This is a genomic window from Paenarthrobacter nitroguajacolicus (assembly GCF_007786235.1).
In the GTDB taxonomy this organism is placed as follows: Bacteria; Actinomycetota; Actinomycetes; order Actinomycetales; family Micrococcaceae; genus Arthrobacter; species Arthrobacter nitroguajacolicus_A.
In genome coordinates this window covers 1-115343 of record NZ_VNFK01000008.1, presented here as the reverse complement: position 1 = coordinate 115343, position 115343 = coordinate 1, and the positions used below count along the sequence as shown (strand labels likewise).

The following is a 115343-nucleotide window of genomic DNA, read 5'->3' as shown; positions in this document are numbered from 1 at the left end:
CCGGAACGTGCGCGCCTGCAGCAGCTCGCCATGGACTTGGGCCTGGACCACGCCGTGACTTTCCATGGCTATCAATCCAACGAGGTTCGTGACGAGTTGCTGAGCAGGGCTTGGCTGACCGCCTCCACGTCGGCTTCGGAAGGCTGGGGCTGCTCTGTGATCGAAGCCGCGGCCTGGGGTGTGCCGTGCCTGGCACTCCGCGTTCCCGGTATCCGGGACTCCGTAGTGGACGGCAGAACCGGCTGGCTGGTTGACACGCCCAAGGAGTTCGGGGCGGCCATGATTGAAGCGATCACAGCAATGTCGGAACCGGATGCAGCATTGGAGACTTCCGCCGAGTGCCGGGAGTGGGCCGGCAGCTTTACCTGGGACCGCAGCACAAGACTGCTCACGGGCGTGCTCCTGGAAGAAGGAAAGGTTCGACGCGAAGGCGGGGACGGGCGTGCACGGCACTCGGATCTATCCACGATGGTGCGCTTCGAAGTGCCGCCCGGGGCCAACCTCGCCACCATCCTTCGGCCAACGGACGAAGTTGCGCTGACCGATGATGGGCACATTTCAGTCCTGATGAAAGGCCGGGACGAATTCGAGGCCTTCGCCGTCGTGAAGAAAATTGGCGTGCCCGCGGCGGAACTCCGCCCAGCCGGCCCTGGCACCTTGCTTGCTGGACCGGGGAGTCCGTTCACGCCAGCCGACGCCTTCGATGCACAGTAGCGGTAGCAGGATCGTGGCTGAATCCCAGCAATCCATGACCATAGCCGTGCGTGAAAGACCCCGAGCCGAACGCAGGGACAGAACTCAAGGTCAAGACGTCAACATAGCTGAAAACAGCGGCTTCCTTGCCATATCCGCGGGAGTAGTGGGCGTGGTGAGCTATGCCTGCACGCTGCTCATGGCCAACATGCTGGGAACAGCGGACTACACGCAATTCGCCGCCGCCGCGATGATTCTTGGCGTTGTGGGAGTCGTAGCCAACGCGCTGGTGCCACTTCCCCTGTCGCATGTTGTGGCAGTACATCCACAAGGATCCGATGAGCGGCAGAGTGGCATGGCCTTCTCGGTCTTCGTATCGTGCCTGGCGGGTATTGCCGCTGCCATCATCACGGGCAGCGTGATGCTTGCGCTCGCCACTCCGGCTATGGCTGCTGCCGTGGGGTTGGCTGCACTGGCCATCTTCATAGTCAATGCGCCCGCCGGATGGCTGCAGGGCGAGCTCCGCTTCATGTGGTATGCCGTGTCCACTGTTGGCGAGGTTGTCCTCAGGTTGATCTTCAGCCTGTTGGTCATTGTGATGGCGTGGGGTGCAGGTGGGGCGGTCCTGGGCTTCGTTGTGGCGTGCCTGGCCCCGTTGGTTGTCCCATGGTCGTTCTACCGGGATCTTCGCTGGCGTCCGCGGGTCTTGCTGGAGAAATGGCGTTGGGCGGAAACCAGCGATATCGCGTCCGTTCTGTGCGTCGTTTCCGTGCTGGTGGGCGTCGACGTCGTGGTGGTCGGCTTCCTTGATAACGGCTCGGCCGCCGCGGCAGGATTCCAGGCGCTGGCCACTATCGCCAAGGGGCCGGTGTACGTCGCGGCCGGAACGGCGTTGGTGGCATTCCCCCTGCTCCGCACTCCTGGCGTCAAGGTTGGGGAGGTGCTTGGCGCTTCCTTTGCTTCGTTCGGGCAACTCGTGGTGGTGGCTTTCGCCATTATCGCTACCGCGCCGCCCCTGATGGCCGGCCTGATAGTCCCGCAGAAGTACCACGCTTCCCTGGGCCTCCTGCCATGGCTGGCCGCGTCCGGTCTGGGCTACGCCGTCCTGATGGTGCTTGCCACCATCCTGCTCGCCATACGGGCCTACCGCCGCTGCCAAATCGGCCTCGCTTTGGCGTGCCTTCTGGTGGTGGGTGGGCTGTGGATCGGGTGGCAGCTCAATGCCGTCACTGGCATGGCGGTGGGTTCGGCCGTCGGGGCCGTGATGTCCGGGGTGGTCCTGGCAATTCTTGCGCGTCCCGTGTTGGTGACCGCTGATACAGGACCGGGCGCCGGCAAGTTCGTGGTTCTGGCGTTCGCCCTGATCGCGGCCCTTGCAGTCGCCGCGCTGCTGCAACCAATGGTGTGGCTCATGCTGGCCGCATTCAGTGGGCTTGCGGTTCTTGCCCACCAGCGCGGCCTGCTGCCGCACAGGAACGATTTCAGGATCTCCCGGAGACGCCGTGCCCACAGACGGAATACGGATGGAGGCCGCCAGCTGTACCGGGCGCGCCACATGGGTGAAACAGGGACCCGATCCCGCTGTGCTTAGTGCAGTGGCTGGGCCCTCCACAGATATTGAGACGGAAAGACAGCGATGAGAGTTTTACATCTGGGTTTCGAAGATCCACGCATGCCTGGAGCAGGCGGAGGATCTGTGAGAACACACGAAATCAACCGCCGCTTGGCGGGAATGGGCTTCCGCGTCACCGTGCTGACCACCCGATATCCGGGCTGGCAGGAGCGCGAGGAGGACGGTGTGCACTATGTTCCGATTGGCTTCGGAGGTGGCGGCAGCCGACTGACCAGGCTGCTGGCGTATGTTGCCCGCCTGCCCTTCGAAGTACATAGGCGCCGGTCAACTGCGGAACTGGTGGTTGAAGACTTCTTTGCTCCGTTTTCCACCATGGCCGCACCACTATGGACCAGGCGTCCCACCGTCGGAGTGGTCCAATGGCTTCATGCCGAGGGCAAAGCACGGCAGTACAAATTGCCACTGCACTGGATCGAGAGATTGGGTGTCCGAAAGCATCGCCGGCTGATCTCGGTTTCGCAGGGAATTGCCGAACGCCTGGTCAGCCTGAATCCGGGCGCCCACGTGGAGGTGATTGGAAACGGGGTGGATCCGGCGGCATGGAAACCGGAGCCCCATGTTGGCAAGGACATTCTGTTCATGGGGCGCCTGGAGTTCGGTCACAAGGGCTTGGATCTCCTCCTGGAGGCTTGGGCACGGTGCTGCAACCGGATAGATGGCAACCTGCTCATTGCCGGATCAGGCCCTGACGAAGCCTCGTTGCGCGCAGCCATTGACGACGCCGGTCTCTCGGAACGAGTGCGCCTGCTCGGGTGGTTGTCTGGAGAGAAAAAGTTTCAGGCCCTCAGCGATGCCCGATTAGTGGTTGTGCCTTCCCGGCACGAGACCTTCGGCTTAGTGGCCATCGATGCATTGGCGACCGGAACGCCAGTGATCACCTTTGACATTCCTTGCCTCCGGGAGATCGTCCCGCCCGGCGCGGGGTGGCTGGTTGAAGCATTTGACGTTGACGCCTTCGGTGACGAGATCTCCCGCAGATATGTGCAGTCCGGGCTGGAGGAGGCTGGCGCGCTCGGACGGGAGTTCGCCGCTGCCTATGACTGGGATGCGCTCGCCCGGATGCAGGCCACTTCCTACCGAGAATCTCTCCGCGCTTTGAACCAGAAACAAGGCAGGCTGCAAAATGCCGGCTATCAGGAAAGGGCTTGAATGCCGCACGCATCAAGAATCGAACGATCCATGGCGGGAGACGCGCCTTGGTTGTTCCTGTCACCCCACCTTGATGACGCAGTGCTGTCCTGCGGTGCTCTTATCGAGGCGCAGGCCCAAAAGCGTCAGATTATCGTGGCCACGCTTTTCACCGAGGCATCGCCGGCACCACACACGCGAGCGGCACGGTCCTTCATGCGCCAATGCACCATCGGGGACGCCGGGGAGCTGTTTAACGCCCGGCGATCCGAGGACCGAACAGTACTGGAATCGATGGGTGTCCACTCCATTCACCTTGGCGAAGTGGATGCACTGTTTCGGCGCCGACGTAGACCTCCGCAATGGGGGAGCAGCGCGTGGGAAAGGCTCCTGCCGGAGCTCACCCACCGTTACCCCACCTACCGGTTCGACATTGCATTGGGCAGGATCTCCAAGGGCGACACGGGGCTTGTTCGCCACCTCCGAAGGGATGTGGCCGGGCTCATGGCCCAGACAAAGGCGGAGTTGCTCTTTTGCCCCGCGGGGGTGGGAAGGCATGTGGATCATCTCATTACCCGTGACGTCGGCACAGGCCACGGCGAAAACTTGGTGATGTACTCGGACTTTCCCTACGACCTCGTGTCGCAGCCGGATGAATCCCATATGAAAGGTGTGGGATACGTGCCTTGGATGTGGGACGAGGGCCTTGCAACCAAGACGGAACGGATCAAGCAATACGCCACACAAGCGGACGCCCTGTTTCCCGGTGGGGCGATCCCCTTGAAGCCGGAAACCTACTTCGTGCCCGGTCATATCAGCGTTCCAGCGCGTCAATGAGGGGCACCATGAATTCGGTGCAGGAGGTTGAACCATATCGACCGGCGGCCCGGGCCCGGAGGGCCGCAAGGAAGCCTCCTTGGGCCATTCGACATCCGTGGTGGGTTGCGGCGTGTGTGGGATGGCTTGCGGTGGTGTTCAGGGTGTTCGGTGTACAGCGTGCCAACGACGTGTTTATCGATGAAGTAACGTATGCGGACATAGCCCAACAGATAGCGGAAGGCCGCATGCCGTCGCTTTCCGGCACCCCCTTTTTTCTGCATCCTCCGGGTTCATATGCGTTCAACGCCCTGATTATTCGTGTCCTGGGCTTGGAAGGCCACCCTATGGATCTGGCCTTGCAACTGCGCTGGGTCAATTCTTTCCTTGGTGCTCTGACAGTGGTGGTTTGCTTTCTGTTGGTTCGCCGTCTGGCAGGACTGGTCCCCGCTGCGATAGCGGGCACCATATTGGCAAGTGATCCGTTCGTCCTCCGTATGGACGGTCGGTTGATGATGGAGACTCCAGCAGGTCTGGCTGTTTTGGCGGGATGGCTCTTGGCTTTGTGGGCGCTCGGCCACAAGTGGGGGCGCGGTCGCATGTGGCTTGAAATCAGCGCAGGGTTGGTTTTCGGGATAGCCATCGTCATGAAGGACATGACGGCCGTGTTTACCGTAGTGCCGCTGCTGGCCGCCGTGTTTTGGCGCAGAACCGTTCCTCTGCAGGCAGCGTTGCGTATTCTTGGCTGTTCAATCGTTCCTTACCTGATCTATTTGAGCGTGATTGCGGCCAACGGGCTGTTTTCGCAGTTCTTGGATCAAAAGTCGGTGGGCGTCCTCAGAATGGTTGGGGCCGTTCAGATGACTGGCTTTAATTCAGTCCCAGGGGTCAGCCTGACGGATCGTTTGCTGGATATGGCCGGCCGTTTCGGCACAAGCTATCTACTGCTGGGGCTTTCCGTTGTGGCGGGATTCGTAGTCGCTTTGTCTCCGCAGGTGGAGCGGCGGGTCATGGGGTTGTTCTCGGTTTTTACCGGTTCCGTTGGCGTCTACTCTGTGTTCTTCGGGGCGGCAGAGGAGCAGTTTGGCTACTGCGTGGTGCTTGCCGCGCTGGTTTCGATACCCATTGCCGCGGCCATGGTGGTGACGTGCCGCCCCCGCCTGCGTGGGGCCGTTGCCACTGCAGCGGTACTCATGACCGTTGTGAGTCTCTTTCTGGGTGTGCAGGCACGGTCCGTGGTTGATGACGGGCTTGTCCGTGCGCGGGATTGGATGATCGCTGTCCTGCCGGAGTCCTCGAAGGTGGGGCTGACGTCCGTAACTGGTGAGTTTGCACTGCTGCCTCACCAGGGTTGGGAGGTTTTGCCCTCGTTGAAATCCCTTCGTGACGGCAACGCCGACTTTGTGCTGACTCAGGGGAGGCCGCTCAGTGAGGGCTACGGATTCGCTGCTCCTGAACTGCTGGGCTGGCTGCAGGACAACGCTCAGCCGGTCTTCACCTTTACTGGACCGACGTCGGGGGACACTGTTGTGTGGCGGCTGGACCGAGCCAGGCTGGATGCTGCTGTCGATGGTGGGCTGGTAATCCCTCCTGTCACCGGCGGTTACCCGTGAGGCGCCTTGTCCTTTTGATTCTGCTGCCGGCCCTGGTAGTAACTGTGAGCGTCGGATGCAGCGCACGGGCCAAACCCGCAGAACCTGAACCTATGTCGTTCGGGGTTTTGGGCGGCACTTGCGCTCCCGATCGTCTGGCAGCACTACGGACGGCCGGGGCTTCAGTGGTGGAATTGCCGATGGCCTGGGACCGATACCAGCCGCAGGCGGGACAGGTTGACCGGGGATACGTTGCCGAGGTGCGGGCACGTTTGAACGATTGCCGCGAAGCCGGAGTGGGGGTGGTTCTGTCTCCTGGCTTGCAGTACCCGCCCGATTGGGTGAGAGGTCTTCAAGGGGGCGTGCTGGAGGGAAGCGCCGGTGGTGCGCCAAAGGATGCCGGGGCAGAGTTGGTGTTCAGCTCAGAAGTGCGGAAAGCTGCCCAGGATTACTTTGCGAGGGTGCTGTCCGATCTTGGGCTCGCGGGCATTACCGCAATCCGCGTAGGGACGAACGCCAGTGGGGAGCTGGGGTACCCGGGACCCGACGACGGCGGAAAAGTAGGCGAGTTTTGGGCGTTTGGTGACGCTCCCCAGTTCGGCATCGGCCTGGCTGAGGGGCTGGCACCGTCACCGATGCCCGGATGGATCCCGGGCTCCAGAACATGGCACGGCAGGTCCGTTACTGACGAACAGGTCCAGAGGTGGTGGGGGTGGTACGCCGGATCTGTCGTTAATGCCGTGGCATGGCAGGTGGGAGAATTGCGGAAGCTCGGCTATCAAGGGCGGGTGCATGTTCCCGTTGCTGGCCGCGGGGTCCTGCCCGAGGACAGAGCGGTAGCTGTAAAAGGCCGCTTGGACGGGAGGGCAAACCCGGACGGCGCCCAGGAACGCGGCTTGGACTACGTGGAACAGTTCGCAGTTCTGGCACGCTTGCCGGGGGTGGACGTTGACTTCACTGGCTTGGACGACGTGTCGAACGTCAGAGCGCGTGCTGCCGCTCCGCCACAAGACCGATGTCAACCGGGCGACGACGCCAAGGTGATGGAAGACGTCTCGTCTTGGTCATCGCACCGTTACACGAGCGCGTTGGCCCGGCGCGCGGGGCTGGGACTTGTGGGGGAGAACCCGGGACCTCCCGACTCTCCGTTCACCGGCGGCTCTCCGGAATCACACAGCCTTGCAGAACAGCTGCGGGCCGCTCCACAGTATGCCGACGAATGCGGGATGACCATGTTCTTGTTTGGCTTCGAAGACAACCTTTTTGAAGAAGGGGGGCGCGCCGAAAGCGGCGTGAGTGTTGAAGACTACAAAGAAGTTATTCAGCGGATCCGGTCTCCTTGACGACCCACTCCGGGCTTGAGGCTCTCCTGGGGGACCAAAGGGAGACGAACGATCCTCGCCTGAGGGGGCATTCATCGGTCACGTCACGTTCACCAGACGGCGTGCACTCATTTAATGGACGTCCTCGACGTTGCTAGTCCGAAGATTCGATAGGAGACCACACCCGTGACCAAAGACAGACTCGTGACCAAAGACAGAGGCACAGGCGGCTACCGTCTTCCGGCTGGTACTGGGAACGTCAACGAGCGGAACACTCAGAGCACGGCGTGCTGACTCGAGCCTGGCTCGTATCGTGAGTTCACATTCCGGACACCGCAGAGCCGGCTCGTCGGGTCAGTCTGAGCCGTGCGGGAGCGCACTGGCCAAGGTCACCCGGTTACGGCCGGAGGCCTTCGCCGCGTACAGGGCGAGGTCGGCTTCGCGGAGAAGCTGCTCGGTGCCGGCACGGTGCCCGTCCGTGAACGCGGAGACGCCGGCACTGATGGTCAAGATGCCGTCAGGGTCCCCGGAGTGCTCGATCCTCAGGGCCGCCACGGCTGACCGCACGCGTTCCATGACCGCCCCGGCGCTCGCTGTTGACTGCTCACCCAGGACAAGGAGGAACTCTTCGCCGCCAAACCTGTAGACGGCGTCGGACTTTCGGACCGCGCCAGCCAACGATGTTGCAATCGCTACCAACGCAGCGTCCCCGGCCTGATGACCGTAGATGTCGTTATAGCTCTTGAAGTTGTCCACATCCACCATGGCCAGGCAGTAGTCGTGATCATTGCGGTGGAGATTTCCCAGGTCCTCGGACAACTTCAGGCGGTTGTGCAACTTGGTCAGGGGGTCCGTGCGTGCCTGTTCCGTCAGCGCAGAGCGGTAGCGTGCCAGGTCCGCGTGCAGCGAGGTGATGCGCTGGGCGGCCAGGAGCCGGATGTGCAGGCTGAACGGGTCCAACGGCTTGGTGACATAGTCGTCAGCACCGGCTTCCATGCCGGCCAGGACGTCCTTCCGTGAGCCGTGGGAGGTCACCAGAATGATGTAGGTGTAGCTGTCCTCCTCGGCGGCCCGGATGGCCCGGCAGAGGTCCAATCCGTTGAGGCCGGGCATCATCAAGTCGGTCACCACAGCTTCCGGGCTGTGCTCCTTGTATAGCTGCCACGCCGAGTCTCCGTCCACGGCAACGATGCACTCATGACCGGACTGCTCAACGGCGGCCTTGGTGATCATCCGGGAGATCTGGTCGTCGTCGGCGATCAGGACTTTCATGAAGCTCCTTGGAGAGTGCGTTCGAGGGCAAGGTCCACCCGCGTGAGTTCCGCTTGCAACTGCGCCAGCACCGGTCTGCATTGTGCGGCCAGGTCCGGGCCTGCTTCACGGCCGGATCGTTCCAAATCCTTGCACAGGACTGCCGCGCCCACTGCTCCGATATTGGCTGCCGCGCCGGCGAGTTTGTGAGCGGCCGTCTCCACGGTTGGGGCCTGCCCGGCGTCCAGTGCGGAACGAAGCACTTCCAAGGTCGCTTCGGCATCCTGGCGGAAAGCCCTGACGGCCTCGGGGAGCAGGCCTAAACCGTCCGCGGGACCAAGTTCGCGCAGGATCTGCAGCCTCCCCGCGTCCAGGACATCGGCATCCGGAACGCCCGCGTCCAGAACAACAGCGTTCGACGGCGGTGCTGCCGCCGGCTGAGGTGTCCCGCCCGACGCCGCGTTGCCCGCTGGCCCGACTGCCGCCGTCGACGTTTCAATAACCTCCGGGACCCAGCGGGTGAGGACTTCCCCAAGTTTGGCCAGGTCCACGGGCTTGCTGATGTAGTCGTCCATGCCGGCCGCGAAGCAGCGCTCGCGGTCCTCGTTTAATGCTCCGGCCGTCATGGCGATGATGGGAATCCGGGCTGAGTGTCCGTTGCGGGCCCGGATGGCCCTGGTTGCGTCGAAGCCGTCCATGACGGGCATGTGGCAGTCCATGAGCACTGCGGCATAAGTCCCGGACAGCGCTGCTGCAACGGCCTTGGCGCCGTCGTCCACGATGTCCACGTCGTAGCCCAGCCTGTTTGCCATGCCACGGGCTACCAACTGGTTGACCTCGTTGTCTTCCGCGACCAGAAGCTTTCCGATCCGCGGCACCGGTTCGTCGGACGCGACAATGGCAGGTTGGACCGGTAGCGCGGGAGCCCCCGGCGTTCTGGTGGCCATCAGGCGGAGGAGCCGGTTGTAGAACTCCGAGCTGCGCACAGGTTTGGTGAGGTATTCACGGATTCCGGCGGAGGCGAGGTCGCTTCTGTCCACTTGCATGGTGGAGGTCAGCAGGATGATTCCCGGTGATCCCGAGCCGTTGCCCTCGTTCTTGATTTGGCGGGCCAGTTCCAGGCCGTCGGTATCGGGCATGCACATGTCCACCACGGCGATGTCGTAGGGGCGGCTGTTCAGCACGGCTGTGCGGTATGCATCCATTGCTGAGGCAGCGTCGGCAACGGCCACTGGCTGCATGCCCCAACTGGCCAGTTGCGTTTCCAACACCAATCGGTTGGTGGCATTGTCGTCCACCACCAGCACCCTCCGGCCGGCGAGCGTGGCCGGCAAGGTGCCGGTATCGGACACCGCCGGGCCAACGGGAAGTTCCAGGACAAACCAGAATTTGCTGCCCGTTCCCGGCTCGCTCTCCAGCCCGATCCTGCCGCCCATGACCTCGGTGAGACGTCGTGAGATGGCCAAGCCAAGGCCCGTGCCCCCGTACCGCCGTGTGGTGGAAGCATCGGCCTGGGCGAAGGATTCGAACAACCGGTGATGGTCTTCGGCGCTGATGCCGATCCCGGTGTCCCGGACTTCAAAGCGCAATGCGGCGTTCTCCGGATCCCGGCTGACCACGGAAACCTGAATTTCGACTTCGCCGGCTGGGGTGAACTTCACTGCGTTGGAGGAAAGATTCAGCAGGATCTGGCGGATTCGTCCGGAATCGCCCATCAAGCGCTCCGGAACGTCGGGGTGGCAGTAGGAGATGAGTTCAAGGTTCTTGCCCTGCGCGGCTTCTGCAACCAACCCAGCTACCTCATCCACCAAAGCGCGGGGATCGAAGGAGTTCACATCCAGGTCAACTTTCCCGGCTTCCAATTTGGAAAAGTCAAGGATGTCGTTGATCAGGGTCAGCAGGACCTCGCCGGCGCCTTTGACGCCTTGGGCGTACTGCCGCTGGCCCTCGCTCAGGGGCGTGTCCATCATGAGCGATGTCAGGCCGATCACGGCGTTGAGGGGAGTGCGGATCTCGTGGCTCATGGTGGCCAGGAATTCGGATTTGAGCCGGCTCGCTTCCAGCGCGGCTTCACGTGCGGCGAGGAGTTCGGTTTCGGCTGCTTTGCGTTCGGTGATGTCGCGCGAAATGGTGGCTACCCCGCGGATGCCGGCGTCACCCCGGACGGGAGACAGCGTTACTGACACCGGAATAACTTCGCCGTCTCCGCGCCTTCGCCGAGTCTCGTAATTCTGCACATCTCCGCTGTGGGCCGTGGCCTCCAACGCCTCGCGTTCCTTCTCCATCAACTCGGCGGGAACGAAGAAATCGCCCTTCCTGCCGATGGCTTCAGACGCCGGATACCCGAAGATGCGCTCCGCCCCGGGGTTCCAACTGGTGATGACGCCGTCGGGTGTTTCGCCGATGATGGCATCGCCGGAGGAATTAACGATTGCTCCGAGGCCCTCCAGTTCGGCAGTGCGTTCGGCCACCTTCGACTCGAGGTCGCGGGTCAGCGTTACATTCTCGACGACGATCAGCACCTGCCGCACGATGACGAAAGTCACCGTCACCAGCCCGGTGACCACCAAGATGGGGTCTTCGCCAATGGGCCGGCTGCGCGAGAAGAAGACGGCGCTGAACACGGGGAGATAAGGGAGCAGTTCAAGGGCCGCGGCGTAGGCGCGCCCGTCTTTGCGCGTACTGTCCGCTTCAGGGAGCAGCGGGCTTAGCCCCACCAGCAGGAAGGCAAGAACCCAGCCCAAGGCCAAGGGGGATCCCGTGACACCCGTGATTCCTTCGAGGGTCAAGCGCATGTAGGCGAGGTCCGTAATGGCCAGGATCCAGAAACCAAGGCCCATGCTCAGCCACGGCAGCCTCCGGCCACGGGCTGCACGCATGGTCAGGACGATGACTACCGAGACCATGAAGACATCCGCGATGGGGTAGGCCATCTGCGTGATGTGGGCAAAGGCGTCCTGGTCCTTGGCGCCTGCCAACGTACCCAGCACGGAGCTCCACGCAATGAAGAAGGTGGCACTTGCCACCACGCCGGCATCCAGGATGGTGCGGCGCAGTGAAGTGCGGAGTCCCTGGCCCCTCAGCAGCAGCACGAGTCCAATGGACGTGGGCAGCGCGTACCAAACAAAGCCGATGTCCGCGAAGGAAGGGAACGGGTACTGGTGGTCCAGCGTGATGCCGTTGATGGTCCACACGGTTTGCCCCGCGCTCCACACGGCCAGGCCTGCCACGATGAACCATCGGCCCGCCGCGTTGTCCTGTCGTTTCCGGGCAGCGAGGGTGTGGGTGGTCAGCGCGGTGAGTGCAGCGAGAAGGATCGCCAGGTCACCGGCCAGTTGCGCCGTCGTCGTTCCTGATCCGCTTGCCAGGCCAACGACCAGCAATACCAAGCAGACGCCTACAGGCACCAGGAAGAGCGGCCATCCATGCCCCGTCACCAATCGCACCGGAAGAACCCCGTGCTTCACTCCTGCCACTGAACCCCTGCCTTCGAACGTGGCCCCACCCAAAAGCGAACAACGCGTCTTGCCTGCGCTGAGGAGAGCATACGCCGAATCACCCCAAGTAGGGGACAGCACATGCTCTTATGAACGCTCATTAGGACATGTGCTGTCCCCTTACATGAGTCAGCGCTCCGGGGTGAGCGTCTTTGAGTAGATCACCACACCATTCGCGTTGCGGAGGCTCACGGTAAAGAGACCATCGGCAGCGAGGTCCACGTGCCCGAAGTACTGGTTCTCGCCGTCGCGCGGTGACTCACCAGGGAAGCGTCCGGCCTTGGCGAACAGCACCTCCGGCCCGAACGTCTTGTCCATCTCACTTGGCCCGAAAGAGCCAGCGTTGATGGGCCCGGCGACGAACTCCCAGAACGGGTCGAAGTCCGTAAAGGAAGCCCGCTCGGGGGAGTAGTGGTGCGCGGCGCAGTAGTGGACATCGGCGGTCAGCCAAACGGTGTTCTTCACGCCAAATTTCTTGAACGCCGAAAGCACTCCCGCGATCTCCAGTTCGCGGCCCAAAGGAGCTCCGTGGTCACGGTTGGCCAGGCTTTCCTGGTTTACAGCGCCATCGGGCACGATGATGCCGAGCGGCAGGTCGGCCGCGATGACCTTCCATGTTGCCTTGGACTTCCGTACTTCCTTGATCAGCCAGTCCACCTGCTCCTGGCCCAGGATGTTGGTGGCGTACGGTTCCTTGCCGTCGGTGTTGGGGGACTTGAAGGTCCGCATGTCCAAGCAGAATATGTCCAGCTGTGGGCCTCGCGAAATCTTCCGGTAGATGCGCGCGGGCTGGTACCGGCCGGCGTCGACCGTTCCGGGGCGCCACAGCGCTGCGGCGTCGGCGATCGGCATATTTTCCTGCCACGCCTGGCGACCACGCGCCGCGAGGACGTTGACGTTCCGTTCGGTGTAGCGGGGGTCGTCCAGCATTTCGCCGGGGTACCAGTTGTTGGTGGTCTCGTGATCGTCCCATTGTGCGATCACGGGCACGTCCGCGAACATGGCGCGCATGTTGGCGTCCAAGGAGTTGTAGCGGTGCCGGCCGCGGTATTCCTTAAGGGTTTCAGCCACTTTGGAGACTTCCTCGGTGACGATGTTGCGCCACACCTGCCCGTCCTTCTCCGTCACGGAGGCAGCGATGGGGCCGTCGGCGTAGATGGTGTCGCCGGAGTGGATGAAGAAGTCGGGCTTGGTGGCATGCATGGCTTTGTAACCGCGCATGCCGCCCAGGTCTTCGTTGATGCCCCAGCCCTGGCCTGCGGTGTCGCCGGTCCAGACGAAGCTCTGCGAGGAAGACGACGGCCTGCCGCCTCCGCTCGCGTCTTTCGTGCCGCCGTCGTACTTTCCCTTCACGGAACCGGGCGCCGTGCTGAACGTGCCGCGGACTGCCTCACCGAGGCCGTTCTCATCCTCGAAATTCAGTTCCAGGGCGAAGCGGGTACCTGCGGGCAGGCCGGTGGCGTGGATCTTGGCGGTGTAGTCGCTGGCATCGGTGGTCAGGGGACCACGGATGGTGCGGCTGAAACCGTACCGGCCACGCAGGATTTCCCCTGAGTCGTCCACTGCCTGCAAGAAAGCCGTGAGCCGGCCGGGACCTGAAGCGCGGGACCAGAGGACGGCAGAGTCCGTGGTGACGTCCCCGGTGGCGATCCCGGTGGGCAGCGTGAGGCGCTTGCGGATTAGGGGAATGGCGCCCGGAGAGGCAGAAGCTGACGGAGAACCAGCGGCGGTTGCGCCGGCGACGGCGAGTGTGGCGAGGGAAGTTTTGACGAGGGCGCGGCGAGAAAGGTCAGTCATGGTTCCACTCTGATGAGCCCCGGTGAACGGAAGGTGTGGCTGAGGTGACGGATTCTGCTGGATCATTCGGGTGGGCCGGCCCGTCCGTCGCGTATTGCCGGAGGTTGCCGGCGGGCAGCGTGGAATGATCCAGCAGAATCTGCGTGACGGCCCAAAAGCTTGACTGAAAACATCCGCTCCGCATATTCTGAACGAACGGTCGGTAATTTATTAGGAGCAACCATGGCATCGCAGAATCTGCAGTCAGTGCCCGCTGAGCTGTCCCCGGAGGAGCAGGAGCGGGAGGCAGCCGGTCAGGCGTATTTTGATCGCATCATTTCGGAGGACTCGCGCATCGAACCGCGCGACTGGATGCCAGCGGCTTACCGCAAGACTTTGCTGCGCCAGATCTCGCAGCACGCACACTCGGAAATCATTGGCATGCAGCCGGAAGCCAACTGGATCACCAGGGCACCGAGCTTGAAGCGCAAGTCCATCCTCATGGCCAAGGTCCAGGACGAGGCCGGCCACGGACTGTACCTGTACTCGGCCGCCGAGACCCTGGGACAATCCCGGGACCAGATGATGGAAGACCTGATTGCCGGCAAGGCGCGGTACTCGTCCATCTTCAACTACCCCACGATTTCCTGGGCAGACATGGGAGCCATCGGCTGGCTTGTTGATGGCGCCGCCATCTGCAACCAGGTGCCCCTGTGCCGCGCCTCGTACGGTCCTTACGGTCGCGCAATGGTGCGCATCTGCAAGGAAGAGTCGTTCCACCAGCGGCAGGGTTTCGAGATTCTGCTGGAGCTCTCCAACGGCACAGCTGCGCAGAAGCAGATGGCCCAGGATGCAGTGAACCGCTGGTACGCGCCGTCGCTGATGATGTTCGGCCCGCCGGATGACGATTCACCCAACTCCAAGCAGTCCATGGCCTGGAACATCAAGCGCTTCAGCAATGACGAGCTGCGCAGCCGGTTCGTCGGGATGATGGTGGAGCAGGTTCGGGTCCTCGGACTGACCCTCCCTGATAAGGACATCCGTTTCAACGAAGAAACCAAGAAGTGGGAGCACGGACCCCTGGACTGGAATGAGTTCAAGGAAGTCCTTGCCGGCCGCGGTCCCTGCAACTCGCAGCGCGTAGAGCGCCGCCGCGAGGCACACGAAAACGGTGCCTGGGTTCGGGAAGCAGCAGTGGCCTACGCCCGCAAGCAAGCACAGAAAGAGAACGCAGCATAATGGCTCCTCACGGAAACCCGGAAGCACCTGGCAGCGCCGCCAGCGAAATCAACCGCGAGGCCCCCAAGGTTGCGGCCACCACTGAAGAGCACCAGGAATCCCCATGGTCCCTGTGGGAGGTTTTCGTGCGGTCCAGCCGCGGCCTCTCCCACGTGCACGCCGGTTCCTTGCACGCACCGGATGCCGCCATGGCCCTCCGGAACGCCCGCGACCTGTACACCCGCCGCAACGAGGGTGTGTCCATCTGGGTTGTCCCGGCCGAGGCGATTTCCTCCAGCGATCCCGACTCCAAGGGTTCCTTCTTCGAGTCGCCGCAGGGCAAGGATTACCGCCACGCCACCTACTACACCAAGAGTGAAGGCGTGAAGCACCTGTGAGCACTAAAGACGTGACCAACCACGACACTGACTTCGCCATCGAAGGCCACGGCGACATTTCCGTCGGCGTTCACGGAGCCGGCGCATCCGGTGATGGGTCCGCCAGCGCCACTCGCATCACGCCGGGCAATGCCCTGCGTCCCGAGGACATCGCGCTGGAAATCAGCCGCGGCCAGGTCAAGCCCAGCGACGACGTCGCGGAGTTCGCCCTGCGCATCGGCGACGACGGCTTGATCCTCGCCCAGCGCCTGGGCCACTGGATTTCCCGTGCTCCTGAGCTTGAGGAAGACATAGCCCTCGGCAACATCGCACTGGACCAGTTGGGCCACGCACGTTCCTTCCTGACCTACGCCGGTGCCGCCTGGGGCAAGTCCGAGGACGACCTCGCGTACTTCCGCCGCGAGCACGAGTTCCGGTCTGCCCACCTGTTCGAGCAGCCCAATGGCGATTTTGCGGTGACCATAGCCCGGCAGTTCATCGTGAGCTTCTACCAGTACCAGCTCTACACACGCCTCATGGAGTCCACGGACGCCACCATCGCGGCCATCTCCGCGAAGGCCGTGAAGGAAGTGGATTACCACCGCGACCACAGTGCCCAGTGGGTCCTGCGCTTGGCCGGCGGTACTGACGAGTCGCGTGCCCGAATCATCCAGGGCTTCAAGCTCGTGTGGCCGTATGTGGACGAACTCTTCGAGGACGACGAGCTGACCACCCGCCTGGCCGAGGCCGGCGTCACTGTTCAGCCCTCCAGCCTCCGTGCCGAGTTCGACCGCCTCACCGGCGAGATCATGACCGAAGCGGACTTGCAGATCCCCGGCGTTCCGCAGGCATTGGGCGGCGGCCGCCGCGGCAAGCACTCGGAATTCCTGGGCTACATCCTTGCGGAGATGCAGGTCCTGGCCCGCGAACACCCCGGCGCGAGCTGGTGACCAGCGTGGCAACGCAGGTACGCACCGGGCTGGAAAAGTCCGCTGAGCAGCGGGCCTGGGACATTGCGTCCACGGTCTGCGACCCGGAGATCCCGGTCCTCACCATCGAGGACCTGGGGATTTTGCGCGGCGTGCGGGTCATCCCGACAGAAGCAACTGACAGGCACGACGGCGGCGCCTCAGGTACCGCCGTCGAGGTCACCATCACCCCCACGTACTCGGGTTGTCCGGCGATGGACGCCATTGGCGACGACCTGCGGAAGGCCTTCGAGGCCGAGGGCTACGCGAGTGCGCATATCAACCTGGTGTTGTCGCCCGCATGGACCACGGACTGGATGACCGATTCCGGCAAGGCGAAGTTGGAGGAGTACGGGATCGCACCGCCCAGTGGCAGGGCTGCCGCCGGGGGTCATTCGGGTCCCGTCCGCCTGAGCCTGGCCGTGAAATGCCCGCAGTGTTCCTCGCTCAACACCAAGGAACTCACCCGCTTTGGTTCCACCTCCTGCAAGGCGTTGTTTGTCTGCCAGGACTGCAAGGAACCGTTCGACTACTTCAAAGTCCTCTAAGGAAGCAGCCATGACCACCGAAACACAGACGGCCAGCCGCCGTCGTGCGTCTTTCCACAACCTGACCGTCGCGGAAGTCCGGCGCCTCACGGACGATGCCATCGAGGTCACGTTCGGTGTTCCCGCCGAGCTCGCCGGGCAGTATGACTACCTTCCCGGCCAGTACGTCGCCTTGCGCACCACGCTTCCCGATGAGAACGGCGAGCCGCACGAGGTACGCCGCAGTTACTCGATTTGCGCAGAGCCGCGCAGCTTCGAAGACGGCAGCAGCGAGATCCGCGTAGCTATCAAGAAGGATCTTGGCGGTTTGTTCTCCACGTGGGCGAACGCCGAACTCAAGGCCGGCGATGTCCTGGACGTCATGAGCCCGCAGGGTGCGTTCATATCGCGGCACGGCAAGGACGGCTCCTCAGTCCAGCACAACGTCATGAATTCCATGAACCACCCGGAGGAACTGGCGGGGGAGCCGGGCAGCTTCGTGGCCATCGCCGCAGGTTCGGGCATTACACCGGTGATCGCGATTGCACGGACGCTGCTGGCTGCCAACCCGGAGACACGCTTCGACCTGGTGTACGCCAACAAGGCCGCCATGGACGTCATGTTCCTGGAGGAGCTGGCGGACCTGAAGGACAAGTACCCGTCGCGCCTGGCCCTGCACCACGTGTTGTCCCGCGAGCAGCGAATTGCCCCGTTGATGACCGGGCGCATCGACTCGGAGAAGCTGCAGACCCTGCTCAGCAGCGCCATCCGTGCCGAGGATGTGGACGAGTGGTTCCTGTGCGGGCCGTTCGAGTTGGTCCAGCTGTGCCGCGATACCCTCGCCGCCCGGGGTGTTGAGCCGGAACACGTCCGGTTTGAGCTTTTCACCACCGGCCGACCGGATCGCCCCGAGGGCAACGCCGGCCGACCTGTTGTGGCGGACGAGTCGCAGGACACGTACAAGATCACGTTCACGCTGGATGGCCTCACCGGCGATGTTGCCAGCCCCACGCACGCACGCGAGTCCATCCTCAACGCCGCGCTGCGTGTCCGCCCGGACGTTCCGTTCGCGTGTGCCGGCGGTGTCTGTGGCACCTGCCGCGCCAAGTTGATCACCGGTACGGTGACCATGGATGAGAACTACGCCCTTGAACAGGACGAGCTGGACAAGGGCTACGTCCTCACTTGCCAGTCCCACCCCACCAGCGAAGAAGTTACCGTCGACTTCGACGTCTAAGGAGTCCCATGATCGAGCTCTCCATTGCCAACGGCATTGCCGAGATTGTCCTCAATGCCCCCGAAAAGCTGAACTCGCTTAACGAGGACGCGCTTGCCGAACTGGATAAGGCGTTCGACGACGCTGCTGCCGCCGCCTGGCGCGGTGAGGTGCGGGCGCTGCTGCTTCGCGGAGAGGGACGCGCCTTCTGCGCTGGCCGCGACATCGCCGCTGTGACTCCCGAAACCGACGATGCCCAGGCTTACCTGGGGGGACTCGTAGAGCCGCTGCTCAAGAAGATGGCTGCGTTCCCGGCGCCGACGTTTGCTGCCGCGCATGGTGCTTGCCTGGGAGTTGGGCTTGGACTGCTGCTGGCCACGGACGTGGTGTATGTGGCGGAGAACGCCAAGTTTGGGTCACCGTTTGCGAAGCTCGGTGCGACGCTTGATTCCGGCGGGCATTGGTACTTCACCGAACGCCTCGGAATGCACCGCACCTTGGACCTCATCTACACGGCCGACCTCATGTCCGGGGCCGAAGCCGTGGCACAGGGTATGTTCAGCCGGGCGATGCCTGCGGATGTTTTGCTGGATGAAACGCGGGCGATTGTTTCGCGGGTTGCCGCGGGCGCCACCCAGGCCTTTGTTGCGTCCAAGGAACTTGTTGCCCATATCCGCGACCAGCGTCTGGGCCTGTGGGATTCCATGGTGGAGGAGAACGCCGAGCAGGCACGCCTCTGCAAGACCGACGACTACGCCGAAGGCTTCCGGGCTTTCCAGGAGAAGCGCGCGCCGAGTTTCAAGGGCTAGTTGCCCGCGGCACGTGGTCCCGGAGCGCTTCCTAGACGAAGCCGTTCAGGAGCTTGTAGCCAGCCACTTTCCCCTCCAAGGAGATGATGGCCATGCCATTGTCCGTGGTGTTCACGTCGGTGAGAGCGCCATAGGTGAGCGCTGGCACGGCCGTGCCGCCTTTGACACACGGGAAGGCTGAGTAGGACCCTGCCCCGGGAGCATCTTGGTAGGGGCCATGAGGAGGCATGGTGTAGGTGGTCTCTTTCAGGCACACGAAGACGTCCTCGAACGATGTGCCTCGGTATTTCCCGGCGGTGGTGTCCCAAAGGTTTGCGCTCCAAAAAGTACCTGCAATAACCCGGTCTCCACGGCTGAGCGATGGCAAAAGGCCGTAGTCGCCCCAGTGTCGGACCTCTACCGCTTTGGTTTCCCAAGCTGCGTCGCCGGTGAGTGGATCGTAGCCGACGAGCTTCGAAAGACCACCACGATATTTCCCGGCAGGGAACTCAATGTGGCCTTCCGTATATTCGCACCTGACCGGGAATGCCTCACCGCCTTCCAATTTGGTGGCGGCGGTTCCAATTGTCTTGGCACACTCCACCTGCGAGCCTTCGGCTGTCCAGAGAACCCGTGCGCTGGAAGCCCGGAAGCCTACAGTTTTGGTGGACTCGCGCAGGTTGAGTGAGAAGGTCTGCCCTGTGAATTTGTCGGGGGAGAACTCCGTGGGGTTGATTCCAACGGAGCCGACGTAAAGGTCCAGCTTTTTGGAGTAGGTGAAGTGCCAGCCCATTCCGGTGTTGGCCCCTTTGCCAAAGATTTTTTCGATCTCGACTTCCCAGAGCACCTCGCCGTAGGAGACGTGGGCCAACTTTTCGACACCGTCCGTCACCACCGAGTACAGTTCCTTGCCCACCGGTCGGAAATTGCCGCTGAGGGGGTTGATGTCGGGACCGCCCGCTTCCTCGCCGGATTCCAAGTCAACCCAACGTTCCACAGTGTGGCCATCTTCATCGAAGGCGATGAAGCACAGGTCCTGGACGTCGTCGCAGGCAAACGGGCGGGTGCTGACCAGCTCTTCCCTGCCGCGATAGATTTCCTTGCCTGTTCCAAGGTCAAAGGCTACGGGCGCTGTCCACCAGGTCTCGCCGCCGTCGTTGGCTGGTGGTGTTGCGGCCTGCAGGAAGATCGCCGCACTCTTGCCACTGGGGGTCCTGGTCACCACAGGTTCAAGCGGCACACCCGGCGCTTCATATCCGGGATGAACGGGCTGCGTCCACAGCTCCTTGCCGTCGGCCACAGAGATGGCATGGGCAGCAACGCCTGCGGTGCTCTTGGCGTAAACCAAAGCGACACCGTCGGCCACCACAGGCTGTCCGATGGGATCCAGCGGAACTTCCCACGCCGCCGTCGTGATTTCTGTGTTTCGCTCGAGTGGAGCGTCGCTCGGCGTCGGCGTGCTTGCAGCAGGTGTAGCGGGCTGGGGGAGCAGACTGCACGACGCAAGCAGCATCGCTGCGCCCACGGCGACGATGCCGAGTCCCACAGGCTTCAGGCGGGCGGAAAGCTGCGCCGATGGAAAGAAATTCATGGTTCCCCCAGGAACATCAATGGTTCAGCACCTGCAGGGCGGAGTTCCAAACCAGAAAAGGCCAGCTAAGCGTGGCTCAGATTGAGGATACAGTGCGGATCACCGGCCGCCCAGAAAGCTCGCAGGGTTCTCCAAGGTACTTCCGCCTAGCATGGTTCACATGAAGGCTGCTCGAGAGGCGCGCTCTGCTGCCGTGGTGATAAATGCTGGATCACGTCGCGGGGCGGCTTCAACCGAATTGGCCGTGGACGCGATGCGAAGGGCCGGTGTGCCTGTCCGTTCCGTGCATCCCGTGAAGTCCGGGACGGAACTGTTTCAGACCCTGCGGCGCGTGGTCGCGGACGGGCACGACCTTGTAGTTGTCGGTGGCGGTGACGGCACCATGACCTCCGCGGCAGGACTACTTGCCGGGACTGACATCATGCTGGGCGTTCTCCCGCTGGGCACCGCCAATGACTTTGCCAGAACCCTCGAGATACCGGGTGGCCTCACAGAGGCCTGCGCTGTCATTGCTGACGGGAAGGTGGTGGACGTTGACCTTGGTTGGGCGAATGGCGAGCCGTTCCTCAACGTCGCGTCAGTTGGGCTTTCTGTGGGCGTTACCGAGGCACTTAGTCCTCGCTTGAAGCGACGCATCGGGTCCTTGGCCTATGGCATCGCCACCATGCAGGCCTACGCGCGGCACAAGCCGTTCCGGGCTCGTCTTGAGTTCCCCGAGGGTGACCATGAGCCGATGGAGCTTGAAGACGTTCTTCAGGTCGCCGTGGGCAATGGCAGGCATTACGGCGGCGGCAACATCGTGTCACCCATGGCAGGCATTGATGACCACACCCTGGATATCTACGCCATCCTGGCGGCACCGCTGAGGGAACACGTCAAGATCGCGCGGTTGCTCAAGGATGGAAGCTTCATAGAGCATGACCGTGTTTACCACTTGGCTACGCGGAGGGTCCGTCTGGTCACTGAGCCGCCGCTGTCAGTGAACCTCGACGGGGAAATCGCTGCAGTCACGCCCGCCGATTTCAGTGTGCAGCGCAACGCCGTTCACGTCATAGTGCCGCAGAGCAGCAACAGTGCCTCGTTCGAGGGTCCGTCGAGGCATTGATCCCGGAGCGTCCTGTCCTCATCTAGGCTGGACGAATGACCACAGCCAAAAGCCGGATGCTGCAGATCAGCCGGCGGTGGCCAGGGGCAGCATTCGCCGCCTACCTGGTGGCACTGGCCTTCGTGGTCTTCCTTCCATCAAAGGAAGCAAGCACGGTCACCGGCTTTGTGAGCATCATTGCCGGTTGGTTCGCGGCCCTGGGCATGCCCTACAAGGAAGCCGCTGTCACAGTTGAATTTGTATCCAACGTGATCATGTTCGTCCCGTTCGGCGGATTGGTCCGCTGGCTGTGGCCCGACAGCTGGAACTGGTGGCGCATCCTGTTGCTGGGCGCGGCGTCGTCCACGTTCATAGAACTCACGCAGCTCTTGATCCCCGGCCGGGTGACAGCAGTCTCGGATGTCATCGCCAACAGCGCGGGCGCGATGGTCGGCGCGGTGGTAGTTGTGTGGCTGCTCCGGCGACTCAGCCGCTAGAGGTGTTTGCCGAGGATGGATACGACGTCATCACTGTAGGTGGCGATCCGGTGTGCAACCTCGCGGTGGACAGCTTCCGTGGCGTTGATGGGGTCCGGAATGTCGTCGGCGTCGGCTAGCTCGGCGGTGGACCTGACGGCGGCGATGCGCCGCACCAAACCCGCGACGCCGGAATCCGTGCCCTTGCCTGTCACCGCGGCCCAACTCGGCGCAGGGGGAAGGCTCTGGCCAAGCGGAAGGGACTCGGCTGCCCGAACGAACTCCGCCATGGTGAACGTTTGTTGAGCTGCGCCTGGATACTTCTTGACCAGCTCATCGCGTTGCTTGCGGGTCATGGTCAAGACGAGCTCGGCCTCACCCACCAGAACTTCGGTGATTTGCTTGCCAAATGATCCCGCGGAGTTGCCGCCGTACTCTGTTGAGAGGGCCGCTGGCAGCGGCTCCATAGGAGCGTTCACGGCGGCGTTCAGCCCTGCGCTGCCCACTGAGAAGTTCCCGATCCCGGCCTTCGACAACCGGGCACGAATCAGCTGCTCAGCGAGCGGGGAGCGGCAGATGTTGCCGGTGCAGACGGTCAAAATCAACGACGGCGGCTGCGCGCCAAGGCTGACCGGCGTCACAGTGCGGGGGTGCTTTCGCGACGCCGCCCGCGGCGCTGTCCGTCCAGGGGAACGTGGTTGGCGGCATCCACTGGCTGTGACTCCGACGCCGACACGTGCGTAGCCTTGGCGGCCTCGCCGCCGACGTCCTTGCGGTTGTAGTACGTGTAGTACTGGTAGCCGTAATCTTCACCCTTGGAGGACTTGCGGGAAACGCCGTTGATGATGAGGCCCAACGGACGGCCCCTGACGCGCTCCAGGTTTTGGAGGGCCCTCTTGAGTTGGTCGTAGGTGGTCTTCCCGGCCCGGCTGACCACGATCGCCCCGTCCGTTCGGGCGGTGAGGATTGCCGCGTCGGTCACTGGCAGCAGTGGAGGTGCGTCGACAAGGACGATGGCATGCTTGGCGATGTCTTCGAGCAGGGCGTGCATGACATTCGAGCCCAGAAGTTCGCTTGGGTTTGGTGGTACGGAGCCCGCACCGAGAACAAAGAGGTCGCCGGTCTCTCCCCACGGTTGGAGAACGTCATTGAGAGTTGCCCGGCCGATCAGCACATCCGTTAGTCCAACGTTGTTGAGGAGCCCGAAAGCCTTGGCGAGGGTTGGACGCCGGAGGTCGCCGTCAATCACAACAACACGTTGTCCGGACGCGGCGATGGTCTGGGCAAGGTTGGCCACAACGGTCGTCTTGCCCTCGCCTGGCAGTGCTGAGGTGACGACGATGATACGAGGGGGATTGTCGACGTCCATGAACTGCAGGTTGGTCCGCAGTTCGCGGATGGCCTCGGCCACAGCGTAGTCCTGGTGGTTCCTGTTCTCGAGGTCGTTGCCGCCGTGGGAGAGGACGATTCGGTTCTTGCCGTCGAAGTTCTTGTGGAAGGGGATCGTGCCGATCGCGGCGACACCAGTTTCCGCCTCGACCTGTGCAACGGAGCGGACGCGGCGGTCAAAGATGTTGCGGAGCAGGGCGTAGGCAATAGCAGCCACCAGGCCGGCCACCAGGCCGATGACCAAGGCAAGGCGGGTGTTCGGGGACGTAGGCGATGTGGGTAGCTGAGCGGCATCCAGTGACCGGAAGCTGACAATCGACGTTTCCGTACTGCTGGCGCCACCCCTTTCAAGCTGGTCGACCTGCTTGCCCACGGCGCGCACCCAGGCTTCGGCAAGATCGCGGGCCGACTCGGGGGAGCTGGCTTGCGCGGAGAACTTCAAGGTGGCGGTGTCCTGGGGATTCTGGACCGACACGCGAGCGATCAGTTGCTCCGGTGAGGTGTTTTGAAGCTTGAGATCCTTGATGACGGTCTCGGCTACGGAACGGGACTTGGCGACATCCATGTAGGACTTGGCACGCGATTTGGAGTAGGTCTCGCCTGCCATGGCGGTTCCGAGGTCCTTGTTCACACCAACCGAAATGATGCCGCTGGCGTCGGCGCTGAACACCTTTGTCTGGGTTAGGGTCCAGCCGAATGCCACTATCCCACCCAAGATGGTGATGGCAATAACTGATATCCAGTGCGCCCGGAGGACCTTCCAATAGTCCGTAAGCTCCATAGAATTGTCCCCCTGGTGATGTGTACGACGACACAATAAAGCACGCAGTTCTTGCGCTGAGTCATGAATATCGTAACGTGCTGTTCTAAAGGGCAACTCACCAGCAGGTGGGATGGGGGATTTATGACAATGCAGGATACCGATGATTTCCCGGCGAATGTCGAGGAAATCATCCATGGACAAGGCGTTGCCGTCCAGCGTGCCGAATGGATATTCGGAGTTGTTTCGCTGGGCTCGTTGTCGGGAGACCTGGGTGCGTTGAACTCAGTGGACTCGCAGGACAGTGTAGATATCTACTTCGTCAGTTCCGGTGTGGTCCGTGACCCACGTTCAGGGGTTTTGATTCAAGGAGAGGGAACTGTGGTTATCGTTCCCGGCGGGCAGCAGTTGGCATCGCCCTTCGTGGGAGAGGGAGAGGCCAAACGGATCCGGATCCAACGGGCTGCGGCGGAGACATTCGTGCCCCATGCCTTGGACAGTGTGACAGTTACGCCCACCCGGTCCAGGCTCGACCTCGCCGCTGCCGCGTTTGTCGTGGCCATCATGGAACAGCCTCCAACGCCCGGTTCCGCTATCGAGTCATATGCAACGGAACAGATCCTGTTGGAACTGACCGGCAGTTTGCTGTTGGACCACTGCGGTGTCTCCTGGAATTCCACGTCAGTGACCTCTGTATTAAGGGACCAGGCGATGGCGGTCATTGCCCAGCGTTGTGCGGACAGGGAGTTGAATCCGGAAGCGGTTGCCAAAGCGGTGCAGTCGTCCCTGCGGAGGGTTCAGGCAGCCTTCGCCGAAGTTGGAAACTCCATTGCGGCAGAGATCCGGAGGCAGCGTGGGCGCTTGGCAAGGACACTGCTTACCGATGCGCGCTACGACGTCCTGAGTGTCCAGCAGATTGCGGAGCAGACCGGTTTCGGGACGACGGCGGCACTGCGGCGCGCTCTTGACGAACTGTACGGTTGCGGGCCCACGGACCTTCGGGAACGGCGGGGGAGGGACTAGCGCGGAGCCTGGAAAGTCGCTGAATGGCGGGGATTTCGGTCATTTCGTGCAGACCTTGGACCATACAGCGACAATCTTGCCGCAGGTGCCTGATCTGTGCTTTCCGGCCCAAAAGCGTGAGTAATGTCTATGCGTGATGGGGGAACTCGGCATGTGCTGGATTCCAACCGATGGTTTTCATCCCTAGCTGAAAGAAGAACTATGAGCGACGAACTTACCGTTTCCAAAGCGCACTCACGCCGCGCTGTGGTCAAGGGTGCAGCTTGGTCCGTTCCGGTCATTGCAGCAGCTGTTGCAGCACCGGCCGCGGTTGCGTCCGTAAACAACGCGGGCCTTGCCATTACCGGCACACAGACGGGCTTGCTGTCTCTCAACCTGCTGGACGGCGGCGGCACTCTGACAGCAACTGCGCTGACCACCGTGCCCACCGAGATCACCGTGACCAATGGCGCCGGTGCGATCAACCAGAGCGCCACCATCACGGTTACCGTTGGCCGCCCCGCGGGCATCAACATCCCGGTTGGTCGCGCGCGAGGATTCGGCGTGTACTCCTACAACGGCGTCAACAGCACGGCTGGCCAGCGTACGGCTGTGTACCAGTCCGCGCCCATCGTCGGCCAGTTTGGCTTCCCGATCACCACCTTCACCACCACGCAGACCATCAACGTGGCCAGCAACGGAAGCTTGCTTGTCCCGATCGTCTTCGGCCTTGCCGGCACCAGTACTGGTGTCGCGATCAGCGCGCTGTCCAGCTTCCCGGTGACGATTACCGTTGATCTCGGTACTCGCGTTCTCTCGGCCTCGGGCAGCATTACTGTTCCGGTTGGTGCAGGCATTCTCTAAAACTTCTTTGTCGAATTTTAGGGGCGAAAACGCGTCAGTATTTGGCTGACGCGTTTTCGTGCGTCCTGGTGGCAGGATGATGTTTCCTTTCGGGTTGAAACATGCAGGGTCGCTGACTTTGTGTGGCAGACCGGTGATTCTTTGGATGGGTTCTAATGCAGGCCAGTGACTTTACGGTAGATGCCCTGGGCGGCGTGGTCCGGATTCGCCTGGATTTTTCCGATAACGAATTTGATGGGCACCGATTCAGCAAATTCAGGGATCCTTGGTGTGACGCCGCGCCCGACAGCCGAGCATCGGATACCGTCGTGGCGGAACTCCTCTGGCGATTCCCTGATGCCGAGGGCACCACGGGGTCCGTTGCCGAGTTGTCCACCTACGCTACGCTGGCGGCCATCGAGGCAAACCGGGGACGGTTGTTGATGTTGCATGCTGCGGGCGTCGCCGATGATGCCGGCAAAGTACTGGCCTTCATCGGCCCTTCCGGCAAGGGCAAGACCACGTTGGCACGCACTCTTGGTACTGACTATGGTTACGTCACTGACGAGACTGTTGGTATTGGGCCTGACGGTTCGGTCCATCCATACCGCAAACCGTTGTCCGTCATCCGGTCCGGTGAGGACTATAAGGAGCAATTGGCCCCTTCTGCCTTGGGACTTCGGGAACTCCCGGACGCTGCTTTGCAGTTGGGTGGCTTGATAGTGGTCGCCCGTGTTGAAGATTTTGTCGGTTCGCCGGAGGTTGCCACACTGGGGCTCTGCGAGGCGTTGGCTGCCATCGTCCCGGAAGCCAGCTACCTTGCGGACATGGACCAGCCGCTGCAAACAATTGCCCGGCACGTGGACCAGTGCGGGGCAATCCAGCAGGTGACGTACCGCGATGCGACGCAGATTCTGTCGCTCGTGCCGGAACTCATGTCGCGGACAGAACCGGAGGAGTGGCAAGCGGTTCTGCCTACTGAGGGAGCCGGTGTGCTGAGTACGGTGTCGCAAAGCTCGTTCATGCCCATGCCTGTTATTGATGCTGTTGAGGCCGGTGGCCAGACGGCAATCCTGGACACCAACCGCATGGTTCATGTGCTGGACGGCGTGGGGCCGGTGGTGTGGCGGACCCTCGGCCGCGGCCTGGATTATGAGTCGATTCTGCGTGAAGTTGAGCTTGAGTTTGGGGCGCCCCCGGAGCAGAGCCTCGACGCCGCCGTCGACGGAATTCTGGGTGCCTTCGCTGATGCGGGCCTGGTGCTCCGCATCCCGGTGCCACAGCCATGAGTCCTGAAACAACGCAGACAGCACGCCGCCGTCGACGATTTTTTCGCTCACCGTGGGCCCACGCTGTCCTTGCCCTCATCGTGGTGTCGTTGATCCAAGGATTCCTGCTGAAGGTTTATCAGGTGCCCTCGGGGTCCATGGAACAGACGCTCAATGTCGGTGACCGCGTTCTGGTGAACCGCACGGCCTACGCATTCACCGAACCCAAACGCGGAGACGTCACTGTTTTCCGTAAGCCAGCCACCTGGGGGCCGGGACCTGAGCATGGTTCGTTGCGTACCGCCGTCGGCTGGTTCGGGGAGGTGACGGGAATCGGCCCGAGCAACACGGAGTACGTAGTCAAGCGCCTGATCGGGGTACCGGGCGACACTGTGGAGTGTTGCGGCTCCGGCGGTCAACTCACTGTCAACGGCGAAGCAATCTCGGAACCTTACGTCTTCCAGGACCTTCCGTTTGATCCCGGGAACCGTGACTGCACGACGGCGGTCGCCTCGCCTCGATGCTTCGGGCCGATCCGGCTCGGCCAGGACCAGTACTTGCTCCTGGGCGACCACCGGTCCAATTCGGACGACTCGGTGGCAGCATGCCGGAGCGCTGCAGCGGAGACCGATTGCGTCAAGACCGCCGGACGCTCCGATCTGGTGGGAACCGTGGAGTGGTTCCTGTTTCCCTTCGAAAAGTGGGGCGGCAGCGAGAACCTGAGGGCTGCGATCGGGAGCACACAATGACCAGGGTCCGCAAGGATTCCCAGACCGTCGAACGGGGACAAACAGGTGGGTAATCTCAACCGCATGGTGGCGGGGTATGCGGCGCCCACCCTGGTCACCGGCCAACGGCGGATCCTGGGGTTTGAGAAGCCCGCGGACATCGAGGCCGGTGTCACTGCGGTTCTGTCGCCTGCGAGCTACGGCTCCTTCGGCGATGAGGGCATGATCCAGGGAAGCAGGGACAGCATTGTTGCCGCCTCCGGGAAAGCACAGCTGTTCACACCCGGCCCGGTTGAGCCTTGGACCGCGATGGGTGTCACGGGCGTGAGGTCCATCGATGGGATCATTGCCCTTGGCCGGATGCATATGGACGCACGCAAACTGAGGCGTCTCACGCGCGCGGAACGAATGGTTGTCCTGGGCGCGGACTCCATCGACGGAGCCTACGGCATTCGCTCGATTTCCCAGCGGGTCAGTCTCCTGAACGTCGCGGCAGCACAAGGCAGGCGCGCTGAGTTGGCCAACTTCAGCTTCCGCCGGAATCCCAGTTCCGACGCGCTCACTGCGTTGCGGCGCTTGGACAAGCGGGTGCGGCTGACTGCCCGGGACAAGAATTCGCAACGCCGCGCGACTGAAGCTCTGCAACGTGCGGTTGGCGTATTCCCGGATGTGGCCGCATACATGAAGCCTGGGCAAAGCGCGGTGATCGACTCCTTACGGGCCTGGGTGGCGGGACGCGACCGGCCCGTGGTTGTCCTGGTTCCGAATGCGCACTTGGCTGCTTTTGACGGCACCGGATACAAGGAAGTGGCACGCAGGTTCCAGGCCTACATGGTGGCATTGCTGGATGCCGGTTTTGCTGTGGTTGTTCTCCCGCACGATGTCCGTGAGAAACCCGGAGATATCGCGATGTCGGAACAACTCATGGTCGGTATGCCCCATGACGACGTGATGTTGGCCGTGCCACGGAACGCCCAGGAGGCAAAGGGCATGCTGTCCTTGGCCGACGTCGTGGTCACCGCGCGCATGCACGCTGGAGTGGCGGCACTCAGCCAGGGCGTTCCCTGCGTGGGGTTGGATTACGTGGACAAATTTGCCGGCCAGTTCCAGTGGTACGGCGCCGAGCAGTTTGTGGTGGCATGGGAAGACAACCCGAAACCCCATCTGGTTGCAAAACTGTCCCGGTTGGCCCTGTCCCAAGCGGGAAACGCCCACCCAAGCACCCCCGATTTCGTCAAGGCGCCACCACCATGGTTGCGCTAGACCAACCCGTCAGGCGCAGCCACCATGCATTGAATGCCGCAGGCTCACTGCTTGTGCCGTTGAGCTCGCTCCTGGTGGCGCCGCTGTTGACGCGTTCGCTGGGGCCGGCAGGACAAGGGGACTTTTCCACGAGCCAATCGATCATTGTGGTGGCCGCTTCCATCCTTGGGCTCGGCACGTCCGATTCCCTGGCTGTGTATGGGAACTACTGGTTGCGGAGGTTCCGTTTCGGCGCATGGATGGCCGTGGTGGTGGCAGCTTTCGTGCTCGCATCGGTGGCAGCGTTGGCGTTCGTCCAGGCAGGTTTCCTCCAGCCGGACCTCAGCTGGTCCCTTGGCTTCGGTGCCGTGGTCTTCGCCGCAGCGTTGGTCCAACGGGGGGAGGTCCTGAACCGCAACATGATCCTGGCGCTCTCCGTTGAAAAATGGATCACGGCGCTGTCGCGGCTTGTACTCACGGCAGGATTGTTCTTCACGGATCTGCTGAACCTGCAGACTGCAGTGCTGACCCTGGTGGTCCCGCAAGTGCTGGGATTCTTGTACCTGTGTGCTGCCTGCGTCAGGGTGCCAAGGGAAGTCAGCGTTGCCACGACCCGGGCCATGCGCCAAGTGACGTTGAGACCACTCAGAACGTTGAACTGGGCCGTGCTCGGTGGCCTGGGTGGCGTCCTTCTGGTCAATCTGGACCCCATAGTCCTCAGGCCACTGATTGGTGCTGAGCAACTTGGTTACTACGCAATCGGCATGCTGGTGGCCGAACTCTTCACCGTGGCTGCCAAGCCCTTCCGCGACGCTGCCATGGCTGGAGGCAGCGGCCTCCGGAAAGCGACCGAGTTCAGTGCTGTCATCCGATGGTGTGCCCTGGTGATGACCGCGGGAGTGATTGTCTGCGCAGGAAGCTTGTGGTTCCTCATTCCGTTGGTCTTTGGCGAGGAATTTCATGGTGCGGTCCTCCCCGCAGTGATTCTCGCCGTCGGGGGTTGGGCCAAAGGCATGGGCTTCCTGGTCAATGGAATTCTTGTGAAAACGGGCCACGCGCGCATACGTGCCTACGCGACGCTGACCGCGGTGCTCTTCAGCGTCGGCGGGATGATTGTTCTATCGCCGATGGGAGCAGTTGGAGCGGCAATTGCCGGCTCGGTTGCGTACGTGGTCATGCTGGCTCCCGGGGTAGTATTCCTGCGGGCACGCGGAAGAAAATCGGGCGGGGAATTCGGATGACTCAACAGGTGGATGTGGCCTCTGTTGCATTGCCGGTGGCAGTAGCGACCCCTCTCGCTTATGCCCTGGTGGATCGGATTGCGGCCGAGCACTCCGTGAGGGTTCTTGCCATAAAGGGTCCTTTGCTGGAGAAAATGGGCCTTCGAAGCCAGAAAATCTCCAGTGATGCGGACATTTTGGTGGAACCTTCCCGGATGTCCGAGTTCTGCACGATCCTTGCAAGCTATGGGTGGAAAGACCGGGACGTAAGGTTTGCGCCAAGCATCCTTGATCCACACTCACGGACATTGATCCACGAGGAGTGGCCGAGTGACATCGATGTGCACTCGTATTTCCCGGGCTTTTTTGGGAAAGCCGGGGAGGTATTTGATCTTCTGTGGGAAACGCGCACCCAGGGTGAATTGGCTAACGTTCCTGTCCTGACTGCCAGTCGTGTGGCCAACGGTGTGATTGCGTTATTGCACGTCCTGAGGAACTCGTCGACGGCCGAAGACGATGCCCAGTACGCCGAACTGATAGCGGGCCTCAAGCAGGACATGGATCCGGTGCAACTTCAATCGCTGGGCCGGCTGGCTGATGTTGGAAGAATTCGGCGGGTTTTGGAGAAAGAGCTTCGCGAGCTGGGCGTCGATGGGCCGTTCGACGACCTGACGGCGGGGGAGCTGGCCCGTTGGGAGATTAACCGGACCAGTGCCCAGGCCACTACTGGGGGGTGGCTTTACGCCATCAGGATGGCCGAATGGAGGTCCAAGATTCGGCTCTTCGTCAGGGCGGTATATCCCAGTAATGAGGAACTCCGTAAAGATCCTGGGATGGCTGAAGCGGATCGCTTCGGTTTGATTCGGTCGCGGGTGAAGAGGTTGGCACGGGGTATCCGGACGTTACCCTCCGCTTCTGCAAGTCTCTTCAAAATCCGAGGGGACTAAATGGACAAATGGTACAGGCCGTCGGGTATTGCTTTCGAACTCTGCGAGGAAGCCGTCTATGTCCTGGATCTCCGCGATTTGCAGGGAGATCTTCGCCCACGCGCGCTCCAAGGTCCTGCAGCCGCTATCTGGTTGACCCTGGGGACCGTCGATTCACCTTGCCCCGAACTGGATCTGGTGAAGAGCGTGGCGGAAGAATACGGAATGGAGCTGCATGAAATTGAAGGACCGGCTCTGGACTTCCTCCGTGATCTGGAGTCAGCCGGGCTTGCTGAACGGATGCACGCGTAGAAGGTTGGAATGCTTGCAATTCATAGCAGCTTCATAAGGTGACGCAGGGCCCGTTCCAGCACAGGACTTCATTCCTCATGAAGTAGAATTCATGAGGAATGAACAGTGGTTTCCGGTGGTATTGCTGCAGCGAAACCAGCTGTATTGTTTGACGTTTCATTGGGGGAAGAAATTATGGAACCGATGCCTCGGTACCGTCCTGCGTGCATACTCCATGAGTGTGATGTTCGCAGATGACCACATTGCTCGAAAATGGTGCAGTTGTTGGCCAGAAGAAGAATCCGGTTTTCGTCAGCTGGATTGATTTCCATGGACGTAGCGAGGGCATCGCCCGGCGGCTAGGCATTGAGGAATGGTCCGACGGCGGCGGGTCCGGCCCGTTGCCTCTGCGCTACCTTAGGCTCTGGGTTTCCACGTGGAAGTACCTGCGTCGATACAAGCCCACCGAAGTGATTGTCATGCAGCCTCCCGTCGTCGCGCTCTTGGCCGTGCGCTCCGCCGTCGGGAAGAACGTGCGCATTTGTGGCGACCTCCATACCGGCACTTTCTATGACCCCAAGTGGAAGTGGTCCACCAAACTGGTGGCCAAGCTCCTTGGCGCACCCAATCTGGCGATCGTCACCAACGATGCTCTGGCAGTCCAAGCCCAGGACCATGGAGCCGAAGCCTTGGTCCTGCACGATCTCATAGAGACCTACCCCGAAGTAGGTGAACTCGGTGAGTTCGAGGACCAAGGACTGGCCCAACTGCAGGATAAGAAGTACGTCCTGGTCCCCATCACGTACTCATACGATGAACCTCTTGAGGAACTGGCCGCAGCAACCCACTTGGCTGCCGGCGTCGTATGGGTCTTTACCGGCAGGGCGCCCGAATCGTTCTCTCAGGCATGCAACGCTGCCAATACCGTCTTTCCCGGTTTCGTCTCGAGGGAAGAATACCTTCGGCTTTTGGGGCATGCCAACGTCTTGCTTGCACCGACCACCGAAGAAGACACCATGCAGCGAGCCGGCTACGAAGCAATGTGCGCCGGCAAGGCCTTGGTCACTTCGGATACTGAAGTCCTCCGGGACTTCTTTGGCGAAGCGGCCTTGACTGTTCCACCGCGCGCTGAACTTTATGCTGACGCGGCCAATGACGCCGTCCGCAGGCAAAGCGAATTGGAGGGCTCGATCATTGAGCTCAGAACCCGGCGAGTACGTGAGCAGTCCGCGGCGCTGCAGAGATTGAGTGAATGGATCCACAACGACTTGGGGACGCGCGAATGAGCAACGGCAACGTGGTAACCCGGCGGGAACGCGTCTTCGACCTTCCCCTGGATCTGTTGACCATGGAGGAGTCCGTGGATCTGTGCCACCACCTTGTTGGCGAGCGTGGCCATTGGCGGGCTGATTTGAACGCGTCCATTGTGCTTGCCGCTTTGGAAGACACCAAACTGCGGCAGTATGTGGAAGCGAGTGCCATCAGCAACGCCGATGGACAATCCATTGTCTGGGCCAGCCGCATTCTTGGCGTTCCGGCACCTGAACGCGTTTCCGGAATCGACCTGTTCCTGGAGTTGATTCGGCATGCTCCGGAGCGTGGGGACCGGGTATACCTGTTGGGCGCGCGTGACGACGTGGTCCACGCTGTCGCCGAAGACTTCATCTCCAGAGGGGTCAACGTGGTTGGCTACCGTAACGGGTACTGGACTGCTGACGAAGAATCCGGAGTTGTGGAAGCCATTGCTTCCGCAAAGCCCGAGCTGCTCTTCCTGGCGCTTCCCAGCCCCCAAAAGGAGCATTTCGTCCTCCGCAACAAGGATCAGCTGGGGGTTGGCCTGGTGTTCGGGGTAGGTGGATCGTTCGATGTCATCTCAGGACGCTTGAAGAGAGCGCCGCTGTGGGTTCAAAAGCTGGGCTTGGAGTGGTGCTACAGATTCGCTCAGGAACCGCGTCGGCTATTGAAGCGATACCTCGTGGGCAACACCCGGTTTGTGTTGCTGACGTTGAAGACGCGCTTCGGTCGAAGCTAGGGAACCGCTGGATGTCAGCTTCCGGGTTCTCAATCCGGAGGCGAACGTCGCGCCGACCAGCAGCCACATGGGTACCGTTGCGTTCATGGAGCCGGCAGTCTCTGCGAGCATCGCAATGACCAGTGCTCCAATGGCCAAATAGGATTCCCACCGCCCGGGTTGCCGCAGCAGGAAAACGACAGCTGCACCCAGCGCTGCAACGTAAATGCCTACGGTCACCAAACCAGCGGCAGAAAACGCAATTCCCGAGAGGCTCTCGGAAGCCTCCTGAAGCCCGCCTGCCTTTCCTGCAAAGTTTCCAACGTAGCCGAATCCTCGACCGATCACTGATTCGAAGGCATGCTCAACGCCCACGGTAAGGCCATCTACATGGGAATCGGAATTGCCGAGGTCGGCGATGTTGTTGCCCGCCATGAGGGCGGGGATCCCCAGAATTGGCAGGGCTACCAGCGGGTGAAGCTTCCTTGCCAGAATCGGTCCGACAATGCCGATAAGCATAAGAAGAATCCCTGCTCGGCTGATGGTGGCGATGGTCGCGAGTCCAAATGCCAGGACCAGCAATAACCTCCAGCGGGACCGCACGGCATGAAACGCCAGGACAGCAGCTGCACCAGTCGCAATGCCTGTTGTAGGCGGATTCAGGAAGAGCCCGCCAGCTCGGACTGCAAGTTCGCCAGCCAAGTCAAAGGACATGTAGTAACCGGGCAAGCCGTTCGGGTACATGGCAGTTTTGCTGAGAAGGGCAAAAGGAGCGGGATCAACAAGCCGTATTCCCAGTACCTCAAGCCCGATGTAGGCGGCGTTGAGGAGACTGATACCCATCACTGCCACCAGGACCCATCGCCACTCGCGCCGGGTCATGACCAACCCACAGACGATTACCAACACAGGCATGCAGACTTGCCGGAACAGGAAGAAGGCGGAGTCGCTGGGAATAAGACTCTCATCCACAGTTCGCCAAAGAGCGATCAAGCAAGCCACGATCCAAACCACGGAGAGGAGGGCTGGAACGTTGAATCGATGAGCCAATCGAGTGAGGGCAACCATGAACATCAGCGAGATGCACAGATCGTCCATGAGGTTGAAGCCACCGAAGGATGAATAAGTAAGAAGGATGTTCTGAGCAAGTCCACTGATCAGCGCTCCCAGCGCCAACACCCCAATGAGCCAACCCGCTTGATCCGGGGTGAAGCTGAGTCCCCTGAACTCAGGGTTCCGCTTCTCATGCAACCGGTGTCCGGGCTTCAAGGTGTCCTTCTCATCATGTATTGCGAGCCTTACTTTGTGGTGGTCTGAACGCTAGTAAGCGCCGTCTCTGGCGAGCACTGCACGTAGCGTGCGGAACAGGATCATCAGGTCTTGGGCTGGCGACCAGTTTTCTACGTAGTAGAGGTCCAGCCGTATGGACTCTTCCCACGACAGGTCACTGCGGCCACTGACCTGCCACAAACCAGTGATACCCGGCTTTACCATCAGCCTGCGGTGCTCGTGCTGTTCGTAGACCGCCACTTCCGAGGGCAACGGAGGCCGGGGTCCTACCAAGCTCATGTCACCTTTCAGGACATTGAACAATTGTGGGAGTTCGTCAATAGAGTATCGGCGAATCCATTTTCCGATGCGGGTGACGCGAGGATCGTTCTTCATCTTGAACAGGACGTCGTTGCCTTCGCTGAGCTGCTTGAGCGCCTCCAGTCGTAGCTCCGCGTCGCTGCGCATGGACCGGAACTTGTACATGTGAAAAGCTTCGCCGGCTTTGCCGATGCGCTCCTGGAGGAAGAGCACTCGCCCGCGGCTATCGAGCTTGATCAGCAGTGCCACAACAGCCATCGGGAGCGATAGAAGCGCAAGAAGAACGGAGGAGGCAAGAATATCGAAGGTGCGCTTGGCTATGGCCTGCATCCCCTCCAGCTTTGGCGTGGTGACGTGCACAAGCGGCAACCCTGCGACGGGCTGAATATGAATCCTCGGACCTGACACATCGGTAAGTGCCGGTGCCATGATCATTCCAACGTCGCGGGCCGATAATGCCCATCCCAGATGACGCAGAAAGGTAGGGTCAGCACCACTGGAGATGGCCACCGTGTCAGCCTTTCGCTGCTCAATGGCATCGAGCACTTCCTCAACTGATGGGGATGTGCCCAGGACTGGCAGCCGCTTGTCAATGCTGCCGGAATCGGTGAGGAAGGCCGCCACGGGTTGGTAACCCGAAACAATATGCTGGTTCAGCCTCGTCCACAGGTGGTCCACGCTCTGGGCCGCACCTATCAGAAGGACGCGATGAAGATAAAGGCCATCGAGCCTGCCTTTGTGGAGAATCTGCCGCTGGAACCAGCGGCTTGCCAGCAGCAGGAGGATTCCCAGGGGGAGGGCAACCGAGACGTAACCACGTGCCGTCTGCAGCTGGAGAACGTAGGAGACGACGGCTAGTGCACCGAAGAGCCAGAGAGACGACGCCGCCACCCTTTTGTATTCTTCGGTTCCGGTACCGAGGACTTTCGCGTCTTTGGTTCCGCTGAACTCCAGTACTGTCAGCCAAACGACAACGAGCAGAACTGAAACAGCCGCGTAGGAGACTTCTGTTTCGGCAATGGACGCATCTTCGGCTCCGAAGCGGAGTATGTGCGCGCCGCCGACTGCAAGCACTACGCACAGCAAGTCCAGAATGCGCATCTGCATACCTTGAGCGCGCAGCCAGGTTGTGCTGCCCGTGGACCCGCTGGTAGTTGACGACGTTAGCGAAATGGCCATGCCGAGGACTACTTATGTCGCAGCAAAGCGCCGGCAGGCATGCGGCGGTTCTCCAGCACGGTTATCAGAGTCAGGACACAAATATTCACGATTCAGCCCCCATAGCTGCCCCCAACGCCCTATCAGGCGAACGTAAATTAATCGAACAAACCCAACTGAACGCAGTTGACTTGACGCTTCAAGCCCATCCTAAAGTGACTTTAGTTGCATCTCCAAAACTTGCCGAAGACTTGCGGAGTGCGATTATTCACAGTGCTTCAAGAACGTTCATTCCGCGCAAATATTGCTATTTTGCGCGCAATAGGAAGGCATCTGATGTAATCCATTCTGTGCAAATTTTAGTAAATTTTGCGCAAATCCTGATTGTTGACAGTGCAAAAAATGCGTTGATTCAGCGCTGTGTCGGGGTTCGGGCGGTGCCACCATGAACCCGCTTGGGTCAGGGCTCAAGAACCAGACGGTCTCCAGCCCGAAATGTTGCGCGCAATCAACGTAATTCGCGCTGTGGTCCGTCAAACTGGTCTCGGCACAATGCTTGGGGGATGCCGGTTCTGACTGTCGCCCGCCACCTTGGGCTGCATTGACTATCTCCGAAAGGCATCCATCATGGCACAACCACATCCAGACGACCACGCAGCTCAACCGGAAGGCGGCCAGCCTCCCGTCCCGCCGCAACCGCAGTTCCACGAACAGCCACAGCCGCCCCTGCCTCCGCAGGGCTATGCCCAGCAGCCCCAGCAGCCTTATGCACATCCCCAAGTTCCGCAGCAGCACTATGCCGCTCAACCGCCGGCACTCCAGCAACCGCAGTACTACGCGCAGCCTCGGCAACCGCAGTACTACGCGCAGCCCCAGCAACCGCAGTACGGTGCCCAGCCGCCGCTGCCCAACCCGGCGTATGGCTACCCGCAGCAGAAGTCGAAGATCGCTGCCGGCCTGCTGGGGATCTTCCTGGGCGGCCTCGGTATCCACCGCTTCTACTTGGGTTACACCACCATCGGTGTCATCCAGTTGGTTCTCACGATTGTGGTGGGCATCTTCACGTTCGGTCTGATCGGACTGTGGGGCCTCATCGAGGGCATCATGATCCTTGCCGGTGCTGAATATTTCCGAAGGGACGCCCAGGGCGTCCCCCTTCGCGACTGACCCCGGGAGAGATCTTGACCAACATCATTCACGACAAGCCAGAGCAATTGGAGCAGATCCGGGCGGGCTTACTTCAAGGCGAGATCGTCTATGCGGTGTACGACTGCATCGGCGTGGGTACTGGCTTCGTCGGTATCACCAACATGCGCGTCATCCTGCAAGATAAGAGCTTTGTTGGCAACAAACTGGCCATCGTCTCCGTGCCATACAAGAACATCCGCTCCGTCTCCATGCTGTCCAACAAATCGATGATGGGCCGGTTCGCCTCGACATCCAGCATCGGAATCGATACCGGCGGCAGCATCAAGGAAGCGGATTTCCGCGGTGACGACAAAGCCAGGCATGCCCACGACCTCATCCTGTGGAATGTGTTGACCACCAAGTAGTGGTGGCAGCGTCGGTGTCCCGCCCGATGGGGGATAAGGAGGGACACCGACGGCGAGCTGTTTACGCTTCCCGTCACCTTGCGCACGGCTTAAACTTTGAGGACACGCTTCGAACGCATTGTGCGGGTTGTGCGTGCTGGGAACGGAGATCGCCATGCTCCAGATGATCATGTGCAAATTGAACCTCCACCACGTCTGGCACGTGGAATCCGCGGAAGATGGCAGCGGCCGTTACAGGCGCTGCACACGGTGTGGCAAGTACGACCGAGACTGGGACGGCAGCGGTTTCATGCACTAGGACTGCCGCAGGTTCACCATCCAAAGGTGTTGGTAATGGCGCGGTCGGTCTTGTAATCGGTCTTGTCCGGATAGGCCCACCGGAGGATCTTGTACTCGCCGCCCCGGCGCACTGCTTCTATGGCAACGAATTCCTGGTTCCCGGCCCGGTTGAACTCCACCACTATGCCAAGCATTTTCTCTTCGCCGGGCACCATCTGGTAGATCTTGGGAACCCAGATAATAGGTTGCGGTTCGGCTTCCTGCTTTGCCGCCATTTCCGCTTCGCCTTGCTTGCATTCATCCACGGTTTGCGCGGCTGAACTGTCCAGGAGATCGCAAAATTTTCCGTCGTGACCCGCCAACGAGTAGGCAAACGTAATCCCAAGGTCACTTGCCTTGGCGTCATCATGTCCCCCGGCGCAACCGCTCAGGATGACGGTGGCCGCCGCAAGTGATGCCATGGCTATCAGGCATTTCCTCATGCTGGGGTTGCTCCCTATTTGTCGCTTCGCCTCATACCACCCTAGCCAGTTCTTTATTGAAGAGTTTCCACGTCGAAGGCTTGGCCCGCGTTGTAAGGGCCGTCCGTTCCGCGCCGGGGCACAGCATCTATATCCTTGATTGATGAGTGACATCGCGCCTTCTACCATTGCCCTCGAGGGACAATTCGCCGAAGGTTTCCCGGAGCTGGCTATCCCGTGGCGGGCGGAAGAAGCTCCTGAACCGCAGCTTTTGGCACTCAACCAGCCACTCGCCGTCGAACTTAATTTTGATCTTGACTTTCTTCGCAGCCCCGAGGGCATCCGGCTGCTGATCGGCAATGCCCTCCCGGCTGACGCAACCCCGGTGGCCCAGGCCTACGCGGGTCATCAGTTCGGCTGGTACTCACCGCGGCTTGGCGACGGGCGGGCGCTCCTGCTCGGCGAGATTGCCGTCGCTGATGGGAAGCTCCGCGACATCCACCTCAAGGGTTCGGGACGGACGCCCTTCGCGAGGAACGGCGACGGATTGGCAGCGGTTGGCCCCATGCTGAGGGAGTACATCGTCAGTGAGGCCATGCATGCGTTGAGAATTCCCACCACCAGAAGCCTTGCCGTGGTCGGGACGGGGAAACCGGTGCACCGTGAGAGGCTCCTGCCGGGCGCTGTCCTCACCCGGGTGGCCAGCAGCCACTTGCGGGTTGGCAGTTTTCAGTACGCCAGGGCCAGCAATGACCTGGACCTACTCCGCCGTCTTGCTGATCACGCGATAGAACGCCACCACCCGTCATCGGATCAGGAAGCCAACCGGTACCTTGGCCTCCTCAAAGGTGTCGTCTCCGTTCAAGCGACACTCGTAGCCCAGTGGATGCTGGTGGGATTCGTGCACGGAGTCATGAATACCGACAACATGACAGTGTCCGGCGAAACCATCGATTATGGTCCGTGCGCGTTCATGGAAGGCTTCGATCCCGGCGCGGTTTACAGCTCCATCGATGAACAAGGACGCTATGCGTACCGCAATCAGCCGCTCGTGGCCGAGTGGAACCTTGCCCGCTTCGCCGAATCTCTCGCACCCCTCATCCACGAGGACGAGGAGCAGGCGGTAGCGCTCGCGGTTGAGGCATTGAATGGTTTCCGGCAGCAGTACAGCGCCACCTGGTTTAGCGGCATGCAAGCCAAACTGGGGCTGCCGGAGGGAATTGACGACGGCGTGGCCTCACCTCTGGTGGACCACCTCCTTGAACTGGTCCAGGAAGCTGGAGCGGACTACACCTCGTTGTTCCGAAGCCTCGGCCAGGCAGCCCGCGGGGACGCGGAGCCCGTGCGTCGCCAGATCCTGGATCTGGCCGCATTCGATTCCTGGCTGGAACGTTGGCGGGCCCTGTCGCCGGACGCGGACGCCATGGACAGGGTCAACCCGATCTACATTCCACGCAACCACTTGGTGGAGGAGGCCCTGACTGCCGCGACGGAGGGGGACATGGGGCCCACGGATCAGCTGCTGACCGCCGTGTCTCAGCCCTACAACGAGCGGACTGGATTTGAAAAGTACGCCATGCCCGCGCCGGAGAGCTTCGGTCCCTACCGGACATTCTGCGGGACGTGAAAATGCTCAGCTCCAACGACTAACGCCCCGCGGAAACCAGCCCCGACTCATAAGCAAGGATCACCAGGTGAGCTCGATCCCGGGCATCCACTTTGGTCATGATCCGGTTGACGTGTGTCTTTGCTGTGTGCGGGGAGATTACCAGGTCCGCCGCGATCTCCTGATTAGTCAGCCCCCTGGCGACGAGGAGGAGCACCTCCCGCTCGCGCTCGGTGAGTCGAGCGAGCGTCTTGTCCTCCCACACGGTGGCGCGGGGAGCGGGCTGCTGTACGAAACGCTCAACGAGGGATCGCGTCGCAGCGGGTGACAACAGCGATTCACCCAGATGGATGGTTCGCACGGCACGGACGATGTCGTCGGGCTCCGCGCCTTTGCCGATGAAGCCGCTCGCGCCGGCACGGAGGGCGGCCACAATGTACTCGTCTTCCTCGAAGGTGGTGAGGACCAGAACTCGCGTCGTGCCGCCGGAACGACCCGCGCAGATTTGCTCTGTGGCTGCGATACCGTCGAGCTCGGGCATTCGGATATCCATGACGACGACGTCCGGGACCTCTCGCGCCGTGACGACCACAGCCTCGCGGCCGTTTGCTGCCTCGCCAACCACTCGGATGTCGCCGTTGTCGGACAGAATGTCCCGCACGGCTTGCCGCACCAACGGTTGATCGTCGACGACGAGAACCCGGATCATCTCCCCGCACCGTCTGCAGAGGGGATAGTGACGATGAGCCGAAACTCGCCGTCTCTGCGCAAAGTCCGGACGTTTCCACGCACGGCCGCCACCCTTTCGCGTAGTCCACGCAGTCCGTGCCCGCTGGCTGCGGCCAAGGAAGCTTCACGACCCACGGGATTGGTGACCGTCAGCAGTATGTCACCTGCGCTGGCGCGGATGTCGACGGCGGTTTGGTTGCCTGTGCCGTGTTTGTGCGCGTTGGTGAGGCCCTCCTGCAGGGCCAGATAGGCGGCGTGGTCGCTTGCTGAGGAGAGCGGGGCGATGCCCGGCTCCCTGTGCAATGTGACCTGCAGGCCGGCATCGGTGAAGCGGGAGAGTAGATGGTCAAGCCGACTCAGCCCGGCCTGTGGGTGGAGATCACGTTGTTCGTCCGCATTCTCGGTGCGCAGGAGCGCCATCAACATGCCGATGTCGGCCAGGACGGATCGGGACGCACTCCGGATGTTCGTCAGTGCCTCCTGCGCCCGTTCCGGCCGTGCCTGCAGCGAGGAGGAGGCCACCCCGGCGCTAAGGCTGATCACGGAGATTTGATGAGCAACCAGGTCGTGGAGATCCCGGGCGATCCGGACGCGTTCCTCAGCCACCCGCCGTCGTGCTTCCTCTTCCTTGCCGCGCTCGGCTCGTTCGGCGCGTTCGGTCACGGCGGCGATGTACTCGCGGCGCGATCTTGTGGCGTCCCCCATGGCACCGGCCACGACGATGAAGGAGACGAACTGAAGTGCCCGGGAGTCGAAGAGATCGCCGTGAAGTGGGACAGAACTGACAACGAACACCACCAGTGCTGCCAGACCCACATAGATGATTGCCACCAGCCGTCGTGTCCGGGCTGCCACTGAAAACGCCGCCACTGTGACAGCGATCAGCGTTCCGGGTGCGAGTACTCCGGCGAAGGCGATGCCAACGGTGCAGGCGAGACTTACCCCGAGCGTAGCGACGGGCCAGCGGCGGCGAATTGGGATCACCGCAACGGGCAGGAGTGCCACAACGAGCAACAGTCCACGGGCTTGGAAAACTTCGTCGGGATAGGGAAGGACGCCAAAGAGCACCACAAGGGCGACGGCGATGACATCACCCAGCGGTGCGGTGATTCCTGGGGGGCGGAGTGACGGCACCCGCCCAGTATTGCGTTGCCACCACCCGGACTGCTTCATCGTGAGGACGATATCCACGTACCGCGAAAGTAGTACGCAAGTGAACCCCTGGGGGTGACGCGGGCGCCGCTGTTGAAAGCGAGGCTGGATGGAGGGCACATGGTGTGCCCTGGAGAGGCATGGTTGAAGAGGTCAGTTAAGAAATTGCTCGTGGCGGCTACCGCGGTAGGGGCCGTGCTCGCTGTGGGCTTGGCTACCACCACGGTGATCAATGTGGTGGCGAGCGAATCCGAGAGTCAGCGGATCGAATCCTACGGCCAGAGGGTGGACGTCGAAGGCCGCAAGATGAATGTCTTCGTGAGCGGGGCCGGGGAGAACCTCGTACTCTTGCCGGGCTTTGGCACGTCTTCTCCTGTCCTCGATTTCGCGCCGCTGGTACGGGACCTTGCCACCGATCATCGCGTGATCGTGGTGGAACCGTTCGGTTACGGCCTCAGCGACGGCACTGATCAGGAGCGGACCACTGAGAACATCGTGCAGGAGGTCCATGGGGCGCTTGAGGCACTCGATATTGACCGGTACGTCCTGATGGGCCACTCCATCGCCGGCATTTACGGCATCGAATATGCCACCCGCTACCCGGAGGAGGTGACGCGATTTGTTGGCATCGACACCAGTGTCCCCGGGCAGCCGGGGATGGACACCCAGTTCCCCACGGGGCTGTTCTCCGCGGCGAAGAACCTCGGCATCATGCGCCTGTTCACCGCTGCCGCCTATGCCAAGGACAACTCCGAGTACTCCGACCATGCGCGGGAGCAGATGGAGTTGCTCACCAACCGGAACTCCCTCAACCCCACCTATCTCAACGAGATGGCGCACATTCCCCAGAACTTCGAGCGCTCCCTCGGCACGGGTTTCCCGGCGGACCTGCCGCTGCTCCTGTTCGTCGTGTCAGACAACGCGAAGAACCCGGAGTGGGTGGGCCTGCACCAGAAGCAGGCATCGAGCGTTACCGACGGAACCGTGGTGCCCCTGCCCGGCGAGCACTACCTTCATCACACGCACTCCGCGGAGATTGCTGACAAGTTCCGGGAGTGGGAGACGGGGCGGAGCTGATCCCGCTAATGGCGGCTTAACGTAGGTGTCCCGCCTGATGGGGGATCAGGCGGGACACAACAACCTTAACGCCGAAAGCTGGTAATTGACCGGGTGTCTTTGTTGGCCCTCGTGGGAGCGGAGGGCTGAGCGTACGCTGGCCCCATGAAGTCCGAGGTCAGGACCGTATCTCTCGCCACCGGAATCACTGTGCCGTGTTTTGTTCAAGGTCACCTTGAGGAAATGGTCGACGACGGCGGCACGCCTTTGCTCTTGCTGCACGCCTGGAGTGAGTCCTGGCGGAGTTTCGAGCGGCTGATTGCCTCACTTCCGGACGTGGTTGTTGTGGCGCCGGATCTGCGTGGGCACGGTGGGGCGGACAAGCCTTTAGATGGGTACTCGTTGGTTGAGGTGGCTCAGGATGTGGCTGCACTCATTGAAGCCCTGGGGATTTCCCGAGTTCACGTGCTGGGTTCGTCCAGCGGGGGATACGTGGCGCAGCAGTTGGCAGTGTTGCGTCCGGAGCTTGTGGAATCTCTGATCATGGTGGGCTCGCCGCTCAGCCTGCACGGGAAGCCTCCGTTTGCCGACGACGTGGAGTCGCTGACTGATCCGGTTTCCGAGGACTGGGTTCGCAACTCCTTGTCTTGGTACAGGCTGCTGCACACCGTGCCCGCTTGGTACATCGATGACCGGGTGCGGGATGGCCTGGCTATGCCGGCGTCCGTTTGGAAATCATCGCTGCGGGGATACTACGAGGCTGTCCCGCCGACGGAAGCAGGCACCATTTCAGCTCCTACGTTGATCCTCTGGGGCGTCCACGACCACCTGGTTCCGCGGCACCATCAGGAGACGCTTGCCGGACGAATTCCTGGGTCCAGGCTCAAGGTGCATGAGGAGACGGGACACCTGGTGCTGTGGGAGTGCCCGGAGCGCGTGGCGGGGGATGTGCGGGGGTTCCTCTACACCTAGATAGCGGGAGGCCGAAGGGCCAAAACGAGAACCCCTGCACACGGCGAGGCCGAATGCAGGGGTTACTGGTTAGCTCTTGAGGTACCGGGTTTGTTGCTAGTTGCCTTTCTCAAGAGCATGAGCAGTGACGTAGGCTCCCAGCTGGTCCTTCGAAAGGGCTGTTGCAATCTCGTTGATGGCTGTTGTGTCCGGCACAACGATCGACTGTCCGTCCGCGGACGTTCCGGTGCCGAGCGTGGGCAGCGTGAACATCACGGTGTCGTTCGCTCGAAGGTCCTTCATCCCCAGTGCGAGGCTACCGATGGCTGCAGCATCGAAGCCTTTGTCGACACTGATGAACGGTGACACTGCGCTCACCATGCTGTTGACCGTTACCGGGTTGGTCAGCGTCTCGCGGGCGATCGTCTTGCTGATGATTGCCTTCATGTAGGCCTGCTGGTTTCGCACGCGCTGGTAGTCGCCGTCGCTGAACGAATAACGCTCACGGACAAAGGCCAATGCTTCGTCACCGTTGAGGGTCTGCTTCCCGGCTTCGTAATAGTGACCCTTCATGGGACCCTTTGCTGGCGAGAATGGAATCTTGATATCGACTTCCACACCGCCCAAGGCATCTGTGAGGCCCTTGAAGCCTTCGAAGTCCACCATGGCTACGTGGTCAATGCGCTGCTGGAAGAGAGACTCCACTGTCTGGACCATGAGCGGAACACCACCCTGAGCCAGGGCCGAGTTAATCTTCGACTGTCCCTTTCCGGGGATGTCGACCCAAAGGTCCCGCATGAGGGAAACAGCGTAGACATTCTTACGGTCCGCCGGGATATGCACCAGCATCAGAGTGTCAGCCCGCTGGTCGGTGGACGATTGGGTGTCGACGTCGAGTTCAGCAGATCCGCGGGTGTCGCTGCCCATCACAAGGATGTTCATCGCCGCAGTACCGTTGACGGGCTCTGTCTTCTGCGGTCGCGTGGACTCTTCCGGGAAAGCGGTCTCAATCTTGGTGGTACCCGAGTTGAACGTCTGTGCAAGGTTGAAGATGTAAGCGCCGCCGATGAGGCCAGCTACGAGCACCGCGGCGGCGAAGCCAAGGAGCACGTTCCGTGCGGTTTTCTTGCCGCTCTTTTGACGTCGGGGTCGGGACTCCTCAGAGGGAGTTTCGGTTTCGGTCGGGAGCGTCATGTGTTCCTTGGTGTCGGCGTCAGCAGTGATGATTCTATCAAGCGGCAAAAGTAGCCCGCACAGCGACCTATCAGACTCAGCCTCAGGACGACGTGATTAGGGGAGCTGGGAACGAAATTCTGTCGCCTTCTTACCCCAACCATTGGTTAGTTCTACTGTGTAGTCCTTTGAGGCATTCCTGGTAGTGACGCCAACGTTGACGGAGACCTTTTCCAGCCTGGGATTCATGCCTTTCTGTATTCCGTAGGTCGAATCCGGAGTGTTGGCTTTTACAGATTTCTCGAGCTGTTGTCCTTTTTGGTTCGTCCACTTCACGGTGACCTTACTTCCCTCCAAGTTGAAGCCAACCACCTCGACTTGCCCAGTGGAGGGTTTAAAGGTCGTGTCGGTGACGATGGGGGTGGAGGCACCCGACTCGACCTGTTCCCGCAAGGTAGTGCCGGTCCCTTTGCAGGTGAAGTACGAGTCCCACATGAAGGAAACAATCTTCTTGGCTGTGGCTACCTGTTGAAGTTGACGGTCCAGGCGTGCCTTGGTTGTTTGTCCGCGACGGCTGTCACCGCACGTGTTTGCATTGGTTACGGGTGCCATCCCTTCAACATTGGCCCACAGCACGGCTCCGGTGCCGGAAATACCTGTGGCAGCGGCGGAGAAGTAATCCTTGTTTGGCGCAATGTACTTTGCTCCCCAAGGACCTTGTCCAACAATGGTTGCCGCGAAAGGATCTACTGCCGAGTTGGCTTCGCTTTCACTGAACGCTGCACCCTTGCCAGTACCCATGCCATCTTGGATGGCAATGTTCAGCCCCAGGCCGCCCGAAGTTTGCGCAATCCTGCGGATCCCGGTTTTGACCTTATCTAGACTGATGCCTGCGTTGGCGGTGCGGGAATCAATGTACGGACTGACTATCGCTTCGCGGGTAGGAAGGATACGACGAATGGCACGGTTTTGATTGGTGTAAAGATCGAGTATTGGATCGAACACAGAGCTGTCTGTTAAAGGCATCTCCGTGTGGTGGTAGAAGCCAGCCAGGCCCGGTATGTCATTTGCATCCGCCTGATAGGCGAGAAACCGCTCAGTGAAGACAGCCAGCGTTGCTTGATATGAGAGATCTGGAAGATAGGCGAGCTCATTGCCTCTCACCGGTGCGGGCAAGCCGGCGTAGAACTTCATGCCAAGATCGGTGGCTGCGTTTGCCAGGGAGTGAGAGGGGTCGACTGCAGATGAGCTGCCGCCTCCGGCCACCACGACGTCATATTTTCCGTCGGAGGAGGTGCATCCTTGACCAGAATTTGGCAGAACCAGAACTGAGTATGTTTGGCCGTTGTTATTGACTGTGCGGTCATTCGGGCATTTGAGAGCTGAATCGCCCCAATTGCTACCGTCCAAGAATGTGAAATAGCGGTCCACGCTGAGTGAGCCGGAGGCGACTCTCGCGCAGGGCTTCCCGTCAATGAGGCAGTCACCGGGCATTGACGCCAGTGTGGCTGGCTGAAGTGATGTCCCGAAGGTGATAACGGTATCGCCGCCAAGTGCTTTGATATCCGCAAGCTTTTTCTGGTTGGTGGTGTCGCGGGAACTGGCCATGATGAAGTAACCGCTGATCGGGTAGGTTGGCTCGGGTGATTTCTGGCCGGGGACTTTCCCGGCCACAAGCCCGGATGAGTCAGCCTCTTTGACATCTCTTTCGATTCCTGCGACGAAGCTGACTCCGCCCAACATCAAAAACACTGCAGACATCGCCGTAACTACGGTGACGAGGCGAAACGAGCTCCCAGGAAAACGGTGCAACAGGGACCCGTCGGGAGGCGTTTCACTCTTGGGCAACTTCCGGAGCGGCATGACTTCCTAGGGATCGGCTTGGCAGCTATGACTCTAGCAAGGACGTTGTGCCCACTTTGGGAGTGGCTGTGGGGCGGCTTTCGGACAGCGGTGTCAGAGCCCGCACGGAAAGGTACTTCTAATCCATACGATAAACTAAACCGGGTCGCCCTCCGACGGTGGACGTCCGCGCGCCGCCAAGTCTCAGGCGGTTGTGTTCGACAGAGCTCTGAGAGAGCTCTGAAATAGATACAACGGGGGGAAAGTTGGGCACCGGAATCAAACGTGTTCAAGCCGCACTTGTGGTCTTGATGCTGGCCATTCTCGGGTTCCTTGGAATCCAGCCTGCCATCGCCACCGAAACAGAACCAGGACCCGGGACGGAAACCGGGCAGCCGGTTGACCCTGGAACTCCTACCAAGCCGGTAGTGCCTCCGGTGGTGGTCCCTCCGATTGAGCCGGTTCCGACGTTTGCACCCTTGGACCCGGAGACGCCTGCTCCAGTTGTGCCGCCTGTAGAGCCTGCACCTGTCGTTCCGCCAGCCCCGGAACCCGCCGGTCCGGCGCCCGTTGAGCCAGTAGCACCGGTCATTCCCCCTCAAGAGACCCAAGTGCCTGAAGTACCAACGGACGCCGGCATGCAAGGTTACGTCGTGGAACCTGAGATCCCGGCGGACCCCGCTACGTCGGCTCCCGCCGAGACCACGCCTACGCCGACCCCCTCAGCTACTAAGACCGCAGCGCCTCCGGTGGTTAGTGCAGATGTCGCTGGCCCTTTGAAAGCTGCCTTGGCGCCGGTTGCCGAAAACAACCCCATCGTCCAAGGTCTCACCGTTCTGGTGCTGATACTTCTGGGTGTCGCATACTTCAGGGCTCTGCGTTCCAGGGGCGTCCCCGGATCCCGCGTCAACGGCAAGTAGGCCAATGCGTAACTCCCTGCACGGGGATAGGGCTGACGAAAAACCTGCATCACCGCTGCGCCTTATGCTCCTCACACATTCTTACTGGCCTGAGCACAGCCCTCCCCAACGTCGATGGTTATCCTTGACCCGCGAATTTCGTCGGGCGGGGTGGGACGTGGACGTTGTCGCTCCCGTAGCTCACTATCCCAACGGCCGCCGCAATTTGCCCCGTAGGCAAGCTGGGCTTGCCTTCACGCAGCAAACCGGGCCACACGGGGAAATCATCCGACGCGCTCCTTACCTGAGGCATCTGGGGACTTCGTCCCTTGCGCGCTTTATAGACCAGCTTTTCTCGGCAGTCATGTCCGTTCCCATAGGGCTGGGTGGCAAGAAACCCGATGCAATTCTTGCGACGGCGCCGAGTCTCCCTACTCTGGCAACCGGATATGTTCTCTCCAAGCTTCGTAGAGTGCCTTTTATCGTCGAGATGCGGGATGCTTGGCCGGATCTTGCGCGAGATGCCCGAATGGTGCAAGGCAGCGTCAAAAGCTTGGTAGAGCGAGTCGTAGAGTTCGTGCAGCAGCGGGCCGATCTCGTGGTGACGGTCACGGAAGGCTTTGCAGATACATTGCGGGAACGCGGCCTGGAAAATGTGGTCACAGTCAGCAACGGTCTCGATCTAAACTTAGTCCCATTCCTGGATCCGCCGCCGATGGAGCGTGATGTCTTCCGAGCCCTGTACTTGGGAAATCACGGCAAGAGCCAACGCTTGGACATACTGATTCGCGCCAGCGCCCTGTTGGGTGACGCGTTTCAGCTGACGCTCGTAGGGCACGGCACCACCCGTCCCCAACTGGTGAAATTGGCCCGCGAACTGGACGCGCCCGTCACCTTTTTTCCCTCGCTTCAAGGACCAGAAGTGGTAGAAAAATACCGGGAAGCGGATACCTGCGTAGTGTCCCTTCGGGACGACTGGAAGTCCTTCGAGACCACAGTGCCCTCAAAGACCTACGAGGTCCTGGCGATTGGGAGGCACGTCACCGCTATAGTGCGGGGCGAGGCTGAGCGCATTGTTCTCGAGGCCGGTGGCGGAGACGTCGTGCCCGCCAGCCCTGAGGCCGTGGCACAGTTGTGGCGCGAGCTGGCCGCCGATCGGAGTCGGCTGGCGTCCGGTGCAAGTGGACGTGAGTGGGTGCGTGATAATGCCGACTACGCGCAACTGGCGGTTAAATACATGGACAACATTTCGTCACTGGTGCGTCCGGAACGCTCGGCAGACCAGGAGCACACCAAGTGATCCAGTTATTTCGCAACATCAAACTTATGGCGGGAACGGTGTCGGAGCACCTAACCGAGGCTCCGTTTGTGTTGGTACTTCAGGTTCTGAGGAAACTGCCCGCGGGATTCGTCAGACCGGCTGCTCGTCTCCTCGCGTCACTGGCACCCTCGTCCGGGCGTCCGCTGTTTCTCCTAGCCAGCCATGCAGCGGGCCAAGAGTCTGAACTGATTCGACGCTTTGAAGGCATGCTGGTTGCCGGCTGCGAAGGTGCATCTGCCCGGAAGGCCGCTGACGTTGCCATTGCAGCAGGACTGCCCCAATGGGCGGACGTTCTCTTACAACGCGCAGGGGACTCCAGGTCCGTTCCGGCCACCATCGCCAGGCGAAAGTGGTACGACGGCGACATGAGTGGCGCTCTCGACGTTCTTCGGAGCAAACCTGGCAGCACGGCTAAACAACGGCGTCGTCTCGAATCGGAACTCAAGGTCTTCAAAGGTTGGAAGCCAGCCCTAACGACTACGTCCGTGGTACCTGAACCCCGCCGAGTACTTCACCTGCTGACAAACTCGGTGCCTCACACCGGCAGTGGGTACGCGCGACGCTCGCACTCCATCCTGACCGCCCAGCAGGATGCCGGCTGGGAAACCTTGGCCGTAACCCGCTTGGGCTATCCCGTTCAGATTGGCACACTCACCGCTCGGAAGCTGGACACTGTTGACGGCGTTCGATACGAGCGGATCCTGCCAAGCCGCATGGCGGCGACAATGGATGGTCGTCTGCAGCAACAGGCGTCGGAGTTGCTGACGTTGGCGCGGGACTTTAGGCCGTCAGTTCTGCACACCACCACCCACTTTGTTAATGGACTGGTGGCGCGTGAAGTAGCCAGCGCTTTGGACATACCGTGGGTCTACGAGGTCCGGGGGCAGTTGGCAGACACTTGGGCGTCGAGCCGCGATGAGGCAGCACGCAGCAGCGAACGATACGAGCTCTTCACCGAGCGTGAAGCCGACGTCATGCGCGCAGCCGACCTCGTAGTGACCCTCGGTGAGTCGATGAAACAGAACATCGCAGCCAGCGGCGTCCCGGACCATAAGATCCTCATAACTCCCAATGCGGTTGGGGGTGCGTATCTGGAAGCTCCGATGAAGCACGGGGAAGCTCGTCATGCCCTCGGTCTTGAACCAGACGACCTCTATATAGGGACTGTCAGTAGCCTTGTCGGCTACGAGGGCCTTGACGACCTCGTCACATCATTTGCGCTGCTTGCGCCAAGACTGCCAAAGTTGAAGCTGGTCTTGGTAGGCGATGGCACGGCCGCGCCTGCTCTCCGTGACCAAGTCGCGCGTCTGGGGCTTTCAGGGCGGACCATCTTCACCGGTCGGGTCCTGCCGGAGCAAGCGCGGCTTTACCACTTGGCCTTGGACGTTTTTGTTGTGCCTCGAAAGGATTCGACCGTAACGCAGGCAGTAACTCCGTTGAAGCCCGTAGAAGCTCTGGCCTCCAGTAGGCCGGTGGTGGCCAGCGATCTCAGCGCCCTGCGTGAGATAGTGCACGACGGCGTCAACGGCAGAGTGACCAAGGCTGAAGACCCTGGACGGTTGGCTGAGGTATTGCTCGATCTGTTGGAGGATGAGGGATTGCGCCGGCGGATGGGCTCTGCGGGCAGGGACTATGTACTAGCCACAAGGACGTGGCAGGCCAACGCTATTGCGTATGGCCGAGCTTATGAAGCTTTAGCGTCTAACTATAAGAGGAGGGTCAGCTGATGTCGGCGAAAAAGGCACTTTTGCCAGAGCCAGCAGTGGTACAACCGCTGGCTGTGGATATGCGGCGCTTGACGCGCGTCGGCGCACGGCCAGGATTCTTGGACTACTTGGTACAGCTCTGGGACTTTCGCGAGTTCATCTTCTACGATGCCCGCGCCAGGGTTCAGAGCGGGACACGCCGTGACCGCTTGGGCAGTGCATGGTTGTTGCTCAACCCCATCTTCAACGGTCTTACTTACTTTGTGATTTTTGGACTGCTGCTCCAAACCGGTCATGGCATCGAGAATTACGTTGGTTACTTGGTTATTGGCATCTTCATCTTCCAGGGGACGTCTGGCGCCATAACAAGCGGCGCGAGATCGATCCATAGCAACAAAGCCGTAGTCCAAGCCTTCAACTTCCCGCGGGCAACGCTTCCTATTGGGGTCAACATCCGTGAGATGATGTCGAACGTCCCGCTGATTCTCGCCATGCTCCTGATCATCACTCTGATTCCACCAGTGGAAAAGATCACCTGGTTGTGGTTCATGATTATTCCAGCCGTAATGCTGCAGGCCATCTTCAACTTGGGTGTGGGGCTAATCCTGGCGCGCGTCATCTCCCGCGTGCATGATGCGACGCACTTGCTGCCGTTTTTCATGCGGGCCTGGATGTATGGCTCCGCTATCTTCTACTCCTACGAGAGATTTGTCACGCACCCGGACATATTGGCGATCATGAAGCTAAATCCGCTCTTCAACGTGATTGACATTATCCGCAACTGTGTCCTCTACGCACAACCTCCGACGTGGCAGTCATGGGCGACACTCAGCGTTTGGGCCTTTGGTGCGCTTCTCGTTGGCATGGTTTTCTTCTGGCAGGGGGAAGAATCCTATGGTCGTGGCTGAACAGGTCTTGGACGTTGAGGGTCACCCCTGCGTAGTAGTGGATCGTGCCGCCATGGAGTATCGCGTGGTCACAACCGATGCTGACGCGGTTGCGAAGGAACGCCGGGAAACGAGCTTCTTGGGACGCCTGATACGGCGCCCCAACACGGTAACCGTGCGGGCCTTGCACGAGTTGTCCCTGGTCGTAGAGCGGGGCGAGTCGGTTGGCATTATCGGCCGAAATGGTTCTGGTAAGAGCACGCTGATGAAACTCATTTGCGGACAGGTCAGGCCCTCCTCGGGTGCGGTCTTCGCTTCCAGTACTCCGATAATGTTGGGAGTCAACGCTGCGCTTGTCGGCGACCTTTCGGGTCACCAGAACGTAGTCCTGGGATGTCTCGCTATGGGCATGAGCCGCCGGGAAGTAGCCGCTAAATTTACTAGCATCGTAGAGCTTTCCGGGCTAAGGGAGTCTATCTACCTGCCTATGAAGTCTTACTCCTCAGGCATGGCATCAAGGCTTCGATTCGCCATTGCTGCAAGTATCGATCCAGAGATTCTCCTTGTAGACGAAGCATTGAACACGGGTGATGCCCAATTCGGTGAGAGAAGTAAACGCCGTATGGATCAACTACGTGAACAGGCGGGCTGCGTTTTCATCGTAAGCCACTCACTGGACACCATCACCAGCATGTGTAGCCGCGTCGTGTGGCTGGACATGGGCCACATGATCATGGACGGAGACCCTGCTGAGACCGTCAAGGCCTACCAGGATTTCACTGGAAATCTTGCGAAAGGAAACGGCATATCTGCCGCCAGAATTCGTGATGAAGCTCGGGCAAACCTGCAAATGACAGAAATTTTGGGCAGAAGTAAGATGCGTAGGAGTCGGGCATGATTTATACCGTGGAAAATTTACGAAAGGCCGCTTGGCACTTTCGGGCCGGGGGAGTCCGGCAACTCCAGGCGTTCCATATACGCCAACGGGCGCTTGCGGTAAATAAGACATCCAACAAGAACGTGCAGGCGCGACCAGCAACTTCTAAGACTAGTAACGAGAAACGGCAACTCACTTTCCCGGCCTTCGACTACCCGCGGGTGCCGTCCCGCCGGGATGATCTAACCGTGGCCGTAATCCTGGATGATTTCTCAGCCAAGGCCTATGCCTTCGAATGGAATCTTGTCTTTCTGACGAAGGACCGCTGGATGCAGCAGCTTCAGGAGCAGCGCATTGACTTCCTGTTTGTTGAGTCCGCGTGGGAAGGCAATAGTGGGTCCTGGAGATACCAGCTGACGGGGACCAGTGGCCCGAAACAGGATTTCCTGAACCTTATGGAATGGTGCCGTGACAACGGTGTTCCGACGGTCTTTTGGAACAAAGAAGACCCCCCACACTTCCACGACTTCTTGCCGGCAGCCCGCGAGTTTGACGTCGTTTTCACTTCAGACGAAAACAAGCTGCCCGAATACAGGCAGGCACTGGGACACAACCGAGTCGATGTGTTGCCGTTCGCGGCTCAACCGGCCATCCACAATCCTGTCCGCCCCCGAGAAGGCCGTCACTCCCGTGACGTGGCATTCGCAGGCATGTACTTCGCCCACAAATATCCTGAACGCCGTGAACAGATGCAGCTTTTGCTCGATGGTGCCATAGCAGGATCGGACAGGGTCAAACACGGCTTGGAGATTTTCTCGCGGCAGCTCGGTGGGAATCCGGACTACCAATTTCCGGAACCATACGCTTCCCATGTTGTTGGCTCGCTGACATATGATCAAATGCTGACCGCGTACAAGGCCTACAAAGTCTTTTTGAACGTCAACTCAGTAGTCGATTCTCCGAGTATGTGTGCTCGCCGAATCTTCGAAATCACCGCTTCCGGAACACCCGTGGTCACCACGCCCAGCCCTGCGTTGCCGAGGTTCTTCCCCGACGGCGAGATTCACAGCGTGGAAAACAAGGAAGACGCAGCGTTCATCATGCGAGCGTTGATGAGGAGTCCCGAACTAAACGATCGTTCCGTTCACCTCGCCCAACGTCGAATTTGGGCCGAGCACACTTACGCGCACAGAGCAGAAAAAGTCGTAGGGCTGGCGCTGCCTCATAGGGCTCGCCCAGTGCAACCCGAATCAGTGAGTGCACTGGTATCCACTATTCGCCCTCATCAACTCGAACATGTTTTCAAGACCGTTGGCTCCCAGCGAGGGATCGACGTCGAGTTGGTTCTGCTGACGCATGGTTTCAAGCCCAGCTGGTGGAAAATTTGGCGTCTGCGTAGGAAGTATGGCGTACGCAAAGTGACGCTCCTTCATGAGCCCAGGACAGTCAGTCTTGGTACTTGCCTGAATCTGTGTGTTGCGGCATCGAGCGGTGCAATTCTCACGAAGATGGACGACGACGACTATTACGGTCCGAACTACCTTCGAGATCAGGTTAATGCCTTGATGTTCTCGGGAGCCGACGTCGTCGGCAAGCTAGCGCACTTCATGTATATCGAGAGCCGGAATGCCACACTGCTGAGGTTCAATCATATGGAGCATCGCTTCAGCCACATGGTTATTGGTGCAACGATCATGGCCAAGAAGTCAATCTTCGAACGCTACCCCTTCGAGGAGCTTGGGCGAGGAGAGGACACAGCCTTCATGCGCGCGGTCAGCGATGCCGGAGGCAAGATCTATGCCTCCGACCGATACAACTACTACGTTCAGCGGTCGGCTTCCGGACATACGTGGACTGCCACCGATGATCAATTACTAGCGTCCGGGGACATTCAGTTCTGGGGCAATCCTTCCGAGCACATCACTGTCTAGATAAACCAAAATAAACGGGGAATACATTGAATACTATTAATCGCGTAGCCGTAATCGGTCTTGGTTACATCGGCCTTCCAACTGCTGCCATCCTTGCCACGAATGGCATAGAGGTCATTGGCGTGGACGTCAGCCAACGTACTGTGGACGCGGTGAACGCTGGGCAGGTACCTTTTGTGGAGCCGGACCTTGGTGTTCACGTGTCTGGAGCGGTGAGCCAAGGCCACCTTAAGGCAACGACATCGACCCCGCAGGCTGAGGCGTATATCGTCGCGGTTCCGACGCCGTTCCAAGAAGACCGCTCAGCGGATCTTAGCTACATAGAGTCTGCCGCCAGGGGTATTGCGCCGCAGCTGCAGGGCGGCGAACTGCTGATTCTTGAATCAACTTCTCCTCCAGGGGCCACTGAACACATGGCCAACTACATTCTCAACCTGCGCCCCGACCTGAGCCTGGACGGCTCAGATTCGCGGCCGGCCATTCTGGTTGCACACTGCCCTGAGCGCGTTCTTCCGGGTCGTGTCATGATCGAACTGGTCACCAACGACAGGATCGTTGGCGGCATGACACCCGAGGCCGCTGAGTCTGCCAAGAACCTCTACTCAGTATTCTGCCAAGGCGAGATTCTCACTACTGATGCCGTTACTGCCGAAATGGCAAAGCTCGTTGAGAACTCATACCGTGATGTCAACATCGCGTTTGCTAATGAACTATCAGTGATTAGCGAGAAGCTCGGCATAGATGTATGGGAGCTCATTCGTTTGGCAAACCACCACCCCCGAGTGAATATCCTCCAACCAGGTCCTGGCGTGGGCGGGCACTGCATTGCTGTTGACCCGTGGTTCATTGTGGCTGCAGCGCCCGAGGAATCGCGCTTGATCCGCACGGCTCGAGAGGTCAATGACTCGAAGCCGGAGTGGGTAATTGAGCAGGCAATGTCTGCCTTTGCCGGGTTGCCGGAATCGGCAGAGCTGTCTGTCTTGGGTCTGGCATTCAAGGCGAACATAGACGACCTCCGTGAATCTCCTGCTATCGAAATTGCCTCACGTCTCGCGGACGCATTGCCCGAACGTCGACTCAACGTTGCGGAACCGCACATCGAAACATTGCCGCGTCAGCTCGCTAACCGCCGTAACGTCGAGTTCGTGTCAGTTGAAGAGTCGATTCAGCGCTCCCATGTGGTGCTGGTTCTTGTCGACCACGACGCGGTAAAAGAGGTTGGACCTGAGCTGTTGGACGGCAAGGTGCTGATCGATACGCGGGGATCGTTCGACGTACGTGCCCGAGAGGTCTTGGGTAGCCGCGAGGGATGAAATCAATCGAGATTATTGCAGATGGAACGAAGTACTGGCTGAGCCTTCCCGACGCTGAGCAGGACTATATTCAAAAGACGATAGCTTCAACGCAGCGTCCCTATGAAGAGGCCATGTTGATCGACATGACTGACTGCATAGAACCTGGTGACTTGGTTTTGGATATCGGGGCAAACTGTGGCAATCACACTTTGTATTTGGCTTGTGTGGCAGGTGCGCAAGTGCACGCCTTTGAACCAGATGCGGAGCTCTGCGCAGCAATCTCGACGAGTGTTGCGGCCAATTGTGCTGAAGGACGGATAACAGTTCATCAGGTTGGTGTGGGGGATTCAGACGGTTTTGGGAGGCTCGTTCAAACCGCAGAAAACAATCGAGGTGCACAGCGCCTTGAACTTGTTGATGAGGATGAGCAGGCGACCAAGATTATTAGATTAGATGATCTAGTTTTCGACGATCCTGTCCGAGCGATCAAGATTGATGTTGAGGGAATGGAATTTGATGTCCTCAGCGGCGCCAAAAAACTGATTGCCCGTGATTTGCCGGAATTGTTTGTTGAGTGTCAAACTCGGTCGGAGTTCGAAAAGATTCACGAATTCTTAGCGCAACTGAACTACCACTATCTTTCAACATTCAACGCTACTCCGACGCATAGATTTGGGCACAATGCTTCAGCGGATAACCAGGACCGCTTCGAGCAAATCGTCAAACAGCAGGTTTCTGCGACATATTACGACCGAAAGCTCATCGCTGACCTCAGAAATTCCCTAAACCAGGCAAATCTGAAGTACCGAGAAGTTACCACGCTGTTGGGTCAGCAAAAAGAACAACTCCGTGCCAGCATTGCTTCGGGTGTCCACGAACAGGAACAATCGGCCAAACTGCAGCAGCGGCTAGCCCAGAATGAGACCGAGTTAGCCAACGTTCGTCTTAATCTTGACCAGAAGAATGAGCAAATCCTGACGCTAGAAGAAAGCCTCAGGACACGTTCTGATGCTGCCCGCCAAGTGTCCATTTTGAAAGAAGACTTGGCCGGGCGGGCGGCACAGATCGTGGAGTTACGACTGCAACTTGAGCAAAAGCTCATCTTGGCTCGGGGGCAGGAGGACAGGCTCACTGCTGGGGTTCTTGCACAAGAAAAACTTCGAGTTTTAGAGCAACAGGTGGCGACGAAGGATGTACAGCTCCTTGAGCTCGAGGCCAGCATGGCACGCAGCCAAGATGAACTTCGTGAGCTGGAGACTTCCTTGGCGGCAAGTGTGCGAGCCAAAGAGAAACTGGTAGCAGCCGCCAACGCGCGTTCCGCTGTGTTAAGTGACGTACGAGCGCGCTTGTCGTTTGAACGAAGCCGTGTAAAGAGTGTCGATAAGCTCATGAGGCAGATCAGTGCACTCAACCTTGAGCTGGAATCGCGTTTATCGGAGCAGACGAAAAAGTGGTCGGATGAACGTCAAGCGCTTGAGATGGATCTCAAGCAGTCTGAGAACCGTGTGCGCCAGCTGCGAAGCCATGCCAAGATGCTTGTGACGAAATCCGCCTCAGCCCGGGCAGACGCCGACAGCGCGGAAACCCAGCTGTCTATGGCGTTGGAACGCTTAGCAATCCTCGACGAGCGTCTTTTGGCAGCAGGAAGCGAACTGACATCTGCCCACGAAACTATCGCTGAACTTGAGCGTAAGCTGACGGTTGAAAAAGGGCTCGTCGCCCGTCTTGAAACTAGCTTGAAAGACTCCAGGAAGCGCGGCCAATCGTTCGAGGATGCCGCCAAGCTTTCTGGTAGCCAGCTCACAGATGTTCGCGCTGCTCTCGAACGGTCTGCCACTGAGCTGTCTGCTGAACAGGAAAGGGCCTCCCTTCAGGAATCCAAGGCTCAGGTTGCGTTGATAGAGATGGCAAGCCTGAAAAATGAGCTGGCGGAAACTAAGGAAAAGTTGGCGTTAGCAGAGGCTAAGACAAAGCTCCTCAGAGCGAGTGTTACCTTCCGACTCGGTCAATTACTGCGCAACTCCCTGAAGTCACCTTCGGGTTTCGTTAATCTGCCCGTTGCACTGGGGCAATTGATGGTGGAGAACCAACGCCGAAAGACAACGAGCGAGAGCATGATGGCTTCCGCCTCCACGTCTTTGGAGCCGAATATCAGCTCGGTACCCGCAGCTCCCAAGGGGCCCACAAACAGAGCAGCGGAGATCCGCAGGTCGCGGCTACTTCCAGACAGCCGTGAAACAGAGTCTTTGCGGCTGGAGACCCCAACCAGCGCAGGTAAAACGCGTGTGGCTGCGATCATGGATGAATTCACTGTACATTCTTTTGCTCCAGAGTGTGACCTCCTGGAGCTTTCATTGGGTAACTACCTTCAGGAGCTTGAAAATTTTGCGCCATCATTGGTCTTCTTGGAATCCGCTTGGCGCGGCAAGGAGAACGAATGGGGAAACAAGGTAGCGCAAACCGCCGCGCCCGTGCGTGAGATCATCGAATGGGCCAATAGCCGCGGAGTTACAGTAGTCCTGTGGAATAAAGAGGATCCGGTACATTATTCGACATTCTTGAACACCGCAAAGTTGGTTGACCACGTTTTCACTACGGATATTGACTGTGTGCAAAAATACAAGAGTGACTTAGGGCATGATCGGGTTCATTTCTTGCCCTTTGCCTGCCAGCCGTACTTGCACAACCCGTTGGAGCTATATCAGAGGAACTCGGGACTGTGCTTCGCTGGCGCATATTACCGCCGCTACCCTGATCGAACCAAAGACCTTGAATCTTTTATGGCTAAGATTCCACAGTATAAAACTATCGAAATATTTGATAGAAACTTTGGGAAGACTGATGAACAGTACGCTTTTCCTGAGGACTATCAGGACTACATAGTAGGTACTCTGTCGAGCTCCGAGATCGATCTCGCCTACAAAGGTTACGACTTTTCGGTGAACTTGAACTCAGTGAAAGAGTCTCAGTCCATGTTCGCTCGTAGAGTTTATGAGCTTCTTGCGTCGAATACGACTGTAATCAGCAACTATTCCCGCGGCTTGGAACTGATGTTTGGTGGCATACCGGTTATCTCAGATAGTGGTAATGCCGTTGTTGACCAACTGATTATTGCAAGTGATGCCTACGAAGGCAGGAAAAGACGGCTTGCCGGTCTCCGGAAGGTTATGAGTGAGCACACATACGCTCATCGCTTGGCATACATTCTGAATGTAACGGGAACCCATGAGTCATCATCATTGCTTTCCTCTGTCGAAGTTTTTGGTCTTGTCTCTCGCGAGGCAGATGTTCACGCGCTCAAAGAATCGGTGGGACGCCAAGTAGGTATCGAAGCTCACTTACGATTATTCACCAGCAATTTGGAATTGGCCGAACGCTTCCCAGAGGTCAAGCCCCTATCCGAGCTGCAGGGCCTATCCATGAGCGATGCTGTGTCTATGGGGTCGTACATCGGCCTAATGCATGCTTCGGACTACTATGGTCCTAACTACCTGCTTGACCTGGCTCTGGCGGGCCGCTATTCATCGGCTTCGGTAGTAGGCAAGGCGACCCATTTCAAACTTGGTCGGAATGGCGTAACGACTGTGGGATCAAATCTCGCATACACTGCTGTCAAAATCTTGCCAATGCGTTCTAGCTTAGTACTGGATCCTAATGCCATCGAGGTTCCACTCTTAGATTGCCTCATAGATTACGGTAGTTCAGCATACGGCTGCCCATCCATGCTGCAGATTGAGATGTTTGACTACTGCCGCTCCGGTGCCAAGCTGAAGCCGGAGCACGTCGAAGCGGTTAACGGCAATTGGTCCGATATTGGTGTCAGCCTCTTTGATTTGAATGTAATAGCAAACAGTATATCGGCGTCTGATGTTGGTGCTGGCAGTGAGCATTCTTTAACAGGAAAAGATATGCAACAACTGTTCGTCACTACTTCCCGGCCTGGCTTCGAATCATGGGTTTCAGATGATGCTTGGAATTTTGAGTCAACTCTTGAGGACGGTAAACACGATTATATTTATGCTGCTGAGTTGTTGGAACTTGACTCGCTAGCCACCGGCGACAAACTTGATTTTCATTTTGAATGTGATCCAGGATTGAATCTTCAAGTCGCAATTATCTTCTATAATTCAGGTAATTCGAAGATATCGGGAATGGTGCGGGCGGCCAACCAGAATCACACTTTGGAAATTCCGAACGATGCTGCAAGTGTAAAATTGGGCCTTAGGGTCTTTGCGTCGGGAAGTAGCGCGATCCGCCGGATTCATTGGCAGCACAAGAACTTGAGGCCGGAGTTCGTTGCCTCTCGTGCGAAAAATGTGGTAATAACCAACCGCTATCCTTCGAGTGAGGATCTCTACAAGAATGGGTTTGTTCATACGAGGGTGCGTAGGTACGTTCAAGCGGGCGTGCCGACGGAGGTGTTCGTCCTGGACGAGGGCAGCTCTCTGAGGTTCAGGGAGTTCGAGGGAGTCTCTGTAATCACGGGAAATTCCGAGACGCTCGAGACGTTCTTAGCTCAGGGCAACCATCAGTCAATTTCGATTCATTTCGTGACCGAATCAATGTGGGCTGCAGTTCGTCAGCTAGAGCATCGGCCGAACGTAGCAATCTGGGCACATGGGGCGGACATTCAGAGTTGGTCCCGACGGGCCTTTCTTTATGAGAATACTGCTGCCGTTGAGGCGGCAAAGTCAGCCAGCGAGTCCCGAATGTCTCTCTGGAGAAGCATATTCATGGATGCTCCAGACAATGTTAAGGTTGTCTTCGTTTCGGATTGGCTGCACAGGACGGCCTTGGAGGATCTGAAAATAGACTCTTCCAAGCACGCCGTTATCATCCATAATCCGATCAACACCAGCCGGTTTAGTTATGCTAAGAAGCCCGTGGAACAGCGACTCAAGGTCCTGTCCATAAGGCCTTACGCATCGTCTGTCTATGCGAATGATCTTGCTGTCGACGCGATACTCCTCCTTGCAGATGATCCGCTGTTCCAGGAGATGGAGTTCAGACTTGTGGGAGACGGTCCACTATTCGATGAGTTGACCAGGCCGCTTGAGGGATTCGAAAACGTAGTCCTCGACAAGCGTTTTCTTACTCAGGACGAGATTGCTGAGATGCACCGCGAGTATGGCGTTTTCCTTTGCCCCTCACGTATGGACACCCAAGGCGTATCCAGAGACGAGGCGATGGCCTCCGGTCTGGTACCCGTCACGACGTCGATAGCTGCTATCCCAGAGTTTGCCGATGGAGGGTGTGCCGAGCTTGTCGGGCCGGAAAGTCCTGCGGAGCTGGCTGCTGCCTTGTTACTCTTGGCGCGCTCCCCCAGAACGTTCAAGCGTAAGTCACGGGCGGCTGCCAGCCGGGTTCGCCGTCAAAGTGATGCTTCTATCGTCATTCCGCAGGAGTTGGCTGTACTGGGCTACGGAGCCTTCTCAACGAACCGGTGACACCCGTAGCGAAAGGGTGCCGAGGGCATGGGTGGGGGCGTCACTGACGACCCCACCCATGCAAGGCACGTTGGATATAGTCCTGTCGGCCCAACCGGCGGAAGCAGTGCGCGATTTTCTGGTTGTGTGAAACACCTTCAGTTCTTTGCGCCGAAGCTCTTGGTATCAGAAGGTTTAAGGGGCCCAAATCATGTATGCACTCGGCGACGATCCATTTTACAAGGTCCCGATGTTCCAGTTGGAAAGTTTGGCTGAATTTCAGCCAGCTGCTAATGACGAAGAGAGGATCTATCACGTTTCGATTGGTGATGGAATGACTCTGTCTTTCCTCACTAGGCCTGTCCCTTCAGAAGGTGGCGCTGTAAGGGTGGGCCTGCATTCAGCCAAGATGGCATCGACTCCAGACGATCATTTCTTTCAGCCGGTTAACGTTCTTCGAAACTCGAAGGCCGCTTACGTGGCCTTCGCCGATCCGACCCTCACGCTCAACCCGAGCAACCGCCTGTCATGGTTTGTTGGCACACCGAGGGTTGACCCCGATGACTGGATGGAGGCCGTAATTCGCAAGGTCCTGGCCGCGTCAGCTGCGGACTATGTCTTGGCGGAAGGTTCGTCAGCGGGCGGATTTGTGTCTCTACGGCTCGCAACCCGATTTGCGAACGCAATTGCCGTTCCGCGGATCGCGCAGACGGATCTTTTTCGTTACTCGCTCACTCGGCCTCTCGTAGAAACCCTAAACACGGCGTGGTCTGGCTATTCATACAACGACATCATGGCTGAATTCCCGCAAAGGTTCCGAGTGGCTGATCTCTACACGGATACGGCCTGGAACCGGGGAAACTTGGTTTACTACGTGCACAACGCCGGCGACGCCGAGCACACCTTGAACCACCTGAGTCCGTTCCTGGATGAGCTGGGCGTAGGCTCTGAGTCGGTCAAAGCCCTTTTCAATAGGGTAGTCGTATCGCGGCCATACACGGGGGACGGCCATGTTGGTATTCCCTCGCATTACTGGCCAGGGGACGATGCGCTTGCCCTGTCTATTTTGAAGACCGCAAAGCCTCTTGGCGCGGCCCGACCGGAGGAACAGGCCTTTGTTAAACCTGAAACTACGCCCAATACCATGATTGACTCAGCGGCTCGTGCTAGGACGGTAAGCTGGCACACAATTCCATATTTCTAAACGGAGTGCCCGTTCCAGTTGCGAGAACGCGGCTATGCCGTGGAACTGTATCCCATGCCTCTGGTCAGCAAGAAGTGCTAGAAACGACAATCGATGGCAAAGACAGTTAGAGCCCCACGTTCTCTTGCAAATGAGCGAACGATTGGCCCTAAACCTCATATGCCGACGCCACGCCTGCCACTCGGACTGCATCGAGCGCGAAGACAGCAAAGCACTCACGTCTCTTAAGACGCGCCTCCGGTGACGGGCAAAGTCAATCCTCTGGCCTAATACGCCTAGATCGCATCCCGCGACGTGGCCAGTCGCAAATTGCGGATTTCAACCTGCCCGGCCTCGATCTGCCAGCCCATCACTTTTACGCTGCTGCATGTGACGCCGACTGGAAGCCGGAACCCTGCGAAGTATGATCGCTGTCCGCTTTCGATTTCAAGGTAGCGGAAGTGTCCAATGCTGGCCATGCCAGACTTCATGATTCGGGCATCTGAGAGTGACATATCGTCGGCGCCCTCTAGCGTGAGCGCGACAAGCATGTTTCGCCCGGCGGGTAGCGAACTGCGAGCTTCAAAGTGAATTCCAAACGATGCCGCTCGGAGCGCTAGGTGAAACTCACCAAGATTATCTGCAGCATCGCGCCAAGGTTCGTGCCCGGCCGGATCAGGCAGATCTGTCAGGCTGTACGAAACTGTCGCCGCTTGGCGAAGGGTGAGTTGATTGAACTGTTCGATGACTTGCTCATAGACCGCGTCTTGGTAGTGATACGGTGCTAAACCCCACTTATGATTGGAGGATGCGGTTGCCTTGTCCCATGACATTTCTATGTCATACACATCAAGATGATTTCTGATAACGGCGGCGTATTTGGCCAGCAAATTATTGGCTTCGTCGGGCAACAATTCCCAAGTCTTTTCGAGTGGTCTACCGTTTTCATCTAGTAAAGCCCAAGGTAGATTGATGAGAACTATCTTGGTGTTGGGGAGATTGGATTTGGCAAAATCGGCGAGAGCACGGACTGCTTCTTGCCACAGTTCAAGATGTTCTTCGGTTCCGAATTTTATCCACTCGTAGTCTTTAATCCTCCCCAGCAGGCCGCTTTGAACCAGTTCTACAGACTTCGTAATGAATGTATATTCATCTATCTTGATGAGGCCGAGGCGCTCATCGGTTAAATCCCAAAAGATGTAATCTGTTTCCGGAGCCAGCTCGGAAAGTATGTCGAGCAGGCTGCCGTCGAAATCTCCCTGGAGATTGCGTAGTTGGAACTGGCTCTCTAGTGATCCCGAGTCAGCTGAAGCCAGATAGGGCTTGCTTACCGCACTAATCAGCGACTGTCGGGCTGTGTAGCCTAGAAGACGGTGCTCAGTCTTGTCGATGAAGTCGAAGGAATCTCGAGAAACACAACTTCCATAAATGTAAATACTTGCCAATTTAGCTCACTTGATTGAGTAATTCTGCACGGAAGACGCTCATTCGGGTGACTAAGAGAAGTTCTCGATTCTTGTTCCTACGCCAAGCAGTTGGGCAACGGCTGCGACCGTACGTTCTGATGCCCTGCCGTCGCCATAAGGGTTGACAGCGTTTGCCATGGCGTCAAATGCATCCTGCTGATTTAGAAGACGGTCTACTTCCTTGACGATTGTTTCCTCGTCAGTACCGATCAAGGACACTGTCCCGGCGTCCACAGCTTCCGGACGTTCAGTGTTGTCGCGCATCACAAGTACCGGCTTCCCAAGGCTGGGAGCCTCTTCTTGGACTCCGCCCGAGTCAGTGAGAACGATGTGTGCCATGGAAAGCATGCGCGTGAACTCGCCGTATGCCAGAGGTTCAGTAACCACAACATTCGCCTTGCCTTCGAGCGCGGGCAGCACTGCCTCGCGGACCACAGGGTTCTTGTGTGCCGGCAAAACGATGACGAGTTCAGGTTCAGCCTCAGCAATGCGGGCCAAAGCGCGGCCGACTCCACGCATTGCGTCGCCCTGGTTTTCGCGGCGGTGCGTCGTCACCAGGAGAATTCGGCGGCCACTGGCGGCAAGATCCTCGAGCTGTGGGTCCGAGAATGGGATGTGCTTGTCAACAGTAGTGAGAAGGGCATCGATCACGGTGTTGCCAGTGACGACGATATTGTCCTCCGAAATCCCCTCGGCCAGAAGGTTGGCTCGGCTCACACTGGTCGGGGCCAGATGAAGACTTGCGATCTGGCTGGTGATCTTGCGATTGGCTTCTTCCGGGAACGGCGAGAACAGGTCCCCGCTTCGCAGTCCGGCCTCGACGTGGACTACGGGTATGCCGTGGTAGAAAGCGGCAATTGCGCCAGCCGTTGACGTGGTGGTGTCGCCTTGGACGATCACTGCGTCAGGTTTCTTGTCCGTAAACAACTTGTCCAGACCGTCGATAGTCCGAGTCATGATGGCTGAAAGAGACTGGCGCTGCTGCAGGATATTCAGATCGTGGTCCGGGACAATCCCAAACAACTCGTTGACCTGGTCCAGCATCTCGCGGTGCTGACCGGTCACAGTCACGATGCAGTCGAAATCCTCGGACTCTTGAAAAGCACTGACAATCGGAGCCATCTTGATGGCTTCCGGACGGGTGCCGAAGATTGGCATGACGCTGGGCATGGATTTCCCCCGGGAGTGGCGTTGAGTGACCTCCCGATGCTATCGCACGACGCATCGGGGAGTTCAATTTGCGAACCGCTGGTCGCCGTCCTACGGGGCAAAGATCAAGGTCAAGGCTAGAACAGGAACAGTGACAGAGACGAGGATCACAAGCACCAGCGCAATCAGACGCTTTTGTCTGTGCGAGACTTCGCGCGTTTCGGGGCCCTGCCCGTCTGGCCCCCTAGCTGGGGTGGTTGGCTTGAGTACTCTTGAGTTTGGTGAAGAAGATTGTGCAGATGCGCGCGGAGGATGTGTGGGGCCGCTCGTTTGGTACCCAGCCATGTGGCTCGTTGAAATCTCGGACCTGAAACGGCGTTTGCGTAGATGCCGAGGGGCAGGCGAAAGAGCCGCCGTCCGGCGGACTGGGTCCGTCACGTTTTACTCCTCAGTTGCGTCCAGATGAACCATGGCCACAACCAATTCTTGCATTGAAGCCGTCAGTCGCAATATTAAGAGAAGCGGCGACGCGTCAGAAAGGCGGCTCGAATCTCGAACCGCCCCTCCGAAGTTGCGCTAGCCGCGGTCGGAGTACAGGGCGTCGTTCTTGACACCTGCGCCGTTGACCACATCGATGAAGTAATGCTTGCCGGAAGCCAGGGATGTTGCCCCAAGCTTTGCCGTAACGGACTCCAGCAGCGGATTGATCCCCAGCTGTTTTCCGTAAGACGCGTTGTAGTCGGCCGCAGTCACGGTCTTGTCGAGAACCCGTCCATTGGCGTCTGACCATTGCACCCGGATGGTGCCCCCGCTCAGGTTGTGTCCTGTGACCAGGACATCGCCGTTTCCGTAGAAAATGGAGTCGGTGATGATGGGGGTCGTGTTGCCGGCTTTGAGGCGGTCGAGCATCGGCGCCCACGTCCCAGCGCAGGTGAAGTACGGATCCCACATGAACGAGATCACCTTCACTGGTGTGTTGCCCAGTTGCTGCAACTGCTTATCGATTCTGGTTTTAGTACTTTGCCCGCGCAAGCTGTTGTCGCAAGGGTTCTGTGAGGTCGCCGGCGCCATACCTTCGAGGTTGGCCCATAGCTGGGCGCCGGTACCCCGTACGCCTTCAGACAGTGCCCAGAAGTAGTCCCTTGTTGGGGCGAGATACTTGCTTCCCCAAGACCCACTCCCCACAATGGATGCGGCAAATTGGTCAACGCTGTTACCGCTCTCGCTGGAAAAGAATGAGGCCCCCTTGCCGGTACCCATACCGTCTTGGACTGCGATCGCCAGTTTTACACCGTTTGCGGTCTTTGCGATTTTGTTGGCAGCATTGCGTGCTTGATCGACCGTGACGCGCCCGCCGAATGCGGTGCGGGAGTCGATGTACGGGCTAACCACCGCTGAGCGGCTTGGCTGGTACTGGGCAATTCTCGCGTTTTGGATTCTGTATAGCGTGAGGACGGAATCCCACACCGCTCCGTCGCTGAGCGGCATCTCCGTGTGGTGGTAGAAGCCCGCCAAGCCTGGAACATTGTTCACATTCCCTTGATAGATCAGGAAGCGGGCTGTGAAGAGTGACAACGTTGCTTGGTACGAGAGGTCGGGAAGGTAGGTGACGTCAGTACGCATGATCGGAGCCGGGAGGCCTGCGTAGAACTTCATTCCCAAATTCGTGGCCGCCTTTCCAAGGGAAACCGACATCGAGGTGGACGTCACCCCGTTGATGACCACAACGTCGTATGTTCCGCTTGGTGAGTTGCAGCCACTTCCCTCAACAGGCAAGACCAAAATCGTATAGACAGTTGTTCCGCTGGTGACTGTCTTGTCGCGGGAACAGAGGATGGCCGGTGATGCCCATGAGCTGCCATCCGAGTAGGTGAAGTACCGCTTCACCTTGACTCCGGACGCTGCAGCTGTCGCGCAGTTTATGCCCGAAATGGTGCAGGCGGCAGGGATGGTAGAAAGCGTGGCTGGCTTCAGTCGGGAGCCAAAGGTGATTACCGTGTCACCACCTACCGACTTGATGTCCGTCAATTTCTTTACATTGACTGCGTCGTTGGTGCTGCCATAGATGAAGTACCCGCTGATGGGATAAACAGGGGCCGGAGCCGCTTGAGCAATGGGTCCGTGAACGAAGCCGATTACCAGAATGAAGGCGGCGAAGAGGCTCGCTACAAAATGCCGAGCGCGAGTGAGGTGGGTGGTGGACGGCTTGGGCCGGAATTTTTCCACGATGGATCCTTGGGCTCGTAGGGTGAGACCTTGGACCTATGGCAAAAGGATGGCGCGCTTCATCCTCGAAACTCAAGAGTTTGACAAAAACCTTCAAACGGTAAGAAATCAATACAAGGGCTACACGATTAGTTGACAGCTGCCCCTGTGTGATTTGTCTTGGCATTACTTGAAATGTCATATCCGGACAACCCTTCCCGAACCACGGAGAGCTCTATAAGGAAGAGCACTCCGGCCGCATCCACACGTCGATCAGGCCGCCTGTTTCCACCACGAACCGGTCCAACCAGGCGCCGACGGAAAGATCGGGCTGCGAACCCACCATCTGGACTTCCGCGTTCGTGCATTGCTCCATCAGTGTGCCGGCGCGGAAGAGGTGGTATTCGGAGGTGACTATCGTGACGGACTTCCAACCATGTTCCGCAATCAAAGCGCGCAATGCTTCGGCTTCGCCCCTCGTATTGAGGGGGGACGGGCGGAAGCACACCAGGTCAGGATCGCCAGCATCCTCGTGGCAAAGAGCATCGCCTTCCACATTGCCCGCAAGGCCGGTTGTTGAGACCACAAGAACCGGGATATCCAAGTCTTGCTGCAGCTCCTGGGCCACCGGTAGCCGCTCCTTGCTCATGCCGCCCAAGACAACGATTGCGTCAGTCCGGTGAGGGGCCGCTTGCGGGGGGTCATAGAAGAACTGGAAGGCTGCGATCAGCCAGAGCACTGCCGCCACAAAGCATGCCCCTATGACAATGCCAAAGGCGCGCGTGGCGGGGGCAGTTTTGAGGGGCACGGGGACAGTCTAAGGTCCGGAAATGAGTGGTCCCTCCGAGCCAGGAGCCACGCAGGACGCCTACCGCGTATCAACATCCTCAAACACAAGGAAAGTCTGCGTATCCAGCACCCCATCCATGGACTGCAATTGGTCGAAGATCACACGGCGCAGGTGAATGTTGTCGGTTGCTCGGACCAGGAGGATGACGTCAAAGTCGCCACCTACCAACGCAATGTGGTGTACCTCCGGTATGGCCCGCAGTTGTTCCTTCAGCTCACGCCATGAATGTTGCTGCACCTTCAGCGTTACGTACGCGGACGAGCGCAGGCCCGCCCTGATGGGATCCACCAGCGCAGTGAACTTGGTCAGCACGCCTTCGCCTGTGAGCCGGGCTATCCGCGAGTAGGCGTGTGCGCGGCTGATGTGCACATTCTCGGCCACCTGCGTAATGGACATGCGCCCGTCCGTGGTGAGTTCGCGGATGATGTCCCGGTCCACGCTGTCCAGCGGTACGGCGGTTTGCTCCGACTCGGCCTCGCTCACGGTCTCTCCAATTCGTCTACGGCACAGGCGCGTTACCCAGCTCACAATTACAATTCGTCTTCCAGAATACCCAGTTTTGGCAATGGCTTCCATGATTTTCCTGATAGCTGGATACGAAACAGCGCCAGGGAACATACTGGAAGCACATAGTGGCTAGAGAAGGACGGACCAATGACGATCCACGCAGACCACTCTGCGCCGGAAACGGTTGTAGAGGACCAAGCTGCTGACGTTCGGACTAAATTCGGCATCAGCGTCGAGGACTACATGCTCCCCGCCCGGCACCAGATCCAAATGGTGAACCCGGATGGCACCCTGCGCTCGCATGACGAGCAGGGCACCGAACCCGGCCACGAGTACCCCACGCCCGGCGACGCTGAACTTATGGCCGCGTATGAGCAGCTCGTCGTCGGACGTCGCGTCAACGACCAGAACTCTGCACTCGTCCGACAGGGCCGCATGGCCGTCTACCCATCCAGCCATGGCCAGGAAGCCTGCCAGGTTGCAGCTGCCATGTGCCTCAGTGAAGGTGACTGGCTGTTCCCCACCTACCGCGACGCCGTCGCCGTCATGACACGAGGGGTGGATCCCGTTGAGGTCATGACCATCTTCCGCGGCGACTGGCACGGTGGGTACGACCCCACAGAGCACAACGTTGGCATCCAGTGCACGCCCCTCACCACGCAGCTGCTGCACGCAGTCGGTGTTGCCCATGCTGCCAAGCTGCGCGGCGAAGACACGGTAGTGATGGCCATGTGCGGCGACGGCGCCACCAGCGAAGGTGACTTCCACGAGGCCCTGAACTTCGCCGCCGTCTTCCACCTGCCTGTCATCTTCTTTGTGCAGAACAACAAGTACGCCATCTCCGTGCCGCTCAGCCACCAGTCCGTGGCTCCGTCGCTGGCTCACAAGGCCGTCGGCTACGGAATGGCCGGTGAGCGCGTGGACGGCAACGACCTCGTCGCGCTGCTCGCCGTGATGGACCGAGCCGTGAAGCTGGCCCGCGAAGGATCCGGGCCGCTGCTGATTGAGGCCCATACCTACCGCATGCAAGCCCACACCAACGCCGACGACGCCACCCGCTACCGTCCGGACAGCGAAGTCGCCGAATGGCAGGCCAAGGATCCGCTGGCGCGCATGAAGTCGTACCTCACGGACAAGGGTCTCCTCGATGACGAGGCCGGCGCCAGGATCGCCGAGCATGCCGAAGCCGTCGCCACCCAGCTCCGTGAGGGCCTGGGCGAGGATGTACCGGTTCAGCCTCTGGACCTCTTCAAGTACGTCTTCGCGAAGCCCACCTCTCAGCTGAAAGAGCAGTCCGAATTGCTCGCCAGCGAACTCGCCCGCGCTGAAAGCGCCGGTAACACCGGCAACGCCCACAACTCAGGATCGGAGAGCGCAAAATGACCGTCACCACCGCTGCCAACGGCACCACCACAGCCAACGTCAGCGCAGCCACCGCCAGCGCCGCCGCTTCCGCTGCAGCAACAGCTGAAGCTACTGGTCCGCAGAGCCTCACTATGGCTAAGGCGCTCAACACCGCCATGGCCGACGCCATGCGCACCGATCCGGCTGTCCTGGTCTTCGGCGAAGACGTCGGCATGCTCGGCGGGGTCTTCCGCATCACCGACGGCTTGATGGCCGAATTCGGTGAACAGCGCTGCTTCGACACCCCGCTCGCAGAATCCGGCATTGTGGGCATGGCGGTCGGCATGGCCATCAACGGCATGCGCCCTGTCATTGAAATGCAGTTCGACGCCTTCGCGTACCCGGCCTTCGAGCAGATCGTCAGCCACGTAGCCAAGATGCACAACCGCACCAAGGGCAAGCTCAAAATGCCCATGGTTATCCGTGTTCCCTACGCCGGCGGCATTGGGGGAGTGGAGCATCACTGCGACTCTTCCGAGTCCTACTACGCCCACACCGCAGGCCTGAAGGTTTACACCCCGGCCACCGTCGCCGACGGCTACCGCATGCTGCGCGAAGCCATCGACTCCGACGACCCCGTCATGTTCATGGAACCCAAGAAGCTCTACTGGTCCAAGGACCAGGTGGACCTGGGCGCCTTGCGCGCAGAGCACGACGCCGGCACCTCCACCGAGGGCCGCGCAGCCGTTGCCCGTCCCGGCACGGACGCCACGCTCATCGCCTACGGACCTTCCGTTCCCACCGCGCTCGCCGCTGCGGCTGCCGCGGCCGAGGAGGGACGCTCGCTCGAGGTCATCGACGTCCGCACCCTCGTTCCCTTCGACGACGAGACCGTCTGCGCGTCCGTGCGCAAGACCGGACGCGCCGTCGTCATAGCCGAAGCGCACGGCTTCGCATCGGTTTCCTCCGAAATCGTGGCCCGCGTGCAGGAACGCGCGTTCCACTACCTGGCAGCGCCGATCCTCCGCGTGACCGGTTTCGATGTCCCGTTCCCGTCTCCCAAGCTGGAGCACTACTACCTGCCTAGCGTCGACCGCATCCTCGACGCCGTCGACGACCTTCAGTGGGAGGACTAACCATGAGTTCTGATATGCAGGTCTTCAAACTGCCCGATCTCGGAGAAGGACTCACCGAGGCCGAACTGGTGAACTGGCTCGTCGCCGTCGGCGACGAGATCGTGGTTGACCAGCCCATCGCCGAGGTCGAAACCGCCAAGTCCATGGTTGAGGTCCCCTCACCTTATGCCGGCACCGTCGCCGAGCTGCACGGTCAGGCTGGAGAAACGCTCGACGTCGGCAAGCCGCTGATCTCGATCTCTCGCGCTGGTTCTGGTTCGCCCGATGCCGCAGCGCCGGCCGCTCTGTCCTCCGGGATCGACGCTTCTCCTGCCGTAGAGGCGGCCGCCGAAACGTACCGTACTGAGGAGAAGGCCGGTTCCGGCAATGTGCTGATTGGATATGGCACGCCTGGGGGAGCGACTGGTGGCCGGACCCGGCCACGCAAGGCGAGTGTCGGCGTCGTCGATCGCCTTGCTGAACCTGTTGCTGAACCTGTCTTGGAACCGGCCGTTGCCGGGACACGCATCCCCGGCAAGCTCAGCGCGGTCATCTCACCGCTGGTGAGGAAGATGGCACGTGACCACGGTGTATCGCTGGACACGATCGAAGGCTCCGGTGCCAGCGGGCTGATCATGCGCCGGGACGTGGAAGCGGCTATCTCCACGCCGGAGTCTCCTGCAGTCCTGGCTCCCGCTCCTGCGCGTGTGGAAGCGCCTGCTGCCGCCGAGGGTTCCCTCGATGGGCGTACAGGCCTGGCAGTCTCGGCCCGGACGCCCGTCCGTGGAGTCCGCAAGGCCGTGGCCGCGAATATGACAAAGAGCCGCGCCGAGATTCCCGAAGCCACCGTCTGGGTGGACGTGGACGCGACCGCCCTGCTCGACATGCGGGCTGAGCTGAAAAAGCGTGCTCCGCATGAAACTCCGGGTCTGCTGGCCTTCATCGCGCGTTTTGTCACGGCTGGGTTAAAAAGGTACCCGGCGCTGAATACGCGGTTTGAAACTGCGGCTGATGGCTCGCAGGAGATCGTGGGCTTCGACGGAATCAACCTCGGTTTCGCGGCCCAGACCGACCGCGGCCTCGTGGTCCCGTCCGTGCGCAACGCTCACAAGCTGAGCGCCCGTGAACTGGACGCAGAGATCCGCCGACTCACCGCCGTCGCGCGTGAAGGTAAAGCGACTCCCACCGAACTGGGCTCCGGCACCTTCACGCTCAATAACTATGGTGTGTTCGGTGTTGACGGCTCGGCCGCGATCATCAACTACCCCGAGGTCGCGATGCTCGGAGTGGGCCGCATCATCGACAAGCCCTGGGTGGTCAACGGCGAGCTGGCCGTCCGTAAAGTCACCGAGCTGACCCTCGCCTTCGACCACCGCGTGTGCGACGGCGAAACGGCCGCGGGCTTCCTCCGGTACGTCGCGGATGCCATCGAGAACCCGGGTGGAGCGCTCGCGGATATGTAAGGCCCGCGGTGCTCACTTTGAACAGCAGAGACCACGATCTTCGGACCGTGGTCTCTGCTGGCTTAGCCTCCAAGTCCCGGTTCGTTCCGCTATTTCCCAGCTTTCCGAGGGTAGAGTAGAGGCCTGAACATCGCCGGATTGCACTGTAAACGGAGAATCAATTGTCAGCTTGGCTAGAACTCGGTCCGAACAACTACGTCCTGGAAACCGAGGGGTCGTTACTGAACACCGGACTCGTAGTGGGCACTGAACTCGCCATGGTCATCGACGCCGGTTGCGGCCCTCGCCAAGGCCGGGAGATCCTCGCGGCAGTCCGCGAAAAGACCCAGCTGCCGCTGGTTGTCGTGAACACGCACGCGCACTACGACCACTTCTTCGGCAACGCCGTTTTCGCTGACGACGGCGTCACGGAGTTCTGGGCGCACGCCAACTGTGCGGCGGCCATCGAAAAGGACGCCGACAACCAACGCCGCTTCGTGGCCACCAACGAACCCGAGATGGCAGCGGGCGAGGGCGACGCCGTCGACATCGTTGTCCCGAACGCGCTCGTCCACGACCAGCCCGTCCTGGTGGATCTCGGCGGAATCACCGCCACGCTCTTCTATCTGGGCCGTGCACACACCGATGGCGACCTTTTGGTAGGCACCAGCTCAACGCTCTATGTGGGCGACCTCGTTGAGCAAGGAGCGCACCCTTCGTTCGAGGATTCATATCCCGAGGAGTGGGCCGATGCCCTGCGGCACATTTCAGCCCTCCGCCACCGCTACGAATTCCTGGTGCCGGGCCACGGGAAGCCTGCAAGCGACCAGTTCGTCAAGACCATGGCTGACACCATGAGCACAGCGGTTCGGCAGGCAACGCAGTCCATCCGCGACATGCCATCGGACGCAACCAAGGCGATACCAGTGCTTCCGTATGGTCCCGAGCAATCCCGCTGGTTCATCAAGAGGCTCCAGGAAACCAATGCCCACGGACGGGCGACGTTGGCGACGCCGGACTTCGGGCCGGGAAAGACTGGAAGCTACCCTTCCTGAATCAAGCTGCTAAGTCCACCAGCAGGCAAACGAATGGTCCGTCACCACAAGCTGTGGTGGCGGACCATTCTAGGTTCTACCTATATTGTGATTGCAGTGGCACGGGGCTGGCAGTTATAGCCCGAGTCCTGAATTCGAGTATCCGATCTGGATTCTCGATCCTGTGGGAAGCGCACCCAGTGGCTGGTTTAGAACTATATCGATCATCGTGACGATGATCGCTGTGGATGATTTACTGACCTTGTGCAGGGTGACTTGGCCTAGGCCTGGCACTTGCACAACGGTGTTTGGGGCGACTGAGGCATTGATGGCCGGAAGACCCTTGATCCTAAGGTTGGAGAAAGTGGATGTGTCCGTCAGCGTCGCTGCTGTGGCACCGGCAGCCTTAGTCGCGCTTGTCTCGGCTTTGATGGCGTCAGCCTGGATCAGTCCGTTGAGCACGTTGAGTCCTGCAAGGGAGTTGGTCACGGCGCTCTTGGGCTGCGGGGTCAGGACGCCAGTAGTCGTCGTAGTGGATGCTCCGCTAATTGCAAGACCTGGGATGTTGATGCCGGCCACGTTCGCGGTGGTGGTTCCGCCGCCGCACCTAACGTAGGCCAATGCTGTCGGCCCTGAGTTCAGCAGACCATTGGCGAGTATTGCCTTGGTGCCGAACCCCCCGCCTGCAAGATAGCCCGGCTGGGCGGGCGTGAGGTGGGCGGTGCTGACACCCAAACGGATGTCGGTACCGATCTTGAGGCCAGGCAGCCCGGCTTTCAGAACTTCTACACGTAGCGCCGTGGTCGATACTTGGTAACTCCCGTTAACTAGGCGCTTCTCCTGGCCGTTCAAGGTGATCTTGCCAACCGAACCTACCAACGGAACGGCGAGGTCGAGCACCGTGTTAGCGCCCGGGTTGGCTCCAACAGCGATACCCAGAACTTTCAAATCAGCAATGGTCGTCTTGTTTGTGCCAGAAAAGGCTCCCGCAGTGTTCTTATCCGCGGAGCTTTCGGAGGTGATGGCTCCGGCAGTGATCAGCCCATCCAAGAGGGTGGTTCCGTTGATGGTGGATTTACTTTCGATCCGTTTACCCGTAGTGGTCAGCAGGGTTTTGACACTGGTCGTTGCTGCGCCGACATTGCCGACGGCGGGAACGGTCAGCGCCGCCGCGGTGTTAGAAGAAGTCTTTCCAGTTGCACCGGTGCAACTGATACTTGAACTCGCGGTGGGACCAGAAGTTAGTGTCTTATCGGTATTGAAAATGTAGGAACCATACGCGGAACCAGAGAATCCGGTGGTTACCTGCGCTGGTGTGGTTGCGGCAAGGGCCGGTGTAGCCGACCCGGCAAGCGCTAGAGTTAGTGCCCCCACTAAAGCAACATGCGAACGTTTCATGTATTTCTCCCCAGAATGTCGTACACGATCTCGTAAGAGTGCTTACGGTGCTGCTCACGGTACAGTCCGGAAATAGGCGAAAACAATAGATCCAACGAATCAGGTAAGGAGTTCTTTTCTTGTTCCCTCGTGCGACGCCCTGCGTCGGACCAGCCAAGAATTGTCCACGAGGTAGAGGCTGCAGGGTTTCGGTGAGAAAAGTGCCGTCCGGGAATCGCGTTGTGAAAGCTGGTTTACTCTCAGGCATGGACTAATGGGTAACTCCAGTCCTAGGATGAAGGCGACCGTATGGTTCGCGACTACCTGGGGGTGTCGAGATGAAGGGTTCACGCGTATTTCCGCGTGCTACCAGCATTCTCCGCTCTGTCATGATCGCTGGAGCCGGGACGGCAATCTGGATGGCACTCTCGGCTACAGCAGCGAGTGCAGACACCGGAGCCTCGGACAATCATTCATTGCTCGACTATTCATTGCGTGACGGAGTAACGTCCTCCGTTTCGTCCACGGTGTCAGCAGCAACGGGCACAGTGAAGGGTGTCGCCACCGCGGCAACAAGTACCGTCGGGTCGGTAGCGAAAGCGGCCGTGCCACCGGCGGCGGCTTCTACCGTCAGCATTCCTGTACCCAACGTGCCACTGCCCGCGCCTGTCAAAGGGGTGGTACCGGCAAAGCCGATATCGGTCCCTGTTCCGGCAGTGACGCCCATCGTTGGACAAGTCGGCGGATCTGCGGACGAGATCGTGGCAACAGTCCCCGTTGTCAGCCAAGTCCTTCCTGCTGATATTGCAGGGACCGTTGTGGGCACCGTGGTGGCACCAGCTACACGACACGTTGACGCCGCAGTTGAGGCCGCGGTTCCTCCTGTCAACGATGTCCTTGCGCCCGTCGGGCAGACCCCAGTAACCGACGTGGCCACTCCGATTCTTCAGCCAATTGTCGACGTCGTGGACTTAGTTCCTCCGCCTGTTGAAGCCGTTGTCCCGCCGCTCGCTCCCGTCGTCCCGCTGATCCCTGGCCCTGGGCCCTCAGTACTGCCCGTGCTGGGTGGTGATGGTCAACAAGCAGCGTCAGCCTTCGAAACCCCAGACCAGAGGCCAGTGACCGCACACACGGAGCAGGTCCGCGCTGCTACTGGCCAAGGCGGTGTCAACGAGGTATCACTGCTCTACTCGATATCCAGTGTGCTGGGTCCCACCGGCACGGTTCCAACTGCTGGGGCGGGCCCGGGGGCTGACCCGGACGCTCCCACCGAATGGCCTGCCGATCTTGAATCAGTGCCCGCCGGCGTGGCCGGAGCGGGCTCCAGTAATTCCAACAACGGTCCTCCAAGCTCCGCAGCAGCTTTCCTGCACGGGGCAGTGATTATTCCCGCAGAGTCTCTTCCTGGCCTCGCAACGGCAGCTGAAGAGCAACATCCAAAGCCGGTCTGTTTTGATCCCGGCTCCTCTCCTGACTAGTTCCCCCACCATGCCGCGCCACCTCTTGCGGCAGACGGTAATTCGGGCGATCCGTCATCGGACGTCTCTGGGAACAAGACCTTCAGGAGAAGATCACAATGAACAAGACCATACGCAAGTGCCTCATAGGCACATGCTTTGCCGGGGGCATGATTGTCCTCAGCGCGACCGCGGCAAACGCCGCGGACACCACCAGTGGCAAGGACGGGGTGCTATCGGGAACGCAGGTGGTGGCGCCGGTAACAGCGCCCATCAACCTCGACGCAACATCTCTGGGACTTTTGGGGGATTCAGCAGCTACGAAGTCAGCGACTGCGCCTGCTGCAGGTTCCGGCGCTGCACCTGTCGCCAGCACCAACGGTTCCAACAGCATCGGGTACGGGACGCAGGTAGTCGCCCCGGTCACGGTGCCCATAAACCTGGGCTCGTCGTCAGTGGGTCTGCTGGGGGGCTCCACTGCGGCGAGCTCAGCCACACCTGCCGCGCCAACGGCGGCAACCAGTCCGACGCCGGCAGCCGGTACCAGTGGTTCTGGCGGCATCGCCTCGGGAACCCAGGTGGTAGCACCGGTGACGGTTCCGATCACCGTGGGGTCGACGTCAGCGGGTGTCTTGGGGGACTCGTCAGCCACCTCGACACCAGCGGCAGCAACTTCTGCACCGGCGCAAGCGCCAGCGCAGACAACAACGTCGGGGGGAGAGAGTATCGCATCCGGCGCTCAGGTAGTGGCTCCGATAGCGGTCCCTGTTAATATCGGAGCCACTGCTGTGGGTGTCGGTGGCGACTCTGCAGCCACGTCCGGTTCTGCCGGTTCGGCAGCTCCTGCCGGGTATCCCTCGGGCTCTACAACCAGCGGTTCGGATGGCATTGGTTCGGGCACTCAGGTGGTTGCTCCGATCACGGTTCCGGTGAACACGGGTTCTACGTCGGCTGGTGTGCTGGGTGATTCCTCAGCTACGACCACTGGCACCACGGGTGGAACTGCCGGCACGGGCACAACGCCCGGCAGCACTACTTCGGGTAGCAACGGAGTGCTTTCGGGCACCCAGCTGATCATCCCGATCACGGCTCCCGTATCTACTGGCTCCACTTCGGTAGGCATCGGTGGCGGCTCGGCTGGCACGGTTACGCCTCCGGTGGTGAACCCGCCGGTCGTTACGCCTCCGGTGGTGAACCCGCCTGTCGTGAATCCGCCTGTCGTGAATTCTCCGGTGGTGAACCCGCCGACCGTCAACCCGCCCGCTGCTGGCGGCCCCGTCACCGGTGTTAATACAGGCAGCAACACAGCTGGCATGAACTCAGCCACTGGCACCCAAACTGGGACCGTCGTTTCCGCTGGTGCCACCCGAGGTGCGACAACGGCGGCAGCTGCCACCGCCGTCGGGAGTTCCACTGCGCTGGCTAACACGGGACTGAGCGACAGCTTCGGTCTTTGGGCAGGCGCCTTGCTCCTGATGGGCCTGTTCCTTGCCGCGGCTGGTCGCCGGAAGGCAGCAGTCAACCGCCGCTAGAGGACGGAAGCAATCCCGCGTCGCATGTAGTTGTTGCGGCTCCATCCTCGGAGCCGCAACAACTACGAGCCAGTATGGGCAGCATTGCAGTACGTAATGCCAGGCCGGTCCACACTTAGACAGTCCTAGGATGAAAGGGATGACCACCACCCAAGCAGATAGAAACTTCAGCCTTCGCAGCGTCGCCCTACCGGCCTTCGGGCCCGCGCTGCTGTTCTGTATCGGCGAAGGGGCGGTTCTGCCGGTCATCGCACTTTCGGCACGTGACCTGGGTGCTTCGGTGGCTGTATCGGCGTTGATCGTCACGCTGATCGGACTGGGATCATGGTTCTTCAATATCCCGGCCTCGATCATCACGGAGAAGTTCGGCGAACGGTGGTCGATTGTAGGAGCTGGCGCCTTGGGTGCGATTGCCCTCGGTGCAGCAGCGTTCGCACCGCAGGTTGAGCATGGCCTCTGGCTGCTGGCCGCCTCGATGACCCTCGTGGGAATGTCGGCCAGCGTCTTCAATCTCGCCAGACAGAAGTTCCTCACGGAGGCCGTTCCGGTCATGTTCAGGGCAAGAGCCCTGTCCACCTTGGGCGGCGTCACCAGGATCGGCATCTTCATCGGTCCGTTCGTCGGTGCCGGTGTGATGCAGTTCGCCGGCATCAGTGGGGCGTACTGGGTGGGGTTTGCGGGGATGATGGCAGCCGCGGCTTTGTCCCTCACCATCCCGGACCTGGTGGCCCCGGATACGTCCGACGGCGGTCCTCGCCCTCCGGCGTCGACGCTCAAAAGTGTTGCAGCCTCGCATGCAGGCGTGTTCCTGACGGTCGGTTTCGGGATCCTGCTCCTGAGTGCCCTGCGTGCTTCGCGACAGGTGGTCATCCCGCTCTGGGCGGATCATCTGGGGCTCGATGCCACGCATGCCTCGCTGCTCTTCGGGTTATCCGGGGCGATCGACATGCTGGTGTTCTACCCTGCCGGGAAGCTCATGGACAGGAAGGGCCGGCAATGGGTGGCCATCCCCTCCACGTTGATCATGGGCACGGCCTTGATACTGATTCCGTTCACCGGCGGATTCGTTCCGCTGCTGCTGGTTGCGTTGCTGATCGGATTCGGCAACGGCATCAGTTCCGGGCTGATCATGACGTTGGGCGCCGACTTCTCACCGGATAATGGGCGCAGTCACTTCCTGGGGATCTGGCGCTTCATAGCGGACTCTGGTGCAACCGGGGGACCTGTGTTGTTGTCCGGGCTGACGGCTGCGATCTCACTGTCTGCAGGTGTCTGGGCCACAGGCGTACTGGGCTTCGCAGCGGCCGTGGTGTTCGCCGTCGCAATTCCGCGGCTGAAACATCGGCGGAACTACTGAGGCGTACGGCTGGCAGCGGGATTCAGGACTCGCGCGCTGGCGCGGCTAGACTACCGTGGTGCCAGAAAACCAAGCCGCCGAAGCCCCCACGCCATCCAGATTCTCGGACCTTGACGCATTTCTGTCCGCGGACGAGGTTCCTGCTGGGCTGATCGAGATTCAGCACCAAGGCTTGCCCATTGAAATCCTGAATGTCCCTGCCGACTCCGATACCACCTTGGTGTGTCTCCACGGAGCGGCCGAGAATGACGTTCGTCTGCCATGGTTTCTGGGCCAAGGAGTGACCGCCGGCCTGCCCGTCAATCGCATCTTCATCTCTGACCCGAGCCTCAGGAAGTCCACCGATTTCAATATTGGGTGGTACGCGGGCTCCAAGGAGCAGCCGGACCTTCAAGAGACCCTGACCGATGTTATTCGGCGCATCGTGAGGGCGACCGGAGGGTACAACGTCATGTTCTTCGGCAGCTCGGCAGGCGGGTACGCCAGCCTGGCACTGTCCAGATTCTTCCCGACATCACTTGCTCTCGCGGTCAATCCTCAGACCTCAATTTCCCGGTTCTACCCTGGTGCCGTGGGACGTTACATGACCCACGCCTGGGACATGGAGGGAAAGGATATGACCGAGTTGCCCGCGCGGGTTGCTCATGACCTGGTACCTGCCTATTCTGCGGGCTTTGACCACACGGTAGCTCTTGTTCAGAACGCAAAGGACTGGTTCCACATCCAGAACCACCAACTGCCCTTCGTGGACGCGGTTGGTGGCTCTGACAACCTCTTCATGCTCATGGACAGATGGGGACCCGACACCGGCGATGGCCATACCCCGCCGCCGAAAGAGCTGGTTCGGGCATGGTTCGAAAAGCTTGTGACGTGCCGGGGCCACTGGCAGGCAGGGCTTGCGGACTGCGGTTTCCAAGCTGAAACCACACGATCAGACGTGAAGCGCCGGGTGGGGGAAACCGCCCCATCGGTTCCGGCCAGCTGATAGGCCCATTGTTCGTTTCGTCAGGAAGCCACAGACCCTGACGAAACAAGTCGCGGAGTCTTCCACGCCCGGTCCGGAACCTTGCCGGTCACCAAGGCTACAGCGATCACCAACAGCACCAAGCCCCATGTTGCATTGGCAACGTCAAGTGCGGACCTCATCACCACGAACGGCGGGATGATGGCCAAGACTGTCCCGACTGCGATGCGCCACATGGCAGGCCGTTCAGCACCCGGTGCCAAAGCAGTGCTTGCAAGCTCCAGGCGAACAAGCGGCATGGAGACCAACAGCACCAGCGCCCAAGCCGCAACATAGAAGGCGGGCCGGCTGAGCCACCACTCGGCGCTCGCAGGCTCGGGGAATGGCAACCGCAGGAGCAGGGCGATGCCGAACATCGCGATGATCAGAGGCAGATGCCACAAGTAGATGGTCATGGCCCGGCTGCCCACAACGAACATCACCTTCTGCACCCAGCCAACGTGCACACAGCGCCGCAGCACCGGGTACGCGGCCTTCACCAGCAGGACATGTGCCAGGCCCACCAGGACCAGCGGGAACATGGGTGGGTTTTGGCTGGTCAGCATGTCCACGGGGTACGGGCCGGCATGAGTGAGCGGAACCAGGATGGCGTAGCAAGCGGCCGCGGCAACAATCAGCTTCCAGCGGGCGAACCGGTCGAAGAAGCCGTCGGCGTAGAAGAACCCCAGTTGCTGCAGCAAGCCCCACACGAACACCATGTTCAGCAAGCCAATCGGGTTTGAGTCGAAGCCCCAAGGGTTGCGTTCCAAGCCCAAGCGAAGAACATCGACGACGACGGCGCCCGCGGCCAGCGCCGCGATGGTCCGGTACGGTGCCAGTTGGTGGAGCTTGGCCATCGTAGGCACCATGCCCTGGCAGATCAGATAGGCGGCCAGGAACCACAGTTGAACACCGGCACCCGCAGCGATAACGGTCAGCAAGTCACCGGGGACGCCCGCCGCCGTCGCGCTCCATAACGCAATGGCGAGAAACGCGTACAAGGCGACCGTGGGTCGCACCAGTCGCAGCACCCGGTTTCTGAGGTAATCGCCTGCGTCACCGCCCCTGCGCTGCAGGCTGCGCCACGAGGTCAACGAGGCAAAGCCGCCCACTACGAAGAAGAGTGGCATGACCTGCCCAAACCACGTGCCTTGGGCGAACCAACTCAGGGATGTCAGCGGATTTCCTACGCCGATCCCGGACTCATCCACGCTGATGCCCATCATGAGAAGGTGCACAGCCACTACCGCAAACATGCAGGCCACACGGATGAAGTCCACCACCAGGTCGCGGGATGCAGGGGCGCTGTTGGCGGAGCTGAGGTTAGGGCGGAGGGTGGAAGACATGGGAGCTCCTGGGATTTGCCATTGTTTATCCATCGAGTGGATTAACTGTAACTCACCAAGTGGCGTGGCGTCGACGTCTTGTTCAGAAAGGTTGCGGCTTTCGGGTCAGGAATAGCTGGCGGGGCGTAGCCTGAAAGGGAGGGCCCTCCTCGGTGCCCAGAGCGTTTGCCCCAGTGCATTCAGGTCCCACGAACCCACCCCAACAATGAACGGCAGCGCTGATCACTATGCACATCAGGGAATTTTGGAGTCAGCTTTCTCCGGACACGCAGCAGTGGCTTATCGACAATCCGGGCAGCATGATCGTGCCCCGAACAATGACGGCCATCTTCAATGGTGAAACAGGCGAACATGGAGCCGTGGATATCCACGGCGGCACGTTGCTCACTGCCGACGATCAGCTCTTCATCCAGGGGCAGGCTCGGGAGAATGCAGAGAGGACCGCGGAGGGTCCCAAGTTCTTCGATGCTGTGGGCCCCGAGGACTAAGCCCTCGTAGCTGCCGGCGGGCCCGCTAGCGCCGGCGGGCCCGCTAGCGCCGACGGGCCGCCAGCCCGAAAAGCCAGGTGCCACCAAGGGCTGAAAGGTATCCGGCGATCACAATGAACGCCGTGCCCGCCCAGAAGTAATCGATGGTGCTGTCCGCGCTCAGTCCCGGCATGACCTGCAGGAGCGAGTACCCGGCAATGGCGATCGCCACCACCAGGGCGGTGACGGTGAGCCATACCCATAGCCGGGAAGCGGCCCAATGCTCGCCGTAGCCTTTCCAAACATTCCAGCTGCAGCCCGTACGGAGGATGAGCCAACCGGCGGGAAGCATCACGGCACCCACCACCAGGAAGGCGGCCACGACGTCGGCCGGGCGGTGCCACTGGTTGATGAGCGTGGAAACGCCGGTGGCCACCGCGAAGGTACTGCCGAGGAATCCGGCCAAGGGGCGCCACCGTGGGGAAACCATCAGGAACACTGCGGCGGCAGCTGAAGCGGCGAGCGTTGTGTGGCCCGAGGGCAGCGAGTTGAGCTCGAGGGTCTGGACGCCGCGGTCAGGCCTGTCCGGGATGAGGAATTTGAGTGCCTGCGTTGCTACATTGGCCGCGATGCAGGCCATCACGGCGATGCCAGCGGCAGTCCAGCGTCGGCGCGCGACGGTCACGAAGAGCACCATGATGGCGGCGATTGCGAGGGAAAGCATGGGAAGCATGTCGAGGAAGTCCGTGGAGGCCCTTCCAGCAGTTCCGCCCAGCACTGTGGCTTCAACCAGTGCCGATTCGTCGATGAACTGACCGGCAGTAGTGCGCACAAAGAAGTAGTACGTCGCAGCCAGCCCTACCACGCTGGCGACCGTGGCCAGGCAGAAAAGGAAGCCTGTGCCGGCGCCGGGCTCGCGCTCTCGAAGCGGCCGTTTGCTCGACCTCCCGCTGGTGCGGAATTGCTGGGAACTCATTCTGTCAAGACTGCCACAGTTCTCTGGATGGCTCATGTGAGCGCCACCTTCGCGATCCGGGCCGTCGTGAGGCATACGCAACATTCCTGTGACGCTTGACACGTGTTAGGCGACGGGCATACGCTTCCTAACACGTGTTAGGGAAGGAAATCTACATGCCGGGAACCAATGGTGCTTTGCGTCAATTCACACGCAGAACCGCCCTCACAGCCCTCGGAGCCGGAATTGTTGGAGCAACCGCGGCGTCGTGGCCGCGTTTGACCGGGGCCGACATTCCAGGCCGGGGAGACAACAGCCTCAGCATCGCCATTATGGGCACCGCCGCGGATGCCGCAGCCCGCCAGAAGGTCATCGACGCCTTCGCAAAGGTCCACCCAGAGATCAAGGTCAAGGTCCAGGCCATCCAGGCCGTGGACTGGAAGGACTTCTTCACCAAGATCCTCACCATGGTGGCAGCCGGCACTCCGCCGGACGTCGTGTACGTCGCAACCGAAGGCGCCCAGCTGTTCGCCGAGAAGTTGGCACACCCGCTGGACGAGTACCTGCGCCGCGATGCCGACCACATGAAGGAGTACTTCGCGGACGTCCACCCCAGCCTGGTGGAAGCGTTCATGTACAAAGGCAGCCTGTTCCAGCTCCCCATCGACTGGAACGCAGCCAACATGTATTACAACACCGCATCACTCAGGCAAGCTGGCTTGGAGCGACCGGCCGACAACTGGACGCACACCGACTTCCGCAGCACCCTCGCCGCCATGAAGAAGGCAAACCCCAAAGACTTCACGCCGTACTACTGGACCAACCGTCTCTTCGGCGGCGTGGTGCCTTGGCTCTACGCCAACGACACCAGCTTCCTCAAGGAGACCAAATCCCCGGGCGGCGAATGGTTATGGGACGGCTTCTACGCCAACGACCCCTCACGCAGCCTCCGCTCCGGTGGCTACCAGTGGCTGGAACCCAACGCCGATGACCCCAGAGTCTTCGAATCCTTCGACTACCTCCGCGGACTCGTCAAGGACGGCCTTGGCGTCCGGCCCGAGGAAGGTGGCGGCAGCGCACTGATCGGCCTCTTCGCCTCCAACAGGATAGGTACGACGCCGGCAGGCGGCTATTGGGTGCAAGGCCTCCATGAAGCGGGGATGACAGAGGACGGCTTCGACGTCCAGTTCTTCCCCAAATGGCGGACCCAGCGGCACCAGTTCGGCACGGCAGGCTACGCGATCATGAAGACCGCCAAGGACAAGGATGCCGCCTGGGAATGGGTGAAGTTCAGCTCAAGCCTGGAGGCCATGCAGATCGTATTCCCCACACCGAACACCACCCCTGCCCGCCGCTCCATGGTCAACGAGCAGCTCTACGCGGGAACAGGCCCACGGAACTGGAAAGTCTTCTACGACACCTTGGACCGGTTCCCCACCACAGGTCCCATTCCGGCGCCACCCCAGCAGGCCGCCGTCGAGACCGCCCTCATGAAGAACGTCAGCCTGGCTGTCAGCGGCGACGAGCGCCAACTCAAGGACGCTCTCAGCTCCATGCAGCGCGATCTTGAACTTGCCTTGAGGAGGCAGCCATGAGTACCGCAACCAGTACCCCCACCGGGACGGGGAGCGAGCCGGGGCGAAAGCCCGCGCATAAGGGCAGCTCCACCTCCAAGCGTGGCCGCGTCCAGCAACGGTGGCTGCCGTGGGCCTTCCTGGCTCCCACCATCGTGGGCATGGGCATCTTCACCCTGCTCCCGATCGTGGCCTCGATCGCGCTGGCGTTCTTCCGCTGGGACATCATCTCGGCGCCGACGTTCGTGGGCTTCGACAACTTCGCCGAGGTGGTCCAGGACCCGACCGTGAGGGTGTCGTTCCTGAACACCATCGTGTTTGTGGTGGTGGCAGTAGCGCTCCAGCTAGGACTGGCGCTCGGCTTGGCGATCATGGTGCAGGAAAAGCTCCCGGCTTGGCTCCGGGTGTTCTTCCGCTCGGCGTTCTTCTTCCCGCTGATCCTCTCCGCAGCCTCGGTATCGATCTTCATGCGCTACCTCTTCAACGAGCAGTTCGGCGTCGTGAACTGGTTGCTGTCCATCGTTGGCATCCCAGCGGTCCCGTGGCTGACGACGCCAGGCGGGTCTGCCGCCGTCGTGATTCTTGTCTATGTGTGGCAGAACTTCGGGTTCTCGTTCCTGCTGTTCATCGGCGGGCTGGCCTCCATTCCGGTGGAGACGTACGAGGCCGCGTCCATTGACGGCGCCACGGGTTGGCGTAAGCACTGGTTCGTAACCCTGCCCCTGCTGAGCCCCACCACCCTGGTGGCCTCCGTCATGGCCATCATCAACGCGCTCCAAGTGTTCGACCAGCCCTACGTCCTCACCCGCGGCGGGCCCGGCGACTCAACGCGCACAGCGGTGATGGTGATCTTCGAGTCCGCCTTCCAACGGCTCGAGTTCGGCCAGGCCTCGGCGATCGGCGTGATCCTGACGCTCATCATCATGGCCATCACCGCCGCGCAGTTCCGGCTCAGCAAACGATTCGTCTTCTACCAGTAAGGCCCGCCATGACCATCATTCAAGAACGTGTCACCACCACGGCGCCCGTAGTTACACGGAAGAAGCGCGACTGGTCAGTGGCCGTCCGCGTCGTCGTCTTGCTGATCGCATCCGTCTTTGTCCTGGGCCCGGTGTTGTGGACGCTGTCCACGTCGCTGCGTCCGCCGTCGGAATCCTTCCAGTTGCCGCCTGCATTCCTGCCGCTGAACCCGGACCTGACCTCCTACGAGCAAGTGTTCAAGCAGCTCAACATCGTGGCGCTCGTAGTGAACAGTGCACTGGTGACCGGGCTGATCGCAGTGGGGCAGATGCTGACGGCAGCGTTGGCCGGCTACGCCTTCGCCCACCTGAAGTTCCGCGGCCGGGGCGCGCTGTTCTCGATCGTGCTGGCCACCATGATGGTCCCCGCGCAGGTGACGATCGTTCCCGTCTTCATGCTGATCCGGGGCGTGGGCCTGTCCGACACGCTGCTGGCACTGATCATTCCGGCCATCCCGACGGCGTTCGGCACCTTCCTGATGCGCCAGTACTTCATGGGGTTGCCCGGCGAGCTCGCCGAAGCGGCAGCGATCGATGGAGCCTCGCCGTGGCGGACGTTCCGTTCCGTGTATGCACCGCTGGCCATGCCTGGCCTGGCCATCGTGGGCATCCTGGCGTTCAACTTCCACTGGAACGAGTTCTTCAGGCCACTCATCATGACCATCTCCGAACAGAACTTCACGCTGCCACTGGGATTGGTCTCGCTCCAAGGCAACCTGGGCACCGGAAGCATCTCAGTGGTGCTGGCCGGAGTTGTCCTCTCCATGATTCCCGCGCTGGTGGTGTTCATGTTCGGCCAGCGTGCACTGCAGGACGGACTCACCGCAGGCACCGGCAAGTAATTTTATCTCTTCTTTCTGAAAGGGGTTCCGTTGACGGACCTTGCACTTATTGATTCACTCGCCTCCGCCGCCACACACCCGGATCCCGCCTTCCCACGCTTCCACCCCCGTCCGGCACAGGGATGGATCAACGACCCCAACGGCGTCAGTTACATCAACGGCCAGTACCACGTGTTCTTCCAGTACAACCCGGACTCCGCCAGGCATACCCAGATCCAGTGGGGACACGTGAGCTCCCCGGACCTGGTCCAGTGGGAGGAGCACCCCGTGGCGCTTTCGCCGCAGCCAGGCGGGCCCGACTCCGCCGGGTGCTGGACCGGTGTTGTGACCTCTGATGGTGGCGTCCCGACGGCGGCGTACTCGGGCGTGAAGGATCACGGCGGGCACTCGCAGGTGGTCATTGCCCGCGGTTCCTCTGACTTGGTGACGTGGGAGCAGGACGGCCACGTGGCTGCGTCGATGCCTGAAGATCCGTTGGTGACTGCGGTCCGCGACCCTTTCATCTTCCGCTTTAACGGTGCTCGATATGCCATGCAGGGTGCCGGTCTGGCTGATGGGCGCGCTGCGCTGTTGCTCTACACCGTGGAGGACCTGAACGATTGGAAGTACCAGGGCATCTGGCTGACCACTGCTGATCCCGTGGCGGCGGTTCATACACCGGCTGAGATCTGGGAGTGCCCGCAACTGGTGCAGGTGCCTTCCGGTGAATGGGTCATGATGTTTTCGCTGTGGCTCTCCGGAGACGATCATGAACACGCCAACGGAGTGGGGCACCTGATCGGCTCCCTGTCCGCGGATCCCGTCTCAGGGCTGCCCGTGTTCGTGCCGACCTCCGGTGGGAAGTCCGATCTGGGACGCGACTTCTACGCCCCGCAGATCGTACAGCTTGAGTCCGGTTCTACGCCCGCTGCGTTGCTGTGGGGCTGGGCCAACGAAGGTCCCGGACGTGACGGCCGCCGCGGCCGCAGCCAGGAAGAAATCGACGACGCCGGATGGGCGGGCGTGTTGACGCATCCTCGCGTTTTGTCCGTGGTTGACGGCGCGCTGGCTGTTTCTCCTGCGCCGGCGGTGGAGGCGTACCGGGGTGCTTCCGTGGCTTCGGATGCTGCTGGTTCGATTGTTGTTCCGGGGTTCGCCGAGGTGCTGGTTCGGGGTGCCGGCTCCGGCCCTGTGGACCTGGTCCTCGGCGCGGGGGACGACGCGCAGGTGGTCTACTCCGGGTCCCTGGCTGCGGGGGAGGAGCTGCGGATTTTCATCGATGCATCCCTCGTGGAGGTCTACCGTGCCGGCGGCGTGGCTAAGACGCTCCGGGCCTACCCTGCTCCGGGCGAGGAATGGCAGCTCACGTTGCCCGCCGGCGCGACTGCCGACGTGTGGGAGTTGGCGCTCCCCGCTTAGGCGGCAGGCCGGCGTCGTGCGCTTTTGTGCGTGGGTGCTGGCTAGAGACGTTGGAAACCCGCTATTCCGCTGCCGGCCAGCAACGGAACAGCGGGTTTGCGACGTTCAAGACCTAGCGCGTGGGCGCCGGGCCGGTCGATTCACGGGTGACAAGGCGGCAGGGGACCATCGTCTCAACAGTGGTCCCCGTTGCTGTCCCATCGTTTCCTTCGATGGCGTCCAGCAACGTGGTCATGGCGGCGCGGCCAATCTCGCGCAGGGGCAACGCCATGGTGGTGAGGGCCGGGACCATGGTGTCGGCGATCCGGGCCTCGTCGTCGTAGCCCATGATGGAGAGGTCTTCGGGGACACGAAGGCCCAAACGAGCGGCGGCTAGGGCCACGCCGACGGCAAGGCGGTCGTTCGCGCACATGATGGCCGTGGGGCGCTCAGCCGGGGACACGTCGTCGAGCAGTTTCATGGCGCCGTGGAAGCCGGCATCGATGTCCCAGCCAATCATGAAGATCCGACCCTCGCTGGCCTTGAGTCCGGCAGAGGTGTGGGCGTCCCGGTAACCCTGGACACGCAGCGGAGCCGCGGGGGAATCCTCCGAACCGGCAAGCAGGGCGATGTCCCGGTGACCCAACGTCAGCAGATGCTCGGTGGCTTCGCGGCCGCCGGTGACCTCATCCGGGATGACATGGTGCAACTGCGGCTGGGGGTGGGCGTCATAGCAGTTGGCCAGGACCGAGGGTACCCGGAGCATGCCCTGCGGAACATCAATCGGCTTCAGGCCCACGGTCACGTACATGAGCCCATCTACCTGCCTGTCCAGGAGTGTCTCGATGGCACTCGCATCCCTGGCGGTATCGCGTTCGGTGTCCATCACGACCGTGACGAAACCGCGGCTTCGGGCGATGTCGTCCGCTCCGCCGATGATGTTGCCGTCGAAGGGGCTGACCACCACCTCGTCGGACAGGATCCCGATGACCCGTGAACGCTGGTTCCGCAGGCTGAGCGCGATGGCGTTGGGGGAGTAGTTCAGTTCCACCGCCGCGGCCCGGATCCGGTCCTGGCTCTCCTTGGCCACATTGCCATCGCCACGGCCATTCAGCACCAGCGAGACCGCGCTCCTGGAGACCCCGGCTCTCTTGGCGACGTCCAGTGCAGTGGCCTTGCGGTTCATGGGCTTCCTCTCCTGCCGGTTACTCAGCAGTCTACCTAACGCGTGTGAGGGTTCTGCGGGCTGTCACGTGGAGACGGAGTAGCCAAAGGAGGACATCATGGACTGCATCAGGTTGGACGTCCAGATGCCCGCGATCACCATGCTGACGACGAAGACGGCGATGGTGGCCCATACAGGCCACAGTCCACGCTTCTGGGCGACCTTCTGCACAATCACCGACCGGCCGATCACGTAGACAAACGCGCTCAGGAACGCCCAGGCCCAATGGAAGGGACGCACGACGCCGGACTTCAACAGCCGCTGATGGTCCAGATATGCGAAGAATACCGACAGGCCGTAGATCACAAAGCCCGAGACCATCAGAAGGAAGTAACCCGGCGTGTAGATGGACAAGGGGTCCACCGTGGTGACGCCTTGCCGTGTGGTGACCATCCGGAATTCCGGTTGCCAGGTGAGCATGAATACAAGCGAGACCAACGGCAACAACGTGATGGCCCAAATGAAGGGGTTGTACACCGGCGTTTGCGGGCTGATCTCAGTGCGTGGAGGCTGGAATGCCGGCTGGTACTGGGCCTGCCGTGGAGCTTGGTTGGCCGTCCATGCGTGCCCATCCCACCAGCGGACAAATCGCGGGTCCGAAGGATCCGGGTACCAGCCGGGAGGTGTTGTTGAACCGGGCGTTGATTGAGTCATATCTCCCCCACATTGAGTCGTGATTCTGAGAATATCGCGATTGAGCTCTCTCGGTTGTCAGAAGCCCCTCCCCAGCCCTCATCCAGCGGTGTAAGGATGGAGCATGACCTTCTTCGACGACCTCCCTGAGCCGCCTGCGCGGCCACGTCAACCGCAGCCGATCCGGCCCGGATGGTTCGGGCCGCCGTCGGATGAACTCCCGGGCATCGCGCCGGGCGGTTTCGTGCACCGCGGCGCCAACTCGGTGGTGGCTCTGAAGCTCGTGGAGGTGTACTCCACGGGGTGCCTGTTGGATCTGGCGTGGTCCATCCGGCGAAGCGACGAATCGGACCAGGAGTGGCGAGACATCCAGGAGAACAGCTTCAGTCGCCCGGGCCTGCCGGGAATCATGATCGGGGTAGGCCTGGCTGATGGGCGGAAGGCCATCGCAGCCCATCCCACGCCCTCCATGTTTGAGGATACCGACGACGTATCAGGACCAGTGCTGACCCATCGCGGAGGAGGCGGCGGCAGCGCAGGCGATGAACAAGTGGACGGCTCCGCCCAGTACTGGCTGTGGCCGTTGCCGGTGGAGGGAGACACCACACTCGTTGCCAAGTGGGACGACCTCGGAGTGCCGGAGAGCTCGATGACTGTGTCCGGTGAACAGCTGGGCAACGCGCTGGGACACGTGCGCCGATACTGGTCCGAGTAAGTTTCCACATAGCAGGATTGGCCAGTATTTGGCCTGCGGAGCCGCCGGTACAGTGGCACTATGCCTGCTCTTCCCTCCCTTGAAGAACTCCTCGATTCCGCCCACGTCGTCTCGCTGCCCATGCGCGTGAAGTTCCGCGGCATCATGGAGCGCGAGACGCTGCTTCTCCGCGGACCGCGCGGCTGGGGCGAATTCTGCCCCTTCCCGGAATACGACGACGACGAATCCTCCCGCTGGCTGGCCGCCGCTTTGGAAGCCGGCTGGCTTGGCTTTCCTCCAGCCCTGCGTGACAGCATCCCGGTCAACGCAACGGTCCCCGCCGTCCCCGCCCACCGCGTTCCTGATGTACTTGCCCGCTTTGGGCGGGTAGATGCGGTCAAGATCAAGGTCGCCGAACACGGTCAGGAACTGTCGGACGACATCGCGCGGGTGACCGCCGTTCGCGAGGCCCTGCCCGAGGCCGCCGTCCGGGTGGACGCCAATGGCGGTTGGGATGTGGACCAGGCAGTGGAGGCGCTGGGCAAGCTCTCAGCTTTCGGGCTGGAGTACGCGGAGCAACCTGTTCCGACCATCGACGGCTTGGCTGAGGTCCGCCGTCGGCTTGCTGCTGCTGGAACACCGGTGCTGATCGCCGCCGATGAAAGCGTTCGCAAGGAGGACGATCCCCTTCGCGTGGCACGGGCAGGCGCCGCGGACCTCATCGTGGTCAAGGTGGCCCCGCTCGGGGGAGTGCGGCGTGCCCTGAACATCGTCCAGCAGGCCGGGCTGCCCGCCGTCGTCAGTTCAGCCCTGGATACGTCGGTAGGTATTCGTGCCGGACTGGCGCTCGCAGCTGCCCTGCCGTCGCTTCCATATGCCTGCGGCCTGGGCACCGTTTCGCTGTTCGCCTCAGACATCACCCTCGACCCTTTGGTGGCCGACGACGGCGCCATCCAGTTGCGCGACACACACGCCGATGCCGGGCTGCTTGAACAGTACGCAGCCTCCGGGGAGCGTCGGGATTGGTGGCTGGACCGGCTCCGCCGGGTACATGCCGTCCTGGCGCAGAACCAGCACGGTTTGTTCACCGGGTCTTAACCAGAGCGACCTCTCAGATTCGGATTGCGCTGAAAGGCTCAGCGGGAACCTCGTACACACTCTGGAAGGTCCCCCCATGTCAGAAACCAACGGACGCACGTTTGCCCTGCTCCCCATGCTCGGCCACACCAAGGGCAAGCGCAGCCCCGTGACGTGCGCCTTGAAGTGCGACAACGCCTGCTCGGGCGACGTCTGCAACACCAGCTCCAACGGCTACTTCCGCGACATCGCCTCCACCGCAATGTCCCGCCGCGCGGCCCTGGGACTTGGCGCCGCCGGTGCGCTCGCCGTCGTGCTCGGTGGTGCAGTAACGGGAGCCGACACCGCGGTTGCCGACTCAGGCAACGGACTGTCTGACGCTGCGAAGAAGGGCTTCGACAAGTCCAAGCTCAAGTTCACGGCCATCAAGCCGGTGGACGCAGCCGTTGATGCTTTCACGGTTCCCGAAGGCTTCGACTGGAAGCCCATCATCCGTTGGGGCGACCCCCTGTTCGCCGATTCACCGGCCTTCGACCTCAACGCCCAAACCGCCGCTGCTCAGGCCCGCCAGTTCGGCTACAACAACGACTACACGGACATCCTGCCCATCCCGGGCTCCAAGGACCGCCGTGCGGTGCTCTTCACCAACCACGAGTACACCAACGAGAACATCATGCTCCCGGTAGGCTTCGACGCGGCCGAGGCACGTGCCATCGGACGTGCCGGGCATGGCCTGGCTGTGGTGGAACTCGAGCGTAAGAACAAGAACAAGCCGTGGAGCTACGTCCAGGGTGCACCCCTGAACCGCCGCTTCCTCACAGACACTGTCTACGAGCTGACCGGACCTGCCGCCGGCACCAACCTGGTCAAGACCATCGACGACCCCGCCGGCCGCTGGATCAAGGGCACGCTGGGCAACTGCTCCGGCGGAACCACGCCATGGGGCACCATCCTCTCCGGCGAAGAAAACTTCAACGGCTACTTCGCAGCTCCGGGCACCAGCGACGGAGACAAGCGCTATGGCATCACGGCCAACCCCACCTCCCGCAAGTGGGAGCTCGACGAGCCGCGCTTCGATACTCGCAACGCCGGTTACGCCAACGAGACCAACCGCTTCGGCTGGATTGTGGAAGTCGACCCGTTCGACCCCACCTCTACGCCTAAGAAGCACTCGGCCATGGGTCGCTTCAAGCACGAGGGCGCAAACGTCATCGTGGCTCCGTCCGGCAGGGTTGTTGCTTACATGGGCGACGACGAGCGTTTCGACTACCTCTACAAGTTCGTCTCCAAGGGCAAGTACCAGCCCGGTGACTCCAAGGCCGCCCGCAAGAACAACATGGGCCTGCTCTCCGAAGGCGACCTCTACGTGGCCAAGTTCACCGGTGATTCACCGGCCGACATCGACGGGACCGGCAAGCTCCCCGTCGATGGCGCGTTTGACGGCACCGGCGAATGGCTTCCCCTGGTGGTCAACGGCACCTCGGCCGTTCCGGGGATGACCGTGCCCGAGGTCCTGGTCTACACCCGCCTGGCAGCCGACAAAGTTGGCCCCACCAAGATGGACCGCTGCGAAGACGTTGAGCCCAACCCGCGTACCGGCAAGGTCTATGTTGCGTGCACCAACAACTCGGACCGCGGCAAGCCCGGCAAGGAAGGCGCCACGGAGGTCAACCCCCGCACGCTCAACCGCGATGGACACATCGTGGAGATCACCGAGGGCAAGGAACAGACGGGCACCAAGTTCAACTGGAACCTCCTCTTGGTGGCCGGTGACCCGGCCAAGAACAACTCCACGTACTTTGCCGGGTTCCCCAAGGACAAGGTCTCGCCCATCTCCTGCCCGGACAACGTGGCCTTCGACTCGGCCGGCAACCTCTGGATCTCCACCGACGGAGCCCCCTCCACCATTGGTTACGCCGACGGCCTGTTCAAGGTCACGCTCGAGGGCAGGGACCGCGGCAAGGTGGAGCAATTCCTGGCCGTACCCCGTGACGCTGAAACCTGTGGCCCCATCATCCACGACGAAGAGCGGACCGTATTCGTCGCCGTACAGCACCCGGGCGAAGACGGCTCGTTCGCTGCTCAGAACTCGTTCTTCCCGGACTACGTTCCGGCTGGAGCCACTCCCGCCGCGGGTGCGGCGAGGGCCCCGCGGCCGTCGATCGTGCAGGTCTTCCGGAAGTAGTCTGCTCTGACGAATGCTCCCCTGCCCGGTTCCTTGGGCGGGGGAGTTTTTCGTCTCCCCGGCCCTCTCTCACGTCCCGCGGGTTTCTCCCCGGCCCTCTCTCACGTCCCGCGGGTTTCTCCCCGGCCCTCTCTCACGTCCCGCGGGTTTGGCCCTGACGCTCTCTCACGTCCCGCTTGCTGGGGGTGGGATGTGAGTGAGGGTCCGTGGTGTGGGGGTGGGATGTGAGTGAGGGTCCGTGGTGTGGGGGTGGGATGTGAGAGAGCGTTGGGGGCCGGCGGGCGCCAATAGACTGGAGCGGTGACTTCACAGGACTCTCTGACATCCATCGCCGCCGCCCGGATTGCCGTGACGGCACTGCTCGACGGCGGTGTGCGGCACGTGGTGGTGGCGCCGGGTTCGCGGTCGGCGCCCGTGGCCTACGCCTTGGCCGAAGCTGAAGCTGCGGGGCGCGTCCACCTGCACGTACGGATCGACGAACGGGATGCCGGGTTCACGGCTTTGGGCCTTGCACTCTCCACCGAGGCTCCCGTGGCCGTAGTGACCACGTCCGGTACGGCTGTTGGCAACCTGCTTCCCGCCGTCATGGAAGCCAATCACTCAGCCGTTCCCGTGGTGGTGATCTCCGCGGACCGGCCCGAAGAACTCCTCGGAACCGGGGCGAACCAGACCACCATCCAACTGGACCTCTTCGGCGATCACGTACGCTTCGCCGTCGACGTCCCTGCCGGTGACCATCCGCAAAAGGCTGTTGCCACTGCGCTGTACGCCGCCACCGGCGCCCTTGAAGACACGCCGCCAGGTCCCGTCCAAGTGAACCTCGCCTTCCGCGATCCGCTGGTACCTGCTGACGGCGACGCCCTTCCGGCCGCTGCGGGACACGGCGTGTTCCATTACGACGCCGGTCCCCAGGCTTTGGATCTCCCGGCACCATCCAACGAACTCGCCGAGCGACGGACCGTTGTCCTCGCTGGCCATGACGCCGGACCGGTGGCCGAAGCCTTCGCCCGCGCCCACGGCCTTCCCCTGCTCGCAGAGCCGTCCTCCAACGCACGCTTCGGACCCAACGCGGTTGGCCCGTACCGGGTGTTGCTAGAGCACTTCGGTCCGGGTTCTCCGTCGCCCATCGAGCGCGTGGTCCTGTTCGGCCGGGCAACGCTGTCCCGCCCGGTGGCGTCGCTCCTGGCACGGGAGTCGGTGGAATCAGCCATCTATCAGCCCGTCCCGGTCGCTTGGTACGAGGCTGGCCGACGCCGCGAAATCCCCATCGAAACCCTCCCGCAACTCGCCGATTTCGCGGGACGCGGATCTGCGGAGTGGCTGGACTCCTGGCTCCTCGCTGGCGCCGCCGCCCAGCACGGCCTCGACGGAGTGCTGGCGGGGGAGGACGTTGCCAACGGTCCGTCCGTGGGTGCGACTGTCTGGGAACATGCCCGTGGGCAGCTGGTCCTCGGTTCTTCCAACGGCATTCGCGATGTGGATCTCGCCGGCCAACCGCACACCGAACCCATCGCCACGGTGTACGCCAACCGAGGCTTGGCCGGAATTGACGGCACCATCGCCACAGCCACCGGAATTGCTTTGGGCAGCGGACGTGAAACGACGGTCCTCTTGGGCGATGTCACCTTCCTGCACGACGCCGGTGGCCTGCTCCTGGGCCACGGCGAGCCAGTTCCGGACCTCCGCATCGTGGTCCTCAACGACTCCGGGGGTGCCATCTTCGCGCTCTTGGAACACGGTGCCGTGGAAGACTCGGGCACCTACGGGACCGCCGTCGAACGCCTCTTTGGTACCCCGCACTCAGTGGACATCGCGGCACTCGCTGCAGCGTACGGCGTCGGACACCAAGCGGTAAGTACGACGGCGGAACTCGCCAACGCACTCAAGTCGCCCCTGAAGGGACGCACCATTGTGGAGGTGCGCGTGGACCGGGCGGGCCTGCGGGCGCTCCATGCACGGATCAAGGCAGCCATCAACGCCGCAGTGGGCCAGGTCTTGACGGCCGGCTAGTCACCGCCGCGTTGCGCCGCGCACCTGTGCCACGGAAACCGACGCGGGCCACGGAAACGGGCCAGTGCCGCCCAAATTTGGGTGTCGGTAGCCCGTTTCCTGGGCACGGAGGAGTGTGCGTGGCCCGCGGTGGACTGTCCACATAGGCCAACTCTCCTCTCGAAACGCAGCAGCCTTCGGCAGAGACTGTTGCAATGCGAAGGCTACCCAAACTCATTCTCGCCAAGGACCTGTCCATCCTCGGAGGCGATTCCAGGCAGCTGTCCATGGATGCGAAGGCCGGAAAGCTCGTCCGCATCAGGCACGGTGTCTACGTCGATGCCCCTCAATGGCAGCAGTTGGAGAGCTGGGAACGGTACGCCCTGAACGTAGAAGCGGCAGCCGAGTGCTTAGCGGCTCCGACCATCTTCTCGCATCACTCGGCGGCGTCGATTCACGGCATTCCCACTATCCTTCGCCGTCAGCCTGTTCATGCTCTGACCACTTACGCCGGAGGAGGCCGTTCGCGTGCGGGGGTGAGACGCCACTTAGTAGCCGCAGGAAGCGAACGGGCCCAGGAGGTCAAAGGATTCTTGGTCACGGACAGGGTCCGAACGGTGTTGGACATCGCAGCGTCGGTTCCGTTTGCCGAGGCCGTCGTCCCGGTGGATTTCCTGCTGAACAGAAAGCGAAACTCCCAGCCTGTGAGCAAGGAGCAACTCCTGGACGGCATCAGCGCGACGTACTCCAAAGCAGCGGTCAGGCGAATCACTGCGGCGGCGAATTTTGGTGCCGGAAACTCTGGTTCAGCAGGAGAGTCCTACGCCCGTGCCCTGATGCACGTCCTCGGATTCGAGATGCCTCAGCTGCAGTATGCGGTGAACACCACCAGGGGAACGGTGTACACGGACTACTTCTGGGGGAGGGCCGGGCTGGTTGGAGAGTTCGATGGCCGCGAAAAGTACATGAAGCCGGAGTACTTGCAGGGACGTACGCCTTCCCAGGTAGTGATCGAAGAAAAGGCCCGCGAAGACGCCATACGCGCCACCGGCCGAAGAGTGTTCCGGCTGGTGTGGAGCGACCTGACGGTGGGCAAGCTGGAACGGGCGCTGGAGGCAGCAGGGGTTCCCCGCCGCCGTCGTGCATCTGCGCGCCACCCAAATTCGTAGGCGAACCGGAAACGGGAGGGCGACACCCAAATGTGGGTGTCGCCCTCCCGTTTCTGCGGCGCCAATCAATATGCGCGGCGCCAGCGAAAAGCTACGCTTCCTCGACGCCGATGTGCGTCGGGTCCAGGACTCGCCGCAGGAATTCCTTGGTGCGGGGCTGGGTGGGGGCGCTGATGACATTCTCAGCCGGCCCTTCCTCCACCACAACGCCGGCGTCCATGAAGACCACGCGGTCGGCAACTTCGCGGGCGAAGCCCATCTCGTGGGTCACCACCAGCATGGTCATGCCTTCCTGTGCCAGCTTGCGCATGACGGCCAGGACGTCGCCCACGGTTTCGGGGTCGAGGGCCGACGTGGGCTCATCGAAGAGCATCAGCTGCGGGTCCATGGACAGTGCACGGGCGATGGCCACGCGCTGCTGCTGGCCGCCGGAGAGCTGGTCCGGGAAGCGGTCCGCCAGGTGACCCAGGCCCACGCGTTCCAGGTTGCGTCGTGCCACGTCGCCGGCCTCGGACTTGGACCGCTTGAGCACCTTCATCTGGGAGATGGTGCAGTTGTCCAGGACGCTGAGGTGCGGGAACAGGTTGAAGTGCTGGAACACCATTCCAACGCTCTGGCGCATCCGGTTGAGGTCTACGTCGGGGTCTGTGGCCTCGAACTTCCCTACGTTGATGGTGCCCGCGTTCGGCTGCTCCAGCAGGTTTACGCAGCGCAGGAGGGTGGACTTTCCGGAGCCCGAGGGCCCGATCAGGCAGACCACCTGTCCCGGTTCAACGGTCAGCGAGATGCCCTTGAGTACTTCGTTGTTGCCGTAGGACTTACGCAGGTCCTTGATGTTTACGCCCGCGGCGCGAACGGTGCTGTTTACGACGTCGTTCATGACTGCCTGCCTATCGCTTCGTCCGCGCGGAGCGGCTTTCGAACTTCCGTGCCAGAAGGCTCAACGGGATGGTGATGACCAGGTAGAAGGCGCCGGCCACGAGCAGCGGGGTGAGGCCTGCGCCCAGGCTGGAGATGCCGTCGCGGCCAAACTTGGTGAGCTCGTACTGGGACGCGGTGAGGCCCAGGACGTAGATCAGCGAGGAGTCCTTGGTGAGCAGGATGATCTCGTTGGTCAGCGGCGGCAGGACGATCTTGAAAGCCTGGGGGATGACGATGGACACCATGGCCCGCCAGTGCGGCATGCCCAGCGAACGGGCGGCTTCCATCTGTCCCTTGGGCACAGCCTGGAGGCCTGCACGCAGGGTTTCAGCGATGTAGGCCGCAGCCACCATACCCAGCGACACCATCACGATGATGTTGACGTCCCACTGGATTCCGAAGGCCAGGGGAACGCCGTAGCCGAAAGCGATGAAGACCAGAAGGGCAGGAACGCCTCGGAAGAACTCGATGTATCCAGTGGCGAGCCAGCGGTACAGCGGGAACGAGGAGAGCTTCATCAGCGCGAGCAGGAGGCCGCCGGACAAGCCCACCACAAAGCCCAGGGCCGTATAAATGAGGGTGTTCTTGAGGCCCACCAGGAAGATGTCCGGGAACATCGGGCCGATCTTGGCGAAGTTGAAGACGCTGGTGCCAACCGTCTTCCAGTCCACGGCAATGATCACTGCGGCCACGGCCACAACGAAGATTCCGGCCTGGACGTACAAACTGACTTTGGCTCGTTGACGTGCAGTCATTGCCATGGTGTTCTCACATTCATGTTGCGCAGGTGGGGCCCCGAAAGGACTGCCTCAACAGTTCGTTTCGGGGCCCGCCTGCGTGGATCTCGGGGGAGCCGGGGCTCGGACTACTTCGTGGCTTCGCCGAACCAGGTGGTCTCGAACTTCTTCAGTGAGCCGTCGTCGGTGATGCGCTTCAGGGTTGCGTTCACGGCATCGGCCATGGCGGTGTTGCCCTTCTTGATGGAGATGCCCAGCTTCTCGCCCGTTGCGTAGTCTTCAACGCGCTTGAGGTTGGAGTCGTCCTTGATGGCGTAGCCCAGGACGGACTGGTTGCCGATGGCGGCGTCAATGGTGCCGGCCTTGAGGGCCTGGACCAGGAGGCCGGAATCTTCGAACTGCTGTGCGTCGATTCCCTTGTCCTTGGCGTACTGGGCTCCGGTGGTGGCCTGCTGGACGCCCACCTTCTTGCCCTTGGCGCCGTCGATGTTGCTGATGCCGGAGGCAGACGTGGCCACGAGGGTCAGGTCGTCGTCCAAGTACGGAGTGGAGAAGTCCATGACGTTCTTGCGGACGTCGGTGATGGAGATGGAGGAGATGGAGACGTCGCAACCGGTCAGTGCGGTGCCGGTCTCGATGGCTTCGAAGGAGCTGTCCACCACATTGAGTTCAGCCTTGACGTCCTTGGCGAGCTCGGCAGCGATGTCCATGTCGAAGCCGACAATCTTGCCGTCCTTCTGGAATTCGAAGGGCTCGTAAGGAACATCGGAGCACACCGTGAGCTTGCCGGCGTTGATGAGCTTCAGGCCCGAGTCACCCGACGCGGCCGGGGTGGACGAGCCACCGCAGGCGGTGAGGGCCAGTGCGCCGGCGGCGAGCACGGCGGCAATCTTGGTGCCGGACATAACCGAACGGGAGATCTGCATGTTGTTTACCTTTTGTTGCAGTGGATGCTGAACTGAGTCGGTTTTAGTGTAGCGCCGAACGTGAGATGTGCATCACAGGAAACGAAGTTTCACTATTGGATAACTACTTTACCCATTAATCAAGCACTCAAAAGGAGTATCAGTCTGGAATCCCAGATTCAGCGCTTAATGCCGAGAGCCTCAAGCATCGGCCTGAACTTGGCCCATGTTTCGGCCAATTCGGCCTCCGGCTGGGAGCCCTCCACAATGCCGCAACCCGCGTACAGGCGCACCGTGTTGGCATCTTCGATCACTGCGCCGCGGAGCGCGATGCCCCACTCGCCGTTGCCTGCGGCATCGAGCCAACCCACCGGGCCGGCATACGGTCCGCGGTCCAGATGCTCGAGTTTCCGGATCAAGGCACCGGCCACCAGTGTGGGTGTTCCGCAGACTGCAGCTGTGGGATGGAGCGCGTTGATCAAAGCCAGGCAGGTGGGGACATGGCCCTCGATATCCGCCAGCTCAGCCTTCACATCCGAGGCGAGATGCCACACATTGGGCAGTTCCAGAATGAACGGTTCGCTGTGCGAATTCATGGCCTCGGAGAACGGAGCCAACTGACGCGTCAGGGAATCGATCGCAATCTCGTGCTCGTGGCGTTGCTTCTCGGACCCGGCCAAAACCCGCTCGGCGTAGGCCATGGGGGAGTCGTCCACGCCCTCGGCATCCCTGCGGTCCAAAGTTCCGGCCAGCACACGCGCTTGCGCGGTCCTGCCCTCCACCTGGATCAGCATCTCCGGCGTGGCGCCAACCAGGCCATCAACGCCATACGTCCAGCACTCGCGATACCTGGCGGCGAGCTGGCGAAGTACCTCCGCAGCGTTGACTCCGTCCGGGAGGGTGGCCACGACGTCGCGCGCCAGCACCAGCTTCTCCAGCTTGCCGGCGCGGATTTCCTCCACTCCATCGGCAACAGCCTTCATCCAGTTGGCTTCGCTCAGGGAGCCATGGCTGAGGTGACCGGACCCGCCGTCCTGCGAAACGACCTCAGGTGACAGCCCGACGTCGGACCCTTCTGCGGCTGAACCGTCGCCGTTAGGCTCGGGCTCGGTAAGCCAGCGCTCCACGGACGCGAGGACGCCCGCCTCGGTGAGGGGACGGTCGTCGAACGTCAACTGTGTTGCCCAGGCGCGTCCGTCGCGGATACCGACCACCAGCTCCGGAAGGATCAGGCGGGAAACGTGCGGGGACGTCTTGGAGAAGGCGAAGGAGCCGAAAGCAACGGGGCCGGTGCCCGGGAGCTCAACATGGTCCGTGATTTCCGCCTCAAGAATGAGGTGCCGCCACCAGATGTCGGCCTCGAGGAAACGCTCTGGGCCCGTGGCGTTAAAACGCGTCAGCTCGCCGTAGCCAACCAGGCCGGCTTCGCGTCGTGACCAGCAAAGGACGTCGTCCCGGACCAGAAACGACGGCAGCCCCCCTGGGGATGATTCAACATCGAGGGGGACTGTCAAGGTACGGAGCGTGCTCGTCATGATGGAACTACAGTACTCCCGGGTGCGGGCAGAACCGGCCCCTTCTTCTACAGCGCAGCAAAGTCGGCTGAATGTCTGAGACAATTACAGGGTGAACCGAGCATCCTTGGAAAAGCGTCCGGACGAAGTTGCGACGATGTTTGATGATGTCGCCCCAAAATACGACGTCGTCAACGATGTGCTGTCCATGGGGCAGACCCGGCGTTGGCGCCGGATCGTGGTGGACGCCATGGATGTCAAGGTGGGCCAGAAGGTCCTTGACCTCGCCGCCGGAACCGGCACGTCAAGCGAACCGTATGCCGATGCAGGCGTGGACGTTGTTGCGTGCGACTTCTCCCTGGGCATGCTCAAGGTGGGCAAGCGCCGCCGCCCGGACATTGACTTCATTGCCGGGGATGCCACCAACCTGCCGTTCGCTGACAACAGCTTCGACGCTTCCACCATTTCCTTTGGCCTGCGCAACGTCGTGGAGCCCCGCAAGGCCCTCGAGGAAATGCTGCGCGTCACCAAGCCCGGCGGTCGCCTGGTCATCGCCGAGTTCTCCCACCCCGTAGTTCCGCTGTGGCGCAATCTCTATACCGAGTACCTGATGCGTGCGCTCCCGGCCATCGCCACCAAGGTTTCCTCCAACCCGGACGCCTACGTGTACCTCGCCGAGTCCATCCGCGCCTGGCCTGACCAGGACCATCTGGCGCAGTGGCTCAGCGATGCCGGCTGGACCGACATCACCTACCGCAACCTCAGTGGCGGCATCGTTGCCGTGCACCGTGCGCAGAAGCCCGCCGAGCACCGCGAAAGCGTTCCCGTGGCCAAGTTGCGCCGCCAGATCAAGCCGCGCCACCAGGCCGGCTGACTCGTACTGCCTGCTGATTTAGGACGACGTGAAAGTACTGATTGTTGGCGCGGGCCCTGCCGGGTCCACCGCCGCGTATTACCTCGCCCAGGCGGGCATTGATGTCACGGTTCTGGAAAAGACCTCCTTTCCCCGCGAAAAGGTCTGCGGCGATGGACTGACTCCGCGCGCGGTCCGCGAGATCCAGAAGCTCGGCCTCCCGCACTCTGTTGAGGAGGGGTGGCGCCGGAACAAGGGACTGCGCCTCATCGCCGGCGGCCGGACCATTGAGTTGCCGTGGCCCGAGGTTGCCGACTTTCCGACGTACGGCCTGATCCGCACTCGTCTCGGTTTCGACGAGGACCTTGCCCGTCACGCCCAGTCCGCAGGCGCCGTCGTCCTTGAACGCCACAGTGTCACGTCCGCGCTGCAGGCCGAGGACGGACGTGTCATCGGCGCCCGGGCTTCCATCCTTGACGAGTCCGGACGCAAGACGGGCGAAACGCGCGACTTTCATGCCGACGTCGTGCTCGCTGCCGACGGCAACTCGACCCGAACCGCGGTGTCGCTGGGCATGCACAAGCGTGACGACCGTCCGCTGGGCGTCGCCGTCCGCACCTACTTCACATCGCCGAGGCACGACGACGACTGGATGGAAGGCTGGCTGGAACTTCCCGGCAAGTCCGGCAAGCCGCTGCCCGGCTATGGCTGGGTGTTCGGCGTCGGAGACGGCACGTCCAACGTGGGCCTCGGCATCCTGAACTCGTCCAAGGAATTCGGCAAGCTCGACTACAAGCAGGTCCTCCGCGAATGGACCGCCGGTATGCCCTCGGAGTGGGGTTTCACGCCTGAAAACCAGGTGGGGGAGATCCGTGGCGCGGCACTGCCCATGGGCTTCAACCGCACACCGCATTACTCGCCCGGACTGCTTCTGCTGGGCGACGCCGGCGGCATGGTGTCCCCGTTCAACGGTGAGGGCATCTCCTACGCGATGGAATCGGCCCGATTCGCCGCAGAGTTCATCATCGACGCCTCCTCCCGTTCGGCTTCAGCCGGTTGGACCGCCGACGACGCCGACGCGCACCTTTCGCGGTACGCGGACTATGTGCGGGACCAATGGGGTTCGCACTTTACCCTGGGACGGGCATTTGCCGCGTTGATTGGTAAGCCGGCCGTGATGAAGCTTGCACTCCGGACGGGCATGCCCATTCCCGTGCTGATGCGCTTTGTGGTCCGCATGCTGGCGAACCTCACGGATCCGTCCGCGAAGGGCTTCGAAGACCGGGTGATCCGCGTCCTCGAGATGCTGGTTCCGGCAACGTCCAACACTTCTTCGCCTGGCGCTTTGACCGCAGCCGGCTCCGACACCGCGGTTTCCGCAACAACTAGTTAGGGTTAACCCGTGACCAACTCTGCCGAACACAGCTGGACGCATGCCGGGCACGGCCTGCCGCAGACTGTTGAGCCTGCTCCCAACACCACCGCGATTGCCACGGGACTCCAGCTGCCCGCCGGATTTGCCGCCATTGCAGGCGACGTGGAACTCGGCCCGGCCATCACCACCAACCTTGCCCGGGTGGAGAAGAAGCTTCGCGAAGCCATCTCCAACTCGGACCCGCTGGCTGACGCGACGTCGCGCCACCTGGTGGAAGCCGGTGGCAAGCGCATCCGTCCGCTGCTCACCCTACTGTGTGCGCACCTTGGCGATGCTTCACGCCCTGAGGTTGTCCAGGCTGCCGTGGTTGTTGAGCTGACCCACCTTGCGACGCTCTATCACGATGACGTGATGGACTCGGCTCCCTTCCGGCGCGGTGCTCCCACGGCACACGAAGTGTGGGGAAACTCGGTGGCCATCCTCACGGGTGATCTGATCTTCGCCCGCGCATCGATCCTGGTGTCCGAACTCGGCTCCCGCGCACTCGGCATCCAGGCCCGCACCTTCGAACGCCTGTGCCTTGGCCAGCTCCACGAAACCGTGGGACCGCGCGAAGACGAAGATCCCGTGGAGCATTACCTGTCCGTGATTGCTGACAAGACCGGCTCGTTGGTTGCAGCTTCGGGGCAGCTCGGTGCGATCTTTGCCGGGGCGGATCCGGAGTTTGAGGATGTGCTGGTGGAGTACGGCGAGAAGGTTGGCGTGGCGTTCCAACTTGCCGACGACGTCATCGATGTCACCGGTGTGAAGGTCAAGTCCGGCAAATCCCCGGGCACCGACCTCCGCGAAGGTGTTCCCACGCTGCCCGTACTGCTGCTTCGCCGCGATGCTGCAGCCGGGGATGCCTCGGCGATTTCGCTCCTGGAACTCGTGGATGGGGATCTGTCCTCGGACGAGGCCCTCGCTGAGGCCGTTGCGGGTCTGCGCGAGCACGCCGTCACTGACGAGTCCTGGAAGATCGCCCGCCAGTGGTCCGCCGAAGCCGTTGCCGCTTTGGCCCCGTTGCCCGAGGGGGTTGTGAAGGCCTCGCTGACCAACTTTGCCCACGCCGTGGTGGACCGCAGCAGCTAAGTCTTCCTTGGCGTAGCTTCCTGACCCGGTTTAGGCGCTTGACGGCCGCTATGCACCCTTTTCGGGTTGCAAAGCGGCCGTTCTCGTTCCAAAGTAGCTCGGGTCGCCACGGCAGCCGCTCGAATCACGACGCCGGAACCCACTTTGGCGTCCACCGGGACGGTCCGAAGTGCCCGGCTTCCCTGTTGCCCAGAACGATGAGCACTTCGTCCACCATCCTCCCCGGATGGTGGACGACGTCGGAGTAGTAATACCGAAGAACCAGCAGCCCGCCACGCATGCTGGCGTTGTTCCGGTACTGGTCCTTCTTGACTTGCCTGCCTTCCACGTGGGTACCACCGTCCAACTCGATCACCAGGCAATCGTTGATCAGGCAGTCGACTTCACCAACTCCGGGTAGCTGCACGTGCATCTTCACCCTGAGTCCTGCCCTGGTGAAGTGGACATGAGCCAAAACTTCCAGCAATTAATCTGCCCTGGGAAGGACCAACCCCACAACAGTCCGCGCCCGGCCGTTGCGGGGACCCGGCAGTTTGGACGTTAGGTAATCCGGGCTGAGCAGCGCCTGGCTCACAGCACTCTGGACCATGACCAGGGACTCCAGCTCTGGCCGGCACCGAAGGGCGTGCATGAGAACGTCAGCCACGCCCGCAACGGGTAGATAGGGATGCGGGGGATGCGTCATACAGGCGTGGTCAACAACCCGCGGTTTGGGCAGACCGTTGCCGCAGCTCAGGTGCAGAGTTTCTGGTTCGCGAAGTACCCAAAGGCCGTAGAACCTCGCTGCCGAGATGCAAGTCAGGCGGCCATTCGCGCGAAAGGCGGTTACGACGTCGGGGTCTGCTCCTTTGGTGACGTAGACGCCTCGCTGCAGTCTGGTGATCACCCCGTTGCTCAACGCCGATGCCAGTGTTCGTTCAGAGAACCCGGCACGCTTCAAGTCTGCGGTTCTGGCCGCGCCAAGTCTGGATCGAAGGAATTGGGTGAGGTCCATCAGGTCATGGTTGCGGCGTTGGGGACTCTCCGGAGCTTACTTTTCGGCCTATGTGGATAACTACACCGTGCCGTAAAGGCGCCACGGGATCTTTGAATTTTCATTGACGCTAGGAGTTGCGCTTGTGACAGGATTGTCATAAGCTATTCACGGATCCACTAAATGCCTCCGGTGGGTCTGATGCGAACGGAGATTGTGGTCCCGGTTCGGTGCAGCGTATGACTCGTAACGTTGCAGCGAGCCGGGGCCATTCCGTTTAAGCCCGGAAACCTGTGGCTTTGTGACCTTCTTTCAACGCGAAACAGCCCTTATGCAATCAATAAAGGTTGCATAAGGGCTGCGTGTCGTTCAAAGAAGGTCAGGAAGCCACGGGGGCCGCCCGGGGGACTTAGTCTTCGTCGTTGAACGCCCACTCGAACATGTCGAAGACGAACTCGGAGAACGTGCCTTCCTCGCTCTTCCACTGGCCGCGCGCATTGTTGCGGCGCCAGACGATGGGGTCCGGGATGCCGAGGTCGGCGGTGCGGAAGCCCCAGGTGAACTGTTCGTCCTCGTCCTCCAGGAACATGAGGAAGCCTTCGTCATCTACTTCGAGTTCCTCGGGGTCCCAGAAGTAGTGGTAGGCCTCCATGAGGTCTTCGCAACCGCCGAGGGCAAGGTAGAACTCGCGCAGAACCAGGGGGATGGTGAAGGAGTGATCAGCGAGGGCGTCGTCCAGTTCGTCGGGCGTAAGGCCGTCTTCTTCCTGCCATTCATCCTCGAGATACTTTGGGACCAGCGCGCGGAACTTCTCGAGGAACATGTCAGTCATGCTCTTATCCTAGCTAATCCCGGGCACCCGAAATTGCGCCTGTTCCACTGCCGGGCCGGTGCCAACCACGGACCGCGAGCGGCACGTGCCAGCTGCGTCGCCATGCGGTGACACGGAAGGCGAACACCACCCCGGCAATAATGCACGCTGTCAGCCCGGTGAAAGTACCTAAGTGCCATAAAAGGGTGGTGAGTCCCGCGCCAACAAAGGCAGGCAAGGCATAGAGGTCGCGGGCATTGAAGAGGGTGGGAATTTCGTTCGCCGTAATGTCGCGCAGCAACCCGCCACCCACAGCAGTGGTGACACCCAGCAGAATGGCGGACACCGGGTTGACCCCAGCGGTGAGCGCCTTCAAAGTCCCCGTGATGCAGAACAACGCCAACCCGCCGGCGTCGAACAGGGTCAGCAAGGAGGTGAAGCGCTGGACTGACGAGAACAGGAAGTAGACCAGCATCGCGGCCAACAGCGGCGGGGCAAGATACGCAGGGTTCGTGAACGCGATGGGAGGCCCTGCGTTGATGATGATGTCGCGGATCACACCGCCGCCCAAGGCGACGATGGATGCGAGAAGCACCGAACCCACAATGTCGAACTGTTTGCGGGCCGCCAGCAGCGACCCTGAGACCGCGAAGAAGAACACGCCGACCAGGTCAAGCCACAGAAGGACGATGTCGATGGAAATCAAGTGGACGGGTTCTTTCTGGGTGCGGCTCTCAACAGATGCTGGCTCAACGTTACGCTAGCTCCCATGAACAGCCCCGTTTTGATCGCGTGCGCCCACGGAACCCGCAATGCCGAAGGCCAAGCTGCCATCCGCCAGGTGATGGCTGACATCGAAGCCCTCCGTCCAGGCCTTCAGGTGCTTGAGGCCTACGTCGATGTGCAGGAGCCCGAGTTGTCAGGCGTGGTGGAGGGCCTGCCCGAGGGGACGGACGCCGTCGTCGTGCCGCTTTTGCTGTCCACCGGCTTCCACATCAAAGTGGACGTACCCAAGGCGATCAAGAGCCGGAACGAGGTGGTGGCCGCCAGGCCGCTGGGCCCGGATCCGCGACTGGCTGAGCTGCTGGCCACTCACTTACGAGCCGCTGGGCTGACCGAGAACGACGGCGTGCTGTTGGCTGCCGCGGGGTCCTCCCTTCCGGACGGTTCGGTGGATTCGGAAGAGCAGGCGAGATTGCTCGCAGAGCTGCTGCCGAACAAGGTGCGGGTGGCCTATGGCGCCAGCGCCCAACCAACAGTGCCCGACGGCGTTGCCTCCTTGCGTGCGGAGCTCGCCGCGGAAGGGAGAACAGGAAGGGTCTTCATCTCCTCGTACCTGCTCGCGACTGGCTATTTCCATGACCAATTGGCCAAGGCAGGGGCGGACATTGTGTCGGCTCCTTTGCTGCCGTCGACGGTGCTCGCCGAGATCGCGCTGGAACGGTACGACTCAGTGTTGGAAAGGCTCTCCTAACCTTTATCTGTGCGGAAAAGTGCTCAAAAGGACCTGCACAAAACGGGCCCTCCGGACAAGGCCGCTGGCGTGTTCGTGACGAAATGTTTCCCTAGGTGACTTAGCATTTCCGGACCTTTGCTGGCGAAATCTGGCCAGACCTACAGTCGAGTTATGACAGATACAGCTGTAGCCGGTGCGTCCGCGGACACCGCAGTCCCTTCGCGCCCAGCACGCACCCGCCCTGCCGCCAAGCCCCATGGCCAGTGGAAGGTTGACGGCACCACCCCACTCAATGCCAACGAGACCTGGAAGCAGGACGACAACGGGCTGAACGTCCGGGAGCGCATTGAGTCTGTCTACTCCAAAGAAGGCTTCGACTCGATCGACGGCACCGACCTCCACGGCCGTTTCCGCTGGTGGGGCCTCTACACCCAGCGCAAGCCCGGGATCGACGGCGGCAAGACCGCAACGCTTGAACCGCACGAGCTTGAAGACAAGTACTTCATGCTGCGCGTCCGGATCGACGGCGGTGCATTGACCACGGAGCAGCTGCGGGTCATCGGCCAGATCTCCGTGGACTTCGCTCGCGGCTCAGCTGACCTCACGGACCGCCAGAACATCCAGTTGCACTGGATCCGCGTTGAAGACGTGCCGGAAATCTGGCGCCGCCTCGAATCCATTGGCCTCTCCACCACTGAAGCGTGCGGCGACGTTCCGCGCGTCATCCTCGGCTCCCCGGTTGCGGGCATCGCCAAGGATGAGATCATCGATCCCACGCCGCTCATCCACGAGCTCGCCGAGCGGTTCATCGGCGACCCTGAGTTGGCCAACCTGCCGCGTAAGTACAAGACGGCCATCACGGGCCACCCGTCGCAGGACGTGGTCCACGAGATCAACGACTTCGCCCTGGTTGGCGTTGTCCACCCCGAACTCGGTGCCGGCTATGACCTCTGGGTGGGCGGCGGCCTGTCCACCAACCCGCGCCTGGCCGAACGCCTGGGTGTGTTCGTCTCCGCCGATGTGGCCGCTGAAGTATGGCTGGGCGTCACCAGCATCTTCCGCGACTACGGCTACCGGCGCATGCGCACCAAGGCCCGCCTGAAGTTCCTCATGAACGACTGGGGCCCGGCCAAATTCCGCCAGATCCTCGAAGACGAATACCTCGGCTTCAAGCTTCCGGACGGCCCTGCGGCTCCGAAGCCCACTTCGCCCGGCGATCACATCGGTGTGCACGAGCAGAAGGACGGCAAGTTCTTCATCGGCGTCACTCCCACAGTGGGGCGTACATCCGGCGAGGCACTGGTCACGCTTGCTGACACGCTGGAGAAGCACGGCAGCTACCGCCTGCGCACCACTCCTCACCAGAAGCTCGTCATCCTGGACGTTGCCAAGGATAAGGTGGAGCCGCTGATTGCTGAGCTGGACACGCTGGGCCTCTCCGCCCGACCGTCCGTGTTCCGCCGCGGCACCATCGCCTGCACAGGCATTGAGTTCTGCAAGCTGGCCATCGTGGAAACCAAGGTCACGGCAGCTACCGCTATCGCCGAGTTGGAACGCCGTTTGGCCGACCTTGTGGAGACCAAGCAGCTGCCGTCGGCACTGTCCCTCCACATCAACGGCTGCCCGAACTCCTGCGCACGTATCCAGACGGCCGACATCGGCCTGAAGGGCATGATGCTGCCAACGCCCGACGGCGACCCCACCCCGGGTTTCCAGGTCCACCTCGGTGGCGGGCTGGCTAACAACGAGCGTGAGGAAGCCGGTTTGGGACGGACGGTCCGCGGCCTCAAAGTCACGGTGGAAGACCTGCCCGATTATGTGGAGCGCGTCGTCCGCAAGTTCGTCGCCGTGGGCGCCGAGGGCCAGACCTTCGCTGAGTGGGCACACTCCGCAGATGAAGGAGATCTCCAATGACAGATCCCGTCACCATTACCGACCTCGCCAGCGCAGCAGCCCGTCCGGCCCTGCGTTCACACGAAGAGCTCAAGGCACTGGCTGAAGCCGGAGCCGCTGAGCTCGGCTGGAACGCCCCGACACGGGACGTCATCGCGTGGGTGGCGCGCAACTTCGAATTGCCCACTGTGACAGTGGCCTGCTCCATGGCCGACGCCGTCCTTCCGGCCTTGGTGGCGGACCAGCTTCCCGGCGTCGACGTTTTGTTCCTCGAGACCGGCTACCACTTCAAGGAAACGTACGAGACCCGAGACGAAGTTGCTGCGAACCTGCGCGTCAACGTGGTGGATGTCCTTCCGGAGAACACTGTGGAACAGCAGGACCGCCTGCTGGGTAAGGACCTGTTCGCCCGCGACCCCGCCCAGTGCTGCGCGCTCCGCAAGGTCCAGCCCCTGCGTCGCTCGCTGGCAGGCTACGAGGTGTGGTTCACCGGTGTTCGCCGCGACGAAGGACCCACCCGCACCAACACGCCCGTGATCACCTGGGATGAGGGCTTCGGCTTGGTCAAGGTGAACCCGATGGTGGACTGGACCTTCGATCAGCTGATCGAGTACTCCGAGGACAACATCCTTCCCGTCAACCCCCTCCTGAGCCAGGGCTACCCGTCCATCGGCTGCCAGCCCTGCACCCGCAAAGTGGCCCCGGGCGAAGATCCCCGCGCCGGCCGCTGGGCTGGATCCGACAAGACAGAATGCGGACTACACACATGAGCACTCAAACAACGTCAGCGGACGCCTACGCAGCAGATGCCGCCCCCGCCCCTTCGCTGGACGGCAATGCTGCAAGCAGCATTGCGTCCAGCTACGACAGGCCCGATGCCACTCCCGGGGCGGCATCTGCTGCTTCGGCTCTGCAGTCGACTCGCCTTTCGTCTCTGGACACCCTCGAGTCCGAGGCAATCCACATCATCCGCGAGGTCGTTGCCGAGTTCGAGAAGCCTGCGCTGCTGTTCTCAGGCGGCAAGGACTCCGTGGTCATGCTCCACCTCGCCACCAAGGCCTTCTGGCCGGGCAAAGTTCCGTTCCCGGTCCTGCACGTCGATACCGGACACAACTTCCCGGAGGTCATCGACTTCCGCGACCGAACTGTTGAGCGCCTGGGCCTGAAGCTGGTTGTCGGCTCGGTGCAGGAATTCATCGACCGCGGCGAACTGGCCGAGCGCGCCGACGGCACCCGCAACCCGTTGCAGACCGTTCCGCTCCTGGACGCGATCCAGCGCAACAAGTTCGACGCCGTGTTCGGCGGCGGTCGTCGTGACGAGGACAAGGCCCGCGCCAAGGAGCGCATCCTGAGCCTCCGTGACGAATTCGGCCAGTGGGATCCGCGCAACCAACGCCCCGAGTTGTGGAACCTGTACAACGGCCGCCACACGGTGGGCCAGCACGTCCGTGCGTTCCCCATCAGCAACTGGACCGAGCTGGACATCTGGCGCTACATCGAGCGCGAGAACATCGAGCTCCCCAGCCTGTACTACGCCCACGACCGTGAGGTCTTTGCCCGCGACGGCATGTGGCGTGCAGTGGGCGAGGTTTCCCAGCCGCTGCCGCACGAGGAAGTCATCACCAAGCTGGTGCGCTACCGCACGGTGGGCGACATGTCCTGCACCGGTGCAGTCGAGTCCGATGCCCGTACCGTGGCCGACGTCGTAGTTGAAGTCGCTGCCTCCACCCTGACCGAACGTGGCGCCACCCGAGCAGATGACCGCATCTCCGAGGCCGCCATGGAAGACCGCAAGAAGGACGGCTACTTCTAAATGAGCACCGAAACACTGGCTGCCGGGCTGGAAACAGCCCTGCCCACAACCCTGTTCCGTTTTGCCACTGCCGGATCGGTCGACGACGGCAAGTCCACTTTGGTGGGCCGCCTCCTTCACGATTCCAAGGCAATTCTTGCTGACACGCTCGACGCCGTTGCCCGCACCTCCGCGGATCGCGGCTTCGGCGGCGAAAAGGGTGGGATCGACCTCGCCCTCCTGACCGACGGCCTCCGTGCCGAGCGCGAACAGGGCATCACCATCGACGTCGCCTACCGCTACTTCGCAACGGACCGCCGCAGCTTCATCCTGGCGGACTGCCCCGGCCACGTTCAGTACACCAAGAACACGGTGACCGGTGCGTCCACTGCGGATGCCGTCGTCGTACTCATTGACGCCCGCAAGGGTGTGCTGGAGCAGACCCGCCGGCACCTGTCCGTATTGCAGCTGCTGCGTGTTGCCCACGTGATCGTTGCCGTCAACAAGATCGACCTGGTGGACTTCAGCGAGCAGGTGTTCCGCGACATCGAAGCGGACGTGCAGAAGGTTGCACGCGAGCTGGGTCTTGGTCGTGAAGATTCACATGCTGGCGGAGTTGCAGATCTTTTCGTGGTCCCCGTGTCCGCCTTGGATGGCGACAACGTGGTGGACCGCTCCGAGCGCACACCTTGGTACACCGGTCCGGCATTGCTTGAAGTCCTCGAAACGCTCCCGGCGGCTGACGAGCTGGAGGCCGAGCTGGAAAGCTTCCGCTTCCCGGTCCAGCTGGTGATCCGCCCGCAGGGCGCCCTGGCTCCGGATGCTGTTGCTGCCGGACTCGATGTCGAGGCATACCGCGATTACCGCGCCTACGCTGGCCAGATCACTGAGGGTTCCGTGAAGGTTGGCGACGAAGTGTCCGTCATCAGCCCTGGGCACGAACCGCGGACCACCACCGTGGTTGGCATCGACTTTGCCGGCCAGTCGTTGGAGGAAGCTGCCGCTCCGCAGTCGGTGGCTGTCCGCTTGGCTGACGAGATCGACATCGCCCGCGGCGACACCATTGCTGCTGCCGGAACGGTCCGCGAAAGCACGGCCGACCTGTACGCGTCACTGGCTTGGCTCTCGCCCAAGCCTTTGCGTGAAGGGCAGAAAGTCATGGTGAAGCACGGTACACGCACCGTCCAGGCCCTGGTCCGCAATGTCACCGGAAAGCTGGATCTGGCGACGTTCAACGTGGAGCCGGCATCCAACCTGGAGCTCAACGACATCGGACACGCACAGCTCCGGTTGTCTGCTCCGCTGCCGCTGGAGAATTACCTCCACCACCGCCGCACCGGCGCATTCCTGGTGATCGACCCCATCGACGGCAACACCCTTGCTGCCGGCTTGGTTAAGGACCACCCGGGCGACCACGAAGACGAACGTTACGTCATCTAGGGTCACACCTAGTCACAAAACCGCAGCTTGTTCGCGACTCCTCACGTTGTACGGCGGGATCAGCGAACAAGCTGCGGTTTTCTTTTTGGAAGGCCGCATGCCACACAACACCGCATTCACCACACTCCTGGACTCCGGTAAGGACCTGGTTCTGGACGGAGCGTTAGCTACGGAACTCGAAGCCCACGGCTGCGATCTTGAGGATCCGTTGTGGTCGGCCAAGGTCCTGCTGGAGCAGCCCCACCTGATCAAGCAGGTCCACCGCGACTACTTCGAGGCCGGTGCCTCCGTGGCCATCACGGCCAGTTACCAGGCGACTCCGCAGGGGTTTGCCCGGCGTGGGCTTGGTGCTGAGGAGTCGCTGGAACTCGTGGCGTTGAGCGTGCGGCTGGCAGACGAGGCGCGCCGGGAATCTCTTGCGGCTGGCTCTGCGAGTGGCCCGCTGTTGGTGGCTGGGTCGGTGGGGCCCTATGGCGCCTACCTTGCCGATGGCTCCGAGTACCGCGGTGATTACACGCTTTCTGCCGCAGAATTCCGGGACTTCCACCTTCCTCGCATTGCCGCGCTGGTGGAGGCCGGCGCGGATTTCCTGGCGTGCGAGACGCTGCCGTCGTTCGCCGAAGCAGAGGCGCTGTTGGCGCTGGTGGCGGAGTTCGACGTCGAATCATGGTTTACGTTTACGCTGCGGGACAGCGGCCACATCAGTGATGGAACGCCCCTTGCGGACGTCGCTGCGCTGCTGCGCGCGGAACCGCGCGTGGCCGCCGTCGGGGTTAATTGTGTGCCGCTGGACCTGGTGACGGACGCGCTGGGCACCCTGCAAGAGTCCTCCGACAAGCCGCTGGTGGCCTACCCGAATTCGGGCGAAACATACGATGCCGTGACCAAAACCTGGAGCCCGTCGGAGGGTGTTCAGGGCATTGGAACGTTGGCTGGAAACGCGGCTGAATGGCGGGGCCTGGGAGGCCGTCTCATAGGTGGCTGCTGCCGTACAACCCCACGCGACATTGAAGCCCTCGCAGCGAATATGGCGCCAGGTGACCCTGCGTGAACCTGCAGACAAGGACTACAGGGGCTCCACGGTGGACGGATCAAACGGTGCGCTGTGATGCGATGGAAATTCGTCGCACACCCACATAGGAACCTTTTCGATTGACCGGAGCGACATGCGTGAGTGTCGACCATTCGAGGAACACCAAGGGCACTCGCCCTTGACCTGTGTTGCGTAGACCGTCCCGTCGTAGCTCTTTTCGTAAGTTCCAAAAGGGCTAACTATGACCTGACCCGGCATAAACACAAGGCGGAAATACGCCCAGCCGAGCAGCATGAAACCGCCCAGCAGGCCGAACACTGTCAGGGGGAGGAACCATCCGCTTCGAATTGATGGCGGAAGAATCGCAGAAATCACAAAGGACAAGATGGTACAGACAGCAGCGACGGCCGCCAGCCAATTGTCCGGAAGTACGCTCTTTTTCTTCGATGTGCGTTCAATGGGCATTCGAAGATCGAACGGGTCCGAGGGGTCTTTTCCGATGATGACCCGGTCTGCGATGAAGTCCCTGCCAGCCTGGATGCCACCAGTGTTGTCGCCCATGGTTATCGCATAGTCCGAGCCGATCGACTCGTCATTGACGTGCGGGACTGGCTGGCCGCAGCCGCAGTACTCGTATCCTTCCGGCGGAGTGCGGCCGCAATCGCATACAAACATCGAGTTCTCCCTCTGCTGTCGTTTCCCAGAGTGTCCATCCACCCACTGACATTTCAGTGTTGGAGGACTGGGATTCATGACGAGGCAAGCGGGGTTGTTCCATTTTGCTGGCTCATTCCTTCTGGATCGCCGGAGGACGGCGGGCCGGCGGGATCTTTGGAGGGGCGGGTCGGAATGATCCAGCAGAATCGGGGCGATGGTTCCCGCGGCGAATATGACGCCACGTGAACCTGCGTGAACCCTGATTTCTACGGGATTGAAGCCGAAATATGACAGTCCCTACTGTGAATGTATGACCTCTCCGGAATGGTCCTTGTCTGCCCTCGACGGGCGATGTCACGGGGCCTGATCCTCGCCCCCCACTTCGCATCCCACATTCATAAGGACCCACCCTCATGTCGAACACTCCCGAGTCACAGAAACCCGGTTCCGGTACCACCCGCATCGTCGCTGGTGAGACCGCCCCCAAGCCCAAGCGCCGCCGCACAGTTGAGATCGCCCTGGCCGTCGGCCTGGTGCTGCTGATCGGTGCAGGCGCCGCAGTTGCTTCCGCTGTTTCGCAGAACAACCAGGCCGCCCCCGCTCCCACTACGTCGCCTGCAGCTGAGCTCAAGCTCGGCTACTTCAGCAACGTCACCCACGGCCCGGCGCTGGTAGGTACCAGCAAGGGCCTGATCGCCAAGGAACTCGGCGACACCAAACTCAGCACCCAGGTCTTCAACGCCGGCCCCGCCGC

The 115343-nt window shown here is 61.0% G+C and carries 98 protein-coding genes and 1 pseudogene (1 of these 99 running past the window's edge); 67 read left to right on the top strand and 32 right to left on the bottom strand.

Annotated elements, in window-relative coordinates; genetic code table 11:
• The 6 genes from FQP90_RS12255 to FQP90_RS12230 form a co-directional block, all read left to right on the top strand.
• A protein-coding gene (locus tag FQP90_RS12255) for a glycosyltransferase family 4 protein (RefSeq protein WP_144650674.1) crosses the window boundary here: on the top strand, positions 1–714 show its end. The gene continues 729 nt to the left of window position 1, outside the view; 714 of the gene's 1443 nt are visible here — the last part of the coding sequence; its start codon lies beyond the left edge, outside the window; its stop codon occupies positions 712–714.
• 13 nt (positions 715–727) lie between these two features.
• Positions 728–2284, top strand: a complete 1557-nt coding sequence (locus FQP90_RS12250; RefSeq protein WP_167510475.1) for a lipopolysaccharide biosynthesis protein — start codon at positions 728–730, stop codon at positions 2282–2284.
• A 105-nt stretch (positions 2285–2389) separates the two neighbouring features.
• Entirely contained in the window at positions 2390–3475 is a 1086-nt protein-coding gene (locus FQP90_RS12245; protein ID WP_244296744.1) for a glycosyltransferase family 4 protein, read from the top strand.
• Positions 3476–4291 (top strand): PIG-L deacetylase family protein, encoded by an 816-nt coding sequence (locus FQP90_RS12240; RefSeq protein ID WP_244296743.1) that lies wholly within the window; start codon positions 3476–3478, stop codon positions 4289–4291. It begins immediately after the preceding gene.
• A gap of 116 nt (positions 4292–4407) precedes the next feature.
• Positions 4408–5883 (top strand): ArnT family glycosyltransferase, encoded by a 1476-nt coding sequence (locus FQP90_RS12235; RefSeq protein WP_244296742.1) that lies wholly within the window; start codon positions 4408–4410, stop codon positions 5881–5883.
• 92 nt (positions 5884–5975) lie between these two features.
• A complete protein-coding gene (locus tag FQP90_RS12230) occupies positions 5976–7205 on the top strand; it encodes a hypothetical protein (protein WP_144650662.1) in 1230 nt (409 codons plus the stop codon).
• A 333-nt stretch (positions 7206–7538) separates the two neighbouring features.
• On the opposite strand, the gene FQP90_RS12225 is transcribed toward FQP90_RS12230, so the two are convergent.
• The 3 genes from FQP90_RS12225 to FQP90_RS12215 all read right to left on the bottom strand — a co-directional run bounded on the left by FQP90_RS12225 (position 7539) and on the right by FQP90_RS12215 (position 13729).
• Positions 7539–8456 (bottom strand): GGDEF domain-containing response regulator, encoded by a 918-nt coding sequence (locus FQP90_RS12225; RefSeq protein ID WP_144650659.1) that lies wholly within the window; start codon positions 8454–8456, stop codon positions 7539–7541.
• Positions 8453–11911, bottom strand: coding sequence for a hybrid sensor histidine kinase/response regulator (locus FQP90_RS12220; RefSeq protein WP_144650656.1), 3459 nt, complete (start codon positions 11909–11911; stop codon positions 8453–8455). The genes FQP90_RS12225 and FQP90_RS12220 overlap by 4 nt, the downstream gene beginning before the upstream one ends.
• A 150-nt stretch (positions 11912–12061) precedes the next feature.
• Positions 12062–13729: an alkaline phosphatase D family protein gene (locus FQP90_RS12215; RefSeq protein WP_144650653.1), complete on the bottom strand. Its 1668-nt coding sequence runs from the start codon at positions 13727–13729 to the stop codon at positions 12062–12064.
• Between the two features lie 222 nt (positions 13730–13951).
• Here FQP90_RS12215 and paaA point away from each other — a divergent pair, with 222 nt between their 5' ends.
• From paaA to FQP90_RS12185, 6 genes are read left to right on the top strand one after another with little or no spacing between them, the layout of a single operon-like run.
• The gene (gene paaA / locus FQP90_RS12210) at positions 13952–14947 is read left to right on the top strand and encodes a 1,2-phenylacetyl-CoA epoxidase subunit PaaA (protein ID WP_144650650.1); all 996 of its coding nucleotides are present in this window, start codon (positions 13952–13954) and stop codon (positions 14945–14947) included.
• Entirely contained in the window at positions 14947–15324 is a 378-nt protein-coding gene (gene paaB, locus FQP90_RS12205; protein ID WP_144650647.1) for a 1,2-phenylacetyl-CoA epoxidase subunit PaaB, read from the top strand. Before paaA ends, paaB begins: the two co-directional genes overlap by 1 nt.
• A gap of 11 nt (positions 15325–15335) precedes the next feature.
• Complete coding sequence (gene paaC / locus FQP90_RS12200; RefSeq protein WP_144650904.1) at positions 15336–16253, top strand: 1,2-phenylacetyl-CoA epoxidase subunit PaaC; 918 nt, start codon at positions 15336–15338, stop codon at positions 16251–16253.
• Complete coding sequence (gene paaD, locus FQP90_RS12195; RefSeq protein WP_434371283.1) at positions 16250–16819, top strand: 1,2-phenylacetyl-CoA epoxidase subunit PaaD; 570 nt, start codon at positions 16250–16252, stop codon at positions 16817–16819. Before paaC ends, paaD begins: the two co-directional genes overlap by 4 nt.
• Positions 16820–16829: 10 nt before the next feature.
• Complete coding sequence (paaE, locus tag FQP90_RS12190) at positions 16830–18035, top strand: 1,2-phenylacetyl-CoA epoxidase subunit PaaE (RefSeq protein WP_144650640.1); 1206 nt, start codon at positions 16830–16832, stop codon at positions 18033–18035.
• Positions 18036–18043: 8 nt separating this feature from the next.
• Entirely contained in the window at positions 18044–18823 is a 780-nt protein-coding gene (locus tag FQP90_RS12185; RefSeq protein ID WP_144650638.1) for an enoyl-CoA hydratase/isomerase family protein, read from the top strand.
• A 31-nt stretch (positions 18824–18854) separates the two neighbouring features.
• Here FQP90_RS12185 and FQP90_RS12180 read toward each other — a convergent pair whose 3' ends face one another.
• The gene (locus tag FQP90_RS12180) at positions 18855–20393 is read right to left on the bottom strand and encodes a hypothetical protein (RefSeq protein ID WP_144650635.1); all 1539 of its coding nucleotides are present in this window, start codon (positions 20391–20393) and stop codon (positions 18855–18857) included.
• A gap of 151 nt (positions 20394–20544) precedes the next feature.
• On the opposite strand from FQP90_RS12180, the gene FQP90_RS12175 reads away from it, so the two are divergent.
• Positions 20545–21498 carry a lipid kinase gene (locus FQP90_RS12175; RefSeq protein ID WP_439898650.1) on the top strand — a complete coding sequence of 318 codons (954 nt, stop codon included), beginning with the start codon at positions 20545–20547 and terminating at the stop codon, positions 21496–21498.
• 35 nt (positions 21499–21533) lie between these two features.
• A complete protein-coding gene (locus FQP90_RS12170) occupies positions 21534–21974 on the top strand; it encodes a VanZ family protein (protein ID WP_244296741.1) in 441 nt (146 codons plus the stop codon).
• Here the strand turns inward: FQP90_RS12170 and FQP90_RS12165 are convergent.
• Together FQP90_RS12165 and FQP90_RS12160 are read right to left on the bottom strand one after the other, a co-directional pair.
• On the bottom strand, positions 21971–22594 hold the full coding sequence (locus tag FQP90_RS12165; RefSeq protein WP_144650629.1) for an arsenate reductase/protein-tyrosine-phosphatase family protein: 624 nt from the start codon (positions 22592–22594) through the stop codon (positions 21971–21973). The genes FQP90_RS12170 and FQP90_RS12165 overlap by 4 nt on opposite strands.
• Positions 22591–24123: a polysaccharide biosynthesis tyrosine autokinase gene (locus tag FQP90_RS12160; protein ID WP_167510474.1), complete on the bottom strand. Its 1533-nt coding sequence runs from the start codon at positions 24121–24123 to the stop codon at positions 22591–22593. The genes FQP90_RS12165 and FQP90_RS12160 overlap by 4 nt, the downstream gene beginning before the upstream one ends.
• A 123-nt stretch (positions 24124–24246) precedes the next feature.
• Between FQP90_RS12160 and FQP90_RS12155 the strand changes: the two genes are divergently transcribed.
• The 10 genes from FQP90_RS12155 to FQP90_RS12110 all read left to right on the top strand — a co-directional run bounded on the left by FQP90_RS12155 (position 24247) and on the right by FQP90_RS12110 (position 33654).
• The gene (locus FQP90_RS12155) at positions 24247–25125 is read left to right on the top strand and encodes a helix-turn-helix domain-containing protein (RefSeq protein WP_167510473.1); all 879 of its coding nucleotides are present in this window, start codon (positions 24247–24249) and stop codon (positions 25123–25125) included.
• Positions 25126–25326: 201 nt separating this feature from the next.
• A complete protein-coding gene (locus tag FQP90_RS12150) occupies positions 25327–25968 on the top strand; it encodes a hypothetical protein (protein ID WP_144650620.1) in 642 nt (213 codons plus the stop codon).
• Between the two features lie 155 nt (positions 25969–26123).
• Positions 26124–27236: a hypothetical protein gene (locus FQP90_RS12145; RefSeq protein WP_144650617.1), complete on the top strand. Its 1113-nt coding sequence runs from the start codon at positions 26124–26126 to the stop codon at positions 27234–27236.
• Positions 27233–27964 carry a signal peptidase I gene (gene lepB, locus FQP90_RS12140; RefSeq protein WP_144650614.1) on the top strand — a complete coding sequence of 244 codons (732 nt, stop codon included), beginning with the start codon at positions 27233–27235 and terminating at the stop codon, positions 27962–27964. Before FQP90_RS12145 ends, lepB begins: the two co-directional genes overlap by 4 nt.
• A 45-nt stretch (positions 27965–28009) precedes the next feature.
• The gene (locus FQP90_RS12135) at positions 28010–29206 is read left to right on the top strand and encodes a polysaccharide pyruvyl transferase family protein (protein ID WP_144650611.1); all 1197 of its coding nucleotides are present in this window, start codon (positions 28010–28012) and stop codon (positions 29204–29206) included.
• Entirely contained in the window at positions 29194–30426 is a 1233-nt protein-coding gene (locus FQP90_RS12130) for a lipopolysaccharide biosynthesis protein (RefSeq protein WP_167510472.1), read from the top strand. Before FQP90_RS12135 ends, FQP90_RS12130 begins: the two co-directional genes overlap by 13 nt.
• Before the next feature lie 68 nt (positions 30427–30494).
• Positions 30495–31352: a nucleotidyltransferase family protein gene (locus FQP90_RS12125; protein ID WP_167510471.1), complete on the top strand. Its 858-nt coding sequence runs from the start codon at positions 30495–30497 to the stop codon at positions 31350–31352.
• Positions 31353–31643: a PqqD family protein gene (locus tag FQP90_RS12120; RefSeq protein WP_144650602.1), complete on the top strand. Its 291-nt coding sequence runs from the start codon at positions 31353–31355 to the stop codon at positions 31641–31643.
• 233 nt (positions 31644–31876) lie between these two features.
• Entirely contained in the window at positions 31877–32908 is a 1032-nt protein-coding gene (locus FQP90_RS12115) for a glycosyltransferase (RefSeq protein ID WP_144650599.1), read from the top strand.
• Positions 32905–33654, top strand: coding sequence for a WecB/TagA/CpsF family glycosyltransferase (locus FQP90_RS12110; protein ID WP_167510470.1), 750 nt, complete (start codon positions 32905–32907; stop codon positions 33652–33654). Before FQP90_RS12115 ends, FQP90_RS12110 begins: the two co-directional genes overlap by 4 nt.
• Here the strand turns inward: FQP90_RS12110 and FQP90_RS12105 are convergent.
• Both FQP90_RS12105 and FQP90_RS12100 read right to left on the bottom strand, forming a co-directional pair.
• A complete protein-coding gene (locus FQP90_RS12105) occupies positions 33580–34902 on the bottom strand; it encodes a hypothetical protein (RefSeq protein ID WP_144650593.1) in 1323 nt (440 codons plus the stop codon). The genes FQP90_RS12110 and FQP90_RS12105 overlap by 75 nt on opposite strands.
• Positions 34903–34953: 51 nt before the next feature.
• On the bottom strand, positions 34954–36402 hold the full coding sequence (locus FQP90_RS12100; RefSeq protein WP_244296740.1) for a sugar transferase: 1449 nt from the start codon (positions 36400–36402) through the stop codon (positions 34954–34956).
• A 14-nt stretch (positions 36403–36416) separates the two neighbouring features.
• Here FQP90_RS12100 and FQP90_RS12095 point away from each other — a divergent pair, with 14 nt between their 5' ends.
• From FQP90_RS12095 to FQP90_RS12085, 3 genes are all read left to right on the top strand, one after another.
• Complete coding sequence (locus FQP90_RS12095; protein WP_144650590.1) at positions 36417–36830, top strand: hypothetical protein; 414 nt, start codon at positions 36417–36419, stop codon at positions 36828–36830.
• Positions 36831–37008: 178 nt separating this feature from the next.
• Positions 37009–37548, top strand: a complete 540-nt coding sequence (locus FQP90_RS23770; RefSeq protein ID WP_167510469.1) for a TM2 domain-containing protein — start codon at positions 37009–37011, stop codon at positions 37546–37548.
• Positions 37549–37562: 14 nt separating this feature from the next.
• Entirely contained in the window at positions 37563–37934 is a 372-nt protein-coding gene (locus FQP90_RS12085; RefSeq protein ID WP_144650587.1) for a PH domain-containing protein, read from the top strand.
• Between the two features lie 311 nt (positions 37935–38245).
• On the opposite strand, the gene FQP90_RS12080 is transcribed toward FQP90_RS12085, so the two are convergent.
• Positions 38246–38695, bottom strand: coding sequence for a hypothetical protein (locus FQP90_RS12080; protein ID WP_144650584.1), 450 nt, complete (start codon positions 38693–38695; stop codon positions 38246–38248).
• Between the two features lie 142 nt (positions 38696–38837).
• Here FQP90_RS12080 and FQP90_RS12075 point away from each other — a divergent pair, with 142 nt between their 5' ends.
• The gene (locus FQP90_RS12075; RefSeq protein WP_144650581.1) at positions 38838–40301 is read left to right on the top strand and encodes a protein adenylyltransferase SelO; all 1464 of its coding nucleotides are present in this window, start codon (positions 38838–38840) and stop codon (positions 40299–40301) included.
• A gap of 19 nt (positions 40302–40320) precedes the next feature.
• On the opposite strand, the gene FQP90_RS12070 is transcribed toward FQP90_RS12075, so the two are convergent.
• Positions 40321–40989 (bottom strand): response regulator transcription factor, encoded by a 669-nt coding sequence (locus FQP90_RS12070; RefSeq protein WP_144650578.1) that lies wholly within the window; start codon positions 40987–40989, stop codon positions 40321–40323.
• On the bottom strand, positions 40986–42143 hold the full coding sequence (locus FQP90_RS12065) for a sensor histidine kinase (RefSeq protein ID WP_244296738.1): 1158 nt from the start codon (positions 42141–42143) through the stop codon (positions 40986–40988). Before FQP90_RS12065 ends, FQP90_RS12070 begins: the two co-directional genes overlap by 4 nt.
• Positions 42144–42332: 189 nt before the next feature.
• Between FQP90_RS12065 and FQP90_RS12060 the strand changes: the two genes are divergently transcribed.
• Positions 42333–43238 carry an alpha/beta hydrolase gene (locus tag FQP90_RS12060; protein ID WP_244296736.1) on the top strand — a complete coding sequence of 302 codons (906 nt, stop codon included), beginning with the start codon at positions 42333–42335 and terminating at the stop codon, positions 43236–43238.
• Between the two features lie 144 nt (positions 43239–43382).
• Positions 43383–44189 carry an alpha/beta fold hydrolase gene (locus tag FQP90_RS12055; RefSeq protein ID WP_144650569.1) on the top strand — a complete coding sequence of 269 codons (807 nt, stop codon included), beginning with the start codon at positions 43383–43385 and terminating at the stop codon, positions 44187–44189.
• Between the two features lie 96 nt (positions 44190–44285).
• Here FQP90_RS12055 and FQP90_RS12050 read toward each other — a convergent pair whose 3' ends face one another.
• Positions 44286–45362 carry an LCP family protein gene (locus FQP90_RS12050; RefSeq protein ID WP_144650567.1) on the bottom strand — a complete coding sequence of 359 codons (1077 nt, stop codon included), beginning with the start codon at positions 45360–45362 and terminating at the stop codon, positions 44286–44288.
• A 96-nt stretch (positions 45363–45458) separates the two neighbouring features.
• Positions 45459–47102, bottom strand: a complete 1644-nt coding sequence (locus tag FQP90_RS12045; RefSeq protein WP_144650564.1) for a hypothetical protein — start codon at positions 47100–47102, stop codon at positions 45459–45461.
• Between the two features lie 692 nt (positions 47103–47794).
• On the opposite strand from FQP90_RS12045, the gene FQP90_RS12040 reads away from it, so the two are divergent.
• The 9 genes from FQP90_RS12040 to FQP90_RS12000 all read left to right on the top strand — a co-directional run bounded on the left by FQP90_RS12040 (position 47795) and on the right by FQP90_RS12000 (position 62729).
• The gene (locus tag FQP90_RS12040) at positions 47795–48103 is read left to right on the top strand and encodes a hypothetical protein (protein WP_144650561.1); all 309 of its coding nucleotides are present in this window, start codon (positions 47795–47797) and stop codon (positions 48101–48103) included.
• 4 nt (positions 48104–48107) lie between these two features.
• On the top strand, positions 48108–49382 hold the full coding sequence (locus FQP90_RS12035) for a glycosyltransferase family 4 protein (protein ID WP_144650558.1): 1275 nt from the start codon (positions 48108–48110) through the stop codon (positions 49380–49382).
• The gene (locus tag FQP90_RS12030; RefSeq protein ID WP_244296734.1) at positions 49379–51130 is read left to right on the top strand and encodes a glycosyltransferase family 4 protein; all 1752 of its coding nucleotides are present in this window, start codon (positions 49379–49381) and stop codon (positions 51128–51130) included. The genes FQP90_RS12035 and FQP90_RS12030 overlap by 4 nt, the downstream gene beginning before the upstream one ends.
• Entirely contained in the window at positions 51130–52017 is an 888-nt protein-coding gene (locus FQP90_RS12025) for an ABC transporter permease (protein WP_167510467.1), read from the top strand. The genes FQP90_RS12030 and FQP90_RS12025 overlap by 1 nt, the downstream gene beginning before the upstream one ends.
• On the top strand, positions 52004–52894 hold the full coding sequence (locus FQP90_RS12020) for an ABC transporter ATP-binding protein (protein WP_144650555.1): 891 nt from the start codon (positions 52004–52006) through the stop codon (positions 52892–52894). Before FQP90_RS12025 ends, FQP90_RS12020 begins: the two co-directional genes overlap by 14 nt.
• Positions 52891–54804 carry a glycosyltransferase family protein gene (locus tag FQP90_RS12015; RefSeq protein WP_144650553.1) on the top strand — a complete coding sequence of 638 codons (1914 nt, stop codon included), beginning with the start codon at positions 52891–52893 and terminating at the stop codon, positions 54802–54804. Before FQP90_RS12020 ends, FQP90_RS12015 begins: the two co-directional genes overlap by 4 nt.
• A 26-nt stretch (positions 54805–54830) precedes the next feature.
• A complete protein-coding gene (gene wecC / locus FQP90_RS12010; protein WP_144650550.1) occupies positions 54831–56117 on the top strand; it encodes a UDP-N-acetyl-D-mannosamine dehydrogenase in 1287 nt (428 codons plus the stop codon).
• Complete coding sequence (locus FQP90_RS12005; protein WP_144650547.1) at positions 56114–61546, top strand: FkbM family methyltransferase; 5433 nt, start codon at positions 56114–56116, stop codon at positions 61544–61546. The genes wecC and FQP90_RS12005 overlap by 4 nt, the downstream gene beginning before the upstream one ends.
• 190 nt (positions 61547–61736) lie before the next feature.
• Complete coding sequence (locus tag FQP90_RS12000) at positions 61737–62729, top strand: hypothetical protein (RefSeq protein WP_144650544.1); 993 nt, start codon at positions 61737–61739, stop codon at positions 62727–62729.
• Between the two features lie 275 nt (positions 62730–63004).
• Here FQP90_RS12000 and FQP90_RS11995 read toward each other — a convergent pair whose 3' ends face one another.
• From FQP90_RS11995 to FQP90_RS11975, 5 genes are all read right to left on the bottom strand, one after another.
• On the bottom strand, positions 63005–64153 hold the full coding sequence (locus FQP90_RS11995; protein WP_144650542.1) for a DUF6270 domain-containing protein: 1149 nt from the start codon (positions 64151–64153) through the stop codon (positions 63005–63007).
• Between the two features lie 51 nt (positions 64154–64204).
• Positions 64205–65344, bottom strand: a complete 1140-nt coding sequence (wecB, locus tag FQP90_RS11990) for a non-hydrolyzing UDP-N-acetylglucosamine 2-epimerase (RefSeq protein WP_144650539.1) — start codon at positions 65342–65344, stop codon at positions 64205–64207.
• A 555-nt stretch (positions 65345–65899) separates the two neighbouring features.
• Entirely contained in the window at positions 65900–67549 is a 1650-nt protein-coding gene (locus FQP90_RS11985) for a hypothetical protein (RefSeq protein ID WP_144650537.1), read from the bottom strand.
• 214 nt (positions 67550–67763) lie between these two features.
• Positions 67764–68336, bottom strand: a complete 573-nt coding sequence (locus FQP90_RS11980; RefSeq protein ID WP_244296730.1) for a YdcF family protein — start codon at positions 68334–68336, stop codon at positions 67764–67766.
• Positions 68337–68396: 60 nt separating this feature from the next.
• Entirely contained in the window at positions 68397–68861 is a 465-nt protein-coding gene (locus FQP90_RS11975; protein WP_144650535.1) for an Lrp/AsnC family transcriptional regulator, read from the bottom strand.
• A gap of 171 nt (positions 68862–69032) precedes the next feature.
• Between FQP90_RS11975 and pdhA the strand changes: the two genes are divergently transcribed.
• From pdhA to FQP90_RS11955, 4 genes are all read left to right on the top strand, one after another.
• Entirely contained in the window at positions 69033–70268 is a 1236-nt protein-coding gene (pdhA, locus tag FQP90_RS11970) for a pyruvate dehydrogenase (acetyl-transferring) E1 component subunit alpha (RefSeq protein WP_144650532.1), read from the top strand.
• Positions 70265–71365 (top strand): alpha-ketoacid dehydrogenase subunit beta, encoded by a 1101-nt coding sequence (locus FQP90_RS11965; protein WP_144650529.1) that lies wholly within the window; start codon positions 70265–70267, stop codon positions 71363–71365. The genes pdhA and FQP90_RS11965 overlap by 4 nt, the downstream gene beginning before the upstream one ends.
• Before the next feature lie 2 nt (positions 71366–71367).
• Entirely contained in the window at positions 71368–72807 is a 1440-nt protein-coding gene (locus FQP90_RS11960) for a dihydrolipoamide acetyltransferase family protein (protein ID WP_144650526.1), read from the top strand.
• Between the two features lie 161 nt (positions 72808–72968).
• The gene (locus FQP90_RS11955; RefSeq protein ID WP_244296728.1) at positions 72969–73841 is read left to right on the top strand and encodes an MBL fold metallo-hydrolase; all 873 of its coding nucleotides are present in this window, start codon (positions 72969–72971) and stop codon (positions 73839–73841) included.
• Positions 73842–73955: 114 nt separating this feature from the next.
• Here FQP90_RS11955 and FQP90_RS11950 read toward each other — a convergent pair whose 3' ends face one another.
• On the bottom strand, positions 73956–75218 hold the full coding sequence (locus FQP90_RS11950; RefSeq protein WP_144650523.1) for a choice-of-anchor P family protein: 1263 nt from the start codon (positions 75216–75218) through the stop codon (positions 73956–73958).
• 368 nt (positions 75219–75586) lie between these two features.
• Here FQP90_RS11950 and FQP90_RS11945 point away from each other — a divergent pair, with 368 nt between their 5' ends.
• The 4 genes from FQP90_RS11945 (at position 75587) to FQP90_RS11920 (ending at position 80528) form a co-directional block, all read left to right on the top strand.
• Positions 75587–76675, top strand: coding sequence for a hypothetical protein (locus tag FQP90_RS11945; RefSeq protein WP_244296726.1), 1089 nt, complete (start codon positions 75587–75589; stop codon positions 76673–76675).
• Positions 76676–76773: 98 nt separating this feature from the next.
• The gene (locus FQP90_RS23300; protein WP_167510466.1) at positions 76774–78186 is read left to right on the top strand and encodes a cell wall anchor protein; all 1413 of its coding nucleotides are present in this window, start codon (positions 76774–76776) and stop codon (positions 78184–78186) included.
• 139 nt (positions 78187–78325) lie between these two features.
• The gene (locus FQP90_RS11925) at positions 78326–79543 is read left to right on the top strand and encodes an MFS transporter (protein WP_144650509.1); all 1218 of its coding nucleotides are present in this window, start codon (positions 78326–78328) and stop codon (positions 79541–79543) included.
• Positions 79544–79601: 58 nt separating this feature from the next.
• Positions 79602–80528 carry a hypothetical protein gene (locus FQP90_RS11920; protein ID WP_144650505.1) on the top strand — a complete coding sequence of 309 codons (927 nt, stop codon included), beginning with the start codon at positions 79602–79604 and terminating at the stop codon, positions 80526–80528.
• Positions 80529–80548: 20 nt separating this feature from the next.
• Here the strand turns inward: FQP90_RS11920 and FQP90_RS11915 are convergent, their stop codons facing one another.
• Positions 80549–81892, bottom strand: a complete 1344-nt coding sequence (locus tag FQP90_RS11915) for an acyltransferase family protein (RefSeq protein ID WP_144650502.1) — start codon at positions 81890–81892, stop codon at positions 80549–80551.
• Between the two features lie 305 nt (positions 81893–82197).
• Between FQP90_RS11915 and FQP90_RS11910 the strand changes: the two genes are divergently transcribed.
• A complete protein-coding gene (locus FQP90_RS11910) occupies positions 82198–82380 on the top strand; it encodes a hypothetical protein (protein WP_244296724.1) in 183 nt (60 codons plus the stop codon).
• A gap of 43 nt (positions 82381–82423) precedes the next feature.
• On the opposite strand, the gene FQP90_RS11905 is transcribed toward FQP90_RS11910, so the two are convergent.
• Complete coding sequence (locus FQP90_RS11905; RefSeq protein WP_439898647.1) at positions 82424–83335, bottom strand: phosphatase PAP2 family protein; 912 nt, start codon at positions 83333–83335, stop codon at positions 82424–82426.
• Positions 83336–83490: 155 nt separating this feature from the next.
• Between FQP90_RS11905 and FQP90_RS11900 the strand changes: the two genes are divergently transcribed.
• Genes FQP90_RS11900 through FQP90_RS11885 form a run of 4 tightly spaced genes read left to right on the top strand, consistent with a single transcriptional unit; the run spans position 83491 to position 88147 of the window.
• Positions 83491–84909, top strand: coding sequence for an extracellular solute-binding protein (locus FQP90_RS11900; protein ID WP_144650493.1), 1419 nt, complete (start codon positions 83491–83493; stop codon positions 84907–84909).
• The gene (locus FQP90_RS11895; RefSeq protein ID WP_144650490.1) at positions 84906–85868 is read left to right on the top strand and encodes a carbohydrate ABC transporter permease; all 963 of its coding nucleotides are present in this window, start codon (positions 84906–84908) and stop codon (positions 85866–85868) included. Before FQP90_RS11900 ends, FQP90_RS11895 begins: the two co-directional genes overlap by 4 nt.
• An 8-nt stretch (positions 85869–85876) precedes the next feature.
• Entirely contained in the window at positions 85877–86749 is an 873-nt protein-coding gene (locus FQP90_RS11890) for a carbohydrate ABC transporter permease (protein WP_144650487.1), read from the top strand.
• A gap of 30 nt (positions 86750–86779) precedes the next feature.
• Entirely contained in the window at positions 86780–88147 is a 1368-nt protein-coding gene (locus FQP90_RS11885) for a glycoside hydrolase family 32 protein (RefSeq protein ID WP_144650483.1), read from the top strand.
• 112 nt (positions 88148–88259) lie between these two features.
• Here the strand turns inward: FQP90_RS11885 and FQP90_RS11880 are convergent, their stop codons facing one another.
• Together FQP90_RS11880 and FQP90_RS11875 are read right to left on the bottom strand one after the other, a co-directional pair.
• Positions 88260–89312 (bottom strand): LacI family DNA-binding transcriptional regulator, encoded by a 1053-nt coding sequence (locus tag FQP90_RS11880; protein ID WP_144650480.1) that lies wholly within the window; start codon positions 89310–89312, stop codon positions 88260–88262.
• A 63-nt stretch (positions 89313–89375) separates the two neighbouring features.
• A complete protein-coding gene (locus tag FQP90_RS11875; protein WP_144650477.1) occupies positions 89376–90005 on the bottom strand; it encodes a DUF2510 domain-containing protein in 630 nt (209 codons plus the stop codon).
• A gap of 103 nt (positions 90006–90108) precedes the next feature.
• Between FQP90_RS11875 and FQP90_RS11870 the strand changes: the two genes are divergently transcribed.
• The 5 genes from FQP90_RS11870 to FQP90_RS11850 all read left to right on the top strand — a co-directional run bounded on the left by FQP90_RS11870 (position 90109) and on the right by FQP90_RS11850 (position 97098).
• Positions 90109–90699 carry a hypothetical protein gene (locus tag FQP90_RS11870; RefSeq protein WP_244296722.1) on the top strand — a complete coding sequence of 197 codons (591 nt, stop codon included), beginning with the start codon at positions 90109–90111 and terminating at the stop codon, positions 90697–90699.
• 60 nt (positions 90700–90759) lie between these two features.
• Positions 90760–91776 carry an o-succinylbenzoate synthase gene (locus FQP90_RS11865; protein ID WP_144650474.1) on the top strand — a complete coding sequence of 339 codons (1017 nt, stop codon included), beginning with the start codon at positions 90760–90762 and terminating at the stop codon, positions 91774–91776.
• Between the two features lie 76 nt (positions 91777–91852).
• A complete protein-coding gene (locus FQP90_RS11860) occupies positions 91853–93940 on the top strand; it encodes a PhoX family protein (protein ID WP_144650471.1) in 2088 nt (695 codons plus the stop codon).
• Between the two features lie 300 nt (positions 93941–94240).
• Positions 94241–95950, top strand: coding sequence for a 2-succinyl-5-enolpyruvyl-6-hydroxy-3-cyclohexene-1-carboxylic-acid synthase (gene menD, locus FQP90_RS11855; RefSeq protein ID WP_144650468.1), 1710 nt, complete (start codon positions 94241–94243; stop codon positions 95948–95950).
• Positions 95951–96144: 194 nt separating this feature from the next.
• Entirely contained in the window at positions 96145–97098 is a 954-nt protein-coding gene (locus FQP90_RS11850) for a hypothetical protein (RefSeq protein WP_144650465.1), read from the top strand.
• Positions 97099–97189: 91 nt separating this feature from the next.
• Here the strand turns inward: FQP90_RS11850 and FQP90_RS11845 are convergent, their stop codons facing one another.
• The 4 genes from FQP90_RS11845 to FQP90_RS11830 form a co-directional block, all read right to left on the bottom strand.
• The gene (locus FQP90_RS11845) at positions 97190–97978 is read right to left on the bottom strand and encodes an amino acid ABC transporter ATP-binding protein (protein ID WP_144650462.1); all 789 of its coding nucleotides are present in this window, start codon (positions 97976–97978) and stop codon (positions 97190–97192) included.
• Between the two features lie 10 nt (positions 97979–97988).
• Positions 97989–98780, bottom strand: a complete 792-nt coding sequence (locus FQP90_RS11840; RefSeq protein ID WP_144650459.1) for an amino acid ABC transporter permease — start codon at positions 98778–98780, stop codon at positions 97989–97991.
• Positions 98781–98884: 104 nt separating this feature from the next.
• Positions 98885–99682, bottom strand: coding sequence for an ABC transporter substrate-binding protein (locus FQP90_RS11835; protein ID WP_144650456.1), 798 nt, complete (start codon positions 99680–99682; stop codon positions 98885–98887).
• 158 nt (positions 99683–99840) lie between these two features.
• Positions 99841–101196 (bottom strand): isochorismate synthase, encoded by a 1356-nt coding sequence (locus FQP90_RS11830; RefSeq protein WP_144650454.1) that lies wholly within the window; start codon positions 101194–101196, stop codon positions 99841–99843.
• A gap of 91 nt (positions 101197–101287) precedes the next feature.
• Between FQP90_RS11830 and FQP90_RS11825 the strand changes: the two genes are divergently transcribed.
• Genes FQP90_RS11825 through FQP90_RS11815 form a run of 3 tightly spaced genes read left to right on the top strand, consistent with a single transcriptional unit; the run spans position 101288 to position 104534 of the window.
• The gene (locus FQP90_RS11825; RefSeq protein WP_090817170.1) at positions 101288–102049 is read left to right on the top strand and encodes a demethylmenaquinone methyltransferase; all 762 of its coding nucleotides are present in this window, start codon (positions 101288–101290) and stop codon (positions 102047–102049) included.
• Positions 102050–102077: 28 nt separating this feature from the next.
• Positions 102078–103421: a geranylgeranyl reductase family protein gene (locus FQP90_RS11820; protein ID WP_144650452.1), complete on the top strand. Its 1344-nt coding sequence runs from the start codon at positions 102078–102080 to the stop codon at positions 103419–103421.
• Positions 103422–103430: 9 nt separating this feature from the next.
• Positions 103431–104534, top strand: a complete 1104-nt coding sequence (locus FQP90_RS11815; protein WP_144650449.1) for a polyprenyl synthetase family protein — start codon at positions 103431–103433, stop codon at positions 104532–104534.
• 124 nt (positions 104535–104658) lie between these two features.
• Here FQP90_RS11815 and FQP90_RS23825 read toward each other — a convergent pair whose 3' ends face one another.
• The 4 genes from FQP90_RS23825 to FQP90_RS11800 form a co-directional block, all read right to left on the bottom strand.
• Positions 104659–104946: a DUF559 domain-containing protein gene (locus tag FQP90_RS23825; protein ID WP_306439409.1), complete on the bottom strand. Its 288-nt coding sequence runs from the start codon at positions 104944–104946 to the stop codon at positions 104659–104661.
• A 54-nt stretch (positions 104947–105000) separates the two neighbouring features.
• On the bottom strand, positions 105001–105528 hold the full coding sequence (locus FQP90_RS23820; protein WP_306439407.1) for a type IV toxin-antitoxin system AbiEi family antitoxin domain-containing protein: 528 nt from the start codon (positions 105526–105528) through the stop codon (positions 105001–105003).
• Positions 105529–105916: 388 nt separating this feature from the next.
• A complete protein-coding gene (locus FQP90_RS11805; protein ID WP_144650446.1) occupies positions 105917–106339 on the bottom strand; it encodes a hypothetical protein in 423 nt (140 codons plus the stop codon).
• Between the two features lie 13 nt (positions 106340–106352).
• Positions 106353–107024: a trimeric intracellular cation channel family protein gene (locus tag FQP90_RS11800; RefSeq protein WP_144650444.1), complete on the bottom strand. Its 672-nt coding sequence runs from the start codon at positions 107022–107024 to the stop codon at positions 106353–106355.
• Here FQP90_RS11800 and FQP90_RS11795 point away from each other — a divergent pair, their 5' ends adjacent.
• The 6 genes from FQP90_RS11795 to mmuM all read left to right on the top strand — a co-directional run bounded on the left by FQP90_RS11795 (position 107025) and on the right by mmuM (position 113950).
• On the top strand, positions 107025–107792 hold the full coding sequence (locus FQP90_RS11795; protein WP_144650441.1) for a sirohydrochlorin chelatase: 768 nt from the start codon (positions 107025–107027) through the stop codon (positions 107790–107792).
• 153 nt (positions 107793–107945) lie between these two features.
• On the top strand, positions 107946–109688 hold the full coding sequence (locus FQP90_RS11790; protein WP_144650438.1) for a nitrite/sulfite reductase: 1743 nt from the start codon (positions 107946–107948) through the stop codon (positions 109686–109688).
• Positions 109685–110437, top strand: coding sequence for a phosphoadenylyl-sulfate reductase (locus tag FQP90_RS11785; RefSeq protein ID WP_144650435.1), 753 nt, complete (start codon positions 109685–109687; stop codon positions 110435–110437). The genes FQP90_RS11790 and FQP90_RS11785 overlap by 4 nt, the downstream gene beginning before the upstream one ends.
• Complete coding sequence (gene cysD, locus FQP90_RS11780) at positions 110434–111480, top strand: sulfate adenylyltransferase subunit CysD (RefSeq protein ID WP_434371210.1); 1047 nt, start codon at positions 110434–110436, stop codon at positions 111478–111480. The genes FQP90_RS11785 and cysD overlap by 4 nt, the downstream gene beginning before the upstream one ends.
• A complete protein-coding gene (locus tag FQP90_RS11775) occupies positions 111481–112899 on the top strand; it encodes a sulfate adenylyltransferase subunit 1 (protein ID WP_144650432.1) in 1419 nt (472 codons plus the stop codon). It abuts the gene before it with no gap.
• A gap of 97 nt (positions 112900–112996) precedes the next feature.
• The gene (mmuM, locus tag FQP90_RS11770) at positions 112997–113950 is read left to right on the top strand and encodes a homocysteine S-methyltransferase (RefSeq protein WP_144650429.1); all 954 of its coding nucleotides are present in this window, start codon (positions 112997–112999) and stop codon (positions 113948–113950) included.
• Positions 113951–113965: 15 nt separating this feature from the next.
• Here mmuM and FQP90_RS11765 read toward each other — a convergent pair whose 3' ends face one another.
• A complete protein-coding gene (locus FQP90_RS11765) occupies positions 113966–114607 on the bottom strand; it encodes a hypothetical protein (protein ID WP_144650426.1) in 642 nt (213 codons plus the stop codon).
• Positions 114608–115002: 395 nt separating this feature from the next.
• Between FQP90_RS11765 and FQP90_RS11760 the strand changes: the two are divergent.
• Positions 115003–115343 (top strand): annotated as a pseudogene (locus FQP90_RS11760) (sulfonate ABC transporter substrate-binding protein); the annotation flags it as partial.

Bases quoted from the DNA above. Each gene is read 5' to 3' on its own strand.
- FQP90_RS12240 (WP_244296743.1), top strand. From the start codon at position 3,476: ATGCCGCACGCATCAAGAATCGAACGATCCATGGCGGGAGACGCGCCT.
- FQP90_RS12110 (WP_167510470.1), top strand. From the start codon at position 32,905: ATGAGCAACGGCAACGTGGTAACCCGGCGGGAACGCGTCTTCGACCTT.
- FQP90_RS12225 (WP_144650659.1), bottom strand. From the start codon at position 8,456: ATGAAAGTCCTGATCGCCGACGACGACCAGATCTCCCGGATGATCACC.
- FQP90_RS11895 (WP_144650490.1), top strand. From the start codon at position 84,906: ATGAGTACCGCAACCAGTACCCCCACCGGGACGGGGAGCGAGCCGGGG.
- FQP90_RS11965 (WP_144650529.1), top strand. From the start codon at position 70,265: ATGACCGTCACCACCGCTGCCAACGGCACCACCACAGCCAACGTCAGC.
- FQP90_RS11900 (WP_144650493.1), top strand. From the start codon at position 83,491: ATGCCGGGAACCAATGGTGCTTTGCGTCAATTCACACGCAGAACCGCC.
- FQP90_RS12155 (WP_167510473.1), top strand. From the start codon at position 24,247: ATGACAATGCAGGATACCGATGATTTCCCGGCGAATGTCGAGGAAATC.
- pdhA (WP_144650532.1), top strand. From the start codon at position 69,033: ATGACGATCCACGCAGACCACTCTGCGCCGGAAACGGTTGTAGAGGAC.
- FQP90_RS12170 (WP_244296741.1), top strand. From the start codon at position 21,534: ATGACCACAGCCAAAAGCCGGATGCTGCAGATCAGCCGGCGGTGGCCA.
- FQP90_RS23820 (WP_306439407.1), bottom strand. From the start codon at position 105,528: ATGGACCTCACCCAATTCCTTCGATCCAGACTTGGCGCGGCCAGAACC.
- FQP90_RS11790 (WP_144650438.1), top strand. From the start codon at position 107,946: ATGACAGATACAGCTGTAGCCGGTGCGTCCGCGGACACCGCAGTCCCT.
- FQP90_RS11945 (WP_244296726.1), top strand. From the start codon at position 75,587: ATGATCGCTGGAGCCGGGACGGCAATCTGGATGGCACTCTCGGCTACA.
- FQP90_RS11950 (WP_144650523.1), bottom strand. From the start codon at position 75,218: ATGAAACGTTCGCATGTTGCTTTAGTGGGGGCACTAACTCTAGCGCTT.
- FQP90_RS11960 (WP_144650526.1), top strand. From the start codon at position 71,368: ATGAGTTCTGATATGCAGGTCTTCAAACTGCCCGATCTCGGAGAAGGA.
- FQP90_RS11865 (WP_144650474.1), top strand. From the start codon at position 90,760: ATGCCTGCTCTTCCCTCCCTTGAAGAACTCCTCGATTCCGCCCACGTC.
- FQP90_RS12020 (WP_144650555.1), top strand. From the start codon at position 52,004: ATGGTCGTGGCTGAACAGGTCTTGGACGTTGAGGGTCACCCCTGCGTA.
- FQP90_RS12215 (WP_144650653.1), bottom strand. From the start codon at position 13,729: ATGACTGACCTTTCTCGCCGCGCCCTCGTCAAAACTTCCCTCGCCACA.
- FQP90_RS12230 (WP_144650662.1), top strand. From the start codon at position 5,976: ATGTCGTTCGGGGTTTTGGGCGGCACTTGCGCTCCCGATCGTCTGGCA.
- FQP90_RS11875 (WP_144650477.1), bottom strand. From the start codon at position 90,005: ATGACTCAATCAACGCCCGGTTCAACAACACCTCCCGGCTGGTACCCG.
- FQP90_RS23825 (WP_306439409.1), bottom strand. From the start codon at position 104,946: ATGCACGTGCAGCTACCCGGAGTTGGTGAAGTCGACTGCCTGATCAAC.
- FQP90_RS12000 (WP_144650544.1), top strand. From the start codon at position 61,737: ATGTATGCACTCGGCGACGATCCATTTTACAAGGTCCCGATGTTCCAG.
- mmuM (WP_144650429.1), top strand. From the start codon at position 112,997: ATGCCACACAACACCGCATTCACCACACTCCTGGACTCCGGTAAGGAC.
- FQP90_RS11890 (WP_144650487.1), top strand. From the start codon at position 85,877: ATGACCATCATTCAAGAACGTGTCACCACCACGGCGCCCGTAGTTACA.
- FQP90_RS12015 (WP_144650553.1), top strand. From the start codon at position 52,891: ATGATTTATACCGTGGAAAATTTACGAAAGGCCGCTTGGCACTTTCGG.
- FQP90_RS12120 (WP_144650602.1), top strand. From the start codon at position 31,353: ATGGACAAATGGTACAGGCCGTCGGGTATTGCTTTCGAACTCTGCGAG.
- FQP90_RS11840 (WP_144650459.1), bottom strand. From the start codon at position 98,780: ATGGCAATGACTGCACGTCAACGAGCCAAAGTCAGTTTGTACGTCCAG.
- paaB (WP_144650647.1), top strand. From the start codon at position 14,947: ATGGCTCCTCACGGAAACCCGGAAGCACCTGGCAGCGCCGCCAGCGAA.
- FQP90_RS11870 (WP_244296722.1), top strand. From the start codon at position 90,109: ATGACCTTCTTCGACGACCTCCCTGAGCCGCCTGCGCGGCCACGTCAA.
- FQP90_RS11925 (WP_144650509.1), top strand. From the start codon at position 78,326: ATGACCACCACCCAAGCAGATAGAAACTTCAGCCTTCGCAGCGTCGCC.
- paaA (WP_144650650.1), top strand. From the start codon at position 13,952: ATGGCATCGCAGAATCTGCAGTCAGTGCCCGCTGAGCTGTCCCCGGAG.
- FQP90_RS12150 (WP_144650620.1), top strand. From the start codon at position 25,327: ATGAGCGACGAACTTACCGTTTCCAAAGCGCACTCACGCCGCGCTGTG.
- FQP90_RS11830 (WP_144650454.1), bottom strand. From the start codon at position 101,196: ATGACGAGCACGCTCCGTACCTTGACAGTCCCCCTCGATGTTGAATCA.
- FQP90_RS23770 (WP_167510469.1), top strand. From the start codon at position 37,009: ATGGCACAACCACATCCAGACGACCACGCAGCTCAACCGGAAGGCGGC.
- lepB (WP_144650614.1), top strand. From the start codon at position 27,233: ATGAGTCCTGAAACAACGCAGACAGCACGCCGCCGTCGACGATTTTTT.
- FQP90_RS12180 (WP_144650635.1), bottom strand. From the start codon at position 20,393: ATGAATTTCTTTCCATCGGCGCAGCTTTCCGCCCGCCTGAAGCCTGTG.
- FQP90_RS11785 (WP_144650435.1), top strand. From the start codon at position 109,685: ATGACAGATCCCGTCACCATTACCGACCTCGCCAGCGCAGCAGCCCGT.
- FQP90_RS11835 (WP_144650456.1), bottom strand. From the start codon at position 99,682: ATGCAGATCTCCCGTTCGGTTATGTCCGGCACCAAGATTGCCGCCGTG.
- paaE (WP_144650640.1), top strand. From the start codon at position 16,830: ATGACCACCGAAACACAGACGGCCAGCCGCCGTCGTGCGTCTTTCCAC.
- FQP90_RS12130 (WP_167510472.1), top strand. From the start codon at position 29,194: ATGGTTGCGCTAGACCAACCCGTCAGGCGCAGCCACCATGCATTGAAT.
- FQP90_RS12005 (WP_144650547.1), top strand. From the start codon at position 56,114: ATGAAATCAATCGAGATTATTGCAGATGGAACGAAGTACTGGCTGAGC.
- FQP90_RS12050 (WP_144650567.1), bottom strand. From the start codon at position 45,362: ATGACGCTCCCGACCGAAACCGAAACTCCCTCTGAGGAGTCCCGACCC.
- wecB (WP_144650539.1), bottom strand. From the start codon at position 65,344: ATGCCCAGCGTCATGCCAATCTTCGGCACCCGTCCGGAAGCCATCAAG.
- FQP90_RS11880 (WP_144650480.1), bottom strand. From the start codon at position 89,312: ATGAACCGCAAGGCCACTGCACTGGACGTCGCCAAGAGAGCCGGGGTC.
- FQP90_RS11915 (WP_144650502.1), bottom strand. From the start codon at position 81,892: ATGTCTTCCACCCTCCGCCCTAACCTCAGCTCCGCCAACAGCGCCCCT.
- FQP90_RS12035 (WP_144650558.1), top strand. From the start codon at position 48,108: ATGCGTAACTCCCTGCACGGGGATAGGGCTGACGAAAAACCTGCATCA.
- FQP90_RS23300 (WP_167510466.1), top strand. From the start codon at position 76,774: ATGAACAAGACCATACGCAAGTGCCTCATAGGCACATGCTTTGCCGGG.
- FQP90_RS12055 (WP_144650569.1), top strand. From the start codon at position 43,383: ATGAAGTCCGAGGTCAGGACCGTATCTCTCGCCACCGGAATCACTGTG.
- FQP90_RS11860 (WP_144650471.1), top strand. From the start codon at position 91,853: ATGTCAGAAACCAACGGACGCACGTTTGCCCTGCTCCCCATGCTCGGC.
- FQP90_RS12070 (WP_144650578.1), bottom strand. From the start codon at position 40,989: ATGATCCGGGTTCTCGTCGTCGACGATCAACCGTTGGTGCGGCAAGCC.
- FQP90_RS12080 (WP_144650584.1), bottom strand. From the start codon at position 38,695: ATGAGGAAATGCCTGATAGCCATGGCATCACTTGCGGCGGCCACCGTC.
- FQP90_RS12025 (WP_167510467.1), top strand. From the start codon at position 51,130: ATGTCGGCGAAAAAGGCACTTTTGCCAGAGCCAGCAGTGGTACAACCG.
- FQP90_RS12175 (WP_439898650.1), top strand. From the start codon at position 20,545: ATGGTTCACATGAAGGCTGCTCGAGAGGCGCGCTCTGCTGCCGTGGTG.
- FQP90_RS12160 (WP_167510474.1), bottom strand. From the start codon at position 24,123: ATGGAGCTTACGGACTATTGGAAGGTCCTCCGGGCGCACTGGATATCA.
- FQP90_RS11905 (WP_439898647.1), bottom strand. From the start codon at position 83,335: ATGAGTTCCCAGCAATTCCGCACCAGCGGGAGGTCGAGCAAACGGCCG.
- FQP90_RS12100 (WP_244296740.1), bottom strand. From the start codon at position 36,402: ATGGCCATTTCGCTAACGTCGTCAACTACCAGCGGGTCCACGGGCAGC.
- FQP90_RS12075 (WP_144650581.1), top strand. From the start codon at position 38,838: ATGAGTGACATCGCGCCTTCTACCATTGCCCTCGAGGGACAATTCGCC.
- cysD (WP_434371210.1), top strand. From the start codon at position 110,434: ATGAGCACTCAAACAACGTCAGCGGACGCCTACGCAGCAGATGCCGCC.
- FQP90_RS12145 (WP_144650617.1), top strand. From the start codon at position 26,124: ATGCAGGCCAGTGACTTTACGGTAGATGCCCTGGGCGGCGTGGTCCGG.
- FQP90_RS11765 (WP_144650426.1), bottom strand. From the start codon at position 114,607: ATGTTTGTATGCGATTGCGGCCGCACTCCGCCGGAAGGATACGAGTAC.
- FQP90_RS12095 (WP_144650590.1), top strand. From the start codon at position 36,417: ATGTCGCAGCAAAGCGCCGGCAGGCATGCGGCGGTTCTCCAGCACGGT.
- FQP90_RS12045 (WP_144650564.1), bottom strand. From the start codon at position 47,102: ATGTCTGCAGTGTTTTTGATGTTGGGCGGAGTCAGCTTCGTCGCAGGA.
- FQP90_RS11775 (WP_144650432.1), top strand. From the start codon at position 111,481: ATGAGCACCGAAACACTGGCTGCCGGGCTGGAAACAGCCCTGCCCACA.
- FQP90_RS12185 (WP_144650638.1), top strand. From the start codon at position 18,044: ATGATCGAGCTCTCCATTGCCAACGGCATTGCCGAGATTGTCCTCAAT.
- FQP90_RS11805 (WP_144650446.1), bottom strand. From the start codon at position 106,339: ATGACTGACATGTTCCTCGAGAAGTTCCGCGCGCTGGTCCCAAAGTAT.
- FQP90_RS11845 (WP_144650462.1), bottom strand. From the start codon at position 97,978: ATGAACGACGTCGTAAACAGCACCGTTCGCGCCGCGGGCGTAAACATC.
- FQP90_RS12115 (WP_144650599.1), top strand. From the start codon at position 31,877: ATGACCACATTGCTCGAAAATGGTGCAGTTGTTGGCCAGAAGAAGAAT.
- FQP90_RS11850 (WP_144650465.1), top strand. From the start codon at position 96,145: ATGCGAAGGCTACCCAAACTCATTCTCGCCAAGGACCTGTCCATCCTC.